Origin of the sequence: Levilactobacillus bambusae (assembly GCF_003124125.1) — a bacterium.
GTDB lineage: Bacteria > Bacillota > Bacilli > Lactobacillales > Lactobacillaceae > Levilactobacillus > Levilactobacillus bambusae.
The window spans coordinates 1-115343 of sequence record NZ_QCXQ01000002.1 but is presented as its reverse complement, the minus strand read 5'-3'; the positions used below and the strand labels follow the sequence as shown (position 1 = coordinate 115343).

The window sequence follows — 115343 nt, the reverse complement described above, 5'->3', positions numbered from 1 at the left end:
TAATTAATATTCGTCCGGTTGTAGCCGCTGTGAAGGAATTCTTTGGTTCCTCACAACTGTCACAATTCATGGACCAAACCAACCCCTTAGGCGAATTAACGCATAAACGGCGTTTGTCAGCCTTAGGACCTGGTGGTTTGACACGTGACCGGGCTGGATATGAAGTCCGGGATGTTCATTACACCCACTACGGTCGGATGTGTCCAATTGAAACGCCTGAAGGACCTAATATCGGGTTGATTAATAGTTTGTCAAGTTACGCTCGGGTTAACAAGTACGGCTTCATTGAAACCCCTTATCGGCGTGTTTCATGGGATACGCACAAGGTTACCGACAAGATTGATTACTTGACTGCTGATGAAGAAGATAACTACGTTGTTGCGCAAGCAAACACGCCGTTAAACGATGATGGCTCGTTTGCCACTGATTCCATCATGGCCCGGTCTAAGTCGGAAAATATCGAAACGACCGCTGATAAGATTGATTACATGGATGTTTCGCCTAAGCAAGTTGTTGCCGTGGCAACAGCATGTATTCCTTTCTTGGAAAACGATGATTCTAACCGGGCCCTCATGGGTGCTAACATGCAGCGGCAAGCTGTGCCGTTGATTGATCCTCACGCTGCCCTCGTTGGGACGGGGATTGAATATAAAGCTGCCCATGATTCTGGGGTAGCAATGATTTGTCGTCACGATGGAACGGTTGAATATGTTGATGCCCGTGAAGTTCGGGTTCGTCGTGAAGATGGTGCTTTAGATAAATACAAGTTAATGAAATTCCGTCGTTCTAACGGTGGTAAGAACTACAACCAACGTCCAATTGTTAAGGTTGGGGATAAGGTTGAAGCTGATGAAATCTTAGCTGATGGACCATCAATGGAAAACGGTGAATTGGCCCTCGGTCAAAACCCATTAGTTGCCTTTATGACTTGGCAAGGGTACAACTTCGAAGATGCCATCGGAATTAACGAACGGTTAGTTCAAGATGACGTTTACACGTCAATTCATATTGAAGAATATGAATCAGAAGCCCGTGATACGAAATTAGGACCCGAAGAAATCACCCGTGAAATTCCTAACGTTGGGGAAGACGCCTTAAAGAACCTGGATGCTGATGGAATTATTCGGGTTGGGGCAGAAGTTCAAGATGGAGATATCTTAGTTGGTAAGGTTACGCCTAAGGGTGTGACTGAATTATCCGCTGAAGAACGACTCCTCCACGCAATCTTCGGTGAAAAAGCCCGTGAAGTCCGTGATACCTCCCTTAAGGTTCCTCATGGCGGCGGCGGTATCATCCAAGACGTTAAGATCTTTACCCGTGAAAATGGGGATGAACTTAAGCCCGGTGTAAACATGATGGTTCGAGTTTACATTGCCCAAAAGCGGAAGATCCAAGTTGGGGATAAGATGTCCGGACGGCATGGTAACAAGGGGACTGTCTCCGTGGTTATTCCTGAAGAAGATATGCCTTACCTGCCAGACGGAACACCAATTGATATTATGCTGAGCCCAATGGGTGTGCCTTCCCGTATGAACATTGGTCAAGTTATGGAGTTACACTTAGGTATGGCCGCTCGGAAGCTTGGAATTCACATTGCAACGCCCGTCTTTGATGGGGCAAGCAGTGAAGATATTCAAGATGCGATTCGTGAAGCCGGAATGCAGTCTGACGCTAAGTCAGTTGTTTACGATGGTCGGACGGGTGAACCGTTTGATAAGCGGATTGCAGTCGGAGTTATGAACTACCTTAAGTTGGCCCACATGGTGGACGATAAAATTCACGCTCGGTCAATTGGACCTTACTCTCTGGTTACGCAACAACCACTTGGTGGTAAAGCACAGTTTGGTGGCCAACGTTTCGGGGAAATGGAAGTCTGGGCCCTCGAAGCGTACGGGGCTGCTTACACCTTGCAAGAAATCTTGACTTACAAGTCTGATGATGTTGTTGGACGGGTTAAGACCTACGAAGCCATTGTTAAGGGCGAACCACTGCCAAAACCTGGTGTACCTGAATCCTTCCGGGTGTTAGTTAAGGAATTACAATCACTTGGCTTGGATATTAAGGTGTTAGACGGTAACAGTTCCGAAATCGAACTTCGTGACTTAGATGACGAAGACGATGACGTGATAAACGTTGACGCTTTAAGCAAGTATGCGGAACAGGAAGCAGAAAAGAAGAAGGCTGCGGAGGCTGCTACTCAGGGGGCAGATTCGAGCACAGTAACTACTGATACTACTAACAAGGACTAAAGAAGAAGGAGGTCGATCTTTTGGTCGATGTCAATAAGTTCGAAAGCATGCAGATCGGACTCGCCTCACCAGATAAGATTCGGAGTTGGTCATATGGTGAAGTTAAAAAACCAGAAACCATTAACTATCGGACTTTAAAGCCTGAAAAAGACGGTCTGTTTGACGAACGTATTTTTGGCCCAACTAAAGACTGGGAATGTGCCTGTGGTAAGTACAAACGGATCCGCTATAAGGGCGTCGTTTGTGATCGCTGTGGGGTTGAAGTTACTCGGTCTAAGGTTCGCCGTGAACGGATGGGACACATCGAACTTGCAGCACCAGTAACTCATATCTGGTACTTCAAGGGGATTCCAAGTCGGATGGGCTTGGTCTTAGACATGAGCCCCCGGGCACTTGAAGAAATTATCTACTTTGCTTCCTACGTTGTCCTCGAACCTGGTAATACACCACTCGAAAAGAAGCAGTTATTATCAGAACGTGACTACCGTGAAAAGAAGGAACAGTACGGGAATGAGTTCAAGGCAGAAATGGGCGCCGAAGCCATCAAGAAGTTGCTTCAAGACGTTGACTTAGATAAAGAAGTTTCTGACTTGAAGGATGTCTTGAAGACGGCAACCGGACAAAAACGGACCCGTGCCGTTCGCCGCTTAGACATTCTGGAAGCCTTTGTTAAATCAGGTAACTTACCCGATTGGATGGTCTTAGATTGTATTCCCGTCTTACCACCTGATTTACGGCCAATGGTTCAACTTGAAGGTGGCCGGTTTGCTACCTCTGACTTGAACGACTTATACCGTCGGGTGATTAACCGGAATAACCGGTTGAAGAAGCTGCTTGATCTTCATGCTCCTGGAATCATCGTTCAAAATGAAAAACGGATGCTGCAAGAAGCTGTCGACGCGCTGATTGATAATGGCCGTCGTGGCCGACCAGTGTCTGGCCCAGGTAACCGGCCATTGAAGTCCCTTTCACACATGCTGAAAGGGAAGCAAGGTCGTTTCCGTCAGAACTTACTGGGTAAGCGGGTTGACTACTCCGGTCGTTCCGTTATTGATGTGGGACCTAACCTGAAGTTTAACCAGATGGGACTTCCAGTTCCGATGGCAATGGAATTATTTAAGCCGTTTATCATGCGGGAGTTAGTTGCCCGCGGGCTAGCGTCAAACATCAAGAGTGCAAAACGTATGATTGATCGTGAAGATGATGAAGTCTACGACGTACTTGATGATGTCATTAAGGAACACCCCGTATTGCTTAACCGGGCCCCTACGCTTCACCGGTTGGGGATTCAGGCGTTTGAACCCGTCTTAGTGAGTGGGAAGGCAATGCGGTTGCACCCATTAGCTTGTGAAGCTTACAATGCCGATTTTGATGGGGATCAAATGGCCATCCACGTGCCCTTATCTGATGAAGCCCAAGCGGAAGCTCGACTTTTGATGTTAGCTGCTGGACACATTTTGGCGCCTGCCTCAGGTAAACCAGTGGTTACACCATCACAAGATATGGTGATTGGTAACTACTACTTGACGATGGAAGAAGCTAATCGTGAAGGCGAAGGCATGATCTTCAAGGATTACAACGAAGCAATCATGGGTTACCAAAACGGATTAGTGCACTGGCATACGCGGGTCGGGATTCAAACTTCATCCCTCCCAGGCAAGACGTTTACTGACAGCCAGAAGCAAAAGATTATGGTCACAACCGTTGGAAAACTGATTTTCAACAGTATCCTGCCTAAGTCATTCCCTTACTTGAACGAACCAACGGCAACTAACCTGCATGGTTACGTTCCTGATAAGTACTTTTTGGATGCCGGCGAGGATATCCATGATTACTTGAAGAATGCTGAACTGGTATTACCATTTAAGAAGGGCTTCTTATCTGATATTATTTCTGAAGTTTACAAGCTTTACAAAGTGACAGAAACATCATTACTGTTGGACCGGATGAAGGACTTGGGTTACGACAAGTCAACGAAGTCTGGGATTACGGTGGGAATTATCGATGTGACTGAACTTCAGGATAAGCCTCAAATCATTGAAGATGCGCATAAACAAGTCGCAACCGTTACTAAACAGTTCCGGCGTGGTTTGATTACGGATCATGAACGTTACGAACGGGTCATTGGTATCTGGAATGATGCTAAGGATACGATTCAAGACGAATTACAAACGAGTTTCGAACAACAGAACCCAATCTTTATGATGTCGGATTCTGGTGCGCGTGGTAACATCTCTAACTTTACGCAATTAGCCGGGATGCGTGGTCTGATGGCCGCTCCTAACGGTGAAATCATGGAATTACCAATCACGTCAAACTTCCGTGAAGGGTTAACGGTGATGGAAATGTTTATTTCTACCCACGGTGCTCGTAAGGGGATGACCGATACGGCCCTTAAGACGGCCAACTCAGGTTACTTGACTCGTCGTTTAGTTGATGTGGCACAAGATGTTATTATCCGTGAAAAGGATTGTCACACTGACCGTGGAGTTCTTGTGCGTGCAATTACGAACGGGAATGAAATGATTGAACCACTTTACGATCGGATCTTAGGTCGCTACACCGCTAAGACGGTGAAGGATCCAAATACCGATGAAGTTATCATTGGTATGAATGAAATGATCGATGAAGACGTTGCGCAAAAGATTATTGATGCCGGTGTTGAAGCCGTTACGATCAGAAATGCCTTCACTTGTAATACTGAACACGGGGTCTGTGAACACTGTTACGGACGTAACATGGCCACAGGTGACGATGTTGAAGTTGGTGAAGCTGTCGGAACAGTTGCCGCACAGTCAATCGGTGAACCCGGAACGCAATTAACGATGCGTAACTTCCATACCGGTGGGGTTGCCGGAAACGAAGATATTACGCAAGGGTTACCTCGTATCCAAGAATTAATGGAAGCCCGGAACCCTAAAGGTAAGGCTGAAATTACTGAAGTTACGGGTACGGTTGAATCCATCGAAGAAAACCCAGCCGAACGGACGAAGGAAGTTACCATTAAGGGTGAAGCTGATACTCGTTCATACACGTTACCAATCAACTCACGGATGCGGATTTCCGAAGGGGACTTCATTCACCGTGGTGCCCCATTAAACTACGGGTCAGTTGATCCTAAGGAAATGTTACGGGTTCGGGATGTTCTTTCTACTGAAAATTACTTGCTGCACCAAATCCAAAGTGTTTACCGGATGCAAGGTGTGGAAATTAGTGATAAGCACGTGGAAATCATGGTTCGTCAGATGCTGCGGAAGATTCGGATCATGGATCCTGGTGACACGGATGCCCTACCAGGTACGTTAGTCGACGTTCAAGATTTCCGTCGCAATAACACCCAAACGTTAATTTCTGGTGGAATTCCAGCTACTGGTCGCCCAGTGATCCTTGGTATCACAAAGGCTGCCTTAGAAACGAACAGTTTCTTATCAGCTGCTTCCTTCCAGGAAACTACGCGGGTATTGACGGATGCTGCCTTACGTGGCAAGAACGATCCGTTAGTTGGTTTGAAGGAGAATGTCATTATCGGGAAGTTAATTCCTGCTGGGACTGGAATGCCTGATTACCGGCAAATCAAGCCTAAAGAAGTTGGCGCTGCTTCCACAGAGGGTGTTTACTCCATTAGTGACTTGGAAAAACAAATGCAAGAAGGAACTCAATTGAGCTAATTGAGTTTTAAAACTAAAGCGGTTGGTCAACCTAATGAAAGTTAGGCGGACCAACCGCTTTTTTATAGCTGTAAAACGACCTCACAGGCCATTGCTAGGGCGGGGATGAAGGGGAGGTACCGGGATTTGGGATGGTAAATGAAGCCCAAAACCAGGAGAAAGCCGGAAGCGATAAAAATGACGAGTGCTGTTTGATAGAAACTCGATGATAACCAAACGTATCCAAAAAAGAGGAGGTCCCCCTCGCCAATTAGACGGAGTCGACCGGCGCACTTATCCAGTAAAAGCCAAAACAAAATAAAGAGCCCCAGCGCCAGCCAACGCTGAGTGACTATCGCGCTCGACAGGGCGAGTAACGCGAGACACCAAGATGAAAAGGATCGGGTTGTCCAATCCTGTAAGGCCAAAACAGTTAAAAGAGTTGCCTGGCAGTAAGGATAGATGTGCCATGAACCAATGGGGTACCGTAGGGCAATTAACAAGAAGCAAAAGCCTAAGCTACATTCCGCTAACCAACTGAGCTTTGAAATGGGATGTTGGCAGTAACGGCAGCGCCCCCGGAGAAATAACCAACTTAGAATGGGAATTAAATCAAGTGGCGCCAGAAAATGGTGGCACCACTCACAATGGGAGGCTGGAAAACAGATTCCAGTCCGGGCGTTAGTTCGGGTAACGGCTAGGGATAAAAATGAGCCAAAGCTGGCGCCTAAGAGGAGAATTAAAATTAAACGGATTTGATTCAAAACTGTCATGATGATCACCTCACTAGTAAGTTCGTGAGACAAGCCGAAATTGCCGAAATAATTTCAAAAACCACCGTGAGTGTTATTGACAGGGGGTAGGCATCATGTTAACCTATATAAGGTGCTTTTCGCAGACAGTTTTTCTGTATCGACAGGACATGCTGACTGGCAAGCGGGAAGGACACTTCAATCTGGATGCGCATTGGGTCAATCTTTTTTTATTGGTAAAAAAGAACCACCTGGATGTGTGGACTTAAAAATAAGGATTATGAAGAAAGGAGGACTATTTAGATGCCTACTATTAACCAATTGGTTCGTAAAGGTCGTAAGTCTAAAGGTTCTAAGTCAGATGCCCCAGCTTTAAACTACGGGTACAACAGTTTCAAGAAGATTCAAACGAAAAATCCTGCACCACAAAAGCGTGGTGTAGCAACTCGTGTTGGTACGATGACGCCAAAGAAGCCTAACTCTGCATTGCGGAAGTATGCTCGTGTACGTTTATCAAACCTTATTGAAGTGACTGCCTACATTCCAGGTATTGGTCATAACCTCCAAGAACACAGTGTTGTTTTAATTCGTGGTGGCCGTGTAAAGGATTTACCTGGGGTTCGTTACCACATCATCCGTGGTGCGCTCGATACTGCCGGTGTCCAAGATCGTCGTCAAAGTCGTTCTAAGTACGGTACAAAGAGACCTAAGAAGTAAATAAACAATAAAGTGATTTGATCTCAACTTGCATGGTTCCCATGGGGTTGAGTTATCCAAGGAGGATTAGAATTATGCCTAGAAAAGGTCATGTTCAAAAACGTGAAGTCCTTCCTGATCCACTTTACAACTCAAAGTTGGTTACTAGCTTAATCAACCGGGTAATGTTAAGTGGTAAACGCGGGACTGCAACTAAGATTATCTATGGTGCATTTGACATCATTAAAAACGAAACAGGTAACGATCCTGTTGAAGTATTCCAAGAAGCCATGAAGAACGTTATGCCTGTATTGGAAGTTAAGGCTCGCCGTGTTGGTGGATCTAACTACCAAGTTCCGATCGAAGTTCGTCCAGATCGTCGCGAAACGTTAGGCTTGCGTTGGGTCGTTCAATACGCTCGTTCTCGTGGTGAACACACGATGACTGAACGTCTTGCACGTGAAATCATGGATGCAGCTAACAACACTGGTGCAGCTGTCAAGAAGCGTGAAGATACGCATAAAATGGCAGAAGCAAACCGTGCGTTCGCTCACTACCGCTGGTAATCAGCAAGATGCTGCCTTTGCAGCATGAGCCAAGAATTAATTTAGGCTGTTAAAACATCTGAATGTTCTTTCTGCCTAGTTGGTAAATTGGTTGGTGGCTATTATATGATTTCATATACTAGCCACCTTTTTGAAAATAAGATTAAAAATTGAGAGGAGTAACACTTTAATGGCTAATACACGTGCCTATCCACTCGATAAGACTCGTAACATTGGTATCATGGCCCATATTGATGCCGGTAAGACGACGACTACCGAACGTATCCTGTATTATACTGGTAAGATCCACAAAATTGGTGAAACCCATGATGGGGCTTCACAAATGGACTGGATGGCTCAAGAACAAGAACGTGGGATCACGATCACTTCCGCCGCTACGACTGCGCAATGGAAGGATCACCGGATCAACATCATCGATACCCCAGGACACGTTGACTTCACTATGGAAGTTGAACGTTCCCTCCGTGTCTTAGATGGTGCGATTGCGGTTCTTGATGCTCAAGCCGGTGTTGAACCACAAACTGAAACCGTTTGGCGTCAAGCTTCCGAATACGATGTTCCTCGGATCGTGTTCGTTAATAAGATGGATAAATTAGGGGCCAACTTTGATTTTTCCGTTGAATCAATTGGCGAACGTTTACAAGCAAATGCCGTTGCCATTCAAATGCCAATCGGGGCCGAAGATGAATTCGTCGGCGTTGTTGACTTGATTGAAATGAAGGCATACATCTACGATGAAGATGAATTGGGAACCAACTGGGATACTGTTGATATTCCTGCAGATATGCTAGAAGATGCCCAAGCTCGTCGTGACGCCATGATTGAACAAATCGCTGACGTTGACGATGAAATCATGGAAAAGTACCTTGAAGGGGAAGAAATCCCAGTTGATGAAATCAAGGCGGCTATCCGTCGTGGAACATTAAAACTTGAATTATTCCCTGTCCTTGCTGGTTCTGCCTTTAAGGATAAAGGGGTTCAAATGTTAATGGACGCCGTTATTGATTACTTACCATCACCACTTGATGTTAAGCCTTACAATGCGGTTGATCCAGAGACTGATGAAGCCGTTGAATTACGTGCCGACGACAACGCACCTTTCGCTGCGTTGGCCTTCAAGATTGCTACAGATCCATTCGTTGGTCGTCTGACTTACATTCGGGTTTACGCAGGGACTCTTGAATCTGGTTCATACGTCTTGAACTCCACTAAGGACAAGCGGGAACGTGTTGGTCGGTTACTGCAAATGCACTCTAACCACCGGCAAGAAATCCCAGAAGTTTTCTCTGGTGATATCGCCGCTGCAATCGGTTTGAAGAACACCACTACTGGTGATTCTTTAACTGATCCTGACCATCCATTACACTTGGAATCAATGGAAATTCCAGATCCAGTTATTGAGTTAGCCGTTGAACCTAAGACAAAGGCTGACCAAGCTAAGATGGATAACGCTTTACAAAAGCTTTCTGAAGAAGATCCTACTTTCCGCGCAACGACTAACCCAGAAACGGGTGACACGTTAATGGCCGGAATGGGTGAACTTCAATTAGACATCTTGATTGATCGGATGCGCCGTGAATTCAACGTTGAAGCCACGGTCGGTGAACCCCAAGTGGCTTACCGTGAAACCTTTACGAAGCAAACTTCCGCCCAAGGTAAGTTTGTTCACCAATCTGGTGGTAAGGGTCAATATGGTGATGTCTGGGTTGAATTTACACCAAACGATGACGAAGGCTTTGTCTTCGAAGATGCTATCGTTGGTGGGGTTGTCCCACGTGAATACATTCCTTCAGTTGAAGCTGGATTAAAGGATGCAATGTCCAATGGTGTTCTTGCTGGTTACCCATTAATCAACGTTTCAGCTAAGTTGTATGATGGTAGTTACCATGAAGTCGATTCTAGTGAAGCTGCCTTTAAGGTTGCTGCATCATTGGCACTGAAGAACGCTGTTAAGAACGCGGGAGCTGTGATCCTTGAACCAATTATGAAGGTTGACATTGTTGTTCCTGAAGAATACATGGGTGACGTTATGGGGCAAGTTACTGCTCGTCGTGGCCGTGTTGACGGAATGGAAGCGCGTGGTAACGCACAACAAATCCACAGTTTCGTTCCACTTTCAGAAATGTTTGGTTACGCAACTACCCTTCGTTCAGCATCTCAGGGTCGTGGAACGTTCACGATGACCTTTGATCACTACGAAGCTACGCCTAAGAGCATTCAAGCTGATATTATCAAGAAGAATGGCGGCACACCTGCAGACGAAAAGTAATGTAGGCTGCTAATGGCATAAAAAGGACCCCAATCGGGGTCCTTTTTATTTTCTATTGAATGAGGATTGGGGCTGTCTTGGCTCCTAAAATGGACTGGAAGCGGGGGATGGTCCATTCGTGACCTGTCGAATTGAAGGAAGCTGCGGCGTTTTCGGGAATGGTTAACTCATAAGCTAAGTTATACGCTGAAACGGCAGTGTGAAGAATATAAATGTCCGTGCAGACGCCAGCTAAAGTAATATCTGTGACACGACGGCTGCGAAGGTAATTATCTAAATTGGTGTTTGCAAATTCACTATAGCAGTTTTTATCCATTAAAACGACGTTGGCATCTGTAGCATGTTGGTGATACCAATCACCGACTTTTCCGTAGAGTTCACGGCCCAAGTCTGCATGAGGTTATGTGGGGGAAAGAGTGCTGTTTCAGGATGGTAGGGATCATTTCTTTTATGAAGATCGGTGGGGAAAATAAGCCAGTCGTTTTAAGCAGAATAGCTGGTTAGAAGTTGTAAAATAGCGGGTTTAATTTTTTGCCCTGGAACCCCACTGGTTAGTACACCATCGGTGGCAACAAAGTCGTTGGTGTTGTCAATAACAAGCACAGCACGATGTTTTTCCTCCATAATAAGAGATCAACCTCCTCGAGTACCGCTAATTATATCCGTCACCAGTAAAGCTTGCGGGAAAAAATCGACACCAATGTAACAATCTGAATACGAAATTGGATTATTTGCTGAAAGGGCTTGTCAGATGGGGATTTATTTAGTAATATAGATGAGTACTGTTTTTGTAGGAGGGGTAAGACTACCCCTATCACCAAAGATAGATTACAGCTATGATGTGGGAGGTTGCGACACGCCCGGCTGCTTTGCCATGGGGCATTGTTGGAGATTTCCACGGAGTTAGTCCATTTTCAAAATAGACGAAGGAGGGAACACAATGGCAAAACAAAAAATTCGTATCCGTTTAAAGGCATATGAACACCGGGTCCTTGATCAATCTGCTGATAAGATTGTAGAAACCGCAAAGCGTACAGGCGCTTCTGTTTCAGGTCCAATTCCATTACCAACTGAACGGACGTTATACACGGTCCTTAGCTCACCACATAAGTTTAAGGATGCCCGTGAACAATTCGAAATGCGCACCCACAAGCGTTTGATTGATATCATCAACCCAACGCCAAAGACGGTTGACTCATTAATGAAGCTCGACTTACCTAGTGGTGTTGACATCGAAATCAAGCTTTAATTTTTTATCACTTTACTAAATTACATTATATCGGAGGTGTACTCATGACCAGAAAAGGAATCTTAGGAAAAAAGGTCGGGATGACGCAAGTCTTCACTGAAAACGGGGAATTAATCCCAGTTACTGTTGTCGAAGCAACGCCTAACGTTGTTTTGCAAGTTAAGTCCGCTGAAAGCGACGGTTACAACGCAATTCAATTAGGTTACCAAGACAAGCGTGAAGTACTTAGCAACAAGCCTGAACAAGGTCATGTAGCAAAAGCAAACACGACTCCTAAGCGCTTCATTCGTGAAATCAGAGATGTTGAGCTAGGAGATTACAAGGTAGCTGACGAAGTCAAGGTTGATATCTTCCAAGCAGGAGACATCGTTGATGTTACGGGTACAACTAAGGGTCATGGATACCAAGGTAACATTAAGAAGGACGGCCAACGTCGTGGACCTATGACTCACGGTTCTCGTTATCACCGTGTACCTGGTTCAATGGGTGCCATCATTAACCGTGTGTTCCCAGGTAAGAAGTTGCCAGGTCGGATGGGTAACAAGCGTGTTACCATCGAAAATCTGCAAATCGTTCGTGCTGACGTTGAAAACAACGTTCTCTTGATTAAGGGTAACGTTCCGGGCGCTAACAAGTCACTCGTTGAAGTTAAGAGTGCTATTCGTCCTCCACGTCCAAAGCATACTGACGGTAAATAATAAATAGGAAGGAGGAAAACGTAAATGACAACTGTAGCATTATACAAACAAGACGGTAGTCAAAACGGTGATGTAACCTTAAACGATGCAATTTTTGCTATTGAACCAAATGAAAATGTTGTGTTCGATACTGTAATTATGCAGCGAGCATCAATGCGTCAAGGTACACACGCCGTTAAGAACCGTAGTGCTGTCCGCGGTGGTGGACGTAAGCCATGGCGTCAAAAGGGTACTGGACGGGCTCGTCAAGGATCTATCCGTTCCCCACAATGGCGTGGCGGTGGGATCGTCTTTGGACCTACCCCTCGTTCATACGCTTACCACTTACCAAAGAAGGTTACTCGGTTAGCCATGAAGTCAGTTCTTTCCCAAACGGTTGCTGATCAAAACTTTGTCGTTGTTGACGGCTTGAAGTTTGATGCACCTAAGACGAAGGAATTCGCTGCTGTATTGGCAGGTTTGAACGTTACTACTAAGACGCTGGTTGTTCTTGAAGACGATAACGAAACAGCTGCTAAGGCTGCTCGTAACTTAGAAAACGTTAAAGTTACTACTCCATCAGACTTAAATGTCTTGGATATTGTTAACGCTGATAAACTCGTCATCACGCAATCAGCTCTTTCTCAAGTAGAGGAGGCGCTCGCATAATGGATTCACGCGATATCATCTTGCGTCCGGTTGTTACTGAATCAAGTATGGCAACCTTAGACGACAAGCGTTACACGTTTGATGTAGCACTTAGCGCAACTAAGACTCAGGTCAAGAAGGCCATCGAAGATATCTTCGACGTTAAGGTTGTTAAGGTCAACATCATGAACGTACGCGGTAAATTAAAGCGTCAAGGTCGTTACGAAGGCTATACATCAAAGCGTCGTAAGGCAATTGTCACTTTATCTGCCGATTCCAAAGAAATTAAATTATTCAACGAAGAATAATATAAGAAATTTTTGAAATAGGAGGGAAATAACGTGGCGATTAAGAAATACAAGCCAACAAGTAATGGTCGTCGTAACATGACCAGCTTAGACTACAGTGATATCACTAAGTCAAAGCCTGAAAAATCATTACTTGATTCAAAAAAGCACCGTGCCGGTCGTAATAACTACGGTCACATGACTGTTCGTCATCGTGGCGGCGGTAACAAGAACCAATACCGGATTATTGACTTCAAGCGGATCAAGGACGATGTTCCTGCAACCGTTAAAGCCATTGAATATGATCCAAACCGGACGGCTAACATTGCTTTGTTAGTTTATGCTGACGGAATCAAATCATACATCATTGCACCTAAGGGTCTTAAGGTTGGGGATAAGGTTGAATCTGGTCCTAATGCAGATATCAAGCCTGGTAATGCACTTCCATTGGAAAACATTCCAGTTGGAACGGTTATCCACAACATTGAATTAAAGCCTGGTAAGGGTGGTCAATTAGTTCGTTCCGCTGGGACTTCAGCATCATTGCTTGGTCGTAACGGTAAGTACTCATTGGTTCGTTTACAATCTGGTGAAGTTCGGATGATCCTTTCCGTTAACCGTGCGACTATCGGTGCCGTTGGTAACGAAGAACACGAATTGGTTAACGTTGGTAAGGCCGGTCGTAACCGTTGGATTGGTCAACGTCCACACGTTCGTGGGTCAGTTATGAACCCTAACGATCACCCACATGGTGGTGGTGAAGGTAAAGCACCTGTTGGTCTTCCATCACCTCTTTCTCCATGGGGCAAGAAGACGGTTGGTAAGAAGACTCGTTCTAAGAAGAACAAGAGCGAGAAGTTTATCGTCCGTCACCGTAAAGGTTCCAAGATGTAATTAACTCGCTAATCGCGAATGAAAGAGACCAGGTGTTCATCCTAATGGATGCGCCACAGATAGAGGAGGTTTCATAATGACTCGTAGTTTGAAAAAGGGACCTTTTGCCGACGCTAGTTTACTCAAGAAGATTGATGCACAAAAAGATTCTGAAAAGAAATCTGTCATCAAGACTTGGTCACGTCGGTCAACGATTTTCCCAAGTTTTATTGGCTTCACCATTGCAGTATATGATGGGCGCAAGCACGTCCCAGTTTATGTTCAAGAAGATATGGTTGGACACAAACTCGGTGAATTCGTTCCTACCCGGACTTTCCATGGTCACGGTGGAGACGACAAGAAGACACGCGCTAAATAAGTAGATAAGGAGGATATCACATGGCTGAACAAGTTACATCAGCAACAGCGACTGCGAAAAATGTTCGTATTGCCGCTCGTAAGGTCCGCCTTGTCGTTGATCTTATTCGGGGCAAGAGCGTTGCCGAAGCAATTGCTATTTTAAAGTTCACTCCTCGTGGAGCTTCACCAGTAGTGAACAAAGTATTGATGTCCGCAGTAGCGAACGCAGAAAACAACTTCGACTTAGATCGTCAAGATTTAGTTGTAAGTGAAGTCTTTGTTAATGAAGGACCAACGCTCAAGCGTTTCCGTCCCCGTGCCAAAGGATCTGCTTCTCCAATTAACAAGCGGACTAGTCACATCACAATCGTCGTTTCTGAAAAAGAGGAGGGATAACACGTGGGACAAAAAGTAAACCCTACCGGATTACGTACAGGTATTATCCGCGACTACGAAGCAAAGTGGTATGCTGACAAAGATTTTGCTGCTTACTTACAGGAAGATCTTAAAATCCGGAAATACATTGACCAGCGTTTAGCTGATGCCTCTGTTTCACTCGTTGAAATTGAACGTGCAGCTAACCGCGTGAACATCTCCATTCACACCGCCAAGCCTGGTATGGTTATTGGTAAGGGTGGTTCCGAAGTTGAAGCACTTCGTAAGGAACTTAACCAGTTGACTGGCAAACGTGTTCACATTAACATTATTGAAATTAAGAAGCCTGACTTAGATGCTAAGTTGGTCGGCGAAAATGTCGCTCGTCAGCTTGAAGGCCGTGTCGCTTTCCGTCGTGCAATGCGTGGAGCAATGCAACGGACTATGCGTTCCGGAGCTAAGGGTATCAAGGTTCAAGTTTCTGGTCGTTTAAACGGTGCTGACATGTCACGTGTTGAACATTACTCAGATGGTACTGTTCCTTTGCACACGTTACGTGCTGACATTGACTACGCTTGGGTTGAAGCGCACACCACTTATGGATCATTAGGTGTTAAGACCTGGATTTACCGTGGCGAAATTCTCCCAGAAAAGGATCAAACTAAGATCGAACACAAGATCGATCAAAGAACTAACAACGGACGAGGAGGGAAATAGCATGCTGGTACCTAAACGTGTAAAGTATCGTCGTGTTCACCGTGGCAAGCTTCGTGGCTCTGCTAAGGGTGGCAAGACGGTTACATTTGGTGAATATGGTCTGCAAGCCTTGACTTCCCACTGGATTACCAACCGTCAAATCGAAGCCGCACGTATCGCTATGACTCGTTACATGAAACGTGGTGGGAAAGTTTGGATTAAAATTTTCCCTGACAAATCCTACACTGAAAAAGGTGTTGGGGTACGTATGGGTAACGGGAAAGGTACACCTGCTGGATGGGTTGCTCCCGTCAAGCGCGGTAAGGTAATGTTTGAAGTCGGTGGCGTTTCTGAAGAAGTTGCACGCGAAGCCTTACGTTTAGCTGCAATGAAGCTTCCAGTTCAGACCAAGATTGTGACTCGCGAGGAAGTAGGTGGCGAATCTAATGAAGGCTAATGAAATTAGTAAATTATCCACTGCTGAAATGCTTGAAAAAGAGAAGAGCTACAAGGATGAATTATTCAACCTTCGTTTCCAATTGGCTACTGGTCAACTTGAAAACACAGCTCGCTTAAAGCAGGTTCGCAAGGATATCGCACGCATTAAAACTGTGTTGCGTCAACAAGAACTTAACAAGTAAGAATACGGTAAAGGAGGCTGCAATACATGAGTGAAAAACGGAATTCCCGTAAGGTCTACCAAGGGCGTGTCGTTTCTGACAAAATGGATAAGACAATTACTGTCCAAGTTGAAACGTACAAGCAAGATACTCGTTACGGAAAACGTGTTAAGTACTCAAAGAAGTACAAGGCACATGACGAAAATAATGAAGCTAAGATGGGCGATACGGTTCGGATTATGGAAACCCGTCCTTTATCTGCTACTAAGCGTTTCCGTTTGGTTGATATTGTTGAAAAGGCAGTTATCATCTAGTGTTCGTTTATCGTATTCTATTTAAGAAAATGAAGGGAGGACACTCGCTGTGATCCAACAAGAAAGTCGTCTTAAGGTTGCTGATAACTCTGGTGCCCGCGAAATCTTGACTATCAAGGTTTTAGGTGGCTCCAAGCGTCGTTACGCTGGTGTCGGTGACGTTATCGTTGCTACGGTTAAACAAGCAACACCAGGTGGTGTTGTCAAGGCTCACGATGTTGTAAAAGCTGTTGTCGTTCGTACTAAATCTCGGATGCGTCGTGAGGATGGTTCATACATCAGTTTTGATGAAAATGCTGCCGTTATTATCCGTGATGACAAGAGCCCAGTTGGAACTCGTATCTTTGGACCAGTTGCCCGCGAATTACGTGATCGCGACTACATGAAGATCATTTCATTAGCTCCAGAAGTTCTGTAAGTCATTTTGAGATAACAAGGAGGTGCCACACAAATGTACGTTAAAACCGGTGACAAGGTTCAAGTCATTAGTGGAAAAGACAAGGGCAAGCAGGGAACTGTAACCAAGGTCTTAGCTGACAAGAACCGTGTGATTGTGCAAGGTATCAACATGATTAAGAAACACCAAAAGGCGACTCAAGCAAACCCTCAAGGTGGAATTGTGGATACTGAAGCAGCAATTAACGCTTCAAATGTGATGCTTATTGATCCTTCAACAAACAAGCCAACCCGTGTTGGTTACCGCGTTGAAGATGGTAAAAAAGTTCGTTACGCTAAAAAGAGCGGCGAAACAATCGACAAATAACTAGCGGAAGGAGGAACACACATTCATGACTGCTCGTTTGAAAGAACAATACAAAAACGAAATTCAACCATCATTGATGGAAAAGTTCAGCTACAAGTCTGTTATGCAGACTCCAAAGATCGATAAGATCGTTCTGAACATGGGTGTTGGTGATGCAATCGCTAACGCAAAAAACCTTGATGAAGCCGTTGAAGAATTAGCTTTAATTTCTGGTCAAAAGCCATTAATTACTAAGGCTAAGAAATCAATTGCCAGCTTCCGTTTACGTGAAGGTATGTCAATTGGTGCAAAGGTTACTCTTCGTGGGGACCGGATGTACGAATTCTTAGACAAGCTTATCAACGTTTCCTTGCCACGTGTTCGTGACTTCCATGGTGTAAGCAGCCGCTCCTTTGATGGTCGCGGTAACTACACTTTGGGAATTCGGGAACAATTAATTTTCCCAGAAATTGATTACGACAAGGTTAACCGCGTTCGTGGTTTAGATATTGTCATCGTTACGACGGCTGATACCGATGAAGAAGGTCACGCATTGTTGGCTGACTTCGGTATGCCATTTTCAAAATAGATTAGGAGGTTCACAAAATTGGCTAAAAAATCATTAATTGCTAAGAGTAAGCGTCCAGCAAAGTTCTCTACCCAAGCGTACACACGTTGCGAACGCTGTGGACGTCCACACTCTGTTTATCAAAAGTTCCATCTTTGCCGTATCTGCCTTCGTCAACTTGCCCATGAAGGTCAAATTCCAGGCATGCACAAGGCTAGTTGGTAAAACGAGAATTTTAAATAAAGGGAGGGCAAACGTTCATGTCCATGACTGATCCAATTGCAGACTTCTTAACTCGGATTCGTAACGCGAACATGGTTCGTCACGAATCACTTGAAGTTCCTGCATCAAAAATGAAGCGCGACATTGCTGAAATCCTCAAGCGTGAAGGTTTCATCCGTGACGTTGAATACATCGACGACGACAAGCAAGGCATCATCCGTGTTTTCTTGAAGTATGGTAAGGATAACCAACGTGTTATCACTGGCCTTAAGCGGATCTCTAAGCCTGGCTTGCGTTCTTACGTTAAAGCAGACGCAGTTCCTAAGGTCTTAAATGGTTTAGGTATTGCTATTATTTCTACTTCAAACGGTGTAATTACCGATAAAGAAGCTCGTGCCAAGCACGTCGGCGGCGAAGTGCTCGCTTACGTTTGGTAATCGATAAGTAAGAATAGGAGGTGCAACCAAGTGAGTCGTATTGGTTATAAAGCGATTAACATTCCTGATGGTGTTGAAGTTTCTCAAAGCGGAAACGATGTAACTGTTAAGGGTCCTAAGGGGACTTTAACCCGTGCCATCAGCCCAATTATTACGATGTCAGTTGAAGATGGTCAAATCAAGTTTGATCGTCCTGACAATAACAACAAGACGCGTGCTATCCACGGAACTACGCGTGCTAACGTCAACAACATGGTTGAAGGTGTAACCGATGGTTTTGCCAAGACCTTGAAACTTGTTGGGGTTGGTTACCGTACTCAACTTAAGGGTTCAACTTTAGTTTTAAGTGTTGGTTACTCTAACCCAGTTGAAATGACTGTTCCCGAAAACTTACAAGTTGAAGTTCCAGATAACACAACGATCAAGATTAGCGGAATTGGCAAGCAGGCCGTTGGTGACTTTGCTGCTGAAGTCCGTGCCGTTCGTTCACCTGAACCTTACAAGGGTAAGGGTATCCGTTACGAAAACGAATATGTTCGGATTCGTGAAGGTAAGACTGGTAAGTAAGACAGCGCATAGCTGATAATTAATTTGAAGAGGTGACAATAATGATCAACAAACCAGATCGTAACAAGACACGTCAACGTCGTCACGCACGTGTTCGTAATAAGATTTCTGGTACTGCCGAGTGCCCACGCTTAAATGTTTTCCGTTCTAACACAAACACCTACGCTCAAGTAATTGATGACGTAGCGGGTGTGACGCTGGTCAGTGCCTCATCATTAGATAGTGAAGTCAGTGGTAACAGCAAGACTGAAAAGGCCGCATCTGTCGGTGCTTTAGTTGCTAAGCGCGCTGCTGAAAAGAACATCACTAACGTTGTATTTGACCGTGGGGGTTACTTATACCATGGACGGGTACAAGCATTAGCTGATGCTGCCCGTGAAAACGGACTACAATTCTAGGAAAAAAGGAGGAATAACCGCAAATGGCAAAGTCAAAGTTTATTGATCCTGACAAGCTTGAACTCGAAGACAACGTTGTATCCATTAACCGGATTACTAAGGTTGTTAAGGGTGGTCGTCGTCTTCGTTTTGCTGCTCTTGTTGTCGTTGGTGACAAGAATGGCCACGTTGGCTTCGGTACTGGTAAGGCACAAGAAGTTCCAGATGCTATCCGTAAAGCTGTCGATGACGCTCGTAAGAACTTGATTGAAGTTCCAATCGTTGGAACTTCAATCCCTCACGAAGTTATCGGTACTTACGGTGGTGGGAAGATCATGTTAAAGCCTGCTGCTGAAGGTCATGGGGTTGCTGCTGGTGGTGCTGTTCGTGCCGTCATGGAACTCGCCGGAATTGCCGATGTTACGAGTAAGCGGTTGGGCTCAAACAACTCAATCAACTCTGTACGGGCAACCTTCGAAGGTTTGAAGTCTATGAAACGTGCTGAAGAAGTCGCTGCATTGCGTGGCGTTTCTCTTCAACACCTTGCTGAATAAGGAGGAGAAGTATTATGGCTCAGTTAAAAGTTACTTTAGTACGTAGTGCAGCTCACCGCCTCCCAAAACAGCGTGCGATTGTTAAGGCATTAGGTCTGCACCGTGTAAACAGTTCAGTTGTAAAGCCTGATAACGACGCAATTCGCGGTGCGCTTTTCAAAATTGCACACCTAATTACGGTTGAAGAAGTTAAGTAATACAACTAAAAATAAGGAGGTGCCAATCGCATGAATTTAAACGAATTACATCCTGCTGAAGGTTCTCGTAAGCTCCGTAACCGTGTGGGTCGTGGAGACTCTTCCGGTAACGGTAAGACTTCAGGTCGGGGTCAAAAGGGTCAAAAGGCTCGTAGCAAGACTCGTCTTGGGTTTGAAGGGGGCCAAATGCCTCTTTACCGTCGGATTCCTAAACGTGGGTTTACTAACATTAACCGCAAGGAATACGCTGTAGTCAACATTGATGCCCTGAACGCTTTCGATGATGGAACTGAAGTAACTCCAGTTCAATTAGTTGAAGCCGGCATCGTTAAAAACCAAAAGGACGGCATCAAGGTCTTAGGTGATGGCCAGTTAGATAAGAAGTTAACCGTTAAGGCTAACAAATTCTCTGCTGCTGCTACTAAGGCAATTGAAGCTGCAGGCGGTAAGACTGAGGTGATCTAATGCTTTCAACCTTGAAAAACGCGTTTAAGATTAAAGATATTCGGAACAAGATTCTCTTTACTCTAATGGTTTTGGTGGTCTTTCGTCTGGGATCGTTTATCACGGTTCCCGGAATTAACGCAAAGGCTCTCCAAAGCGTGGCGTCTTCAGGCTTGGTTAGCATGTTAAATCTCTTCAGTGGTGGTGGCCTGTCGAATTACTCTATCTTTGCGATGGGGGTTTCGCCTTACATCACCGCACAAATCGTGATCCAACTCCTTCAGATGGACATTGTTCCACGTTTCGTGGAATGGGGGAAGCAAGGGGAAGTTGGACGGCGTAAACTGAATCAAGCGACCCGGTACTTAACGATTGTCCTGGCGTTTGTTCAGTCAATCGGGATTACGGCGGGTTTTAACGCCCTAAGTAGTCTTAAGTTAGTTGATAATCCGGGTGTAAGTACGTACGTTACCATTGGGTTAATTCTGACGGGTGGAACCATGTTGACGACCTGGTTGGGTGATATGATTACCGACCGAGGGTTAGGCAACGGGGTTTCAATGATTATCTTTGCGGGTATCATCGCTCGGATTCCTACGGGTGTCTATCAGCTTTACCAAACCTACATTGTTGATGCAGGTAAAGGGGATTTAGGGAAAAACATTTTATTCCTTATTGGGTTGCTCATTGCCATTTTGGTGATCGTAACCTTTACAACTTGGTTCCAACAAGCGGATCGTAAAGTGCCCATTCAATACACGCGGCGGGTTTCTGGATCCCCCGATAGCAGTTACCTTCCTTTGAAGGTCAACGTTGCGGGTGTGATTCCGGTTATCTTTGCAAGTTCCTTTATTGCGACGCCACAAACTATTTTATTGGCCTTTCAGAATAATCATTCTGAAGATACGTGGTACCAGGTGTTGTCCAATGTATTTAATATGCAGACGACAGCAGGGACTGTTTTCTACACAATCTTAATTGTCCTATTTACATTCTTTTACGCGTTTGTTCAGGTCAATCCTGAAAAACTATCGGAAAACCTGCAAAAGCAGGGAGCGTACATTCCCGGCGTTTGGCCGGGGCATGAAACGCAATCGTATATTTCTGGATTGCTAATGCGGTTAAGTACCGTCGGGGCTTTGTTCCTTGGCTTAATTGCCTTGCTTCCGTTGGTTGCCTCAAACGTATTTGGCTTGAGTGAATCCGTTGGACTTGGTGGTACAAGTCTCTTAATTGTTGTGGGTGTGGCTATCCAGACCATTCAGCAAATTAACGGATTAGAAATGAAGCGTCAATATATCGGTTTCATTCAAGAACCGAACAAATAAAAAAGGGGTGGGTGTGTTGAGATGATCGCACACCTTCTTCTGTTTTCAGGCAAAATTTTTAATTGGATCAATTGGAGGACGAACTTATGTCAATGAACCTGATTTTAATGGGGCTACCTGGGGCCGGTAAGGGAACCCAGGCTCAAATGATTATTGAAGATTTCGATATTCCTCATATTTCTACCGGGGATATCTTTCGGGAAGCAATCGCTAACGAAACGCCAATGGGAATCGAAGCCAAAAAATTCATCGATCAAGGAGCCTTAGTTCCCGATGAAGTAACGGATGGAATTGTTGCGGACAGGCTAGCACAAAAGGATACCGTCAATGGTTTTATGCTTGATGGTTTTCCCCGGACAATTGACCAAGCGGAAGCATTAGACACCATGATGGCTGATATGGGTAAGAAAATTGATGCCGTTATTAATATTGATGTTGCCCCAGATGTTTTAATTGAACGGCTATCCGGACGGTTTATCTGTCGCAATTGTGGTGCTACTTACCACAAGGTTTACAACCAGCCAAAGGTCGCGGGCACTTGTGATATCTGCGGTTCTCATGACTTTTATCAACGTGATGATGACAAGCCTGAAACGGTTAAGAACCGACTGGATGTTAACATCAAGATGAACACCCCCCTCGTTGATTTCTATCAAAATAAGGGAATCTTGCACATGGTTGATGGTGATCGAGATATTAATGATGTTTATCAAGATGTGCACCAAATTCTTGATCAGCTTTAAGTTAAATTTAGCGGCCAATCGCGAGGGTACCTTGATTCAAGTTCATTAATATGGTAAACTTAGCAAGGTTTTGCTCAAGGAATAGGTGTCCTTTCATTTATTTTTGAGCGCGGTAGGGAAACCTACCGTTCTGCCGTGTTGAAAAACACGACTTTATCAAAAAGGAGGTACTTTCGTGGCTAAAAGCGACGTCATCGAAGTTGAAGGCAAAGTTACCGAAACGTTGCCAAACGCGATGTTCCGGGTTGAACTGAAAAACGGTCAAGAGATACTGGCTCACGTTTCCGGTAAGATTCGTATGCATTACATTCGGATTTTACCTGGGGATCGGGTTACTGTCGAAATGTCACCGTATGATCTCACAAAAGGTCGGATCACTTATCGTTTTAAGTAGTCCGTCTTAGTCAATGATTTAGGAGGGATATTTATGAAGGTAAGACCATCAGTCAAGCCAATGTGTGAACACTGTAAAGTGATCAAACGTAAAGGTCGGGTTATGGTAATTTGCTCGGCTAACCCTAAGCACAAACAGCGTCAGGGTAAGTAATTTTATTTCATTATATAGGAGGTGTGTCTTTACATGGCACGTATTGCTGGAGTCGATTTACCCCGTGACAAGCGAATTGTTATTGCATTAACTTACATTTTCGGGATTGGTAACAGTACTGCTGAAAAGATTATCGCTCAAACTGGCGTAAATCCTGACGTTCGCGTTCGCGATTTATCCCCAGAAGATGAAGATAAGCTTCGTTCAGCTGTTGATAACTACCCAGTCGAAGGTGACTTACGTCGGGAAGTTAGCATGAACATTAAGGAACTTCAAGAAATGGGTTCTTACCGTGGTATGCGTCACCGTCGTGGTTTACCTGTTCGTGGTCAACACACTAAGAACAACGCTCGTACTCGTAAGGGTAAGAAAGTTTCAATCGCCGGGCGTAAGAAATAATAATCTATAAAGGAGGGTTCAACTTTTATGGTAAAGAGAAATACTAGCCGGAAGCGGCGTGTGAAAAAGAACATCGAATCCGGTGTTGCACACATTCACTCAACTTTTAACAACACACTCGTTATGATTACTGATATGCAAGGAAATGCTATTTCTTGGTCATCAGCTGGTGCATTAGGCTTTAAGGGTAGCCGTAAGTCAACACCATTTGCTGCTCAAATGGCTGCTGAAGCTGCTGCTAAGTCATCAATGGAACACGGAATGAAGACTGTTGAAGTCGAAGTTAAGGGTCCTGGTTCAGGTCGTGAAGCTGCTATCCGTGCTATCCAAGCTACTGGGATCGAAGTTACTGCAATTCGTGATGTAACACCTGTTCCTCATAACGGGTCTCGTCCTCCAAAGCGCCGTCGGGTTTAATTGAGCGTTTCATTTATGAGGGCATACTTCATGATGGGATTGACTTTAAGAAGCTCTACGCGTTTTGAAAGGGGTAAGAGATAAGAATGATTGAATTTGAAAAGCCTAACGTTCATAAGATTGATGAAAGCGAAAACTACGGCAAGATTGTTGTGGAACCACTTGAACGTGGATACGGAACAACCTTAGGTAATTCCCTTCGTCGTGTTCTTCTTTCATCTTTGCCAGGTGCCGCTATTACGAGCCTTCAAATTGATGGTGTTCTTCATGAATTTTCAACGATCGAAGGGGTTGTTGAAGATGTTACCCAGATTATTCTGAACGTGAAGAAGATTGCTTTGAAGCTTAGTGGCGACGATGACGAAGAAGCTAACTTAGAAATCAACGTCAAGGGGCCTGCTCAAGTTACTGCCAACGATATTGTTGCCGGTGCGGATGTTGAAGTAATGAACCCAGACTTGTACATTTGTACAGTTGCTGACGGGGCTAGCTTCCACATGAGCATGAAAGCAAACAAGGGTCGTGGCTATGTTTCTGCGGACGAAAATAAAGCTCGTATGGAAGATATGCCAATTGGTGAATTGGCAATTGACTCGATTTATACCCCGATCGAACGTGTTAACTATCAAGTCGAAAACACCCGTGTTGGTCATCGTGCTGATTACGATAAATTAACATTGGACGTATGGACAAACGGTTCAATTACGCCTAGTGAAGCAATCAGTCTTGCTGCTAAGGTTCTGACTGAGCACTTAACGATGTTTGTTGATTTAACCGATGAAGCCAAAAATGCTGAAATTATGGTTGAAAAAGAAGAAACGCACAAGGAAAAGATGCTTGAGATGCCAATCGAAGAGCTTGACTTGTCCGTTCGTTCTTACAACTGTTTGAAGCGTGCAGGTATCAATACGGTTCAAGAATTAACTAACCGGACTGAAGCTGACATGATGAAAGTTCGTAACTTAGGTCGTAAGTCCTTGGAAGAAGTTAAAGCCAAGCTTGCTGATTTAGGTCTTTCACTTCGTAAAGAAGATTAAACTTTAAAAGGGAGGTTACTATTCATGAGTTACCGTAAATTACAACGTACCAGTTCACAACGTCGTGCCTTACTCCGGAGTCTAACAACTGATTTGTTGATTCACGGAAGTATTACGACTACCGAAGCCCGCGCTAAGGAAGTTCGTAAGACAACCGACAAGATGATTTCATTAGGTAAGAAGGGTGACTTGCACGCCCGTCGTCAAGCTGCTACCTTTGTTCGTGATGAAATTGCTGATGTTAAGGAAGATGGCGACAACGTTGTTGTAACGAATGCCTTACAAAAGCTATTTAGTGAAATTGCACCAAAATACGCTGACCGTAACGGTGGTTACACTCGGATGTACAAGACCATGCCTCGTCGTGGTGATGGTGCAGCAATGGTTATCTTGGAATTAGTTGACTAATTTAGTTTAACCATTAAATTCCGGTAGCGTCACTGTTCCTAGGTGCCGGCTAGGAGTTTGAAACATTGTAAGAAATTAATCACTCGGATTAGAGGTATAAAGCGCTACGATGATGGAGTAATCCAAGTCTAGCTTGAATGGTCATTAGCTTGATCGCGCCTTTAACCTGTTAGTGATTTTTTTTTGCCCGAAATTATCCTATAATTGGATAATTTCGGGCTTTTTTAGCGTTATTGAGGGGAGATTTGATATAATAGACAGGACTTTTGACGTAGGGAGGAAACCTCAATGGCAGAGATAATCAACGTAAAAAACTTAAGCTATGCTTATCAAGAGGATGACCCTAAGTTAGCCTTAGATAATGTCTCATTCTCCGTTAATGACGGGGAGTGGATAGCGATCGTCGGACATAACGGTAGCGGCAAGTCGACTTTGGCTAAGTCCCTAAACGGAATTTTAGTGCCCGATGAGGGTGAAATTTTTATTAACCAGGAAAAACTAACGGATGAAACTGTTTGGCATATTCGTGATGAAATTGGAATGATTTTTCAAAATCCGGAAAACCAATTTGTTGGTTCAACGGTGGCTGACGATGTGGCGTTTGGATTGGAAAATCATCAAGTTAACCATGATGAAATGGTTCGTCGGGTTCAGACGGCGTTAGAGCAAGTGGGGATGTCAGATTTTGCCGACCATGAACCAAGTAAACTATCAGGTGGTCAAAAACAGCGGGTGGCCCTTGCGGGGGTCCTAGTGTTGGAGCCTAAGATTATCATCTTAGATGAATCTACTAGCATGCTGGATCCACTTGGGCGTCAGGAGATGCTGGACTTAGTTGCGGACTTAAGGCAGCAGTATCCGCTTACGGTTCTGTCGATCACACATGACATCAACGAAGCAGCCCAGGCTGACCGCTTGCTAGTGATGGATGACGGCCAGTTAGTGACGGAGGCTGATCCCCGTGACATCTTTGAAAAAAGCCAGCAGTTAGTTGAAATGGGGTTGGACGTTCCCTTTTCTTCGCAACTTGCAATGGAACTGAAAAAACTGGGAGTTGCGGTGCCGGATCATTACTTAACCAATCAAGAAATGGAGGCATGGGTATGGCAATCACTTTCAAAGGGGTAACGTATGATTACCAAGCCGGGACCCCGATGTCCTTTTCTGCGCTTAAAAACATTGATTTAACGGTTCCAGATGGTGACTACTTAGCCGTTATTGGCCATACGGGCAGCGGGAAATCAACGTTGGTCCAACACATGAACGCTCTTTTAAAACCCACTAGTGGTAGCGTGACAATTGGTGAACGGGAAATTACGTCTCAGACCAATAATAAGGACTTAAAACCGTTAAGAAAAGAAGTTGGGATGGTCTTCCAGTTTCCTGAACATCAACTGTTTGAGGAAACGGTAAAGAAAGACATTATGTTCGGTCCCATGAACTTTGGTAAGAACGAAGTCGAGGCAGATCAGCTTGCCGATCAAATGATTGATATCGTCGGTTTACCAGAAAATACGGCGGATCGATCACCATTTGAACTTTCTGGCGGACAAATGCGGCGGGTGGCAATTGCGGGAGTGTTGGCCATGCAGCCCCGCGTCTTAATTTTAGATGAACCGACTGCTGGCTTGGACCCCCAGGGACGCACCGAAATGATGGCAATGTTCAACCGGCTTCATCAAGAGCAGGGACTAACGATTATTTTAGTGACCCACCAGATGGAGGACGTCGCCAACTATGCCAAACACGTTTTGGTCATGGACCATGGCGAGGCAGCAAAGTATGGGACGGCCGAAGAAGTATTTACGGACGTGGAGTGGTTACGGGCCAATAACTTGGATTTGCCCATCGCGACTCAGTTTGCGCACCAGTTAACGCAACGGGGCGCAAACTTTACGACGGTTCCCTTAACCACGGCTGAATTAGCTCAGGAGTTAGCCAGACAGTTAGGGGGGAAACGACATGAATAAACTGATTTTTGGGCGCTACTTACCCATGAATTCATGGGTTCACAGGTTGGATCCCCGAGATAAACTGACCCTCAGCTTTTTCTTCTTTATTTTAGTTTTTATGGCTAATAACTGGGAGACCTACTTGTTATTAAGCATCGTCACGCTGTTTTCCATTTGGATGTCAAAGATCCCGTGGCACTTTTTCTTCCGGGGAATTCGGCCGTTGATTTGGCTCATTATTTTTACTGTTCTGCTGCAATTATTCTTTAGTCCGGCAGGGAGTCACGTTTATTGGCAGTGGGGACCCTTCTTAATTACCCAGTTTGGGATTGTGAATTCAGCGTACGTTTTTATGCGGTTTTTACTGATTATTGCGATGTCGACTCTGCTGACGTTAACTACCCAGCCGTTAGATCTCGCGAACGGTATTGAATCTTTAATGGCTCCGCTAAAAATTGTCCACTTTCCGGTTGAAACAACCGCGATGATGCTTTCCATTGCCTTACGGTTCGTTCCGACGTTAATGGATGAGACAGAAACGATTATGAACGCTCAACGGGCTCGGGGGGTGGATTTTGGATCCGGTTCAATAATGAAACAGATTAAAACGGTTATCCCGTTACTGGTTCCCCTGTTTGTGAGTGCGTTTAACCATGCGGAAGACCTATCCGTTGCCATGGAGGCCAGGGGATATCAGCCGGATACGCCACGGACCCACTACCGCCAGCTAGTATGGCACAGGCAGGATACCATTAGCTGGGGATTTTACATTGTTGTTTTTATTGGATTACTGGCACTCCGACAACTGCCTTAATGAAGGGATAGACTAAATTGAGACAACGGTACAAAATTATTATGGCTTATGATGGGACCCACTTCTTCGGCTATCAACGGCAGCCGGACAAGCGAACCGTAGAGGGGGTCCTGACAAAGGTAGTTAACCGGATGGCTAAAATGCCTGATCCAGCGATTCAGGTCTATGGGTCAGGCCGAACGGACGCCGGGGTTCATGCGTTAGGACAGGTCGTTCACTTCGACTTTCCCTTTAAAATTCCGGCCGAAAGTATGTTAAAGGGGTTAAATTCCATGCTGCCGGTCGATACCGAAGTATTGGAAGTGAAACTCGTTTCCAACCAGTTTCACGCCCGATATGATGTTTCAGGCAAACGGTATCGGTACCGGATTGACCTAGGCGAGTTTCGAAACCCGTTTAAGCGAAACTATACCGGACACTGGCGTTATCCGCTTGACCTGGAGCTCATGCGCTCAGCGGCCAACGATTTAATTGGAACCCATGATTTTACGAGTTTTGTCGCATCCGGGTCGTCAGCACGGAGCAACGTTCGTACCATTTATCAAATTGATATTTGGCGGGATGAGACTGCCAATGAAATGATTTTCGAATTTTACGGGAATGGTTTCCTGTATAACCAGGTTCGCATCATGGTCGGGGTATTATTAGAGGTCGGGGCTAAGAAGCGGCCTGAGCACGATATATTGCGCTTATACGAAGTGATGGATCGTAAGCAGGCCCGCCGAACGGTTTCGGCTAGCGGACTCTATTTAGCCCACGTCTTTTACGAGGGTGAAGATCCGGACCATCCGACGAAACTGCCGAAAAATCAGCGTTAGGTTTTCAAAACCTTTGGGGAAAACATTGACTTTCAGAGTAAAAGTTTGTATCATGAATGTTGGTATTGTTTGCCCCACGATAAGCCCCGGAAACTTATTAGGTGTCGAACAAACACAGAAACATGGAGGAATTTAACGTGCGTACAACATATATGGCAAAACCAGGTGACGTCGAACGTAAATGGTACGTAATCGATGCAACTGATGTAAATTTAGGTCGTTTGGCCTCAGTCGTTGCTTCGATCTTACGTGGTAAGAACAAGCCAACCTTTACCCCAAACGTTGACACTGGTGATAACGTGATCGTTATCAACGCATCGAAGGTCGGTCTTTCCGGTCGGAAGGCAGCTAAGAAGATTTACTACCATCACACTAAGTTTGCTGGTGGTTTGAAGTCTCGGACTGCTGGCGATTTTCGTGCGAAGGATCCTGAAGGGTTGATTGAATACTCTGTCCAAGGTATGCTTCCAAAGAATTCGTTGGGTCACAAGATGGCAATGAAACTTCACGTTTACGCTGGTTCAGAACACAAGAACCAAGCACAAAACACTGAAGTCTTAGACATTACGAACCTTATTTAAGAAGGAGGAAACATAATTGGCACAAGTACAATATCGCGGCACAGGCCGTCGTAAGAACGCTACTGCTCGTGTACGTTTAGTACCCGGCACAGGTAAGATCACAATGAATGATCGTGCAATCGAAGATTACATTCCATTTGCAAGCATTCGTGAAGTTGTTTTACAACCATTTAATGTTACGGAAACCCTCGGTAACTACGACGTTATTGTTAACGTTCGTGGTGGTGGCTTTGATGGCCAAGCCGGCGCAACCCGTCATGGTATCGCTCGGGCATTACTCGAAGTTGATCCAGACTTCCGTGGCCCATTAAAGCGTGCAGGCCTCTTAACTCGTGACCCTCGTATGAAGGAACGTCGTAAGTATGGTTTGAAGAAAGCGCGTAAAGCTTCACAATTCTCAAAGCGTTAATCATTGGTTTTCGCTTTCAAACACATCCCTTTGGGGTGTGTTTTTTTTGTTAAAAAAACACACGGGGTCGTGACATAAGTCCGCTTCGCTTAGAAAACACGCATCTACAACTTGGTATGGAGCCCCTTATCCAAAATACAGATGCTTTCGTGCCAGTAGTTACGTGACATTAGTCAAGCCAAATTAAAATAAGGATCCTCCCAAAACACGAACAAAGAACGGTCGTATTACGGGAGGATCCTTATTTTGCCAGGCTTAGACGACTAATGTCACTGCCGTGTGTTTACCTGGTTAGTAGCGGTTATGAGACGAAGCCTTTTCATTAATCTTAATGAGGTTTTCAAGAAAGCTCTTTACGGAGCTATTGGTTAGGTTAAGGTCGGGCTCATTTTCATCCGTTGGCAATTGATCCGTTGTAATTTGTTGTGCCGCTAACTGATTAATACGCGCAACGTTTTTTGCGACGTCCTTAAGCGACTTAGGTTGGGGATTAATTGAAGGCTGAGAGTCAAAATGACTCACCTCTAACTGGTTAAACCGTTCGATAAGCACGTAGGCTGATAAATATGCAAAGAGGCGGTCCTTAACGGATCTTTCGACGCCTTTACCGTTGGGAACGGGTTCCTTTTCTAGTGAATCGAGGTAGTGATAAGCAAATTTTTCTGGATCGATTTTTAATCTTGCGTTGTCCAAGCTATGTTTCCTCCCTGCTGATTAACTGTATGTACTTTAGCTCTCAATCAGGTGGTCGTCAATAATGCGCAGTAGTGAGCTTTCAATTCATTTTCATAACCGGTGGGGATGAGTGAAGCCAGGAAACGAATGCTTGTTATTTTTCGTGATTGTTATATTATTAACGAGAAAGTAAATTTCCTATATGTAAATTGAAGGAGACCGGTATGGACGAAACAACAAAGAAACCTTATGGAACGGTTCTGATCCGCGCAAAAATGATTATGGATTTTTTGTTAGGGTTCAATGGCACCCCAACGTTAAAGGAAATCAGCGACGGCGTTAAGATGTCAAAGCCCACCACATTAAAGATTTTAGTCACAATGGAGGAGCTTGGGCTCGTCACCCGAACGGAAGGGTCGAAGCAGTATGCCCTAGGATTATCATTGCTTGCCTTTGGTCAGAAAGCGGCGGACAGTTTTAACATTGGCTCCTTGGCAGCCCCGGTATTAGAACGGCTGCGTAATGAAACGAATGAAACAATTAATCTGGGAGTGGCCGATCAAAATATGGTGGTCCTGCTTGATAAATTTGAAAGTCCGCGAAGCGTGAGTTTGAAATCCCGAATTGGCGGTAAAATGAATTTGTACTCTTCCTCAATGGGGAAGGCCATTCTATCGACCTGGTCGGCCGGTCAATTATCGGATTACCTGCAACAAACAGAGCTGAAAAAGATTGCGCCGAATACCATTACTACCGCAGTGGGGCTTGCTGAAGATCTAGAGACGATTCGATCACGCGGCTATGCCATTGACGATGAGGAAAATGAGCAGGATATTTATTGCGTGGGATTTCCGCTAGTCGCCTACGGTAGGGTTCAGGGGGCCTTTAGTGTCACTGCACCTAAGTTTCGGATGGATCCCGACCGGCGAAAAAAAATAATTGAATTAGCTAAACGAGCGCAAACTCAAGTAGAGAAAGCGTTTTAGTTATTGCTGAAAAAGTAAGTGCGAAAATGCACTTGCTTTTTTTTTCGACACCTGCTATATTGTGCTTGTAAACAAATAAGAAATACAGTTTCTTAATAGGAAATACGGAGGGAATTAAAATGACATTTAAGATGAAAACGCAGTATGCGCACAGCCCAGAGGATATTTCGCATTACAATGCAGATGAAATGCGTGAACAGTTTTTAACCACTAATATTTTTACGCCCGGGGACATTAATTTAACCTATACATATAATGATCGGATGATTTTTGGCGGGGTAACACCAACCACAGAGGCACTTGAAATTGTCTTAGATCGGGTTTTAGGCGTTGATTACTTCTTACAGCGCCGTGAATTGGGGTTAATTAACATTGGTGGAAATGGCAGCGTTACCATTAACGGCAAAAAGGAAGCTCTCGTCACTCATGATGCCTACTACATCGGGATGGGAACTGAACACGTCGTTTTCGAATCCGATGACCCTGCGACTCCAGCCAAGTTCTACGTTGTTTCAACCCCGGCCCACAAGACTTATCCCACTAAGAAGCTTCCGTTCAAGGATGCCATCCATATGCCAATCGGGGATCAGGACCATATGAATGATCGAACCATTAACAAGGTGATTGATGCGTCTCAAATGGATACCTGCCAGCTGCAGATGGGTTACACCGTTTTGAAACCTGGAAACGGATGGAACACGATGCCGGCTCATACCCACGCTCGGCGAATGGAAACTTACCTCTACTGCGAATTTGAAGATCCAGATACCCGGGTTGCTCATTTTATGGGGCAGCCAGATGATACGAAACACATTTGGATGGAAAATGAATCGGCAGTGGTGAACCCGAGCTGGTCCATCCATTGCGGGTCCGGGACGACTGCCTACTCCTTCATCTGGGCAATGTGTGGTGAAAACCAGAACTACGATGATATGGACGGGGTAGATATGAAGGACTTGCGTTAGTCAAATGTATCCCAAATACGAGGCATAAAGGAGAAGTTATTAATGGTTGAAAGTCGTGAAGAAGTAAAGAAACGTGCTGAAGTATTAAATACATTTAATATGGATTTCTTCAGCTTAAAGGGTCAGGTTGCCATTATTACCGGTGGTAACACCGGGTTAGGCCAAGCCTACGCCGTTGGATTAGCCGAAGCTGGAGCTGATATTTTTATTCCAACCTTTGGTACCGAAGGCTGGGATGATACCCGCAAGTTGATTGAGAAAAAGGGTCGACGGGTTGAGTTCATGCAGGTTGATTTAACGAAGCAGGGAACGGCGCAAGAAGTGATTGACCAGGCGCTGGACGTGTTTGGACATGTTGATATTTTGATCAATAATGCGGGGATGATCAAACGGAACCCTATTTTGGAATCTAAGGATGAAGATTGGAATCAGGTTATTAACATTAACTTGAACGCCGTTTATCACCTCTCATTAGCGGCTGCTAAGGTCATGGCGAAGCAAAACCACGGTAAGATTATCAATATTGGGTCAATGCTGTCGTTTCAAGGTGGCAAGTTTATCCCGTCCTACACTGCATCAAAGCATGGGGTTGCCGGCTTAACCAAGTCCTTTGCCAGTGAGATGGGCGCCTATAACGTCCAGGTCAATGCCATTGCTCCCGGATACATTGCAACGGCCAATACGGAACCCATTCGGAAGGACCAGCAGCGGAACGCAGAGATTCTTGGCCGGATTCCAGCTGGCCACTGGGGTGAGACGAATGAGCTCATGGGGACCGCCGTCTTTCTGGCCTCGCGGGCTTCCGATTACGTCACTGGATCAATTATTGCCGTTGACGGTGGGTACCTGGTTCGGTAAATAAAAACGATAAATGCAGAGTGTGGCGATACTCTGTATTTATTTCGCCTAATTTTGTGAATGACGGTTCAAAATGAAGTGATTAACCGACTAAAATTTAAAAAATAAGGACCGATGAGTGATGAAAATTAAAAAGAACATCGATAAAATTCCCGGTGGGATTATGGTGGTTCCCTTACTGTTAGGGGCCCTGATACATACTTTCTGGCCAAAAACGGACATGTTCTTAGGCGGGGTTACGGGGACCTACTTACTGGGAACGAATGTGATTCTCTTCATCTTCTTTTTCTGTGTTGGAACGGGCATCGACCTAAAGGCATCTGGTAAGATTGCGGCTAAGGGAATTAACTTGTTGGTGGTTAAGGTGGTTCTAGCAGCGATCTTAGGTATTGTTCTCAACATATTTCTGCCAATTGGCGGTATTACCACAGGAATTCTTTCAGGATTATCGGTTTTAGCCGTGATCGCTTCCTTTAATGCTTCTAATGGTGGTTTATATGCTGCCTTAATGTCATCCATTCCGGGTCGTGAAGTGGATTTAGCCGCCTATCCATTCTTCAGCGTTGAATCTGGTCCCTTCTTTACGATGATTACCTTGGGTTTAGCCGGAATCGGTGCCTTTCCGTGGCAAGCGTTAGTATCAACCTTAGTTCCGTTTGTGCTAGGTGCCTTATTAGGCGGACTAGATCCAGATATTCGGAAAATGTACGCGCCCGTTGGGGGAGCCCTCATCCCGTTCTTTGCCTTTACCATTGGCTACAGTATGAACTTTGATATGCTGGTCAAATCAGGTGCCGTTGGTATTCTAATGGGGATTGCAGTGGTCTTTGTTTCCGGATATGCGCTATATCTGACTGATCGGTATGTCGTTCGATCCGATGGGTTAGCAGGTTGGGCTGCTTCATCCACGGCCGGGGCGGCGGTATCTGTTCCAATGGTGATTGCAACGATGGATCCCCGGTTTAAAGCAACGGCTTCGTCAGCCACGGCTATTGTCGCCACGAGTGTTTTAATCACTGCGGTTCTGACGCCGGCGGTAACGATGTGGTACTACAACCATCTCATTAAGAAGGGGAAGATTAAAATCGAAACCCAGACCGTTGAGCTGACTGAGGCTAAGGAAGTAGAAAGTTAGGGAGATAGCTAAAATGAGTGAATTTTTAACGATCGGCGAACCGTTGGCGGTGTTAGCTGCCCAAGATGCAGATACTAGTTTAATTCAGGCTGCCCACTTTGAAAAATTTTTGGCAGGTGCTGAGTTGAACGTTGCGGTGGGGGTAGCTCGATTAGGTCATGGAGCAGCCTATGTTTCAAGCGTTGGGGATGACCCGTTTGGTCAATTTATTATTGACGAAGTAAAAAAAATTGCATTGATGCTCGCTATCTAACGGTCAATTCAGATTTCTGGACGGGATTTTACCTTAAACAACGGGTGACAACCGGAGATCCTTCGACCTATTACTACCGGAGAAATTCAGCGGCCGCGAACTATCAGGGTGATCAAATTGAAAAAATCGACTTATCCGACGTGAAATTAGCCCACCTCTCCGGTATTTTTGCGGCCTTGTCAGATAAATCGTTAACCGCTTTTAAACGGTTAAATCAACGGCTTATTGAAGCAAATATTCTAACGACATTTGACCCAAATTTAAGACCAGCATTGTGGAACACTCAAGCTGAAATGATCAGGGTAACCAATGAGCTGGCAAAGCATAGTCAAGTGATTTTGCCTGGAGTTAATGAAGGAGAAGTTCTCATGGGGTCACGTGATCCCGAAGAAATTGCTGATTTTTACTTGGATCAGGGCGTAGAGACCCAGGTAGTTGTGGTAAAGACAGGTACAGCGGGAGCCTTTATTAAAACCAAAGCTGGCAGAATCATACGGGTACCAGGGTTTCATGTTGATCAAGTTGTGGATACCGTTGGAGCTGGTGATGGATTTGCAGTCGGGTTAATTACAGCATTGTTGGAAGGTAAATCACTAGTAGATGCTGCCAAACGTGGTAATGCAATTGGAGCACTGGCCGTCCAATCACCAGGTGATAATGATGGTTATCCCACTCCGGAACAATTAGAACGGTTTATTAATAATGTTGGAGGATAAAAAATGAAACGTGCAGAATTATTACAAAAGTTAATTAACGTAGGGATTGTTTCGGTTGTCCGAGCGGATAGTCCGGAAAAGGCAATGAAAATTGCGGATGCTGTCATTGCGGGGGGCGTTAAGGGGATTGAGTTAACCTATACCGTTCCCCATGCTGATACAGTGATTGCCGACCTCGTTAAGAAGTATGCGGGCACGGACACTGTAATTGGAGCCGGTACCGTGCTTGAGTCGGTTTCAGCTCGGCTAGCCATCATTGCGGGCGCAGAATTTATTGTTAGCCCGACGTTTGACGCAGAGGTTGCCAAGATGTGTAACCTTTATCAGGTGCCTTATATTCCGGGGATTTTCACACCTCATGAGGCCCAAGAGGCACTGATGGCCGGTTCTGAAGTGGTTAAACTCTTCCCCGGTTCGATGGCTACTCCGGCCGCCATTAAGGAATACCGGGGACCATTCCCATACTTAAACGTAATGCCATCCGGTGGGGTGAATGTTGATAACCTTGAGGCTTGGTTTAAGGCGGGCGCAACGGTGGTCGGTGCGGGAGGCGGACTAGTTGGTCCGGCTGAAAACGATGATTTTGCCGGGGTTACCGAAAATGCTGAGGCCTATATGGCGGCATTAGAACGGGCTAGATAAGTGCTTCGATCGTTTAAAACTAGATGAATTTCTCGTTAAGCAGCACCAAAAAAAGAGATCATAATCAAGTTCGATTCAACAATCGAGTTTGATTATGGTCTCTATTATCGTCAGTCGAATAACTTAGGACGGACCAATTTAATAGCCGCGTTGTAAATCAACTTGGTTAGTGGCTAAGGTCCCATCTACTATGAACTGACGGAGGTTCTTTTCTAAAATATCAAAGATAATTGGGTTCGTTCCATCGATCCCCGGAGTAGCGTGGGGAGAAACAATGAGGTTTGGCTGATCCCACAGTGGACTATCTGCTGGAACGGGTTCCTGCTGGAAGACGTCTAGTGCAGCGCGGTGAACGCGGTTAGTCCGCATGGCTGAAAGTAAAGCGGTTTGATCGAGGCTCTTACCCCGGCCGACGCTAATAAAAATGTTTAGATCTTGAATGAGGTCAAAGAAGTCGGCGTTAAAGTAGTCTGTGGTTTCAGCCGTTAGCGGGAGGGTATTAATGATAATATCCGCCGTTTTAACGACGTCGGCGGCGTTAGTTAACGTTTCCGTAGAGGAAAACCCATCTGCCGGATGACCTGAATGGTTGATTCCAACCGGGAAATTACCGAAACCGTTAAGTAATTTAGCGATGTGTTGGGCGATGCTGCCCGTTCCAAAAATAACGACTTTTTGTTGTTTAAGCAGGCTCATATGCGTTGCTAACTCGTTTTTATCTAGCCACGAATGATTTTGTTTAGCGGTGAGTAACGCACTCAGGTCACGGGTATAGAAGAGGATAAAGGCAATGACTGATTCAGCGATTGGCTGAGAGTAAGCGCCACTGACGTTGCTAACCATAATGTGATGTTCGGCCAGCCGTTTTAAAGGGAGGTAGTCAATTCCAGCACTTGTGAGCTGAATCCATTTGAGGTTTGACTGAGATGAATTCAATAGTTGGTCAATCACGTCACCGTTCCAACCAAAAACAATGTCGACTGAGTCGAACTGAGCTGGTGTCAAACCGGTCGGATTTAGAACTGTGACACCTAAATTGGTAATGGCCTGAAGGTCTGTGGCTGATAATTTGCCAGGTGCTAAGTTTAATAAATTAATACTCATTGTAAAACCCCCGAATGTAAAATAATGTTGCGCACAACATTATAACATTGCCGGCGAATTTTAAAAAATGACGTGTGAGCTTACTTTACAAAAAAAATTAAGTTAACGCTTAAAGTTCATGGAATTAAGTTGTCAAACTTCATGAAAATCATGTAAACTAGAGAAAATTTGTTTCGAAAAATAATTGGAGGTTACAAAACGTGAAATTATTAGAAGACCGTATTCGTCAAGATGGACTTGTTTTGCCAGGGGATGTGCTTAAGGTCGATGCTTTTTTAAACCATCAAGTGGATCCAGAGTTAATGCAAGCTATGGGCGAAGAATTTGGCCGGTTGTTTAAGGACGAACACATTACCAAGGTCCTCACGGTAGAGTCTTCTGGAATTGCACCTGCGATTATGACGGCATTGGCACTTAAAGTCCCAATGATTTTTGCGCGTAAACACAAGAGCTTGACCTTGACCGATAATTTATATACCGCCCAAGTTTATTCCTATACCAAACGGGTAAACAACGATATTTCCATTGACAAACGGTTCGTGGATGACAACGACCGGGTTTTGATTATTGATGACTTTTTAGCTAACGGCCAGGCAGTGAAGGGATTAATGGAAATTTGCCAAGCGGCCAACGTTGAAATTGGTGGCGTTGGGGTCGTGATTGAAAAGAGCTTCCAAAAGGGCCACCAAATGGTCTTGGATGCAGGAATTCACCTTGAAGCGTTAGCAAGTGTTGCTTCCTTAGCGGATAATCAGGTGACCTTTGTTGATGAACTGTAATTTGCTTGTCAAACGGGACTGAAACTCTTAACATGAAGTTAGACAAAAAGTGAACGGTCACTTAAGAAAGTGGGGAGTCAAAGTGGATAACAAAGTGTTATATCCTGGCGATACAATTGGAATCATTGGTAATAGTACTAACGCCGCAATGCTGGTTAGTACAGCGCACCGGATTGGTTTGCGTGTTGGCGTTTACGGATCCGACGAAACACGTGAAGAAATGAAACTAGCTGATTTCAAGGTGGTGGGCAACGGTTGGGATAAGGAAAAGCTCCAACGCTTCGCTGAAAGCTGCGACCTCATTACCTACGATTCTGAACGGGTGAACTTAGACGTCATTCAATATCTGGCTAAGTTTACAGCTGTGCCGCAGGGAACCGATATGTTAGAGATCATGCAGGATCGGTTATTGGAGCGGGCGTTTTTTGAACAGCTGAACGTGAACATTGCGCCCTACGCAACGATTATTACGTTAGACGATATTTATCAGTCGGTCGATTCGATTGGTTACCCCTGCATTTTAAAACCCATTCAAAAGGATTGGTCTACGGATCGTCAGCTAGTGATTCGGCGCCAGACTGATATTGCTAAGGCGGCGGGGTTAGTGGGTCAGGGCACCTACATTCTTGAATCTCTACTCCCCTTTGACCGGGAACTCTCCCTGTTGGTCGCTAGGGGACAGGATGGGACCACCCAGCTTTATCCGGTCACGGAAGTTGTGACGCGGGATGGACAGCTTCATGAATCTTTCGTACCCGTTGATTTAGATGCCAATACGGAACAGGAAATTCAGCGAATCGGTCAAGAAGTGGCCGCTAACGTTCACTATGCTGGTGTATTTGAGGTTGCCTTTTACCTCACACAGAATGGGGCGTTGTACGTAGATAAAATCATTTCAGCTCCAAGTTCTGCCGGCTATATTTTTTCAGAAACGGCAGCTGTTTCCGAGTTTGAAAACCACTTGCGGGCCGTTTGCGGGCTGCCGTTAATGACGACGAAACAGCTGACGCCGGCCGTCTTGGTGACGTTTAAGCAAAGCCAGCTGGATGCGATTCGGACCCAGTGGTTGCTGAAGGATAACTGGCACTTCTGCTTTTACCACTTACCCCGGCCGAAGGATGACGATCGAATCGGGTATATCATGGTCGAGACGGATTCCGTCTCCCAAACTTTAGATAAGATTGAAGATACCGGTTTATGGGCTGACGATCAGCAAGAAGAACAGCCAGCTGAAACGGATTAAAAAGCAAAAAACACGGTAATGACCCTAGGTGGTCGTTACCGTGTTTTTTAACGATTTAGGAATTAGTTAAACTCGATTTTTTTAGCGGATTAGGGGAGCGTCTGTTCGGTATCTTTGCTATAATTGAGAGGATAATTTTAGAGAGGATGACGGATTGGGTGGCAACGAAAGATTTATTAGCCGGACTGAATGATAAGCAGCGGGAGGCAGTTGAAACAACTGAGGGCCCCGTACTGATCATGGCAGGAGCCGGGAGTGGGAAAACCCGTGTGTTAACCCACCGAATCGCCTATTTAATTGAAGATAAAGGGATAATGCCGTGGCGGATTCTAGCCATTACGTTCACCAATAAAGCGGCCCGCGAGATGCGTGAACGGGTTGGTGGACTGCTTGGCGATAGCGGGAGTGACGTTTGGGTATCAACGTTCCACGCCCTCTGTCTGCGGATTTTACGTCGGGATGCCGAATTAATTGGTTACACGAAGGCCTTTACGATTGCCGGTACCAGCGAACAGCGAACGTTGGTCAAACAAATTTTACGTGATGAGAACATTGACGCCAAAAAATATGATCCACGCTCGATTTTAAGTGCGATTTCAAATGCGAAGAATGCCCTGACGACACCAGCTGACTATGCTCAAAGTGCCACCAGTCCGTTTGAAAAAATTGTTGCCCAGGTTTATACCGATTACCAAAACCGGCTCATGCAGAATCAGGCGGTAGACTTCGATGACTTAATTATGCTGACCATTCAGCTTTTTCAGCAGGAACCGGAAGTCTTAAAACGGTATCAGGATAAATTCCAGTACATTCACGTGGATGAATACCAAGATACCAACGATGCCCAATACCAACTGATTCATATGCTGGCTTCAGGCTACCGCAACCTTTGCGTCGTTGGGGATGCCGATCAAAGCATCTACGGTTGGCGGGGCGCCAATATGGATAATATGCTGAACTTTGAAAAGGATTATCCGGATGCTCAAATCGTCAAGCTGGAACAAAATTACCGGTCAACCAAGACAATTCTATCGGCTGCAAACGAAGTGATTGCTAATAATGTTTACCGGCAGGATAAGGACTTATGGACTGAAAATGACGGTGGGGACCAAATCTCGTACTACCGGGGCCAATCGGAAAACGATGAGGCACATTATATCGTGGCCAAGATTCAGGAAACAATGCGCGAAAAAAAATTCGGCTATGGTGATTTTGCGGTGCTATACCGGACCAATGCCCAATCCCGGGTCATTGAAGAAACCTTCGTCAAGGCTAACGTCCCCTACACAATGGTGGGCGGACACAAGTTCTACGACCGAAAGGAAATTCGGGATGTGTTAGCCTACTTAACGCTGATCGCTAACCCCGCGGACTCAATGAGTCTGGAACGGGTCATTAACGAACCGAAGCGGGGCATCGGAGCAACTAGTATTGAAAAGCTCCGGGATTTTGCGGAGTTTAATGGCTGGAGCGAGCTGGAAGCAGCTGAAAACGTGGCGTTGGCCAATAATATTTCTGCGCGGACGGCCAATAAGATTGAAGCCTTTGGTCAGATTATGCTGAACCTGCAGAAAATGGCCGACTACTTAGACGTGACGGACCTCACGGAGCAAATTCTTGATACAACGGGGTACATGGATGCCCTGAAGAGTTCCCGCAACTTGGAAGCCCAAACTCGAATTGAGAATATTGAAGAATTTCTGACGGTTACCCGCCAGTTTGATGATGAATGGGCCAAGCAGGACCACGACGAAGAGGCGAACCGTTTAACGGATTTTCTTTCAGACTTAGCCTTAGTCTCTGATCAGGATGACGTTGATGAGGAACCCCAGCAGGTTACGTTAATGACGCTGCATGCGGCTAAGGGATTGGAATTCCCGGTGGTCTTTTTAGTGGGAATGGAAGACGGGATCTTTCCGTTATCGCGGGCGATGCTGGAGGAAAGTGAATTAGAGGAAGAGCGTCGGTTAGCATACGTGGGAATCACGCGGGCTAAGCAAAAACTATACCTAACCAATGCTTATTCACGGATGCTTTACGGCCACCGCCAGGCTAACCCGCAGTCTCGGTTTGTGGAAGAGATCAGTCCCGAATTGCTGCATTTAGATAACACACAGGCAAATCGGCAGGTGAGAAGTGGAGCTAAGGAAGTTCCGTTTGCTAAACGGACGGATCGGGCGACCGCAACCACCTACCACGGTAAGACGGGTCGGGTTGCTTCAGCTTCAGGAACCGGAGCTGAGAAAGTTACCTGGCAGACGGGCGATAAAGTGACCCATAAAAAGTGGGGGACTGGAACGGTGGTCAAAATTAGCGGTGAAGGTGAGAATCAGGAATTAGATATTGCCTTCCCATCCGAGGGAATTAAGCGGTTGTTGGCGGCCTTTGCACCGATAACCCGGGTTGAGTCCTAATCATCAAGGGAGGAATCACAAATGGCAGACAGGCCAGTTGAAAAGATGACGGTTGAAGAAGCCGCAAAAGAAGCTGATGAACTCCGACCAAAGATTATTAAGTGGGGTGAGGACTACTATACCTCCGACAATCCCGATGTCGAGGATTCGGTATATGATGCTGCGTACGCTCGATTACAGGCGTTAGAGGCTGCGTTTCCCAATATTGTGACGGAAGATTCACCCACCCAGCAGGTTGGGGGTGCCGTCCTGGCGGGATTTACCAAGGTTCGACATGAAATTCCGATGTTGTCGTTAGGCGACGTCTTTTCGGAGGGGGAACTGGATGAGTTTAATCAGCGACTGAGAGAACATGTTACCGAACCCTTCGACTATAACTGTGAGCTGAAAATTGACGGCCTAGCCATTTCACTTCGGTATGAAAACGGGGTCTTTGTTCAGGGATCGACCCGTGGTAACGGGCAAATTGGGGAAGACATTACGGCTAACTTACGCCGGGTCGACTCAATTCCCAAAAAGTTAAGCCAACCCTTAAACGTTGTGGTCCGGGGCGAATGCTACATGCCAAAGGAGTCCTTTCTAAAACTCAACACGGACCGGGAAGCCGCTGGATTGCCAACGTTTGCCAATCCTCGAAATGCAGCAGCGGGAAGTCTGCGGCAGTTAGATCCTGAGGTGACGGGTCGGCGGCACTTGAGCACCTTTATGTATAACGTCGCGGACTACGAAACCGTTAGCGCACGGACCCAAAGCGACCTGTTGGCTGAACTACAGGATCTGGGGTTTGCGGTTAACGTTGATAGCCGGGTTGCCCATAGTATGGCGGACGTTGCCGATTACGTACAGGAATACACGGGCAAGCGTACAACACTGGCCTATGGAATTGACGGGATTGTGATCAAAGTCAATTCACTCCCCCTTGAGCAGGCGATTGGGGCAACCGTTAAAGTGCCGAAGTGGGCCATCGCATACAAGTTTCCACCGGAAGAGGCGGAAACGGTTGTGCGGGACATTGAGTGGACCGTTGGGCGGACGGGAATTGTGACCCCCACCGCGGTAATGGACCCGGTTCAGCTAGCCGGCACCACGGTAGCCCGGGCTTCATTGCATAATCCAGACTACCTAGAGGACAAGGACATTCGGTTGGGAGATACCGTTTTGCTGCATAAGGCGGGTGACATTATTCCCGAAATTTCGGAATACCTCCCCGATAAACGACCAACGGACTCTGAACCTTACTCAATTCCGACTCATTGTCCTTCCTGTGGGGCAGAATTAGTGCATCTAGATGGTGAAGTGGCGTTACGGTGTATTAACCCGAAGTGTCCGGCTCAATTAACGGAGGGGATGACCCATTACGCCTCCCGAAATGCCATGAACATTGACGGGCTGGGGCCAAAGATTATTCAACAACTATTTGATAAACAGTTAGTGGCTGACGTAGCCGGATTATATGGCTTAACTTACGACCAATTATTAACATTAGATAAATTTGGGGAGAAGTCGGCCACTAACCTCTTGACAGCAATCGATAATAGCCGCAATAATTCATTAGAACGTTTATTATTTGGGCTAGGAATTCGTCACGTGGGTTCCAAAGCCGCTCGGTTAATTGCCCAACACTTTATGACGATGTCAGCACTTGTTGCGGCCAGTCAGGAAGACATTGCCGCAATTAACTCCGTTGGAAATATTATTGCGGATAGTGTTGTGACCTACTTCGAAAGCGAACCGGCCCAACAGCTGCTGCAGGAGTTACAGGCGGCTGGGGTTAATATGGTGTACCTTGGGCAGCCAGAAGCAATCCCCGACGAAGGGTTCTTCAGTGGCCTTAAGGTGGTTTTAACTGGTAAACTGGAGACAATGACCCGCCCAGATGCCACTGAGTGGTTACGGAAGCAGGGCGCTGATGTTACCGGAAGCGTCTCAGGCAAAACAGATCTGGTAATCGCGGGGACAGACGCTGGAAGTAAATTAGCGAAGGCTGAGTCATTAGGCGTAGACGTTTGGAATGAAGAGCGCTTCCGGCAGGAAATGAATCAAGAGGCATAAGTTTGGAGGAAATTGTTGTGAAACGGTTACGCACAATCATGGCTTTGGCGGTCTCGGTACTGTTCTTAGCTGCATGTGGAAACCTGAGTAATTCGACATCGTCAAGTGGCGGAGCAACCACTTCAAAGAGTGGAACGACATTGACGGGTCAGACGAGCAACGGCGACTACGAAGGAGTCATTAAAAACGGTCACTACCTCACCAGTAAATCACGTGGGGTAACCAATACTGAGGACTCGGGTAACGTCTATAACGTTAAGAGCTTTGAAAGCGGCATGCAAAACCTGTCAAAGAAAATTTATCCCCCGCAGTCTTACGTTTTCCAAGAGGGCCAATACTTAGATTCTAGTACGGTTGAGGACTGGTTGGGCCGTGAATCCAGTTCGAACCCCACGGGCTTAAACCCGAAGAAGAATAAGTCGACGAGTCCAACTTCCCGGAACCCAATCTACATTCAAGCGTTAGAAGAACAGGATTATATGAAACAGTCCGGTAAAAGCTTGAAGTTAAGCGGGATGACCATTGGGATTGCGGTCAATTCCGTGGACTACTATAAGAAGACCCAGTATGGGGCAACTTATCAGACCAATATTTCTCAGGCGAAGGGTGAAGCTTACGCGAAGGATGCGGCAAAGACCGTGTTGAAACGGTTGCGGGCTAAGAAGGCGCTCAAGGACGTTCCCATTACCATTGCGCTCTACCGGCAGTCATCAAATGATAGCCTAGTCGGGGGAACCTTCTTCGCTTACACCCAAAGCAAGGGCAATCAGACGACCATTAACAATTGGTCCACCGTGAACCAAAAGAACTATGTCCTTCCCGTTGAAAATGGGGAGTCCGGGCCAAAGAGTGCGGATAAAACGGCGTTCTCTAATTTTAAGAGTCAGGTGACCTCATTCTTCCCGAATCTGAGTGGGGTGACCGCACAGGTTCACTATGAGAATGGTTCCTTAACGGGAATGCACGTTAACGTAACGACGCAGTTCTATAGTCAAACTGAAATTACGAGCTTTACCCAGTACCTTGCGCAAGCCGCCCAAAAGTATCTGCCGGCGAAGGTTCCCGCAGATATTACCGTGACTTCCGCAACGGGTGAAACCCAAAGTTATCTTTCTCGAAGCGAAAATGGATCTAAGTTCCAAGCGCACGTTTTTGATAGCTATTAAACGAGTATCCGGGAACGTTTGGTAGAATCCAGAGTGGATTCTACCAAACGTTCCTTTTGTTTAAAAACCAGGTCCCACCTAATTTTTTATGGGCTATAAAAGGAACGGTTATGGTAAAATGGCAATGTATGTTTATTCGGAGGAGTTTAGCTCTTCAAAAATGATGAAAGAAGGATAATTTGATGGCAAATCAGATCGATCGTGACCAAGTCCAACACGTCGCTTCATTGGCGAAACTAGAAGTTAACGATGCGCAACTTGATTATTTTACGGATCAACTCGATCAAACAATTGGACTGTTTGAAACGTTAAGCGCGGTAGATACCACGAACGTTCCGGCAACCAGCAGTGTCACAGATCAGCTTAATACCATGCGTGAAGATGTAGCAGATAACTGGGGAGAACAAGCAGCCTTGCTGAAGAACGCCCCTGAAACACAGGATGACTACATTAAGGTACCCGCCATCATTGACGAAAGCGAGGCAAATTAAATGACCTATTTAAACCAGGATCTCGCTGACCTTCATCAAGCACTGAGCGATAAAAAAATGAGTGCCACAGAGTTGACACAGGACACCTTAGCTAACATCAAAAAAATGGATTCAGAAGTGGACGCCTTCTTAACGTTAAACGAAGAGGCCGCTTTAGCACAGGCTAAGCAACTTGATGACCAAGGGATTGATAAGGATAATCCGCTTGCGGGAATTCCAGTAGCGATCAAGGATAACATCATGACTAACGGGTTAAGGACGACAGCAGCGTCACGGATGCTCGAAAACTTCACGCCGATTTACAGCGCAACGGTCGTCAACAAACTGGCGAACTTAGACGCCATTACCATCGGTAAAACGAACATGGATGAATTTGCCATGGGGGGATCAACGGAAACCTCTGCGTTTAAGACCACGAAGAATGCCTGGGACCATACGAAGGTTCCTGGTGGCTCATCGGGTGGTTCTGCAGCGGCAGTGGCCTCCGGTGAGGTTCTTGCTGCTTTAGGATCAGATACTGGGGGGTCCATCCGGCAACCCGCTGCCTTTAACGGGGTGGTTGGTATGAAACCCACCTATGGCCGGGTTTCTCGGTGGGGCTTAATTGCCTTTGGCTCGAGTTTGGACCAAATTGGTGTCCTGACCCGTGGCGTTAAAGATAATGCGACCTACCTATCCGCCATTTCTGGTCATGACATCCATGACATGACGAGTTCAACGAATGACGTCCCTAACTTTGCGGCCGGCTTAGATGAGAGTGCCAGCGTTAAGGGCATGAAAATTGGGCTGCCAAAGGAATTTTTGGGTGACGGGGTTGCCGAAGACGTTAAGCAGGCAATCTTAAACGCTGCCGAAACCTACCGGCAATTGGGAGCTACCGTGGAAGAAGTTTCTCTACCCCACAATGAATTTGGGGTGGCCGCCTACTACATCATTTCTTCGTCTGAAGCATCATCCAACCTTCAGCGATTTGATGGGATTCGGTATGGCTTCCGGGCTGATGACGTCAAAACACTTGATGACGTTTACGTTAAAACGCGGACGCAAGGGTTTGGCGATGAAGTCAAACGACGGATCATGCTAGGAACGTTCTCGTTATCCGCTGGCTTCTACGACGCCTACTTTAAGAAGGCGGCACAAGTTCGGACTCTGATGATCCAAGACTTTAAGGCCATTTTGAAGGATTATGACATGATTTTAGGCCCGGTTGCGCCAACTACGGCCTACGACTTAGGGTCAGAGGTATCCGACCCCATGACGATGTATATGAATGATATTTTGACGGTACCCGTAAACTTAGTTGGGTTACCAGGAATGTCAGTCCCAGCTGGATTCAGTCAGGGGCTACCAGTCGGAATGCAATTAATTGGTCGGCCGTTTGACGAAGGCACCCTGTATAAAGCAGCCTATACCTTTGAACAAAATACCGACTTTCACTTAAAAACACCAAAAGTTGGGGGGCAGAACTAAACATGAACTTTGTGACAACCATTGGACTTGAAGTCCACGTTGAGTTAAAGACGAATTCGAAAATTTTTAGTCCGTCACCGGTTGAATTTGGGGACGACCCCAATGCTAACACCAATGTGATTGATTGGGGCTATCCGGGTGTTTTGCCCACAACCAATAAGGGCGTCGTCGAAAGTGGCATTATGGCAGCGTTAGCTTTACACGCAACCGTTACGCCCGACGAACACTTTGATCGGAAAAATTACTTCTACCCAGATAATCCGAAGGCCTACCAAATTACCCAAGCGGAAACCCCAATTGGGCATGATGGCTGGATTGAAGTTGAAGTTGACGGTCAAACTAAAAAAATTGGCATTGAAGAAATGCACATTGAAGAAGACGCCGGGAAAAACAGTCACTTTGGTAATTACTCCCTCGTTGATTTAAACCGGCAGGGAACCCCCCTGATTGAAATCGTTTCGAAGCCGGACATTGCGAGTCCCGATGAGGCTTACGCCTACCTTGAAGCACTCCGGCAACGGATTCAGTTTACCGGAATTTCCGATGTGAAGATGGAAGAGGGATCCATGCGGGTCGACGTCAACATCTCAATTCGGCCGCTCGGTTCCGATACTTACGGGACTAAGGTTGAGCTTAAGAACTTAAACTCCTTTAACTACGTTCGTAAAGGGCTGGCGTACGAAGAAAAACGGCAGCAGCAAGTCTTAATGTCTGGTGGTCGAATTCAGCAGGAAACCCGGCGCTACGACGAAGCGACCGGAACAACCATTTTAATGCGGGTGAAGGAAGGCGCGGATGATTACCGTTACTTCCCAGAACCTGATTTACCTGCTTTGCATATTGGGGATGACTGGATTCAGGAACTTGCAGCTACCATGCCAGAAATGCCCGGTAAGCGGCGCGACCGCTACGTTAAAGACATGGGCCTGACGGATTACGATGCCATGGTCTTAACGCAGACTAAGGAAATGTCCGACTTCTTTGATGAAACGGTGGCCCAGGGTGCCGATGCTAAAATGGCCTCGAATTACCTGCAGGGAGACGTTAATGCCTTCTTAAACGACAACCACGTGGACTTGCAGCAGACGGATCTAACACCCGCTCACCTAGCGGGAATGATTAGGCTAATTAGTGATGGAACGATTTCAACTAAGATGGCGAAGAAGGTCTTTAAGGCAATTACTAAGGGTGAAGACCCGAAAGAATACGCCGAGAAGAACGATCTGGTTCAGATTTCAGATCCCGCTGTCTTACAGCCCATTATTGATGATATTTTAGCCAATAACGCTCAATCCATTGAAGATTTCAAGAACGGTAAGGATCGGGCCGTTGGTTTCTTAGTGGGTCAAATTATGAAGCAAACTCACGGTAAGGCTGATCCTAAGGTAGTTAACCAATTGTTAATGGCCTCGCTGAAGCAACAATAAGGGGAGGTCATCATGAAAAAACGGGCACGGGTCATTTATAATCCGACGTCAGGTCGGGAACTCTTAAAGGCAAAAATGATTGACATTCTCAATGTTTTTGAACAGGCTGGATACGAAACCAGTGCTTATGCAACGACGCCCGAACCGAATTCGGCCCGGGATGAAGCTGAGCGGGCGGCTAAGGATGGGTTTGAACTTATTGTGGCGGCAGGTGGCGACGGAACCATTAATGAAGTCATTAACGGAATTGCCGGTTTGCCAAAGCGCCCCCGGATGGCCATTATTCCTGCTGGAACAACGAATGACTATGCGCGGGCGCTCCATATTCCCCGCGAGGATCCGTTAGAAGCGGCTAAGATTGTGTTAAAAAACCAAACGGTTAAGATGGATATCGGTCAGGCCGGCGAATCCTACTTTATCAACATTGCGGGTGGGGGCCAACTGACGGAATTGACTTACGATGTGCCTTCGGATATGAAGACCATTTTTGGTTACTTAGCCTACCTCGTTAAGGGAGCAGAGATGTTGCCGCGGATTAAACCCATTGATATGGACCTAGTTTACGACGGTGGTGAATACAAGGGGAAGGCCACCATGTTTTTACTGGCCCTAACGAACTCCATTGGAGGATTCGAGCAGATTGTGCCCGACGCTTCCTTGGATGACGGAAAGTTCACGATGATCATCGTCAAGCAGGCTAACTTAGTGGACATGCTGCATTTGATCGTGTTGGCGTTGAACGGCAAACACATTAACGATCCGCGTGTGATCTACCGCAAGACGAATAAGGTGATTGCGAAGTCGACTGACCGGATGATGATTAATTTGGACGGGGAATACGGTGGTGATGCCCCGATGACCTTCCGGAACTTAAAGCAGCACATCATGATGTATGCCAATACAGATGATATTCCTGATTCGGCCATTACCGAGGCTGACGTTTTGGAGGCGGAACAAAAGTTCATGAAGGAAGTCGAAAAGCTGCCGGAAGAGTAGTTTTTAAATAAATTTTGTTTTAAAAAGGTTTTGCTGTATGATACATGAAGACAGTAAAATCTTTTTTGTGATTTGAAATGGGGTTAATATGAAAAAACAGGTTCCAGTATTTAAAAACAATGATTATAACGTTAAAATCCAAGATCTCACGTACCAGGGAATGGGGGTCGCTAAGGTTGATGATTTTCCCATCTTTATTGAGAACACGTTGCCGGGGGAAGAAGTTAAGGTTCGGGTAACCAAGGTGCAAAAGAACTTTGCGTTTGGTCGGGCCCTTGAATGGACCGAAACATCGCCTGACCGGGTTCCGGAACTCGATAAGGCCTATACTCAAACGGGAATTGCCTCCCTGCAACACTTAGCCTACCCCAAGCAGCTTGAATTTAAGCAGCATCAGGTAGCCGAAGACTTCAGCAAGGCGAAGATTGATGTGGATGTGTTGCCAACCATCGGGATGGAAGATCCCACCCATTACCGGAACAAGGCTCAGGTTCCCGTTCGCTCGGTTAAGGGTAAGACGGAAACGGGCTTTTACCGCCAGCATTCCCACGACCTCGTTCCCATTGAGGACTTTTATATTCAGGATCCAAAAATTGATGAGGCCATTATTGTTGCCCGTGATCTCTTACGAAAGTATATGATTACGCCCTATGATGAACTACAAGACAAGGGCGTGATGCGGAACATTATGGTTCGGCGGGGCTACTACTCCCATCAACTCATGATTGTCTTTGTGACCCGGACCAAAAAAATTCCGATGGTGGATGAAATTGTCAAAGAGTTGGGAGAACAGCTTCCGGAACTCGTTTCAATCATGCAAAACGTGAACCAGAAGAAGACGAACGTTATCATGGGAAAATCAACCAAACTGCTGTGGGGCAAGGGATATATTGAGGACCAGCTGCTTGGGTTAACCTTTGCGATCTCACCCCGGTCCTTCTACCAAGTGAACCCCCAACAAACGGAGAAACTGTACAGTTTAGCCATTGAAAAAGCGGGGTTAACGGGTCAGGAAACCGTCATTGATGCTTACTGTGGGATTGGGACCATTTCACTGGCCCTCGCCCAACATGCCCAGCAGGTCTACGGGGTCGACATTGTGTTTGATGCGATTGAGGATGCTAAGATTAACGCCCAAAAGAATCACATTACGAATGCCAACTTTGTTACCGCTAAGGCGGAAGACCAGATGCAAACATGGGAAGAAGCCGGGTTAAAGCCCGACGTGATCGTGGTTGATCCCCCACGAAAGGGCCTCGATGAATCGTTAATCGAAGCTGCCTCCCATATGGCACCGAAGAAAATTGTGTACGTGAGTTGTAACCCGTCAACGTTAGTTCGGGATGTTCAACGGTTCATGGACCGGGGCTACCACATTAGTGGCCCGGTTCAACCGGTAGATCAATTCCCACAAACGCCACACGTGGAATCAGTGACGGTGTTAGAAAAGGATTAAAATCAGATTGAAGAAAAGCCCTAGGAAACCTACGCTTATGTTAGGTTACCTAGGGCTTTTGACCTATAATGAAGCTAATTAACAGGCAAATTATCTATGCTATACCCATCGTCCGCGTTTTTTATGGGCGGATTGGTGAAGACAACTTGAGGAGGGATTGGATGAAACAGGATCTTTTTTCGGACGGGACCATTAGTATTCGAGGAGCGCGCGAAAATAACTTGAAGGACGTTGATTTAGATATTCCAAAGCACCGAACAACGGTGTTTGCAGGCTTATCAGGAGCGGGTAAATCCTCGTTAGTCTTTGATACTTTAGCAGCCGTTTCTCGACGGGAATTAAACGAAACGTTTCCCAGCTTTACGCAGCAGTATTTACCAAAGTACGGGCAGCCGGACGTTGATGAAATTGACCATTTACCGGTTGCCATTGTGGTGGAACAAAAACCCATTGGGCGCAACTCGCGTTCAACGTTGGCAACTTATACGGGGATTTATTCGGTATTGCGGCTAATGTTTTCCCGGATAAGCAAACCTTGGGTTGGGTATTCCGAATGGTTCTCATTCAATCTGCCTCAGGGGATGTGTCCGAAGTGTCAGGGATTAGGGTTTATTGATCAAATTGATGAAAGTAAGATTATTGACCCCGATAAGTCGTTAAACGAGGGCGCCATGACGTTTCCAGGGTTTGGTCCCGGAACGTGGCGTTGGAACGAATACGGGCACAGTGGCCTGTTTGATTTAGATAAGAAGATTAAGGACTACTCTAAAGACGAGTATGACTTATTGATGCACGCACCCCGGCAGAAGCTAAAGAACCCGCCGGAGGAGTGGGCTAGGACTGCCAAGTACGAGGGCTTGGTGCCCCGGATGATGCGGTCCATTGTGCATAGCGCCTCAGGCCAGCACCATAAGGCGGCCCTCGCTGAAATCGTTACGCGGGAAGTCTGTCCCGTGTGTCACGGAAGTCGGCTAAACCCGGATTCATTAAAGGGATTGATTAACGGAAAAAACATTGCGGAGGTCTGCGCAATGGATCTCGTGTCCGTCCTTGACTTCTTCGGTCAAATTACCGACCCACTAGCCAAGACAATGGTCCGTGAACTTCAAAGTAAGGTGCAGGCCCTGGTTGATATTGGTCTCGGCTATTTGTCACTTAATCGTGGAACGGATACGCTATCGGGTGGGGAAGCCCAACGGATTAAGATTGCTAAGTTTCTAACCAGTTCCTTATCAGATTTGATCTATGTCTTGGATGAACCAAGTGTGGGACTGCATCCGCATGATATTCAGCTCATAACGAAGTCCCTGACCAAACTCAGGGAGCAAGGCAATACCATTGTCCTCGTTGACCATAATCCGGAGATTATTCGAATGGCGGATTACATCGTGGAAATTGGACCTAAAGCTGGCCAGGATGGGGGCCGGGTGACGTTTACGGGGACTTACCCCGAGTTATTGGACTCCGATACCATTACGGGTAAGATGCTCCGGGAACCGGTTGTTTTCCGACAACCCCGTCAGCCTGATAAGTGGCTGTCAGTCGAACACGTGACCGCCCATAACTTAACTGATGTTAGTACGAAGGTCCCTCGGGGAGTCATGACCATTATTTCCGGCCCAGCGGGTTCTGGTAAAAGTTCGTTAGTTAATGCGATCAAACAAAAAGTTGCGGATCAGGATTTTATTGATTTGCGGCAGGAAGCCGTGGGTGTGAATATTCGGTCCACGCCTGCCACCTACCTCAATATTTTGAATCCCCTCCGGAAGCTGTTTAGCAAAGCCAACGGGGTATCGTCCCAGCTGTTTAGTTATAACGGGAAGGGTGCCTGTCCCCGGTGTAAGGGGAAGGGTGTGATGATCACCGAGATGGCCTTTATGGATCCGGTGATTCAAACTTGTGAGTTGTGCGGTGGCAAACGGTATAGTCAAGAGGCCTTACAGTACCAATATCACGGGAAGGATATTGCTGAGGTGTTAAACCTCTCAATTAGTGAGACACTCGATTTCTTTAAGGATGTCCCAGCAATTTATCAAAAGGTGAGCCTGCTGGATCAAGTGGGTCTGGGTTATTTAAACCTTAACCAATCCATGACGACGTTGTCGGGTGGGGAAGTTCAGCGGGTGAAGCTGGCGATGGAATTAGATCATACGGGAAGTATTTACTTCTTGGATGAACCCACCACGGGACTGCACCTAAACGATACGCAGCGAATTATTGAACTCTTTGAGGGACTGGTTAATCGAGGCAACACCCTCATTCTAATTGAGCACAATTTAGCGTTAATCAGTCAGGCTGACTGGCTCATTGATATGGGGCCGGATGCCGGTAAGTACGGTGGTCAAATCCGTTATGCTGGAACACCGGAAGAAAGTCTAAAGGCGCCGGGATCACGGACTGGCGTGGCACTAAAGGAACAAATGAAATAAGGTTAAAACAAGGGGTTAGAATAATTGGTCCGCTTCGCTTCACTAGATGGCTCTTGCAGCATGGTCCGAAAGCCTTTCATCCTTAGCAGGATGCTTTCGGACCAGTAGTTACGGGACATAAGACAGACCACAACCAAATAAGACAAAGGACCAAATTCGATCAAAATACAATCGAACCTGGTCCTTTGTCTTATTTGGCATGGCCTGAACGTCTTATGTCCCAGCCTTTATTTTCTGTTTCGCCTCTGCATAATAACGTAGACGGGAATCCCGATTAAGGTCAGTAAAATTCCAACCATGGCTAAGTTAAATTCGGTGATAAGGGTGGTGATCAAGATGAATACCCCACCCAGGAGGGCAATAAAGGGGATCACGGGGTACCAAGGAACTTTATAGGGGCGTTCCAGTTCGCTTTCGCGGTGCCTCAGAATAAAGACCTCGATAAAGAGCAAACAGTTAAAAATCCACATGACAAACACTAACATATCCGTCAGCATGTCAAAGCTGCCCATTAACATCATGATAAAGGCGATGCCGAACTGGAGTAACCCAGCGTGGCTTGGAACGTTAGTCTTAGACAACTTGCTAAGCCAGCCGCTGAATGGTAATGAACGTTCAGTTGCTAGGGCGTAGGGGACCCGCATCCCCGTCATGGTGTAGCCATTAATGGCGCCATACACGGAAATTAAAATCCCGATGGTCACTAATTTACCCCCAAACTGACCAAAGAGCCGTATCGCTGCTTCTGAAGCTGCGTTTTGGTTTCCAGCGATTTGATCAATGGGAAGCATTTTAAGGAAGACGACGTTAATTAACGTGTAAATAATCATAATGCCCGTTAAACCGAATACAATGGCCCGCGGGAGATCCTTCTTTGGGTTTTTCATTTCCCCCGCCACGTTACCAATGCTAATCCAACCGTCGTAGGCAAACATGGTGGCCAAAAGTCCCGAACTAAACGCCGTAATGGGACTCAGCTGATGACCGGGTTGGACCGGCCACCAGACCACGTTAACGTGTGAGGGAACCATTAGCCCCACAATCACAATCAGGGCAATGGGAATTAGTTTGACAATTAGGGCGACGGATTGCACCCGACCCCCAACTTTAGCCCCCAAAAAGTTAATGAGGGTCAAACTAGCTGCACAGATCACGGCAATGGGAACTAACCAGCCGTGGGGGAGGGCAAAGAGGTTAACGAACTGGGTCCCAAAGATAATGCTCAGCGCCGCAATATTTGCGGGGTAGTAAATCAGTAGCTGAGCCCACCCCATGAGAAAGCCCATGGGTTTGCCGTAAGCATATTCAAGGTACTTCAGGGCTCCTCCAGTACGGGGGATTGCGGCCGCCAATTCAGCCACCGTTAATCCACCACAAATGGTTAGTATTCCGCCCAATACCCAGGCAATAATGGTATAGCTAGCGGAATAGTTAGCCGCAACAACGCTTGAGACCTTGAAGAACACCCCAGCGCCAATAACCGTCCCCATGACGGTCGCCAACGCTGAAAACAGGCCAATACTTCGTTCGAGGTGGTTCTCTTCCATCAGAATGTCATCTCCTTACATCGATTTCCAATTTATCTATTATAGCAAGGTTCAGGGTGAAAGTAACCAAAAAACGCGGTTCACCACCCAGAAAATGGGGGTGAACCGCGTTTAAGGATTCTCGACTATTCTTCGCCATCCAGGTTTGGATCTGGATGGGTCCGTTGGAATTCGGCAATGTTCTTGTATTCCGTCTTTAACATCCGGCTTAAGCGAATGTAAATTGGAACGAGGTCCCGGTATACTGGGAATGTGTCTGGGTTTGGGTGGTAAGTCTTGGCGTTTTCGATAAACTTAGAAACTTCGCCTAAGTTATCAATAATTCCAAGACTGTACATCCCAATTACAATTGCACCCAAGGCAGTTCCTTCAGGACTCTCCGGAATGGTAACGTCCTGTTCAAAGATATCTGATAAGAGCTGACGCCAGAAAGCACTCTTAGCAAATCCACCAGTTGCTTGGATACTCTTAGGTTTTCCAACAACTTCTTCCATGGCTAACATAACCGTGTATAAGTTGTAGACGATTCCTTCGAGCGCACTCCGGATCATAGTTGCCCGGTTGGTTTGACGGGTTAACCCAAAGAAGGTTCCACGAGCGTTGGCATCCCAAATTGGAGCCCGTTCGCCACCTAAGAATGGCAGGAAGATCAAGCCGTCTGAACCAGCTGGCACTTCACTAGCAATCTTGGTCAACAGGTCGTAAGAATCAACGTGCATTTGTTCAGCCGTTAATTTTTCAGGGGCACAGAGTTGGTCACGAACCCAACGGAAGACAATTCCACCGTTATTGACGGGCCCGCCGACAACCCAGTGATCCTTGCATAGGTAGTAACAGAATAACCGGCCCTTAGGATCAGTTTGAGGTTTGTCAGTGACGACCCGGACGGCTCCTGAAGTACCAATTGTAACGGCAACCACCCCAGGTTCAATGGCGTTAACCCCTAGGTTGGCTAATGGGCCATCTGAAGCACCCATCACGAATGGGGTTTCCTCTGGCAAACCGGTAACTGCAGCGTACTCACTCTTAAGTCCGTGAAGCTGTGCGGTTGTGTCAACCAGCTTAGGTAATTGGTCCCGTGTAACACCCGCAAGGGCCATTGCTTGGTCGTCCCAATCCATTTTGTACATATTGAACATTCCAGTCGCATTAGCGATTGAGTAATCTTCCTGTAAAACACCAAAGAGTTTGTAAATCACGTACTCTTTGATCCCGATGAACCAACGAGCCTGGTTCATCAAGTCTTTATGTTCGGCATTTAACCACATTAACTTTGAAAGCGGGGTCATTGGGTGAATGGGAGTTCCCGTCTTTTCGTAAAGTTCTTTACCTTCTGGACTATTCTTAAGCTTGTCAGCGTATTCAACAGCCCGGTTATCAGCCCAAGTGATTGCACGGGTAATCGGTTTGTGATTTTCGTCTAAGAGGATCAGACTGTGCATGGCACAGGAGAAGGAAACACCAGCAACTTTATCCTTAGTTGTATCAACGGAACGCATTACCGTCGTTAAACCATCGAGGAGGGCTGAGAAGATCTCATCTGGATCTTCTTCGGCCATGTCAGGTAAGTCTTGGTAAAGGGGATAGAGGTTGTTTGATTGAGCAGCAATTGTGCCCTCATCGTTGTACATTACGGTTTTAACACTCGTTGTACCGATGTCGATACCAATCATGAATTGCATGGTTAAAAAGTCCTTTCTGTAGAGGAAGCAAAATTTTGATTTACAGTTATTATATGTAAATTATTTTCACATTTCAAGGCAAATGATGTAAAATGTTTACAAAATTAGTTACATTTAAACGACTTAGTAAAGCGCTTCAAAAGGAGGCCCCATCAGAATGGCAAAATTAACGTTGGGTGGCATGGCATCATCGTCTGACGCTATGTCACCATCGGAACGAAAAATTGCGAACCTGGTTCTAGCCCGCCCCGGGGATGTGAGTAACATGACGATTAAAGAGTTGGCCCATGCGGCTAGTGTTTCAACCGCCTCAGTCTCTCGGTTTTCGAAGCGAGTGGGGTTTGCTTCTTACCGGGAATTTAGCCTCGCACTGGGGCAATTGGAGCAGGAAAACAAACCCCAGTTCTTTAATGAGATTCAAAAGAGCGACTCTTTAAGCGCCATGACGGATAAGATTTTTAAGCAGACCCAGGATGCTCTGACGGCAACCAGATCGGGGTTATCAGAAAATGACTTAGCCCGGGCGGTACTACGAATTTTACGGTCAAAACGTCTGGGGTTCTTCGGACTGGGGGGGTCAAGCATTGCAGCACTCGATGGTTACCATAAGTTTATTCAAACGGGCCGCGACTGTGTGTACTACCCAGACTACGATCTCCAGCTGATGTTAGCGAGTCAAATGACGAAGAACGATGTGGCAATCGTTGTTTCGCACTCGGGGCGGAACAAGGAAACCATGACCATTTGCCGGGAATTACATAAACACAAGGTGACTCTAATCGGAATTACGAATTCGATGCGGTCACCACTGGCTAAGCTATGCGATATTACATTTGCATCGTTAGCTGAAGAAAATGACGTTAGAAGTGAAGGAATGTACTCCCAAATTGCCCAGATGGTCATTATGGATACGCTGTTCACAACGAGTGCGTTACGAATGGGATCCGAGAGTGATGAATCCATTCGCAAGGTGCATGCGTTGATGGAGAAAATTCGTCTGCACTAATCTTTTTAGTCCCCCGTGCTATAATGGATTGGAATGGTGTTTTAAACGGGAGGGCGACTATGAAGCGGCGTGATATCCAGCCAATATATGCGAATACATACCGTCGCTTAAGACGACGGAGACGCTGGCTTATTATCTTAATACTTTTGCTCGTTGCAGCTGGCGGCATCTGGATGGCCCATAGCATCCATCTCTATCATCAAAAGCAGATTGCACAGTATCCCGTTCAAGGGGTTGCAATTGATCAAGATGCTGGGTACGTGGATTTTCAAAAGTTGGCGGCTAAAAAGGTTCAGTTCGTCTATATCCATGCGACGTCTGGCTCAACCTACGTTGACGATGACTTTTCGGATAACCTTGCCCGGTCTGAGGGGGCAAACGACGTTGCAATCGGGGTTTACCACGTCTACAGCTTTTCAACGTCCGCAGCCAAACAGTCCCAGAACTTCATTAAGACGGTTGGATCGGACAGTGGTTCGTTGCCGATTGTGATTCAGGTGGAATACTACGGTGATTATTCTCGGTCAACCATTGACGCTCAGAAACAAACCCAGAACCTCAAAAAACTTGTCCAGTCACTTTCTGATTACTATGGTAAGAAGGTGATTATTTGGACCACGGCCGAACTTTACCATCAGTGGGGAAAAAACGCCGTTAGCACTAAGAACCGGTATTGGCAGGCCGACGGAAGCTTAAAGAATCCTGAAAAACAGGTTGCCTTTGTGGAGTTTCAACCCCAAGGCAGTATGAAACTGGGTAATTCCAGCATTAACGTTTCCCGGTCCGTCTTTAACGGCACCCAGAAAGAATGGAATAAGACTCAGTAATCATCAAAATAGGCGCCGGATGAATCCAAAATGGATTTATCCGGCGCCTATTTTGATTAATTAATTAATAGAAGTTAAAAAGTAATAGGTTTGATCATCTGCTTCATCAAAGAAGCTTCGGGGCTGCTGGTCATCAGCCTGGATTTTCAATTCGTATCCGTATTGATCCGTATAGACTAACTGATTAGCCGTCACTTCTTTGACGCTAGCCCGAACCGGCTGATCATCTAGCGCCAAATCGAGGTTAGGACTGACCACTAGGACGTGCCGGTGAAGGGTCCGGGGATCTTCAAAGACCCAGGTGCCACTAAAAAAGAGGGGGGATTGATCCGGCTGTTCCTTCGTGCGTTTTAGTTGACGACCACTGGTTAAACCGGCGAATAAGGACACCCCGAAAAGTGCTAGTCGACGTGCTTTCATCAAAATCCCTCCCTTTATTACTTACCCCAAATATAACACGCTTTACTTGCTAAAGGACTTAATTTCGCAAAAAAGCTCAGAAAAAACATTTTTTAATGAAATGAGTCTGTGAAAGAATGGGGTTTGAGTAAGATATTTGTTAAAATAAGGGGACAACTTAAACTTGAGGGGGTTATTCCATGTTAAAACTAGGAACCATTGGGACCAATTGGATTACACAACAATTTGTTGAGGCAGCAACGGAAAGCGGCGAATATACGCTCACTAGCGTTTACTCGCGGACTAAAGGGCACGCGGATGAATTTGCCCAAAAGAACGGGGCGGATCAGACATATACTGACCTGCAGGACATGTTGGAAAGCGGAAACGTGGACGTGGTATACGTTGCGTCCCCTAATAGTTTGCATTTTTCTCAGGCGAAGCAGGTCATTGTCCATGATTTAAATGTGATTGTGGAGAAACCGGCGTTCGTGAACCCAGCCGAAATGAAGGAATTTCAGCTCCTGTTAAAGGAGCACCCGAAGGCCCTGTACTTTGAGGCCGCACGAAATATTCACACCCCTAATTTTCAGGCGATTGCATCCCAGGTTGATAAAATGTCGACCATTCAGGGAGCAACGTTTACCTATATGAAGTATTCATCCCGGTACGATAAGGTGTTAGCGGGCGAAACCCCCAACATTTTTACGGCTGAATTTGCGGGTGGGGCCCTCCAAGATTTAGGGGTGTACACTGCCTACGATGCCGTAACACTCTTTGGTATGCCAAAGAAGGCCACCTACTTTCCTGACATGATTAGTACGGGAGTGGATGGTAAGGGGATTGCCATTTTACAGTACCCGAAGTTTACGGTGAGTTTGAACTTTGGTAAGACATCGACGTCCTACCAAACCTCTGAAATCTACGGCTTGAAAGATACTTTGATTATCGATAATGCGGGTGAACTGGATCAGGTGGATTACCTTGCCGAAGATGGTACACTGAGTTCGCTTGGAACCAAGTTAGCCGGAAATTCGATGATCCCTGAAGCCACTGATTTTGCGGCGGTGATGGTTAATCCAACCAATGAACGACAGCAGGAACGATACACCAAATGGTTTAAACTAAGCGTTGAAGTTAATCAATTACTCTTTGATCTGCGACAGTCAGCTGGAATTGTGTTTCCCAGTGACGAAACGGATTTCGAATAGAACGGAATGGTGAACGGCAGTATGTTGAAACAATTTGAAGACCAGTTTCACAAACTTGGGTTTGACGGTCCCACCCAAATTCAAGCGGCAATCTATGATCCCATGGTCAAGGGAGAAGATTTGCTGGGGCTAGCACCAACCGGATCGGGTAAAACCTTAGCGTTTGTGTTACCAACCTTAGCGGAAGTAATGCCCGGCGAGGGAACCCAAGTCTTAATTTTGGCACCCTCCCAGGAATTGGCAATGCAGACCACCAATGTCGTACGGGATTGGGCAAGATTGGTAAACGCGCAAGTATTGGCGCTAACTGGTGGAGCAAATCTCAAACGCCAAATGGAACGATTAAAAAAGCATCCCGAAGTGGTGGTTGGGACTCCTGGTCGGGTGGCTAGCCTGATTGATGATCGACGGCTTAAATTGCATCAGCTCGAAACGCTCGTGATTGATGAAGCAGATGATTTGTTGACGGGTGAGACACTCGAGACGGTTCGGCGCATTGCCCAAGCCGCCCCCGCTGATTGCCAACTGGGCTTTTTCTCGGCCACCGACACTGATATCTTGCATGAACTGCCGAAGTGGTTTGGTAAGGACGTTCGGCGGATTGACGTGCGTGAATCTGATCAGACTCAGGGTGAGGTTAAACATGAATTGCTCCAAGTCAACGAAACCAAGCGGGATCAAATGTTAAAACGGTTATTAGCTATCCCCGGTTTTCGGGCCCTAGTCTTCTTTGATTCGACAAGTCGGTTGGCGAAAACTGCTGCCCACTTTAAACACGATCATATTTCCGCTGTTCCACTCACGAGTGGTCTCCGACAAACCCAGCGGCAAAAAGCCCTAACTGATTTTCGGTTGGGGCACGTCAAGCTGCTATTAACGACCGATGTAGCCGCCCGGGGGTTAGACATTCCTAAATTACCAGCGGTTGTTAACTATGATCGGCCAACAACGGCGACGACCTACGTCCACCGGGCTGGACGGACGGGAAGGATGGGTGAACCAGGTGAGGTGATTACCTTTGGGGATGACCATGATTTAAGGGATGTTCGGCGGATGCTATCTGAGTTGGATTATTCACTAACGACCGTTTATTACACCCCTAAGGGTCTAACCACCACCCGGCCAATCAAACAGGAACGGGTAAAAATAAAGCCGGCTAGGCAGCAAGAGGATTCCGGGCGGCAGCCAGCCGCTAGACAATCAACTGGTCAGCACCAAAAACGGGCGTCGCAACCGTCAGCTAAAGTTAGTGAGTCATTCAGTAAGAAACACCGTAAGAATAAGCACAATTCGCGGAAGGGAATGCGAAAAAAGCGGCGAGACGGTCAAAATTAGGATCTTTACAATTAACTAAAACCATGCGAAAATAAAACATGGTTTTGATATGGGCCTATAGCACAACAGGATAGGGCGACCGCCTCCTAAGCGGCTGATCCCGGTTCGAGTCCGGGTAGGCCCATTCGAGTCAAATTAGTTGTTTACATGAAAACACCCGTCATTTGATGGGTGTTTTTTTGTGTCTATTTTCATATGCATACATTTATAATTTTAGGTATAAAAATTGTTAATGCCATTTACATTTTATTGGTGTATAAAAGTGAAAAACGTTGGTTTTAAGGCATTTATTTTAGAAAAACGCGTTAATAATGTTGACTATAAACAAATTATCCGTAAAATTAGAGTGAATAAAAATAATTTTGTACCATATGCATAATATATATTATGTTTAAAAAATTGTTGATGATTGGTGCGAGCGAATGTAGAGGAGTAAGCGTAATGTTTGGGAAAAATAGGCAAATTAAAGATAAGGATTACAAAGAACACTTCAAGATGTTTAAGGCAGGCAAGCGGTGGGTTATCGCGGGAATTGCAACATTCTCAAGCTTTCTATTACCTAGCTTGACTGTTAGTGTTCATGCAGATACTTCATCAGCACCTAAAACAACTAAACAAGCTAATCAAGACGACAAGATCTTGGCGACTAAGCAGAGCGAAACGATTCCGGCTACTTCAACGAAGGCATCAACCAGTGGAAGTACGACAAGCAAGTCAGCTAACTCCTCGACTTCTAGTTCTGAGACATCAAGTACGTCAGCAAGTGAAAAGGCTTCAACTAGTAAGAGTGAGTCTGTTTCAATGAGCAAATCGACGTCGACCTCTAGGAGTGAGAGTATGTCGACGTCAAACAAAGAATCGATGTCTACTTCTAAGAGTGAGAGTAAAACGACGTCAAGCAAAGGTTCGACATCAAATTCTAATAGTAAAAGTACTTCAACTCCAACCAGCAAGTCGACTTCAGCTAGTGATCATGAGTCGACATCAACGTCCGTTTCGACAAGCGAATCAATAAAAAATTCAGCTTCAACGAAAAGGTCAGATTCCAGCCAGTTACAGTCAGATTCAACTTCATTAGGTACAAGTAGTCAAAATGGATTTCAGTCGACTTCCATAAGCGAAAGTAGATCTATGTCCGATGACGAAATTTTTTCTGACTCCACCTCAAACAGGGATAGTGCGGTCACAGAAATAACTGGCTCTACTAATTCAACGGTGCTAAGTGATTCTACTAGTACCTCAGTAAGTCTTTCACAATCCACTTCAAATATAATCACTGAACAATCTAAAGAGGTGGCTGTGCCAAAACAGGCGTTTCCGATCGTTCCAGATCCTAACTTTACGATTGATGATAGTACCTTAACGACGGTGAACAATATACTGTCTGGGACTGGGACTCCTGGATATAAATATACGTTTAATGTTAGTACAGATGATGGAGGCTATTTTACGGTCACAGCGACCGTTGATTCCACAGGACATTGGTCCGTAACGAATTCCAAACTGAGTAGTTTGGAAGTTACAGCAGCAGGTGGGGGTTATTTTCAAATAAAAACCACTGATGCAAGTGGAAAAGCCTTGAATAATGTATTTATTTATCCAAACGTAAACAAGACCCCTGAGGGATCAGAATCGGCTTCAAACTCAAGTAGTGAAAGTACTTCCGTATCAGATAGTGAATCGACTTCGGTCTCAAATAGCGAATCCATGTCTGTCTCTGACAGTGAATCCACTTCTGTTTCTGGTAGTGAAAGTACTTCAGTTTCTGATAGTGAGTCGACTTCAGTCTCCGATAGCGAAAGCACCTCAGTATCCGATAGTGAGTCAACTTCAGTATCGGACAGTGAAAGCACGTCAGTTTCAGACAGTGAATCAACATCCGTATCCGATAGTGAGTCGACATCTGTGTCGGATAGTGAATCCACATCGGTTTCGGATAGCGAGAGCACTTCTGTTTCCGAGAGTGAAAGTACTTCGGTCTCAGATAGCGAGTCAACGTCAGTTTCAGACAGCGAATCGACATCCGTTTCGGATAGCGAGAGTACTTCTGTTTCAGATAGTGAATCAACTTCAGTGTCTGATAGTGAATCGACATCCGTTTCGGATAGCGAATCCACATCCGTGTCGGATAGTGAAAGCACTTCCGTTTCTGACAGCGAATCCACATCGGTTTCAGATAGTGAGAGTACGTCAGTCTCAGACAGTGAGTCCACATCGGTCTCTAATAGTGAATCCACGTCAGTCTCAGACAGTGAAAGTACTTCGGTCTCGGATAGCGAGTCAACATCAGTATCAGACAGTGAAAGTACTTCAGTATCGGACAGTGAGTCCACATCAGTTTCAGATAGCGAAAGTACATCAGTTGCGGATAGTGAATCAACATCGGTATCAGACAGTGAATCGACGTCAGTGTCTGATAGTGAATCCACGTCCGTATCGGATAGCGAGAGCACCTCAGTATCGGATAGTGAATCGACTTCGGTATCAGATAGCGAAAGTACTTCTGTTTCAGACAGTGAAAGCACATCCGTATCTGATAGTGAATCAACTTCCGTTTCTGACAGCGAATCGACATCAGTTTCAGATAGCGAATCAACGTCAGTTTCCAATAGTGAATCCACGTCGGTCTCTGATAGCGAAAGCACCTCAGTTTCAGACAGTGAATCAACCTCAGTATCCGATAGTGAGTCGACATCGGTATCGGATAGCGAAAGCACGTCAGTCTCAGACAGTGAATCCACGTCTGTGTCGGATAGCGTGTCCACATCAGTTTCAGATAGTGAAAGCACATCGGTTTCAGACAGTGAATCCACGTCGGTCTCAGACAGCGAAAGCACTTCCGTTTCGGATAGCGAGTCCACCTCTGTCTCCGAAAGTGAGTCAACATCTGTGTCTGATAGTGAAAGTACTTCGGTCTCCGATAGTGAGTCCACATCTGTCTCAGATAGTGAAAGCACGTCCGTTTCTGACAGCGAGTCCACTTCCGTTTCCGAGAGTGAAAGTACTTCGGTCTCAGATAGTGAATCAACCTCAGTTTCGGACAGCGAGTCAACCTCCGTCTCAGACAGCGAATCCACCTCTGTTTCTGACAGTGAAAGCACATTAGTTTCAGATAGTGAATCAACTTCAGTATCAGACAGTGAAAGCACGTCAGTCTCAGATAGTGAGTCGACATCGGTATCAGATAGCGAGTCAACTTCAGTTTCCGACAGTGAAAGCACCTCAGTTTCAGATAGTGAATCGACATCGGTATCAGATAGCGAAAGCACCTCAGTATCAGACAGCGAAAGTACGTCAGTTTCAGATAGTGAGAGCACCTCAGTTTCGGACAGTGAGTCAACCTCGGTCTCAGACAGTGAATCGACCTCGGTATCGGATAGCGAAAGCACCTCAGTCTCAGACAGTGAATCTACTTCAGTTTCAGATAGCGAATCGACATCGGTCTCTGATAGTGAATCAACATCAGTTTCAGATAGTGAGTCCACATCGGTTTCCGATAGTGAAAGTACGTCGAGTTCCGACAGTGGGTCTACGTCAGTATCAGACAGTGAAAGTACTTCGGTTTCAGACAGTGAATCCACTTCAGTTTCGGATAGTGAAAGTACTTCTGTGTCCGATAGTGAATCGGCGTCAGTCTCAGATAGTGAAAGCACATCGATTTCAGATAGCGAGTCGACTTCCGTTTCCGATAGTGAGTCCACATCAGTCTCAGACAGCGAAAGTACTTCTGTTTCCGACAGCGAGTCCACGTCCGTCTCAGGCAGTGAATCGACCTCAGTTTCGGATAGCGAGAGCATCTCAGTTTCCGATAGTGAATCGACCTCGGTTTCTGACAGCGAAAGCACGTCCGTTTCGGATAGTGAAAGTACTTCGGTCTCCGACAGCCAGTCCACATCCGTCTCCGATAGTGAATCAACTTCCGTTTCTGACAGCGAAAGCACATCGGTATCAGATAGTGAGTCTATCTCAGTCTCTGATAGTGAAAGTACCTCGATTTCAGATAGTGAATCCACGTCGGTCTCAGACAGTGAAAGCACCTCAGTATCTGATAGCGAATCAACCTCAATCTCTGATAGTGAATCGACCTCTGTATCAGATAGCGAGAGCACGTCGGTTTCCGATAGCAAATCAACTTCTATTTCAGACAGTGAGTCCACTTCTGTTTCAGATAGCGAAAGCACATCAGTTTCAGATAGCGAGTCGACTTCCGTATCGGACAGCGAAAGCACGTCAGTTTCGGATAGCGAGTCGACATCTGTATCAGATAGTAAGTCAACTTCCGTCTCTGATAGTGAAAGTACCTCAGTATCAGATAGTGAGTCTACGTCTGTATCTGACAGCGAGAGTACCTCGGTCTCCAACAGTGAAAGTACTTCTGTGTCAGACAGCGAGTCCACCTCAGTTTCGGATAGCGAGTCCACATCTGTATCAGACAGCGAAAGTACTTCTGTTTCTGAGAGTGAATCAGCCTCAGTTTCGGATAGCGAGAGCACGTCGAGTTCCGACAGTGAATCCACGTCCGTTTCGAATAGTGAAAGTACTTCTGTGTCAGATAGTGAATCGACCTCTGTTTCTGACAGCGAGTCGACATCCGTATCCGACAGTGAATCGACATCAGTGTCGGATAGTGAATCAACTTCAGTATCTGACAGTGAATCCACATCAGTATCAGATAGCGAGTCAACCTCAGTTTCTGATAGTGAGTCAGCTTCAGTTTCAGACAGTGAAAGCACGTCGGTATCCGACAGTGAATCTACGTCTGTTTCAGATAGTAAATCAACCTCAGTCTCAGAGAGTGAATCAACTTCGGTATCGGATAGCGAAAGTACCTCAGTTTCGGACAGTGAGTCAACCTCAGTCTCAGACAGTGAAAGTACTTCAGTCTCAGATAGCGAATCGACTTCCGTATCTGACAGTGAATCCACATCAGTATCAGATAGCGAGTCAACCTCAGTTTCTGATAGTGAGTCAGCTTCAGTTTCAGACAGTGAAAGCACTTCTGTTTCAGATAGCGAATCGACTTCCGTGTCGGATAGCGAAAGCACGTCGGTATTAGATAGTGAGTCAACTTCCGTGTCGGATAGCGAAAGTACCTCAGTCTCCGATAGTACGTCCACGTCTGTATCAGATAGCGAAAGCACTTCTAGTTCCAACAGTGAGTCAACCTCAACTAGCGATAGCGAAGCCAATGCAATGGCGAAAATTGTCCTCCATGGACACGATAGTGAGATTATCCTCGGACCGGATGCTACTTGGAACCCAAGCGATAATTTTGCAGGTGGGACTGATGAATTTGGCAATCCAATAACTATTAACGATGTGACCGTGACGGGTTCTGTTAATCCACATAAGGCAGGGGATTACTATGTAACCTATACGTACGTAGATTCTGCCGGAAACGCTCATTCCGTGACGGTTAAGGTGACAGTTGTGAAGTCTGATGCTAGCTTGAGCGGCCACGACACAACTATTAATGAAGGATCCGATTGGAATCCAAGTGACAGTTTTGGTGGTGGAACTGATGGTTATGGTCGACCAATTACAATTAATAATGTTGTAGTGACAGGAACTGTTGATACTAATAAACCGGGAGATTACCTGATTACGTACACGTATACCGATGAAGGTGGAAATGTCTTCACCGTAACTGTTATTGTTCATGTAACAGGTCATTCTAATGTTCCGGGGCAATCAGGATCCGGAAATCAGACATCATCTGGTAATCACCAAGGGTCTGATAATAGCGGTCAAGATACTGAAAGCATTGGTCAACAAACTAACAGTTCAGAATCTAATGGCACGTCAGATCATATCGTTTCATTAGGTCATCATGATGCTCAAGCAAAGGGAAAATCAGAATTACCGCAAACCGGTGATGATAAAATTCAAGGGCCTCTTTTAATGGGGATTGGATTTACGCTGTTCGCCTTCTTGGGAATTAGCCGGTTGTTCAACCAGCGACGTGATTAACAGTGAAATAGTTTTTTCGAAAAAGAAGCTCAACTCGAATAGAGCGGAGCTTCTTTCTCTTACATAATTAGAAATTGGTATAACAGTGGTCATTCATAGGGGTAAGGAGGCGTCATAAGATGACGATTTATATGACCAAACGTAACGGTAACTTTCAGGAGACTTTTTTTAGTGGCTGGGATCAAGGGGCATCCGGTAAGTCTCAAGCAGACAACCTCACTTATATTCAGGAAATGAATGGGCGCATTATTGATTTCTTTGTTTATTCCGATAAAGGGGAAGACATTAGCCACCGATCCGCACGTTTTGACGGAATTTTTAGCGGGTTAAAACGACAGGATATCGTTATTATCCAGTATCCATTACTATTTTCGTTGGAAACCCAACGCCTTATTATTCAGAAAATTCATCAAATTGGGGCCTACGTTGTCGCCTATGTCCAAGATATTTCACCTCTCTGGCAAACGAAGGGGGATTATCACACGCCCAGTGATGAGCCACTATTTACTGAGGGAGATGGCATTATTGCTCATACGAATCAAATGGCCGATCAGATTCGGCGACAGTGGCATTTACCCCCTGAATATCCGATTGTGATCCGGGGTCTTGCCGGGTACGTAACGACCCTGTTTGATTCAAAAGACCGTCACGTTACTGATCCAATTGATTACGCAGGTGGTTTACACAAGGCACCATTTTTAGTCGAATTAGCTCGCCATCAGCCCATGAATATTTACGCCAACGTAGATGATGCCTTTGAAGTAGCCGAAGGAATGGAAATCCAGGGATCCTATGATCCAGAGGCCATTAGCCATATCCTACAGGGAAGTTTTGGCTTAGTGTGGGATTCAACCGACTATCCAGAGGTTGAGGGTAACTACGGGGAGTATGAACGGTTCAACAGTCCCAATAAATTATCGATGTACTTGGCAGCAAATGAACCCGTTATTGTGTGGGATCAGGCCGCCGAAGCAGAATTTGTAACACGGAATCGGATTGGGCTGGTGATTAAGAATCTCAGCGAGCTGCCAGATCGACTGGCCAAATTGACTGAGACCGAATATCAAGAAATTTTAAAGGCCACGGCAAATATTGGAATTTTGGTTCGATCTGGATACTTCCTTAAACGGGCAGTATTAGAAATGCAGGGCCGATTAGTTCTGGCCGATTTAAAAATACTTTAGGCATAAAAAAACCAGTCGAGTTAGTCGGCTGGATGTTAATAGCTAAAGATAATTAATGAGCATGATAATGAGATTGCTAATCAGGATTAAAAACATAATAATTCCAATGGCAACCTCAAGACGGGTACGTTTTTTATGCGATGGTCGGACCGCCTGATAATCTTTTTCTTGGTCGAAGCGCTGCCTAATGGCATCATCTAATAATTTATTTTGTTTTGTCATAATAGGGTTAATATACCACGAAAAAAGTAATGGATAAAGTGGGGCAGGATTAATGGTGAATTGGAATCACTGGCAATTAAAAAAATATCAACGCATGGCGACGTCAATACTGGCTTTAGAAGATAATTACACCCAATTGTCAGATGAACAGCTGAAAGGTAAGACGGGGGAGTTTCGTAACCGGATGAGTCATGGCGAGTCATTATCTCAGCTACTCGTTGAGGCTTACGCTACCGTTCGAGAAGCAGATCGCCGGGTCCTCGGCCTTTTTCCATATGCCAATCAGGTGTTAGGAGCCACGATTTTAAATGGGCGCAATATTGCGGAAATGGCAACTGGTGAAGGAAAAACATTGACGGCAACAATGCCTATGTATTTAAACGGTTTAGCTGGTCCGGGGGCTTTTTTAGTCACTAGTAACGATTATTTAGCTCAACGGGACGCCGAAGAAATGGGGCAGGTTTATCACTGGTTGGGATTAACCAGTATGGCTCGGACCGAGACTACCGCTCAATCCGTTGATAAAGCAGAAATTTACCGGGCAGACATCGTCTATACAACATACAATAACCTCGGGTTTGACTACTTACTGGATAATTTAGTAGCGGACGACTCTCAAAAAGCTTTGAGCCATTTTCGGTATGCACTCGTTGATGAAGTTGATTCCGTTCTATTAGACATGGCGCAAACACCGTTAGTCATTGCGGGTGCTCCAAAAGTTCAATCAAACCTGTTTGAGACCTCGGATCGGGTGGTTAAAACGTTAACTCGGGATCAGGACTATGAAATGAGTGAGGATCGTAAGCAAGTTTGGTTTACACCGGTTGGAATTCAAAGGCTATCAGCGTACTTTGGGGTTGAGAACCTGCTTGATGAGCGAGGGGTTGATTTGTATCGGCATTTACAATTGGCGCTCCGAGCGAATACCCTATTTACAGTTAACCGGGACTATGTGGTTAGTGAAAACCAACTTTTGCTTCTGGACATTCAGGATGGACGCACTCTACCTGGGATGCATCTTGAGGCGGGAATGCATCAAGCACTAGAAGCTAAAGAGGGGCTCCCACTGAGTGCCCAGAATCGGACGATGGCTTCCGTAACCTACCAAAATCTTTTCCGGATGTTTCCTCACTTAGCGGGAATGACGGGAACGGCAGCAACGGATCGGCGGGAATTTTTAGATACGTATGATTTACGAGTTCTTACGGTATCACCCCATAAACCTAACGTCCGAATAGACTTACCGGATGAACTTTATGTTAACAACGAAGAAAAGCTCTATGCATCGTTGGCCGGGATTCAGGAAGCACATGATCGGGGGCAGCCCGTACTGATTGAGACGGGATCTGTGTCACTTTCAGAACTTTATTCCCTGTTGCTGCTTCAAAATGGAATTGCTCATAACGTCTTGAATGCAAAAAATGCGGCTCGGGAAGCTGCCATAATTAAGGATGCGGGTCAAATGGGCGCTGTAACGGTTGCAACTTCCATGGCGGGTCGTGGGACAGACATTAAGCTTGGACCTGGTGCAGCCGCAACTGGCGGCCTTTTAGTGATTGGGACTGAACGGATGACGAGCCGCCGGGTGGATAATCAATTGCGGGGCCGCGCTGGACGACAGGGTGATCCTGGATTAACCAAGTTCTACGTTGCCTTAGATGATCGCGTAATAATTGAACACGGTCCTCAAAAAATCGGTAAGGATCAGCAACGACTATTGGCAGAGGAACAGGCCGGTAAGCGATCAGAAGGATTTCCCATTACTAACCGCCGATTGAAAAAGGTGGTTAGTAGAGCCCAAAAGCGGGCAGCCAGTCAGGGGAAAAACGGTCGGCAGTCGTCTGTCGCTTATGATAACGTGCTTAGAACCCAACAAAATGCAATCTATCAGTTTCGCAACCAATTAATGGTTATGCCATTAGCGAAATTACTCCAGGTTGCAGATCAGGTTGCTGTTAAGGCGGTTAAGCAACTGCTTAGCCAACCCAATTTAACGCTAAGCTCGGTACTGAACTTTATGACGAATACCATCGACTATAATTTCATTGTTAATGATCAATTTACCCAGTTAATGGGGCATCCTGAGCAGCTAAAAACGGCTATTTTGCAACGTGTACATCAGCAATTAACCAATAAGATGGGGCAATTAGCGGGAAGGGACCAACAAGAATATTATTTACGCCTTACTATTTTACACGCTTTAGACAATGCCTGGATTGAACAGGTTGACAATTTACATCAGTTACGGGCGATTACAAGTACTCGATCGGTGGGGCAACACGATCCGATGGCGACGTACCAATTAGAAGCCGTTTCGGGGTTTAATCATATGAAGACACTATTTTGGCGTTTAGCGGTTCAAAATATAGTCCTCTCAAGCCTTCATGAAAATCCAGATGGGTCGTTTGAAATTGAATTTCCGTAGGAAAAGGAGCAGTTCTGGTGACAAAACAGTTTTATAAAAAGATTGGATTTACCGTGCTGGTACTGGTCGTTTTACAGTTAGGACAACAAGTGTTAATTCCCCAGTTAGATCCCGGGCGAGCGCAGAGCCTCCTGCATACGAATCCGTTATTACAGGTTTATACCACGATCACGGGAGCTCAATACGCAAAACCAACGCTATTTTCCATTGGGATGGGACCGTATATGGTCACGCTCATTCTTTTTTCAGCGTTACGGGCACTAGGGATTGGAAAAAAATGGACGCCGGATCAAACGATGGTTATGCAACGGCTTATGGTTTTAGTCTTTGCTATTTTGCAGGCGGCTCAAATGGTCAGTATGATGAGGAATTGGATAACTCCCCGTGGAACTATGAACGCAGAGATGATCATGGCAAGTTCGGTTCTTGTCTTAGTTGCGGGAGCAATGTTGGTTACTTGGTTGTCGGACCTAAACCGGATATTTGGTTTTGGGGGACTAGGCATTATGATCGTACCTGGTATCCTGGCCTCCAGTATCCAGACCTTTTCCGGACAGAAAACGGGGACGGCCTACACAATGTCGGTTCCAAACGTGATTATTTTGATTGTGGCGACCCTATTTTTTATGGCGGTGACGGAGTTTTTTAACCATGCTGAATTACGACTCCCCATTCAGCAATTAATGACGGACAACTCACTGACTACGGCCTATCTGCCGATCAAAGTACTGTTGCCTGGTGCAATGCCACTAATGTTTGGCTTAGTCGTCTTTTCGCTTCTTCGACTCGTTATCAGTCATTGGGATATCCCAAACGGGGAACAAGTTATTCAGGTCTGGTTCTCAACTCGGCACTGGCAGGGCATCTTACTATATGCACTGATCATTATCTTGTTGGGCAACCTCTTTAGCTATATGAACCTAATGCCGCATCAGATTGCGGAGGACATGAATAAAAATGGTGATTATTTCTTGGGTGTCATGCCTGGTGAAGCAACCGAGCAATTTTTAAATCAGCACGTGCATCGGATTGATGTCGTAGCTAACTTGTATTTAGTGACCATTAGCTGCCTTCCATTAGTCGTTGGACTGTGGCTACCAGTTGCAAGTTTATTTTCCTACTATTTTTCAAGTCTATACATGGTTGTGACGATTTTGGATAACGTGATTGAACAGTTTCGGGCCCTATACGTTAGCAGCCATTACGAACTGCTGTGAGGAGAGATGATTAGAAATGTTAGTGTTGGTTCCTGGAGAACACACGCAGCCTGACTACGCCCCAAATGAGGCCATGATTAGTTTGGCACGTTTAATGCGCGATAACGAACGTGAAGTTCAGCTATTAACGGTTCATCATCAATCTGATTTGCGGCTGTTCTTGAACCGAAATGATCTGCTGGGGTTTCCAACGTGGGATGTTTTAGATCACGCATTAGGGATTAAAATCACTGAGGGACGGGGCCTTGGTTTATCAGATGTACCGCTTCCGCATCAAGCTGAACTCATCCAAACGATTAGCGGTGCGGACGTTATGGTCGACGATGAATTAGTGAAACAAATTTTTGTTAATGAAATGGGGCTTGTTACCCGGGTAGAAACGAATTGGAACGGTGGATTAAAGCAGGTTCAGGATTACGATGAACGTGGTTTTATACTGGTTGAGAGGATGTTGGATCAGCAAGAAAAGGTTCTCACCCAAAAATGGTTTGATGAATATGGACATGTTGTCTTAGAGGGGAATCAGAGGCAGCTTTTAGTTCAGCCCATTGCAAAATCACGGTTTGAACGGGGAAACTATCCAGATTTAGAGGCCGTTTTAACGGAAGTGATGATCCGGCATGTGACGAAACTTAAGGCTAGAAAAGCCGTCGTTCACTTTATAGCTAATCCGAGTCAGCAAAATGCGGCAGTGCTAGTTGATTTACAACGCTTGGTACCTGTAAACCTGCTAGTGACAGCTAACCAAGTACAGGATCCGACCATGGCCGCATTATTTATGGGCGCCCATCAAATTTTTGTAGCGGGCAACCAGGAGATTATCCAGCTCCGCGATAGGTTTGGGCAGTCAGTGAGTGAAAGGGCTCGAATTGGGTACCCGTATGCCACAGACCTGAGGTTAGGCAACAGTGCTGCATCGGCCACTCAGAAAATTATTTGGTCGGTGGGACAGCTAGAAAGTACTGAACTGGCCTGGCAATTTGACACAATGGATTTAAGCATTCATCAGTTTCAGGGGCAGCTGACGGTCGTGAACTGCAGTGATCAGCAAACCCAACAGCTAGCCAAGCTGATCATCTCCCGTATCCGTCAGAATTACCCCATAGCCGATTGGTTTGAAACGGCCGAATTGACGAATGTCTTATTCAATTCAGATCAGTGGCCGGATCTCTATCATACGGCCATGGCAATTCAGGAAACCCTATCTGAAACGGATGAGAAACTGTGGCAGGACCAATTGGGGCCCTTATATGCTGAGTTGGCTAAGTTTCACTTGGAGCCGAAGTTAACGAAAAGTCGGGCTCAATCCGAAATGGGGCAAGCCCGGCTGCTCATCGATCTAAGTGAATCGCCGGTGACATATCTTCAGGTGGCGGCCATTAGTGCCGGGGTCCCCCAGCTGAATCGAGTAAAAACTCCCTACTTACAACCGGGGCAAAACGGACGGCTCGTTCAAACGGAAAGCCAACTTAAGGAGTCGATTGCTATGTATATCAGTCAGTTAAACGTCTGGAATGAAGCCCTAGTGGCTAATGTCCAGCTTATACCAACGTTTACGAGTGACCAAATACTGGCATTTTGGGAGGAAAGCTTAAATGGCGATTAGCAATCCAATTTTAATTCAACTAGGTGGTCAACCCCTTCACCTGGCCGACTGGCTGCCAGAAGATCAAACCGTCGTGTACTTTTCTGATCAGGAGGTTTTATCCGAAACAGAAAATGAGGCCGGCCTTTTTTTAGGTGGCAAATTAAATTCACAATATGATCAGGCTCGGTTTTTAATTCCCGCTGATTCCAAAGTGGTTAACCAATTAGAATTAGTGGCGAAGTTTCCCGCTAATAGTGTGGTAATAGATGATCGAGTAGCCGTGAATGAGTCCGATCGGGCCTTGTTGAGGCTGCAAAATGTTCGTTACCTTTCCTTTCAAGTTCCAGCGGAGCTTGCTAGAGAACTTAACCTCAATTTTTTTCAGGGGCAGGCGGGGTTCTTATTTCACACCCGTGATTTTCAATATGCAGCTGAATTAGTGACCGAGATTGAACAACGGGGAGCCACTCAATTAATTTTTCACGGGGTGTCAGATACGAAACTTCAGTGGTTAGGTAGTTTTACTAGTCGGCTTTTTGAAGCCCAAGTTCCGGCGCAGTGGGAGTTAATGCCCGAATGCGATGTTAGCGATGATCAAACTGAGATCGAGTATCACATTCACTTAGATGCCACCCAGAGCAATCACCATCAAACTCTGGTAATTAAGGGGGATCAGCTGCATCAAACTACCGTGTTGCCACCTATCACTGAGAATACGAATGTTTCACTAAGTGTATTTGGCCGAGGAACCGGTGATATTACCATTGGCCCCGTCCATTTGCGCCGGTCCCATGGTCAGCATGGTTTTATGATGATTGGCGGTGAAAATCAGATTTTAGATCGGCATCTCAACCAAGAACTTATTTTCTACTTTAATGCTGGGGACCGCCAACCACCCCTAAACGTTTATTTTTCGGGATATCGGCCCAATGAGGGATTTGAAGGCCAATTTATGATGAGTCGCTTAGAGGCGCCATATGTACTGATTAATGACCCACGACTTGTGGGAGGCGACTTTTACGTGGGTAGCAAGGAGCTAGAAGCTAGTATTCCTAAGTATATCCATGAACGGTTAGCGGAGCTTAAGTTTGACCCGCACGATTTAATCTTATCTGGTCTTTCCATGGGATCGTTCGCTGCCCTGTACTATGCAGCCGATCTCAAACCAATTGCCGTCATTGTTGGAAAACCTCTAATTCATTTGGGAACCATTGCTGCGAACTCCAGAATTAAGCGCCCGGATGACTTCGATGTTTCGTTGGATATGCTGTTGAGTTGGACGGGGGGAACGACTGATGAGGATATTCAACGGGCAAATCAAATCTTCTGGCGTAAGTTTAAAACGGGAGATTTTTCGAGGACCCAGTTTGATATCGTCTACATGAAGGATGATGATTATGATCAAAATGCATTTCAAGTCCTAAATGACTATTTGATTCAAAACTTTCCGGGTGCGCCGGTTATCCATAAGGGATTAATTGGCCGGCACAACGACCAAACCAACGAGGTGGTCAAATGGTTCATTTCACAGTATCAGCGTGTTTTAACACAGTACTTTAACCGGCATTTTGATTAATTAGGAGGCAGAGGATGACAAGCGCATATTTAGTACACTGGGGATTGAATACGGGAACGACCTATCCATTTGGGACACAGCTGAAAATGAAGGATAACCAAGTGCTTTATCTGAATCCTCGTCAATCACCAGGGTCGGTTATTCATACGTGGAGGTCAAAGTTAAACTTCTTTTATGACCGGGCATCTGCGGAATTACCCCTTTTAACGCCGGGAACCACCTACGGATATCAATTAGATATCGAGGCTAAGCCGGTTGGGTCCGTTCACATGCAGGTCACATTTTTTGACCAGGACGACATCCTCATTCAACAGGAGAACTATGTGGAGTTAAAGGGTCAATTTGATTATCCGGCATCAGCAGCTTCCTACCGAATCGAACTAGTGAATCTTAATAATCAACGGATGATCTTTCGGGGACTATGGTTAGTAATTCATCAGGCTCCCAACGTTGCTGATATTCGCCATTTACGCCTTTCCAGTGGTAATCAAGTCCTATTAGCCAAGCAGCCAACCACGACAGCGTGGACGATTACGATTTTAGCCCAGTCGATGGAAACGACAACTTGTCCGTTATTGCCGAACAAAAATAATGTCCTCCTCATCTTATCTAATCCTGGATTAGAAGCGACGGATGTTGTTGAGATAATCCAATTGCTGCGACAGACGGGGGTTAAGGCAAAAACGCCAATTCAGATTCAAACCTTTGGCACCTCAGACCGGGTTCACAGGGGACTCGTTGAATTTGAACGGCACTTTAGATTTTTTAACCAATCTTCACCTGAAGGGAGCAATACGAATTGAATTTTTTTGTAAACCAAGCAATGGGTGTGGGAAATTCCGGGGTAGAACACGCGCAATTTTACCGAGCCAAACGGTTTGATCAGGCGAATCTGCCATACCGATTCATCTTTGTAGAATTGATTAAGAATTTGCATGAAGCCATGGATGTTTGGCAGATCAAGGATGACCAAGTCATCAACATGTGGGAATACTTCGTTTTGGGGGAGGACTATGCGGTATCGGGTTTGACGCGGCGTAGTACCGCTGAATTTCGGATGCTGGTTGACCAGACAAAAACAAACCGGATGTCCGAGGCTCGAACGACTTCAGGCCTGCGAATCCGGGAATTCTACGTTAAAAAGCCTAATCCTGACAAGCCCGAAACCCTCTTGGTCAGTACTGACCGAGTTGAACTGTTTAATATTTGGACCGGTCAGTTAATGGTTTCGTACCGAAAGAGGGTTGTTGGAACAGAGAGTCAGATTACAAATATCCACCTTTACCATCAAGCTAACGATCAGCACCTATACTTTCAGAATATGGTTTTACTGAAGCGGTATTTCTTTCACCAACTGAACCGACTTTACGGGGGACAGAACACGTTTATCGTTGACCGAGGCGAGGATAATGAAGTCGCACTTTTTGACGATCCAGTGGCCGATTGGCATAAGGTTGATGTCGTACATGCCGATCATCTATCGGACCGCAATGTTTTGAGTGCGCCACTATGGAATAACTACTATGAATATGTGCTCACCCATTTAAATCAGATTGATCGGTTAGTGGTTGCAACTGAGATGCAGCGTCAGGACCTGCTGCAAGATTTTCCAACCGAAGCGGATAAGATTGTTACCATTCCGGTTGGTGGGGTTAATGATCACGTGGACGCTATTGAGACGCATACCTTGATGCACCCAGTTAAGTTAGTGACGATATCTCGGTTAGCCACGGAAAAACATATTGATTTAATCGTTCAAGCGGTAGTCAAGTTACATCGGGCGGGGCATGCTGTTACGTTGGATATCTTTGGTCAGGGAGAAACCCGATCAAAGTTAAACGATTTGATTCAGCGGGAGGACGCCCGGGAATACATTGAACTGAAGGGGCTAACCAAACAGCCAGAAGCCGAATACCCGCACTACGACGCCTTTATTTCAGCCTCTTATTCTGAGGGGTTTGGGTTGACATACATTGAGGCAATGAGTGCTGCCCTGCCAGTGATTACGTTTAATGCCCGATTTGGGGCCATTGAACTGGTTCACGACGGGGTAAACGGCTTTTTACGACCCTTTAAGCGGGATGATGAGGCCTTTAACGTTGAACAATTGACGTTAGGAATTGAACAGCTAGTGGCCGTTCAGGATTACCCGGCTTTGCAACGACAAGTTGTTGAGTCCGTCACGGACTATCAGGATCACGTTATCGCAGAAAAATGGAGGCGTTTAATTCATGAACTATGAGGTTCTAAATGTGCTGCATCCTGATACTACAGATTGGACGGCCCAAAAAGCGCGGTTACAGCGAATAAACGGGACATTGTTAACGCTCGCACCGGATCCGGGCCTTTTGCAGAAGCAGATTCAGGAACAAATTAACGTTGTTAACGTGGTTGATTACGTGACAAACCGAACTTATAATCCCGACCAATTCCTCTTTTTTGATCAGATTCCAACCGTTGCGGGTGCTGAAATTTTTATGGCAAAGTCCGGTCAAATTAACTTAATTCATGATGGGTACCCTATTGGAACCGTCCGATTGTACCCGAATACTCGCCGGTTAGTAAATAATATTACCTACCTGAATTTGGATGGAACCCGGGATTTTATTGAGGAGTATGCGTTTGACGGCAAGCTCTTTAGCCGGATTGACTATGACGATAATCATGTCCAACGAATTCAATTCTATAACGATGATCAAGTTGTGGTTTTGACTTACTACTTTTATAACGGGCAGATGAACCTCATTACTGTTGAGGATCCAGCCTCCCACCGAATTTTGGAGCGCTACGATAGTACAGGAGCTTTTTTAGCTGCTAAGGTGGGTGAAATTATTCAAGCGGATGACGCAGCTGTTATTTCGTATCTTGGCCTTGAGTTAACGGCCCTATCCCAAACCCAGTCGGATAATACTTTAGCACTGATCGAATCGCCACTGGATGAACAGGGCGAGGTTCGGGGCAATTTAAAGGCGATTCTTGACAATCGGTTACCGTACGTTCAGCATGTTGCGCTCCCACAGAAGTTGGCGGACCAGCTTCTAAAAGCACACCAGCCCATGACTAAAATTCTTATTGAAACGGAGGGGGAGAATGGCAGGAGTTAAACGGGCGCCAAACCGACTTATTTTAACGGAATTTATCTCAGGAAAAACGGATACTCAGCGGGGTGGAACCGTCTTAACGTCGGATTCGGTGCTTCCAAAAGCTAGTCGGTTAGTTGAGTCAACTAAGCCCTTTGGTGTACCGGTGTACGTTTTAACGAACGATGATCTTACCTATAACACTCCCGACTTAGTCCTGACTCAGGTTAACGGGCTCGAAGTCTTTCAGAATGTGTCCCTATACTTCTTGCGCTGGATAATGGCTTATCGGTTTTTGGCGGCCCATGCTGAGATTACGGAAGTGGTTTTAACGGATTTAGGCGATGTTGAAATGTTAAATAATCCGTTTGGTCAAATGAAACCAGGCCGACTTTACCTGGGTGATGAATTTACTGATCTCGCCATCGACATTGTTTTTCAGGGGACCATGCCAGATCAGGTTAATCAATTTCTTCGAGCTAATCAGCACGTTCAACTTTTAAACCCCGGAGTGATTGGTGGTTACCGAGCCGAAGTTTTAGAGTTTTTGGGACTAATGGCTAACTTAGTGGTGGAGCAGATCTATCAGCATTTAGTTAATGACGGCTCTGAATTACGGGCGTATGAAATGGGAATGGTCAACTACGTAGCCTATCGTTATTTTCCGACGCGATTGCGGCATGGCCGCCAAGTTTCAACCATTTTCTTTTTTAACCGATCGGATTCACGATCCTGGTTTAAACATAAGTAGGGGGTACACATGAATCGCAACGCTTTTTTTGATACTGTACAGGGTCACTGGTGGAAATTCTCTAAAAACGGTCATCAGAATGTCATTATGGGAGGGGTCGGCATATTAGCCATTGAGTTTCAGGAAGAGGGGTATCTAAGCTACCCCTCTAAAATGGGCTTTTTACCCAACTTGAAGGCCTGGACTTGGGATAATGAACGCCAATTAATCAATTTTTTAGATGCGAATCAGCAAGTTCAAGCTGTGTACCAGCCACCGGTGTGGGAAGATCAATCACTAATACTTATGGATACAACCAGCAAGGATAAATTTTATAGTTCCACAGTGATGGAACGAACCATTAACGATCGATGGGCACCTGCCCCTATTTTGGCGTCCCCTCCAGCCGTTACAATGGAATCACAAGCTGCGATTCTGATTCGGGTAGAACAGTCATCACAAGCTGAGACTATTTCAACCTGGGCAGATCAGCCGGAACAAGATGGGATAACCATCGTACCGGTCCAAGCCAATACAGCAAACTTCGACTATTGGCAAACTATTTATTGGTGGCTGTCCGAACATAGTTATGTCAACCGGGTGGGGATTATAACCCATGAAATAGCCTTAACAACGTATGAGTTAATGAGTTCACCCAAGGTAAAGCTGGGACTGGTGGAAGCGTCCGATAAGCACTTGCAGGGGTTAATCGGGAGTCGTTCAATGTTAATGGAACTATCGGGAGAAGTTTTATTTCGCAGCCGGGTTGATCAATTAGCGGGTACTCCGCAGACTGCGCTAGGAGAACTGCGCAACGTCATTCAGGAACAATTTATGAATCGAACGCAGGTTGTCAACAAAGGGGGGAAATTGCCACGATGACATTGGAATCAATTTTTAAGTTACAGCAGGCACCCGTTAGTTTTATCCCGCATGCAGCGGTACAGCGAGAAATTATACTCAGTGAGGCCCTATCGAAGTCGTCAGAACAGGACGAACAAATTCAGCGTACTGGCTCCCGGTTAGCTGATTCGGTGACACGCTGGACGTTGCCCCTGTACCTTCGGACAAATGTTAAGATTCAAAGTCAATGGCCGGGCTTATACCAGTGTGAAAGCAAGGATGATGGTTCCCAGCCTACCTCGGATAAGTGGACGTGGGCCTATTGGATGCTGCACCGGCATCCAGAAGTTGAACGGGTAGCCATGGTCGATGCAGCAACGGTTACGCTAAATCAAAATCCGTTTCCAGAGATGGATGCCGATTGTCTGTATGTCGCAGATGAACTAAATGAACTAGAAGATTTGCAGTTGTTGACCCAGACAATCCCCGAAGTGAATTCATTTATTGTGCATAATTCACGTCTGCAAACGCTGAATCCAGCAGTGATTGCGGGTGAACGCGGCATTGTCTTAGAACTACTTAGCGGATTAATTACGTTAAAGCGGACCATGACAGCGGATCAAATTAATAATTTAACGGATCTCAGTCTTTTTAACTACGTTTTGTATCGGTACTTTACTCAGCGGTTGGGGCACGGGCGCTTAGTAACGTCAATCATGTCGTTTAACCAACATGAGACCAATGCCTGGTTTAAACTTCAGTAGGAGGTTGAAATGGATAGTCAGGGAATTTATCGGCAGCTAAAGGGCCACGAGTGGATTTTTATGGCTAATGGAATTCAACGGGTTAAAATGGGAAAAAACGGAGGAGTGCTAGCAATTGAATTCCTGGAAAACGGTGAACTCAGCAGTGAGTCCAATATGAAATTTTGGCCAGCCAGTCGGTGTTGGCGATTTAATGAGACGCAACAAATTATTGAACTACTAAACTTAGAGGGGACCGTTGTCGAACGGTTCGAGAAACCTAAGGGTTATGGCAATCGGGTAATGATGCGACAGGTGAACGGGAAGGATACCTATGAATACAGGGTAACTACGGATTCAATTCGTAACCAAGTACTAGCTCCCGAACCCATTCAGATGAACCTTGGCAATGCATTAACTAAAGAACGGGTAGACTTGGTTATTCAACTTGGCGGAGGATCAGAATCTCCGCTTATGAGGTCTATGTCTGATCTTGGCCTATCGGGAATCAAGTTTGACGCTGACTTAGATACCCGGTTAGGTTGGTTATCCCTTTACTGGGAACTATTTGCCCATCCAGAAGTAAACCGACTAGCCATTGTTGACTCAAACTATACGTTGTTAATGGATCCCTTTCCTCATGTTAAAGCCAATCGAATTTACTTAGACGATCAATTAGAGATTGGGACACTTGGCAATGGGCAACGTGTCCAGAAACTTCTGAGAACGGTCTTGATCGGTGATCGAGCCATTTTGCTTGAATTAAGTAGTGCGCTTTTGAATCGCCTAACGCCAGATAAAATAACACTGGCTGCCTTCAATGAAGTGATCTACGAGGGATTTTCAGATCGCCTGATTCACGGACGGTTAGTGACACAAAAACCGTTAATTTGTATACAAGGCGGCTGGCTGGTAAGGAAGGAGAGCGGTGATGACGAAGTGGGTTACTAGAATTATAGAGGGCACCTCATTAGATGCCACAACGAAGGCCAAAGCTGATTTTGCCCGGATTGCCCACAACGCGGCGGGATATCGTTACTTAGACGTTCACCGGTACGACCGGTCTAGAGAAACCATGGCGGAACTGGGCGCTAGAATTGAGGGAATGACGGGAAGCATACGGGCCGGAGACTTAGTGGTTTACCAGTACCCCTCGTATAACGGAAACCAATTTGAGGTATCATTTGCTGAACACCTTGTGTACCGGGGAGTTCAAGTGGTGTTAATGGTACACGACTACGAACGATTGCGACATGGGATTAACCCCGGTTTTGATGAAATCCGCCACTTAAATTTAGTAGCAGGAATTATTGCTCCTACGGTAAATATGCGTCAGCAAATGAAAATGGATGGCGTAACCACGCCAATTGTGGTGCAAGACTGCTGGGATTACCTGACGGATACGGCCTTTAAGACGGAACCAGTTCAGCGGGAAGTAGTAATAGCGGGTTCATTTGTTAAGTCCAACCTGTTGAGCACGTGGAATCAACAAACCCCGCTCATTGCGTTTGGACTGAACAATGGTCAACAGCCCGCAATGAACGTGGAATACCATGGGGCTTTAGGTGCCAGTTTGTTAGAGGAAACGCTGCCGAACGGGTTCGGGCTGGCCTGGGATACAGGGGACGATTTTGGGGCTTACACTCGTTATAATAATCCCTATAAAGTGGCGATGTACCTTGCCCTTGGGATGCCCGTCATTGTGTGGAAAGAGGCCGCTATCGCTCAGCTAGTTCAGGATAATTACCTGGGGTATGCGTTGTCCTCGATTAGCGAAATTGACGGCTTGATTTCATCTGTTAGTGATAGTGAGATGTCTCGCTGTCAATTGCAGGTACAAAAATTTGGCCGTCTACTAAGACGAGGTTACTTTACCCGGCGATTGCTTTTAAATATGGAACAAATTTTAACCTTGAATCCGCTTACTATCACAAAATAGTAAACCGTTTTTGCCGGTTAAATAAGTTTTAGTTTATTATTTGAATCATCTTATCTTAATAAAGACCTGTCGAGGTCTTGACATGGTGTCCACGTTTGAAAAATGTAAATTTATTTCATATAAATGCTTGATTGTTGTAAAAATTTTTCATACAATATTGGAGCAGGCAGGAAAACGCTTTTTAAAAAATTTGGAAACCGTTTTCTAATATTTAAGAAACGTTCACTATTGCAAACGTCACTATAGGAAAGAGAGAAAAGTTCATGCCATTTTTAGTACTTATTCTAGGTATTTTACTTTTACTGGTTCTAATTATTAGATTCCACGTAGATACCTTCGTCTCCCTTATCGTGACTTCAATTCTAGTTGCCCTTGGTTTGGGAATGAATCCGGCAAAAATTGCGGATGCGTTGAAGACTGGTATTGGAAGTTCGATGGGTGAGTTAATTATTGTCTTCGGTTTTGGGGCAATGATTGGTCGATTAGTTGCAGATGCCGGTGGTTCATACCGGATCGCCCGGACTTTAATTGATAAGTTTGGTAAGAAGCGTCTCCAACTTGCCGTTGTTGTCGCATCCTTTATCATTGGGATTTCCTTACTCTTCGAAGTCGGATTAGTTATTGTTACGCCAATTGTCTTTGCCGTAGCACTGGAAGCCGATGTTCCGTTCATGTACTTAGGGATTCCAATGGCCGCAGCCTTATCCGCCGCTCAAGGATTTTTACCACCACAACCAGCTCCAACGGCCGTTGCAACGGCCTTAGGTGCTAACATTGGTGAAGTTCTGTTAGTCGGGATTGTGGTTGCGATCCCATGTATCATCGTAGCCGGGCCAATTTGGACGCGTGTCATTCGCCACTTTATGCCAGACGTCTTCGTTGTGAAGAAGTCATTGCCTGCCTTTGGTGAAATGAAACAGTTTGATATCAAGGATACACCTAGCTTTGGTTTATCACTGTTAACAAGTTTATTCCCAGTTGTCTTCATGGCAGTTGCCACGATTTACTCACTAATTGTGAACGGCGGGCGGACCATTAAGAACCCAACTGGTGTTGATGCTTGGGTATCGTTCTTCGGGAATCCTGTTATTGCAATGGTGATTTCAATGCTCTTCGCAATGTGGTCTATGGGTCTTCACCGTGGCCGGACAATGAAGGAAATTGAAGGAACCATTACTGATGCCGTTAAGTCAATCGCAATGTTGCTGTTGGTTATTGCTGGTGGTTCTGCCTTCAAACAAGTCTTAATTGATGGTGGGGTTGGTAAAGCCGTTCAACAATTAATGATGCACACTAGCCTATCACCAATCATCTTGGCCTGGTTAGTGGCTGTTATCTTACGTGTTTCCTTGGGTTCCGCAACCGTTGCCGGAATGACGGCAGCCGGAATTGTGTTCCCATTGATGACATCCTTACATGCTGATCCAGTTATGATTGCGTTAGCTATCGGAGCTGGTTCGTTAGCCGCATCTCACGTTAATGATGCTGGGTTCTGGATGTTCCAAGAATACTTTGATATTACGGTTAAGCAGACGTTTGCCATTTGGACCTCACTTGAAACCATTATTTCAGTGGTCGGGTTGCTAATGGTGCTTCTGATGAACACGATTATCAATTAATTAGCTGAATTAGAAAAACTCCTACGTGGTTAACGTAGGAGTTTTTTTGTGGAGTGAAATTTATTTTTCGTCCTTCACAATGTATAGGGGCCGGTGCTTCGTTTCTAAGTAAATTTTGCCAAGGTATTGTCCGACAATTCCGAGACAGAAAAGTTGAATTCCGCCAACGAGGAGAATGATTGTCACGAGGGAGGCCCACCCAGCCACGCTGCCTCCGACGGTTAACTTGCGGATAATGATGAAGACAATTCCGATGAGGGAGAGAAAAAAAGAAATCCCGCCCACAAAGGTGGCGATTTTTAGGGGTACATCGGAGAAATCCATGATCCCGGTTAGAGAATAACTCAGAAGTTCGCGTAATGACCAGTGGGTGGTTCCCGCCGCTCTAGGCTTGCTTTCATAGGTCAAGTAGGTTGTCTTAAACCCGACCCAGCTAAAAATTCCCTTTGAGAATCGATTATATTCGCTCATGGATAGAACGGCGTTAACCATTTGGCGGGTCATTAACCGGTAGTCCCTGGCATTTGGTTCAATGCGAACATCGGAAATTTTATTAATTATCTTATAGAAAGTGGAGGAAGCCCAAGCGCGAAACCAGCCTTGGCCTGCACGGTCATGTTGAATGGTCCCCACACAATCGTAACCTTCATTATTAATTAGCTCAACCATTTCAGGCAGGAGTTCCGGTGGATCCTGTAGGTCAACGTCCATGACCGCAATAAGATCACCCGTACTGGCATTTAAGCCGGCATCAAGCCCCGCTTCCTTGCCAAAATTACGGGAAAAGGAAACGTAATGGACAGTGTCGGGGTGTTCCGCCTGCAATTTTTTCATGATGGTTAAAGTATTATCACTTGAACCGTCATTAACAAAGATGTATTCGGGTTCAACCGTTTTTTGTGGGGTGTTCATCCCGTCAATCACCTTAGTGACCGTGTCGAAGAATAGCATGATGGATTCTTCTTCGTTATAGCAGGGAACGATTAAACTCAGTTTCTGCATCAAAATCTTCCTCCCTCAGGCGGTCTAAATAATCGCCATAATCTAGTAAAAGTATAGCGTATTCGTGGGTAGCATATCAAATAGAGCGACCTAGACCCAATTCCCGTTGCGCATAATGGGGGTTACCTGTCCCTTTTTATCTAGCCCGTCAACGGCCATTTTTGATGACCCAATCATAAAATCAACGTGAACCTGGGAGATATTCAAACCGGCATTTAATAATTCGGAATCGGTGAAGGTACTGCCGTTTCGGATATTCGTGGGGTAGGCTGCGCCAATCGCCAAGTGATCGGCGGCGTTTTCATCAAATAGGGTGTTCAAAAAGACAATTCCAGACTGTGAAATTGGTGAATTGTCTGGAACCAGGGCGGCTTCGCCCAAGTATTGGGACCCGGCATCCGTTTCAATTAACTGCTGTAAGACATGTTCACCCTCGGCTGCCGTAGCTTCAACGATTTTACCGTTCTTAAAGGTTAACTGCAGTTGGTTGATTAGGGTACCAGCATAGCTTAAGGGCCGGGTAGAGCGAACCGTTCCGTTAACCCGCAAGCGATCTGGTGCAGTAAAAACCTCTTCGGTGGGCATATTAGGAATAAAGAAGTGGTGGGCTGCGTCGTAGCTGCCCGCTGCTTCCCAGAGGTGGTGTTGGGGTAATCCGACCGTTAAGTCAGTGTGGGGAGCAACGTAGTGGAGGGCATCGAACTGCTGATGATTTAACCAATCCGCCTTCAATCCGAGTGCTTTGACGTGCTGATCCCAAGCAGCTTCGGGATCGGGTTGGTCAATTCGGGTGGTTTTAAAGATTTCTTGCCAAAGGGCGGAGACAGCAGCTTGATCCGTTAGATCCGAGAAGACTTCCTGGGCCCACTTTCGACCGGCCGCTGCCACCACAACCCAGCTCAAATCGTTATTTTGGGTCGCCTTTCTAACGGGGGCGAGGGCACGTCCCCGGGCGGCCTGATAAGCCGAAATTCGGTCGGCTGCAACTTCAGCGTAGGCATCGGGTGCAGAAGAAACGACGGAAATTCGGGTGACCCGGTCAGCCGCCCGGTCCTTGGCCTGAACCTCCAAGTAACGGGGAGCAGTTGCTAAGCTTTTTTCGGTGGTATGTAATAAATAATTTTTAGTGGTTAGATCATCCTTCCAGTCAATGATCACTTCATTGGCACCACGTTCATACGCAGCTTCCATAATCAGATGAGCTAGAGGTTGTTGGTCAACAGCAATTGCTACCACGACAGTTTGACCTGGTTGAACGTTGGCCCCCGTTTCGACAATCAGGTAGGCGTATTTTTTGAGGTCACGTTCAAAATTTGAGTCGTTCATCTTATTCACATCCTTCGCATTAAATCTACGTTCAGTCTATCATAGCTAGCCTCGTCTGGTATAATAAAACAGATTACATTAATTTTGAAAAGCAGTATTAAAACGTTGAATTTGAGTTTGCGTTAGGAGGATCATAATGCAAAAGCCAATTAAGGTGATGACCGTTTTTGGAACCCGACCGGAAGCAATTAAAATGGCGCCAATCATATTAGAAATGAAACGGCATCCTGAACAATTTCAGGCGATTACCACCGTGACGGCCCAGCACAGAGAAATGTTGGATCAGGTGTTAGAGATCTTCCACATTACCCCAGATTTTGATTTAAATATTATGCGGCCTAATCAGTCCCTAAATGGGATTACGACACGGGTCTTAACGGGATTAGAACCAGTTTTGAACGAGTCTGATCCGGATATTATCCTGGTCCATGGGGATACGACGACGACGTTTGCCGCCAGTGTAGCCGCTTTTTATCACCATACGATGTTAGGGCATGTTGAAGCGGGGCTAAGAACGTGGGACAAGTGGTCGCCTTACCCAGAAGAAATGAACCGCCAATTAACGGATGTTTTGTCCGATCTCTACTTTGCCCCCACGGAGTTATCACGCCAAAACTTACGGCGGGAATCCCATGATGACCACCATATTTTTGTGACTGGTAATACGGCCATTGACGCTTTAAAGGAAACGGTGCGGCCAGATTATCACCATGAGGTGTTAGATCAGGTTAACCCAGCACGGCGGTTAATTCTGCTGACCATGCACAGACGGGAAAATCAAGGCGCCCCCATGCGGGAGGTCTTTCAAGCCATTCGGGATGTCGTTGATCGGCATTCAGACGTTGAAGTTGTGTACCCCGTACATTTAAGCCCGGTGGTGCAGCAAACTGCAGAAGAAGTGTTAGGCAATGACGACCGCATCCACTTAATTGAACCCTTAGACGTGGTTGATTTTCATAATCTGGCAGCCCGAAGCTACTTCATTATGACGGATTCCGGCGGGGTTCAGGAAGAGGCCCCATCATTAGGTAAACCAGTTTTAGTTCTGCGAACGGAGACGGAACGGCCCGAGGGGGTTGACGCTGGGACCTTGAAGTTGGTGGGGACTAAGCGGGAGGACGTTATTCAGGCGATGGAAGTACTGTTGACGGACCCAGTCGCTTATCAACAAATGGCCGATGCGGAAAATCCGTACGGCGACGGGCACGCTTCAGAACGAATCCTAAAGGCGATTTGGGCGGCCTTTCAGAAGTAAGAATAGGCAAAGGAGGAAACAAGGATGAGTGAAAAGACGGTGAAGGAGGGGGCCTGGCAGCAATTCAAGGACTTTGTCGGACTGGTCGTAAAACACTACACCATGGCACAGGTTTCGGATTCAGCCGTTGTGTTAGCCTACTATCTTTTACTCTCGATTTTTCCGGCGTTACTGTTTATCGGTAATTTATTACCCCTATTAAACATTAATGCTAACCATGTGTTAGATTACATTGAACCCATGGTACCAAGCACTATTTTTCAAACGTTAGAGCCAATTGTCCGATCGTTCTTAACCCGTGGTAGCGGGGGGGCCTTCTCGATCGGACTGATTGTCACGTTGTGGTCCGCTAGTCGGGCCGTTGCGGCGTTTCAACGGACCGTTAACCGGGCTTACGGAGTGGCACCTAACCAAAACGCCATCTGGAACCGGGTCATTTCGTTTATTTGGATGTCGGCCCTAATCATTATTATGATTATTGCCGTTTTATTCTTTAGTTTTGGACAATTAATTATGGAAAAAATTACGCCGCTGTTTCATTTATCGGCTCAACCAGTTGAGTTCATCTCCTCCGTAAAGTGGCCGTTAACGTTTACTATGCTATTTTTACTCCTGCTGGTTCTTTACTACTTTGTGCCTTCCGCTAAGGTTCGCTGGAAGTTTGTCTGGGCTGGCGCTCTAATTGCGACTACTGGGTGGCTGCTATTGTCGCAATTATTTACCCTGTACGTTAAATACTTTGCGCAGAATATTGATAGCTATAAAACAATTGGGACATTTATCGTGATTATGCTGTGGCTGGATTTTTCAGGTGTGATTCTGATGTTTGGCGGGGTGATTAATGCTACCCTTCAAGAAATGATTGAGGGGGCAATTGAAGAACAAGCGGGATTATACTGGCTTCATGCATCACGACGTCAAATCAATCGAATCCAGCACCGGGCGAACAGAAAGATCAAACGACAAAAAAAGCATAAATAATAATAGTTCGAGGCTGGGGCATTAGGTCCGCTTCGCTAAAAATACGATTCTTGCAACACATGGTCCGAAACATAAGGCAGACCACAACCAAATAAAGCCCGGGGCCAAATCCGATCAAGATATAATCGAACCTGGCCCCGGGCATTATTTCGCATGATCTAAACGTCTTATGTTCCTGCCTCATGCTGTTATTTAGTTGAGTTCCCGCTGCTTTTTTTCGGATCGAACTAACTGACTAACAAAGTCATCCAATGCTTGAATATCTTTTTCGCCGGGCTCAAGATTGATTTTAACGTCATCGGCGCCCTTTTTGGCTCCGGTTTTTTTGAACGCTTCATCAAAGCGGTCCACCGTGGTGTTATAATACTTACCGTAATAAGTGTCACCTGAACCGGCTACACCGTAGACGTGACCGGTTAAATCGAGGTCCTGAAGGTCGTCATAAAAATCCATTCCTTCTTCTGGAAGTGAGCCTTCGTCATAAGTATAGGCACACACGACCAGAATATCGGATTTCAATAGATCAGCTGCATCCATTTGTGAAATTTCGCTCTCCTGAACTTTCACGCCAAGGGTTTCAAACTGTTCGGTTACGATATCAGCGACATCTTCATTGTTACCGGTAATCGTAGCAAAGACTACGTGTGCGGTCATCATTTTTTCTCATCCCATCCTTTAAACTTATGAATACGTTTATTATAACAGGGGATTGGAAGTTCAACCGAACAAATTCAAAAAAGTCGGTGATCGCTTGATGTAAGTGGGCAATTAGTAGATGATTTAATGAAAGGGGACGCCAAAAATGTCACAAATTACCATGATTGAGGCTCAAAAACATCAGGGCCGGTATAATATTTATGTGGACGGGGCTTATGCCTTTCCAGTCAGTGAAGCCGTTTTAATCGAGTTTCGGGTATTTAAGGGTATGGATGTGACACCCAAACTGAAAAAACAGCTTATTCACGCTGACGATGTTTCTCGGGCGTTTAACCGGGCGCTGGATTACTTAGCTAACCAACTGCGGACGGAAAAAGAAGTCATTGATAAGCTGGTTGCGTTAGACATCCCTGAAGATGTTCGTGAACAAACGCTGCGGAAACTCCGGGATTTGAATCTCATTGATGACGCAAAGTATGCGGGCAGCTACGTTCGAACGATGAAGCTGACTTCTGATAAGGGTCCCCGCGTCATCCGGCAGAACCTGCGGCATAAGGGGGTGGGGGAAAACCTCATTGACGATGCCCTCGAAGAATTTTCAGTGACTGAACAGATTGAAAATGCGTTGGCAACCGCCAAAAAGCTGACCAAACGTTACCAAAATAAGCCTTTCTCGATGCAGAAACCTAAAATTACGCAGGCCCTCATGAGTCGGGGATTTGGTCATGATGAAATCGAAGCGGTTTTTACCGAACTTGAATTAGTTCCCGATGAAGAAAAACAGGCCCAGCTGTTGGATCACGATGCAGAGCGTTTATGGCACCGTTTCCGGGGAAGAAAGCCAAGCGAGCGTAAACAAAAAACGCGTCAGGCGCTCTACCGGAAGGGGTATGCCATTGATGCCATTAACTATTGGTTTGAAGATCACGAAGAAACGTTGCAAGCGGACGATTAAGCGGTAAGGATGGAGCAAAAAATGCCCGCCCACGAGTTGAAGAATCTGGTATAATATTAATGAAAAAAGTTTATACTACCCGTTACTTTAGAAAGTAGGGTTATGATATGGTACGCGAAGCTAAGGGACCTAAGGAAGGCGACTTCATTACGATCAAGAGCTACAAGCATGACGGCAGCCTGCATCGAACTTGGCGCGATACCATGGTACTCAAAACCAGCGAGAACACGCTAATTGGGTGTAACGACCATACGCTAGTCACAGAGGATGATGGCCGGCGGTGGGTTACCCGTGAGCCTGCGATCGTGTATTTCCACAAGCAGTATTGGTTCAATATCGTCGCCATGATTCGTGATAATGGGGTTTCCTACTACTGTAACTTGGCATCCCCCTACGTCTTGGATAAGGAAGCTTTAAAGTACATTGATTATGATTTGGACGTTAAAGTCTTTCCGGATGGTGAAAAACGACTGTTAGATGTGGATGAATACGAAGATTTTAGTCAACGGTGGCATTACGGGTCAGAGACTGACCAGATTTTAAAGTCGAACGTTTTGGTTCTGGTTGACTGGATCAATAATCATAAGGGACCGTTTTCAGAGGAGTACGTTGACCTCTGGTATAATCGGTACCTTGAACTGTCACGTCGATCTCAATAGGAGCTGCGATCGTGACGTTGCCTTCCACTAAAACGAGCTTGAGCAAAACAACCGTTTTGTTTAAGCTCGTTTTCTTACTGAACCCCGAAAAAGGGTATAATATTAAATATTAATAGGCTTAAAAAATAAGGAGGAAGTCCATGGAGCAGTTAAAAAATTCAGGACTCATGTTTTGGTCGTTAGAACTCCTAATTATTGCGGCGTTAATCTGGTGCTGTACTAAAATTAGTTTTCTCTTCTCGCCAATCGGTATTTTTTTATCAACGATTTTTGTTCCCATTCTCATTTCGGGCGTGCTCTTCTATATGCTGAACCCCGTTGTCCAACTCCTCACTAAGGTTAAACTCGGAAAGTTTTCGATTAGTCGGACGTGGGCGGTGGCCATTGTTTTCGTGTTGTTGTTTGGTGTTTTAGCCTATGGTGTGACCTGGTTGGTCCCCCGGCTGATTAACCAGATTTCTAACTTAATTAGCAGTGTCCCCAACTTTACCCGGGAGACCCAGACCCTGGTTGAAAAATGGTCCCATAGTCGGTTACTTCAACACGTTGATGTATCAAAATACATAAATCGAACCCAAAATTACCTTTCAAAGTACGCTGATTCCATGCTCAATGGGGTTAGTACGGGAATCGGATCAGTGGTCTCAACAATCACTAGTGTAACGGTGATTGCAGTGACGGTACCTGTAATGCTGTTCTACATGTTGAAAGATGGGCCAAAATTTGAGCCGTCACTCCGGAAATTTATGCCGTCAGCCCGACAGAATCAAATTATTGAGTTGTTGAATAAAATGAGTGAAACGATCTCGCACTATATTGGTGGCCAGGTGATTGAATGCTTATTCGTAGGGACCTTTACTGCCATCGGCTACATGTTGATCGGGCAAAAGTATGCGTTGCTCCTCGGCGTATTTGCCGGGGTCTGTAATATTATCCCCTACGTGGGTCCGTACCTAGGAATTGCGCCCTCCTTATTAGTTGCAATGACGTCTGGAACCACAATGATCATTGAAGTGATTGTGGTGGTCGTCATTGTGCAACAGGTTGATGGTAATTTGATTTACCCTAATATTATCGGGCGCTCCCTTCAAATTCATCCCCTAACCATCATTGTGTTATTACTGGCGGCCGGAAATATTGCGGGTTTGGCCGGAATGATTTTAGCCATTCCACTCTATGCTGTTGTTAAAACGGTTGTTCAGTACGGATATAATATATATGAGGTCCAGCAAGCTCAGCAAAAACAGGCGAAGGCGGACCAATTGATTCATCCGAAGACGGCAGCTGCGGGATCGGATAATTCGTCAAGAAATGATTAACGTTCGTTAATTCACATTGACGAATAGCACCAGTATGCTACTATTTAAGAGGTTAGCGGTTGGGGTAGGGTCCCCGCCGCCAAATTAAACGTTGCGAATTTAAATAAACAGGAGATTTTTATGAAAAAAGTAATCACGTATGGCACCTTTGATTTGATCCATAAGGGTCACATTCGATTGTTGCAGCGGGCCCGCGAGCTCGGCGATCATTTGACGGTATGTGTTTCAACGGACGAGTTTAACGCCGAAAAAGGCAAGCGCGCCTACACCTCATATGAAGACCGGAAATACATTCTTGAAGCGATTAAATATGTTGATGAAGTCATTCCTGAACGGGGATGGGACCAAAAGATTCAGGATGTTCAAGATAATGACATTGATGTCTTTGTCATGGGCGATGACTGGAAGGGAAAGTTCGATTTCTTAAAGGATTACTGTGAGGTTATCTACCTTCCCCGGACCGAAGGGATTTCAACCACCAAAATCAAACAGGATCTTGGGTTGTCAAACGACGATGATTGGAAAGAAGAATAGTTAGGGCTAGTTCCCTAGAAAGAATCCTCAGTCGTGTACTTTGGGTTCTTTCTTCTTTTTAACGTGCATTAATCAGGAGGAACTTAGAATGAAGCAAGCCGTATTTCTTATGACGTCGTTGAATGGCGTTCGAAAGGCCACCTTTCGCAAGCAACTAACGAACCTGTTGGAACGTGAAGTTCAGGTAACGGTCATGTTAGCGATGATGGACTTTAATAAGTATTGGATCGTCAAAGGGATTTTTAATCGTCTGATGAAGGGACTCCCCAATTCCCATGGCGTTAACCTCGTGACCCTCCCTGAACTTTTTAGAGATTCCCACGGAATTCCACTCTCAGAAGACGAACGTCATGATATCAACTTTTCTGGGCTTACGGAACGTGAAGTTGTGACGGATGACGGGCACACCGTCCTGCGGTACTTAAACGACCATGGTCATATTGTAGCGGAATTAGTCTTGAGCCAGGATAATGATCCCCTCGAACTTAATCAATTTGATCACGACCATATTTGTCAGACGAATACTTACGATGAATCCGGCCGTGTCATTGGGATCCAAAAATTCGACGAGGAAGAAACGCTGGCTGAAAGCTATCTTCTCAACGTTAACGAAGAGGCCGTGTACCGGTTCGTTCGGCATGAGCGGAACGTGAAGTTGGCAGTGAACGTTGCTGAAACAGCCAATATTGTGCCACGGACCCTTCAAGATGAGACAAGTTTTAGCCAGGCGGATTCGGATCATGCATCGGACACAACGTTAATGACAATGAGCGAAGATTATTTTGAAGTCGTTGATTATGTGACGTATAAACGGTATGCGGACCTCTACGCCTTTGATGAATTAGTCTTGCAACAATTTAACGACCCCAACACCCGATGGTTTATTAATCTCGACGATAACGCTCAGTTAGCGCCACTGTTGCAAAATCATTTGATATTTAATTATTAAGGAGCGGACAATTTGCGAGCAATTTTATCTGGATTACATCCCAAACAAGGAAAACAAGAACTCGAATTTGAATTAATTGACGTTCCTGGTCCTTACGATGATTTAGCGGTGACGTTTTTTGAAAAGGAGTCCCGGGCAAGTTTAACGGTTCCCGTTGAGAACGTCACAAACGGTAACATAATGCACGTTCTGTTAGATGCCAATGACTTTGCGTTTGCCGATTTTGATCAAAGTCAGTTTAGCTGGGAACTTTACTTAAACCTCATTAGTCATGAGACTCGGGGCGTCATTCAAGTGGAGAGTGAGTACTTAAGCGACCGGCACCAGCTGTCATTAACGAGCTGGTATCAATTTAGTAGTGATGCGAATGGCCGGGCCCTATTTGATCTGCACGTTGAGCAGCCGCAGAATGAGTTTTCGGTTAACTCAATTAATTTATTTCCGGATCGGCTCCAGATTACGGGGCATAACCAAATCAATAGTCGGCCAATTGAGTCACAAAGCATTGTGTTAAAAAACCGGGCGAATGAGTCAATTTTGGAATATCCGATTACGAAACGGGCACTCCAGGGACTATTTATGGTAGAAATCCCTCTGACTGATCTGCCGAGTGACACCACCGAAGAGCTCTTTATCCGTTCCACCCATGAGGGGGACCAGATCGAACAGCGGCTTGTGTTAGTGGGGGCCTTAGAAGGCCACGTTACCCAGGCTTATGCGCCCAATCATCGGTTAATCCTCTTGGAGAAGAGCTTTAATAACGGATTACGAGTTATTGAAACGGCTGCCCCAACGGTCGGGCAAAAAATTGCAACGGTGCCAGAGAAAACGACGGCGGCCTTTCACCTTATTTCAATCCTCATGGATAAGGTGAACCTGCAACGGATGCGCCGGTTATTTAAGCGGGGGCACCGGCCGTTTGATCAAACCACCATTATTTTTGAAAGCTTTGGCGGCCGACAGGTTAGTGATTCACCGTACGCCATCTATCAGTTGTTTACTCAACTGTATCCGGGATTCCACTTCGTTTGGTCCATTGACAACGACCGGGATTTAAAGCGGTTCTGTCGGGACCAGCACATTCCGTTTGTCGTTCGGCGAACTAGCAAGTGGGTACGGACGCTTCAAAAGGCCCAGTTCTGGATTAGTAACGCCCGGTTCCCAGCGTGGGTCCGTAAACCCAGTTATGTGACCTACATCCAAACGTGGCACGGTACCCCGCTGAAAAAGCTTGGGTTGGACATTGAGAACGTCTCTATGCCAGGAACGACGACCAAAAAATACCACGCTAACTTTGTTAAAGAGGCCAATCGGTGGGATGCGTTAGTTTCACCTAACGACTATTCAACCCAGATTTTCCGATCGGCCTTTGGATTTAACAATCAGATCCTAAAGGTTGGGTATCCCAGAAATGATGAATTAATTAATAGTACTCCGGATGATATTACGGCTTTGAAGCAGCAACTTGGGCTGCCCCTCGATAAAAAGGTGGTGCTGTATGCACCAACGTACCGGGATAATCAGTTTGCGGAAAAGGGGAAGTATACCTTCGAATTGCCGTTCAGCCTTGATGACTTCAAGACCAAGTTTGGTGAAGATACCGTATTGATCTTGCGGATGCACTATTTAATTTCCAATGCGTTGGATATCAGCGACTACTCTGACTTTGTCTACGACTTTAGCAGTCATCCTAATATCTCAGACCTTTACCTGGTTTCCGATACCTTAATTACAGATTATTCGTCGGTGTTCTTTGACTACGCTTACCTAAAGCGGCCCATCGTATTCTATCCGTACGATTACCATATGTATAAGGATGAACTACGCGGCTTCTACCTTAATTACGAACGGGATTTACCCGGTCAGATTGCCCAAGATGAAGGGCAACTCTGGCAGGATGTAACGGCGGCCCTGAAAACTCCTGATATGAGCGAAAACGCCAAGTTTATGAACTTCTACAACCGGTTTTGTGCCATTGATGATGGTTTGAGTTCATTAAAAATAATTAACTATGTGGTGGCACAGATTCAGCAAAATAATTAGGAATTATCGGAGGGTGAAGAAGTCACTCGGTAGATCTTGAGGAATAACGTAACCACACTAAGGTTATCCTAAACGGTTGATGTCCCTAACCCTTGCGATGACGTGAAAATCATGCTGGTTTATGATAAAATGAATCCACTATGTTTTGATCGAATCGGTTTAGCGCCGGTAATTAGTCGAACAAGGAAAGGACAGACCATGAGTAATACAAAATTAACCGACGCGGTTGAAAAGCGCCGGACCTTTGCCATTATTTCTCACCCCGATGCTGGGAAGACGACCATTACGGAACAGCTGCTTTTATTTGGAGGTGTCGTTCGGGAAGCCGGAACCGTTAAGGCTAAAAAGAGCGGGAACTTTGCGAAGTCCGACTGGATGGAAATCGAACAAAAACGGGGAATTTCCGTTACGAGTTCGGTGATGCAGTTTGATTACGCTGGCAAACGGATTAACATCTTGGATACCCCCGGACACGAAGATTTTTCGGAGGATACCTACCGGACATTAATGGCCGTTGACTCAGCCGTCATGGTCATTGATTCGGCTAAGGGGATTGAACCCCAGACAAAGAAACTCTTCCAGATTTGTAAGATGCGGGGCATCCCGATCTTTACGTTTATGAACAAGCTGGACCGGGACGGCCGGGACCCAATGGACCTAATTACCGAGCTACAGGAAGTCTTAGGGATTGAAGCCTACCCAATGAACTGGCCAATCGGGATGGGAAAGGAACTGAAGGGGTTATATGATCGATTTAATAATCGCATTGAACTCTTCCGTCCGGCGGATGAGAATGATCCCTTTATTTCCCTGCAAGACGACGGGGACATCGACGATGGGTACGCCGATCTAAAAACTGATCAGTGGTATACGGATGCCCGGGATAATATGGAATTAATTAACGAGGCCGGGGATCAATTTAGTGCCGAAAAAATTGCCAGCGGGGATCAAACCCCCGTATTCTTTGGTTCGGCCCTCGTTAACTTTGGGGTTAAAACCTTTCTCGATGCCTACCTTCAATTTGCGCCGGCCCCATCCCCACATAAAACAACGGATGATGGTGAAATTGAGCCAACTGATCCTGAATTTTCAGGATTTGTCTTTAAGATTCAGGCTAATATGAACCCAAATCACCGGGATCGGATTGCGTTTGTCCGGGTTTGTTCGGGTGAATTTGACCGGGGAATGGATGTGACCCAGGAACGAACAGGGAAAAAGGTTCGGCTGGGAAACGTCACCGAATTTCTCGCTAACACCCGTGAGAGTGTTGAAAAGGCGGTTGCCGGTGATATTATTGGACTATATGACACCGGTAACTTTCAGATTGGGGATTCCATCTACACGGGTAAACGGGCGATTAAGTTTGAAAAGCTACCCCAGTTTACTCCTGAACTGTTTGTCCGGGTAACGGCAAAGAACGTTATGAAACAAAAGTCCTTCCACAAGGGGATTAACCAACTAGTTCAAGAGGGTGCGGTCCAACTCTACCAATCCTATACCACCGGACAGTATATTCTGGGTGCGGTTGGGCAGCTTCAATTTGAAGTTTTCCAGTTCCGGATGCAGAATGAATATAATTCGGAAGTTGAGATGGAACCGATGGGACATAAAATTGCGCGTTGGATTAACCCAGAACAGTTGGATCCTCACATGGCATCGTCCCGGAATTTGTTGGTTAAGGATATCAATGACGATCCCTTGTTCCTCTTTGAGAATCAATATGCTGAACGATGGTTCCAGGATAAGTACCCGAAGGTTGAATTAACCGCTAAGCTCTAACAATTACAAAATAAATGAACTGTGCTAAGGTTGAAATAAACTGAGGCCAGTTCTTTTTTGTAGGGGGGATTATGTGGCTATTAAGGGGTATTTTATCGTCGGGTGCATCTTAACCATCATTCTATTCGGGGTGGGATGGCACCAGCTAGTGAATGCTATTCACCAACGGTCGGCCGTTTGGCATCGAATTGGTTGGGGATTAGTGGTAGTGATTGCAATTCTGGGGATCGGTTATGAAATAAGTCAGTTTATTCGTTTGGCCCGGGGATTGGCAATGAGCTCACTTCCAGCCCCGGCGTCCGCCGGATTATTTTTAACGGGGTGCGGTGTGGCCTTGGTGTATATTGGCCAAAATTTTTGGCGGAATCAGTCGCTTGGGGCCCGGTTACTATGGGGTGGGGCGTTCATTGTCATTCTCAGTTACGGAGTTTCGATAGTAACGGGATTTTTATAGTAAACAAAAAAGCATCAATTACCCTTTATGGGGGCAACTGATGCTTTTGGGGTTAAGGAAGGATTAACTTAGCCTTCGTCTTCTTGGTCTAAGGCTGCTTGGGCCAGGAGGTTCAGGTAGTTAAATGGCCAGTCAAAGTTTGGTTGGAATAACATGTCAACCATGGCAAGGTCATCAATGGTGTTTTGGTTTTGAATGCAGACAGATAGCGTGTTGGCTGACTGCGTAATATCATATTTACTCATTAGGCCGCCCCCTAGAATCCGGTGCGTTTCTGGCTCGTAAACGAGGGACATTAAAACGGGTTCCGTCGTTGGCATAAAGTCTGGTCGGTAGTTAACGGTTAACAGAACTTGTTTAGCGTTCATATTTTGACTCAACGCTGCGTCCAAGGTCATACCGGTGGATCCCATGGTCATGCCGTAAAGTTCAAGGCCTGACGTTGATTGGGTCCCCATGTACTTAACGGTTGGCTTCACTAAGTTTTTACCAACTAAAATCCCTTGACGAACAGCGTTAGTGGCTAGCGGAACGTAGGCGTTTTGACCGGTGGGGTTGAAGTGAACGGCAACACTATCACCGGCACCAAAGATATCTGGATCGGAAGTTTGCATGTATTCGTTCGTAACAATGGCGCCGTTTGGCATCATGTCGACCTTATCCTTCAGGAGGGCGGTATTTGGCCGGAACCCGATACATAGGATGGCAAGGTCAGTTTCGACCGATCCCTTATCCGTCGTAATCGTTAAAGAGTCGGAACCTTCGAAACCGGTTACCGTTTCTTCAAGTTGAAGGTGAACGCCATGATCTTTGTAGGCTTGTTCAATCTTATCCGTGAATGATTTGTCATAGTACTTGCTGAGGACGCGATCGGCGGAATCAATTAAGGTAACCTCGTGGCCCGTCTTAGAGTAAGCTTCAGCTAGTTCGGCTCCAATGTAGCCCGCACCCACAATGGTGATCCGTTTGGCATCTGGTGCAGCCTTAAAGAGTTCCTGGGCATTATTCCAGTTTTTACAGAGCATGACCTTATCGTTATCAATCCCTGAAATCCGGGGAATGATTGGTAATGATCCGGTTGTGATCACCAATTTGTCATATGTATCCGTGAACGTCGTGGACTGGTCTAAATCTTCCACCGTAATCGTTTTATTTGCCTGATCGATATCGGTGACGTTGTGTTTCATTTCGACCTTAGCGCCTAATTTAGCGAGTGCATCAGGACTGGAGTAGAAGAGTCCGGCGGGATCCTTTACTTCCCCGCCTAAGTAGAGGGCAATCCCACAGGAGAGAAATGAAATGTTATCGTTTTTTTCGTAAACGGTAACCTCGGTGTCGGGATGATCCTTTAAGATTTCTTGAATGGCATAGGTTCCTGCGTGTGTACAACCAATAACGATTACTTTCATGTTAAAAGCCTCCATCTAAAAATAATGCATTCCAAAGTTTAACCACTTACAGTGTGAACTAAAAGGTGTGAAAACGCAAACAAAATGGCCCGATTGGTTTCTAAGTTAAAAGTTGAAGTCTCCTGGATAAAAGGAGTAAACTAGGTTCCAATGAAAATAAAGGAGCGCTAACTCATGACAACTAAGATTCCTGGTAAACACCTCTCTGCCTGTACAACGGTATTGGTGGGAAAGAAGGCGTCAATTGATGGCTCAACGATGATTGCGCGGAACGATGATACCTTTCTACCGTTAACGCCGCAACGGTTCATTATGCAGCCAGCTGTTACCGGTCGAAAGGGTGAAGTCATTACCTCAACCCAGAATGGCTTTACGGCGACGTTGCCCGAAGACGGGTACCGCTACATGGCCACCCCCAACGTTGATGTTGAAAACGAAGGGGAATATGACGAAAATGGGTTTAACGAAAAAAACGTTGCCATGAGTGCAACGGAAAGTGTCTATGGCAACGAAAAGGCGCTTTCCGTTGATCCGTTGGTCATGGATGGATTAGCGGAGGATACCATGCCGACAATGGTTTTACCTTACATTAATTCGGCGCGGGGCGGAGTGAAGTACTTGGGCGACTTAATTAAGCAGTATGGGTCACCTGAGGGGAACGGGGTCATTTTTTCAGATCACAACGATGTTTGGTACATGGAAATTGTGACGGGACATCATTGGGTTGCCCAACGAATTCCTGACGATGCGTACGCCGTTGCAGCTAATCAGGTTGCCATTCAGCAGGTTGATTTTAAGGATCCAGATAACTTTATGTGGTCGGAAGGGATTCAAGAATTTGTTGAAGTCAACCATTTAAATCCGGATCAACAGGGGTGGAACTTCCGGCATATTTTTGGGACCAGCAACGAAAAGGATCGCCACTACAATACACCACGGGTATGGTTTGCCCAGCGGTACCTTAACCCAGAAATTGATCAGGATCCCGAATCCAGTGATCTCCCTTTTATTCGCCGAACGGAAAAGAAAATTGCCGTGGAAGACGTGGAATATATCTTGAGTTCTCACTATAACGAAACCATTTATGATCCACTAGGCAAACTGGGTACTCCGGAAACTCGGACGAAATACCGGCCAATTTCAATGAATCGGACCCAGAATTCCCACGTTCTACAACTTAGAAATGACGTCTCTGCGGATCGTTCGGCTATTTTTTGGCTCTGCTTTGGGGTCCCGGCATTTAGTCCTTATGTACCGTTCTTTGCCAACGCTACGGATACGGATGCTACTTACGCCAACACGCCAATGAAAATTGAGGATGGCAAGAGTGCCTACTGGATGTACCGAACGCTATCCATGCTCGTTGAGTCCCACTATAGTCAGTTTATTCAACAGGACGTTGATTTCCTAACTGATGTCAAACAGTTATTACGGACACACGTTAATGAGACGTTAACGAATACCCGGGATCTCAGTGGGGATCAGCTGACCGAGGCCTTAACGACGGCCAACCATAACGTTACGGCACTCATGCAGGATAAGACGCAACCGTTTATAAATAGTTTAATTGCGCACGGCTTGGAACTGTCGAAGCTTACGTTTAACATGGATAAAAACTTATAGTCATTTGATTGCTCAGCCAATCAGTCAACCCAATTAGAGAGGTAGTGGAGCCAGATTCGATTCTTTTGATCGATGGGCTTCGCTACCTCTTTTTATGGTCATTAAAATGGTCGGTTGATATCTGCCGTTAGTCGACCGATGTTCTTGCTTTTTTCATAGTCTAGCAATAATTTAATCGCATTTTTTTAGTAAGCTTAAGCCTTAATGGAAATGGATTTGCCACATACCGAAAGGATGACCAATATGACCGCAAAAGTTTTTAACGATCAAAACGGCCTAACCACGGCAGCTGCCAAACAGCGAATTCAACAGTACGGAAAGAACGCCTTAGAAGAGAGGCGGCCGCCGAGTTTGTTATCTCAAATTTGGCGTCATCTCTCAGATGTCTCATCCCTCGTTCTGCTCTTTGCCGTTGTTTTATCCGTGTATCTATCCGTGGCAAAGGGGGATGACTGGACGAAGCCCATTGTTATTGGGGCAATATTAGTGATTAACGTTGCAATTGCAATCTACCAAGAATCTCACGCGGAACAAGCACTGGCTGAATTGAAAAAACTATCGGTGCAAGAAGTGGTAACAAAACGGGACGGACAATTTCAAGCGATTAACGCTGAAGACCTGGTTCCCGATGACGTTGTCAAACTGGTTGGCGGGGATAAAATTCCGGCAGACGGTCACCTCCTAAAGGGCAACGGCTTGTTAATCGATGAAGCCATTTTAACGGGAGAAAGTGAGCCCATTGAAAAATCACCTGATGACGACGCAACGGTTTACTCGGGGACGGCGGTAACGAGTGGGACAGGTGAGTTTGTCGTCCGTCAAACGGGAATGCAAACGGAAATTGGCCAAATTGCGGGACTCCTTAACGGGACGAAAAGGCGAATGACGCTCCTGCAGAAACGGTTGCGCCGACTATCCTTAGCACTTAGCGCCGCTGCAATTATTGGTGGAATTATTATTTTCTTCTTGAGTACGTTTGTGTACCAGGAACCCATAGCTGATAGTCTTATTATTGGGGTGTCTCTAGCAGTAGCGGCGGTTCCTGAAACTCTCCCCGTGATCGTAACGATTAGTTTAGCCCATGGGGTTGGCGAAATGGCCAAACGGCATGCCATTATCCGACGGGTTGATGCCGTGGAAACAATTGGCCAAGTTGATGTTATTGCCAGCGATAAAACAGGGACGCTGACGCAGAATAAGATGACGATTACCACCGTATGGGTGCCGGGTAACGCACCAGCGGAAGCTACGACAACGATGTCACCAGCTGAAAATCAGATGATGAATCGGTTTGCCTTAGCGAGTAATGCGGTACTGGACGATGGCCAAGGAAACCCAATCGGGGATTCAACTGAGTTGGCCATCGTCAGGTACTTGGATCAGCTGGGTCGGAACCGGGAAGAATTAGAAAGAGAGTTGCCACGGTTAGAAGAGGATCCCTTTGATTCAAAACGTAAGACGATGGCGACGCTGCACCAACTATCGTCTGACCGATTCCTGCTAATCATGAAGGGAGCTGTCGATCGCCTCCCCGTTAAATGGCAACCCGGGGAACAGGATCGGGTGAATGAGATGAACGCGGCCTTTGCTAAGGATGCGTTGCGGGTCCTCGCAATTGGGTACCGGGAACTCTCAGCCGAGGAGTTAAACGACCGGGACTGGAAGAGCTTCGAGACTGAGTTAACGTTTGGGGGATTAATTGGTTTAATTGATCCACCCCGACCCGAAGCTGTGGAAGCCGTTCGCCAGGCAAAAAAGGCCGGGATTAAAACGGTTATGATTACTGGAGATCATTTAGCGACTGCGGTGGCCATTGCAACGGAAATTGGAATTTATGAATCCGGCGATCGGGTAGTCAGCGGAGAAGATCTTGTTCAAATGAGTGATCAAGATCTGGCAGACCAGGTCCAAAACATTTCGGTGTACGCTCGGGTTACCCCGGAAGATAAAATTCGAATTGTGGCAGCGTGGCAGGCACGGGGAGATATTGTTGCAATGACGGGTGATGGTGTCAACGATGCCCCCGCACTAAAGGCGGCCGACGTTGGAATTGCGATGGGAATCACAGGGACGGAGGTGTCAAAGGGTGCGGCAGATATGGTGCTGACGGACGATAACTTTGCGACGATCATTGCTGCCGTAAGTGAAGGCCGAACGGTTTATCAAAACATTCTAAAGACGGTGGAATTCTTAGTCGGGGTTAACTTTGCCCAGATCGCGATTATGTTAGTGGCGGTCAGCTTGGGCTGGGGAACGCCGTTACTAGCCGAACAGCTCTTACTCATTAACGTTTTAGCCGACGGAATTCCTGGTTTTTACTTGAGTCGCGAGGTTGGCGAACGAACAGCAATGACGCAGCCGCCACTCGATAACACCGAGGGGATTTTCGCCAACGGTTTAGGGAAACGGGTGATGCTCCGAAGTTTCCTGCTGGCAACGGTATCGCTGGTTGTCTTCCTAATTGGATCGAAGGTTCTGCCAGATCATTCACTTACGCTTGGTCAAAGCATGATTTTTCTGGTTCTTTCCATCGGGTCAATGATCAGTATTTACGCCATTAAGACCCGGAGCTTCCTCTCGTTAGCCACGATTAAACAAAATCCGGGATTGAACTGGGGCATGCTGTTATCGCTAATTCTGGTACTCATGATTGCGATTGTACCGATCCTTCAACCTTGGTTTGGCCTCGTGACGTTACCAACTGGGGCCTGGATTATCTGCCTAATTGGTATTTTAATTCCGGTGACCGGGTTAGAAATTTGGAAACGACTAGGTTCATCATAGTGCGGTCTCTGAGACGTTAAAGTAGCGGTCCCATTTCGAGTGTTAGCTCGGAATGGGACCGCTACTTTAATTTTATGAAGTGGCTTCCTTAATGTTCGTTAAGTACCTAGCGTTGACAAAACTTTGGTTGTCTAATTGATACCACACCAGTTCTTGATTATCGACAATTCTAGCAATGAGTTGGACCTTGGTTCCATGCGGAATTTCACAGATGGGAATGCCGTAGGGCTGAACGTAACCCTTAATTTTTTTATCTGGGATGTAATCAACCGTTGCACTTCCCGTAATGGGGGTGGAAACCCACCGCGATAGCGCCTGGTAGTTAGCGTACGGGTTAAATAACGGATGATCAATGATATTAACGTTATCAGCCCGAATCCATTGAAGACCGCCTAGATTAAGCCACTCGGTGTCGTCCGTTAGCTGAACCCGTTGATACACGTGCCAAACAGAGTTAGCAGGGAGACCGTAACCCATGAAGCTTCCGGCTGGCCGATCGTAGACGTTTCGCGTTTCTGTTAGCTCGCCAAAGAGGTTAAGGACCTGCGACGTTTTCCAATCGGCGCGCCGGTAAAGCAGGTAGACGGTTGCACTTTGACTCGAAAAAATACCGTTTAACCGGCCGCTAGAACGAATAATCGTATAGTTTTCAATTGATGGTGTGTTAACTTCGTAAGCCTCACCTAACTGCCCGCTTAGAATGGTTGGCTCACTTAAAATTTGGCCGGTATCAATGTCGATCGGATAAACCATAATGGCTTGACCCAACTGTTTAGCAAATTTAAAGGTGATCGCATCGTAAGCGCGAATAAAGTTGGAAGTAAATCCGTCGATTCCAACTAGAACGTGGCCCTTAATGGTTGGCTCATGAAACTTTAGGGGATCACCAACGTGGCCCATTAAAACGTCGGGCTTACGAAGCTCCTGTCCGTCATCGGTCTCATATAATAAGATCAGAATTGCGGTGGGTACTTCAACCGACCGTTCCCGGCTCGATTGGGTGGGCGCTAAAGGCACTGATTGATCGGTTGAAGTCGTTTTTGATTGAATTGGGTCTACTGAACGTGACTGTTTATTCATTGAATTAGGGTCATCTTGTTCAACCGATTCATGGTTATTCGAAAAAAAGTTTGTTAACCAATCAAAAAATGCCATCAGTACTCATCTCCAATCTTTTTCATACGTCTAGTATACCCCAAACGGGTACCAGAACGCAGTTAGTTTATGAGAAGGAATGCATAAAAAATAGGGGTGCCAGTCTAATTCGATTATCAATCCTCGAATTAAACTAGCATCCCTATTTTGGCACCTAATCGCTAGATCTGGTAGCGAATCGGGATCTTACTTTTCTTTGCGATCCTGATCCTCTTTTTTGGCGTCCTGTGATCGTTCCGCCGTGGTGTCAGAAGTCTGGTTGCTCTTGCTTGAAGTATCAGCGGAAATCACAATTTTATCACCGTTCATTGAGGCCAATAACTTCTTTGTGTTGGAATGGTCGAGGTAGTAATCGGCAATTTTATCCTCGATTTCCTCTTGAATAACCCGCCGCAGTGGCCGGGCCCCCATTTGGGGGTTGTAACCTTCATCGACCAGTTTGGCTTCCACGGGTTCAGTTACATGGATATGAATTCGTTGCTTTTTCAGCATGTTATTAACGTCGTCAATCATTAGGGATACGATCTTCATGAGGTCGGCCTTAGTTAACGGGTTAAATTCAATGATGTCATCAAACCGGTTAAGGAACTCGGGCTTAAAGTAATTGGTTAACCGATCCAAAACGGAGTGGGTCTGGCCACTTGCTGCAGCCCCAAATCCAACGTTGGCCTCCGCATCACCAGAACCAGCGTTACTAGTCATGATAATAATCGTATCCTTAAAGGAAACGGTTCGGCCCTGTGAATCGGTTAGGCGGCCATCGTCCAGAATTTGTAAGAACATATTCAAAACGTCTGGGTGAGCCTTTTCAACTTCATCCAACAGAATTAGGGTGTAAGGATGACGACGAACCTGCTCGGTGAGTTGTCCGGCTTCTTCGTAGCCCACGTAGCCAGGAGGGGACCCGATTAACTTAGAAATTGAGTGGGGTTCCATATATTCAGACATATCAAACCGAATCATCGAATCTTCGGAACCAAACAGTTCCTTAGCGAGTTGTTTGGCCGTTTCCGTCTTTCCAACGCCGGTAGGACCTACAAAGAGAAAGCTCCCAATTGGGCGACCGGTTCCGTTTAAGCCAATCCGGTTTCTGCGAATGGCTCGGGCAACCTTATCAACGGCTTCATCTTGACCGATAACATGTTTTTCAAGGTCCGGGGCCAAATCTTTCAGCTGCTTTTCTTCGTTCTCACGCATATCGCCAACTGGAATTCCCGTCTTTTCCTCAACGATCTTTTCCATATCGGTGGCGGTAACTTCGGGAACCTTTTCATCCGTAGTGGCGGAGTCCTTGTTGGCCTCTAATTTCTTGACCTGATCCCGGTAGTAAGCGGCCTTTTCGTAGTCTTCCTGGTCGAGAGCCTGTTGCTTTTGTTCTTCGGCCCGTTTAATACTGTCTTCAATGGTTTGCGGGTCCACAACGTTAATCGTGAGATTCTTTCTGGAACCGGCTTCGTCCATTAAGTCAATGGCCTTATCCGGCAAGTACCGATCCTGGATGTAACGGTCAGACAACCGAACGGCGGCATCAAGGGATCCCTCACTGTATTTGACGTGGTGGTAATCCTCGTACTTTTGTTCAACACCCTTAAGAATTTTAATGGCTTCTTCCGGACTTGGTTCGTTCACTTGAACGGGCTGAAGTCGGCGGGCAAGGGCGGCATCCTTTTCGATGTCGCGATATTCAGTTGAGGTGGTGGCCCCAATTAATTGGAATTCACCACGGGCAAGGGCGGGCTTTAAGACATTTCCAGCGTCCATTCCGCCTTCTGCGTTTCCAGCACCGACAATTTCATGAATTTCATCAATGAAGAGGACGACCTCTGGGTTAGCTTCGACTTCCTTCATTAATTGTTGCATCCGTTGTTCAAATTGACCCCGAATTCCGGTCCCTTGAACCAGCGAAACAACATCTAAGCGAATAATTTGTTTATTCGTCAGCTTCTGAGGAACGTCGCCGGAGATAATCCGTTGGGCCAGACCCTCAACAACGGCGGTCTTACCAACCCCGGCTTCTCCAATGAGAACGGGGTTGTTCTTAGTGCGGCGGTTTAAAATTTCAATAACTTGAGCGGTTTCTTTGTCCCGTCCAATGACTGGATCGATTTTACCATCCTTAGCCATCTGGGTGAGGTTAATGCCATATTGGCCGAGCAAGCTTCCGCTACCGTTTTGACCACCACCGTTTCCGTTAGGGCCACTAGGTTGGGTAGGGGGAACTTGTTGTTGGAAGCCGGATTGACCGGTACCATTGCCGTTAGACATTGCCCGAAAGATATCATCCAAGTTGTTGAACCCGAATGGATCTTGTGCCATATTACGCGTACCTCCATTTCCAGAATTATTTTCCTGGTTTTTTAGAAGTTGATAGCAATTTTGACATAGGTCAACTTGCTGCCGTTGACCGTTCATGTTCATAAAGAGATGAATGGTCGCTGGATTTTTGTGGCAGTTCTGACATAGCATATTGCTGTCTCCTTTCTTCTAAAAGATTTCAAATAGGAATCGTTAGTGTTTGACCTTATTTGACCTTTACCGATATTATACATGCTCACAGTTGTGGTGCAAGTAATTTGTTATCGGGGAAAGAACAACTAATTTCAAGCTTCTAACACCCCTCATTTTAGCACTTGCCCCTAAGTTAAGCTAAAAACTCGTTTGACCATTTTAGTGCAGAAATTCTTTGACCAAACGTGGGGGATCAAGTAGCATGGAAGAAATAAGTAGTTGGGGGGAAAACACATGCGAGACTTTACTGCGTTGATGGATCAACTTCGGGATGGCCAGTTAGAGAGCTTTGAAATCGAAGAGGAAGAATTCCCCGAATTTCAAAAGGCCTATATGGCTTACGAAACGCGAAAACGGGTTATTGGCCAAGCTGAACGTGGTGGTAAGGTTATTTACCACTACGAGCACGATGATCACTAGAATTTGTTTTATGAAAGCGATTTTAAATAACTTGTATTTTGACGGGTTTATTGCTATTCTTTAAGTAAGCGGGAAGGCCTCGTTTTCTAATAATGGTTATAAGTGCTATTATGAAGCCCTCACCAGTCCCACAATATAACCTACCTGATAAGGAGATTGATCGATAATGGAAAAACGCGAATTTCACATTACTGCTGAAACTGGGATTCATGCCCGTCCAGCAACGCTTTTGGTTCAAACCGCAAGTAAGTTCAACTCAGAAGTTACTTTGCAGTACCAAGACAAGTCAGTAAACTTGAAGTCTATCATGGGGGTTATGTCCCTTGGTGTTGGTCAGAACGCTGACATTACGATTACGACAGATGGCGAAGATGAAAAAGAAGCAATGGATGCCATTGCTGAAACGATGAAGAATGAAGGTTTATCTAACTAACTTAGTTAGGTAACCGGTAGGGCGCTGAATCTTTGGATTCAGCGCTTTTTTGTGAGGCTGGGACATAAGACGCTCAGGCCATGCAAAATAAGATAAAGGACCAGGTTCGATTGTGTTTTGATCGAATTTGGTCCTTTATCTTATTTGGTTGTGGTTTGTCTTTAGTCGGGTCCCGTTTCTCAACTTTCTGCGGTTAATCAAGCTCACAAATAATACTAAAACCCAGTATTTTTTATGAGCTCCGTTAATCCTTAAAAGTAAGCAAGAAGCTCCACACCCTATCCCGTAACTAAAGGGCCGAAAGCATCCTATTGAGGATGGAAGACTTTCGGGCCTTGTTGAAAGAGTCGTCTGCTCAAGCGAAGCGGGTTTAACGTTCCCGCTTTACGTTTTATGTCGTGAGTAAGGGACTTAAACTTTTTTTAAAGAACTAACTTCGAGAACAGTGGCTGGGTACATAAAAGCGTCACGATGGGGCGTCAGCTTAAAATTAGCCGGCTTAGACGTGGATCTCTGTTTGCAAAGGATTCAGGAAACCCATATAATTAGCTCTATTAGACGTGACAATTGGGGGTTACCCCGGTTGAGTAAACTCTGTCACAAAAGATTTAGGGGGAGAAAATGTGAATATCGGACTGTTTACAGATACATATTTTCCTCAGGTTAGTGGGGTCTCAACATCGATTAAAACGTTGCGTGAAGAACTAGAAAAACAGGGGCATCAAGTCTATATTTTTACAACGACTGACCCGCACGTTGAAAAGAACGTGTACGAACGAAACGTTTTTCGGTTCTCAAGCATTCCCTTCATTTCCTTTAAGGATCGCCGAATTGCCGTTCGTGGCTTGTTTCAAGCGTACCAAATTGCGAAGGAATTGAATTTGGATATTGTTCACACGCAGACTGAGTTTTCGATGGGTCTCATTGGAAAGTTTGTAGCCCGCAATTTGCATATTCCATGTTTACATACGTACCATACGATGTACGAGGATTATCTGCACTACATTGCGAACGGTAAAATACTAAAGCCGGTAAACGTTAAACAACTAACGGTAGCGTTTTGCTATCATATGACGGGAATTATCGCACCGAGTGACCGAGTGTTAGAAACATTAACGGGTTACGGGGTTAAATCGCCCATCCGAATTATTCCGACGGGCGTTAATTTGCATAAGTATGACCAGCCGGATACGAGTAATTTACGGGCGAAATACGGTTATGAACCGGATACCCCCATCATTTTATCGTTAAGCCGGTTAGCCTACGAAAAGAACATTAAGGAATCGATTGATGCGCTGCCAGAAATTTTAAAGGCGGTACCAACCGCCCAGTTGCTGATTGTCGGGGATGGACCAGCGCGTCAAGATTTAGAAGCACAGGCCAAAACCATGCAATTAACGGACCATATCACCTTTGCCGGCGAAATTAATAATGATGATGTTTACCATTATTACCACCTAGCAAACGTCTTCTTGTCGTCATCCGATTCGGAATCCCAGGGATTAACTTATATTGAGGCGATGGCAGCGGGATTAAAAACGGTTGTGATGACAAGTCCCTATACGGATGACCTTTTGAGCGAAAAGTCGTTGGGGATGACCTTTAAGACGCAGGATGAAATGGTTGCCGACGTCATTGATTACCTCACGCACCCAGATGACTACCACGATCCCGACTTGTTGGAACGTAAGTTGGCTGAAATTTCAGCGGATACGTTTGGTCAACGAGTGATTAAGTTTTATCACGATGCTCAGGTGATGTACGAAGAATCGCATGAAGATACCATCGATTTTGATAGCTAATTTAGAAGGAGTCAGTTAATGCTTACCATTAATATGTTTTCACAGGCCGATTCGGTGAAGGGCCAGGGAGTCGGTAGTGCGTATGATGAGTTGATGTACCTCATGACCCATGATGAGGCAGGGGCGTTTAACGTTCGGGTTAATTCATGGCAGAAATCGGATATTTCACACTACCATACCGTTAATCCATCGTATTATCTCTCAACGTTTATGCCAAACCGGGGCCGAAAAATTGGGTATGTTCACTTCTTACCTGAGACGTTAGAGGGTAGTCTAAAGCTACCTCAACCCTTTCGGTCAATTTTTTACCGGTACGTGATTGCGTTTTATAAGCGGATGGATCACATCGTGGTGGTCAACCCAACGTTCATTCCAAAATTAGCGGCGTACGGTATTGATCCAGCTAAAATTACGTACATTCCTAATTTTGTGCGGAAGGAAGAATTTTATCCGGTCTCTAACGCCAAGAAACTAGCCCTCCGACAACAGTATGGGCTGGATTCCAACCGGTTTACGGTTTTAGGGGTTGGCCAAATTCAGGAACGCAAGGGGGTTAATGATTTTATTACCCTCGCTAAAAAGAACCCCGAAATGCAGTTCGTTTGGGCCGGTGGCTTTTCATTTGGTGCCATGACGGATGGGTACGCTGAGTTAAAGCGGGTCGTGGAGAATCCCCCGGCTAACCTAAAGTTCCCGGGAATTGTCGACCGCGATCGGTTAGTGGATTACTATGACATGGCGGACGTTTTTTTGCTCCCATCCTATAACGAACTTTTTCCCATGTCGGTGTTAGAGGCGTTTAGTACCGGAACCCCGGTTTTGTTACGTGATTTAGATCTTTATAAAGCAATTATTGATGGGTATTATGAACCCGCCCAAAACGGGGTAGAAATGAACATTAAACTGCGGAACCTAGCAGCTAACTCAGCCGCATTGGCTAGATTAAAAGAGTTAAGTTTGGCAGCCGCTGATCGTTATTCGGAACACCATCTCGCACAAGTATGGCATGATTTTTACACGCAACAAGCAGAAGAGAGGTAGCCAATGACCAGACGAAATAAAATTGCCCTGGCAATTATGTTCCTGGTCGGGGTAGGAATCTTTGCTTTCTCACTGCGTAAAATTAAGCTGCACGCCCTTTGGAACGACTTACTGCATATCAACCTTTGGTGGTTTGCGGTGGCCGTTCTCTGTATGCTGCTTTACCTGGGGTTAGAGGGACTGATTGTTAAAGTCTTTATATCTAGCCGGATTTCGGGGTTTACCTTCCGGGATGCCGTTCGGGTCCCAGCTATTGAACAGCTGTTTAACGGGATAACGCCGTTTTCAACTGGGGGCCAGCCCGCTCAGCTCATCGCGCTTATGCAGGCGGGGGTGGATGGTGGTCGTGCCAGTTCGGTTCTTTTAATGAAGTTCGTGGTGTATCAAGCTATGATTGTCGTGAACTTTATTATTGCCCTTTTGATTGGGTTTAACTACATCGTCGAAAAGATGCATGCCCTTGCGCTCCTCGTTTTATTTGGTTTTTTAATCCACTTAGGGGTTATTATCGGTCTGTTATTAGTGATGTATTGGCCGCGGTTTACCAAAAAATTGGTGAGCCTATGCTTAATCCCCGTGGGATGGTTCATGAAGCAGGAGCGGCTAGATGGTATTAAACGACAGTTGGACGAAAAACTGGATAATTTTTACCATGAAAGTCTGCGTATTAGCCATGAATGGAAAATGATGGCTAAGATTTTTCTCATTACTTTCTTTCAACTACTGGCGTACTACCTCATACCGTACTTTATTATGCTGGCACTGGGATATACCCACGTTAACATTGTTATGGTAACGTGCCTGCACATCTTAATTGTGATTGTCATTTCTCTGTTTCCGATTCCGGGGGGGTCCGGGGGGGCGGAGTATAGTTTTGAAGCGCTGTTTGGCAGTTTCATTACTTCTAGTAGCAAACTCGTGCTGGCAATGCTCCTCTGGCGGATCTTAACCTACTATCTCGGGATGCTTAGCGGATTGATTGCTCTCGTGATCCCACCAACCAAGGTCCAAGATTCTACTGATGATAAGTAAATTTGAATTTTCACGAATTTATCGTGTCAGACGCGCTTAAATTTGGTAAAATCGTATTGAAGTTAGAAAGGAGACCACCCGATGGAAGACTCTCATTTGGTAGGCATCATTGACCGGTTAAAGGTTATGCAGCAGGATACAGGCGATGAGCCTCAACCACGTCGTTTCGAAAAAGACGGTGTAGAACGTGCCCGTGTGGTTTACCACCAGGATTCAAATACCTACACGTTATACGAATTTAATCCGGACGTGTCGTTTGAGTTTGATAACATTGACTTAGTTGCCATTGAACTCTTTGATTTACTTTCGGATAATTAATAAACCGATGTTGTCGTGTTTTTATGAGGATCTGTTGTGACAGACCCTTATTTTTTTGAAATTTTTAGGGATAACTTTGAAATGTTTGTTAAGAATTGATTCATACATTGAAGTCCTTGGGATTTCAGTTATAATTTTTTTAGATTGTAATATTTGGAGGCAGTTAGATGTCTAGCATCGGAAAGAAAACGTCGCGGTTTTTAAATACGCGACTGGGATTTTTTATCTTAGTTGTTGTCCTCTTTTGGATAAAAACGTATGTCGCTTATCAAACTGAATTTACACTGGGAGCTAAGGGTGGAGTTCAGCAGTTCTTGTTGGTCATTAACCCGGTTCCGGCAATTTTGTTAATCTTCGGAATTGCCCTTTATTTTCGGGGGAAGCTTTCCTACTGGCTAATGCTCATCATTGATTTTTTGGAATCTAGTTGGATTTTTGCCAACGTTGTTTACTACCGTGAATTTTCGGATTTTATGTCGATGTCGGTCATTACCGGATCCGGGAGTACCCAAAATAACCTTGGCAAGTCGTTGGCGGCCATTGTTCGGCCGTTTGACTTCTTCGTTTACGTGGATATCATTGTGCTGATTGTCCTGTTAGCTACCCGGGTGATTAAGATTGACTACCGGCCATTCAAGCGGCGGTATGCGTTGAGCATTACCGTTCTATCATTCGCCTTAATGTTTGGCGAATACGGGCTGGCTAACTCTGATCGATCCGGATTACTAACACGGACGTTTGATAACAACTATTTAGTGAAGTATCTAGGGTTAAACGAGTACGCGGCTTTTAATGCGTATACCACCCAAAAGGAAAGTCAGACGCGGGCCCATGCGAGCGCCAGTGATTTAAATAGTGTTATTAAGTATTTAAAGAAGAACCGGGTTTCACCGAACATTTCTTATTACGGTAAGGAAAAGGGGAAGAACGTCTTCGTTATTCACTTGGAGAGTTTCCAACAATTTTTGATCGACTACAAAGTTGATGGCAAACAGGTAACGCCTAACCTAAATAAGTTTTATCATAATCAGCATACGATCTCCTTTGACAATTTTTATAATCAAGTTGGGCAGGGGAAAACGTCCGATGCTGAGTTAATGCTAGAAAATTCATTGTACGGGTTACCGACCGGGTCAGCGATGACAACGTACGGAACTCAGAATACCTTTCAGGCGGCTCCCGCGATTTTAGATCAGAAAGGCTACACAACGGCGGCCTTTCATGGGGATGTTCCGAGCTTTTGGAACCGGGACAATACCTACAAGTCATGGGGATATCAGTACTTCTTTAGCTCAAGCTACTATAAACAAAAATCCGACTATAGCGTTGGATACGGTTTGAAGGATAAGATCTTCCTAAAGGATTCTGCTGACTACATTCAGAAGCTGCCACAGCCGTTTTACGCTAAATTAATTACGGTAACGAACCACTACCCGTACGAGTTAGATAAAGAAAATGTTGATTTCCCCGCAACCAAAACGGGGGATAAGACGGTTGATCCTTACGTTCAAACTGCCCACTACTTGGATGAAGCCTTTGGTGAATTTATGGCTTACCTTCAAAAGACGGGGCTAAGTAAGAACAGTATGGTTGTTCTCTATGGGGATCACTACGGAATTTCCAATAATCACCGAACTGCGATTGCTGACTTACTCCATAAGGATAAAGTCACGTCCTATGATTTAGCCCAATTCCAAAAGGTTCCCTTTATGATTAATGCTAGTAACTTAAAGGGTGGGATTAATCATACGTACGGTGGTGAAATTGATGTGATGCCAACCTTATTGAACCTATTAGGGGTTAAGGATAATAAATCGATTCAATTCGGGGAAGACCTCTTAGCTAAAAACCGAAGTCAAACCGTAGCCTTTAGAGATGGTGACTTTGTGTCGCCGACGTACGTTAAGGTTGGTGGAACCGTTTATTCCACCAAGACGGGTGAACCATTAACCTTAAACGCTAAGCAAAAGAAACAGGTGGCTAAGATGCAGAACCAGGTAACAACGGAACTATCGTTATCTGATCGGGTCATCTATGGTGATTTACTCAGGTTCTATAAGCTCCCTGGGTTTACTAAGACGGATAAGAAGGAATATTCGTATAAGTACACGAGTGCAATGGAACGCTTAGATGAAGCACAAAAGAAGGGTACCAGCCTTCAAGCGAAGAATGACGGTCAAAGTACGTTGTCCGACTACACTACGACCGCACCTGAACTTGATGATTCGTCATCAAGCAGTACAAGTAGTATAAGCAGCAGCGTTAAGTAAGATTCATAATCATATCAGAAAGTTCCCGCTAGTTTTGATGGCTGATCAAAGCTAGCGGGAACTTTTTTATTGCCGAGAACAAAAAAAGGCTTGCGCTAAGACTAAGTTCTTGGTAAGATATTTTTTGTTGTCAGCAAGTTAGCGGCCAGGCAACTTGACGATTAATTTAGTTCTGAATGATTATTCAAAAATGAATTAAAAAAAGCTTGACGGGTTATATAAATGCTGGTAATATAATAAACGTTGTCAAAGAAAAATGTAGCAACTTATAATTTTGAATAAATATTCAAAATTATAAAAAAGTTGTTGACATCTAGTTGACGACATGATATACTTTAAAAGTTGTCACGAAGTGGTTAAACCGCTAACGACAAGGTAGACCTTTGAAAACTGAAC

109 protein-coding genes, 1 tRNA gene and 3 pseudogenes (1 of these 113 running past the window's edge) are annotated in these 115343 nt (G+C 45.7%); 97 read left to right on the top strand and 16 right to left on the bottom strand.

What is annotated here, in order from left to right; genetic code table 11:
* Together rpoB and rpoC are read left to right on the top strand one after the other, a co-directional pair.
* Positions 1–2249: the 3' portion of a DNA-directed RNA polymerase subunit beta gene (gene rpoB, locus DCM90_RS03310; protein WP_109249937.1), read on the top strand. It extends 1357 nt beyond the left edge of the window; 2249 of the gene's 3606 nt are visible here — the last part of the coding sequence; its start codon lies beyond the left edge, outside the window; it ends in the stop codon at positions 2247–2249.
* Between the two features lie 20 nt (positions 2250–2269).
* A complete protein-coding gene (rpoC, locus tag DCM90_RS03305) occupies positions 2270–5917 on the top strand; it encodes a DNA-directed RNA polymerase subunit beta' (RefSeq protein WP_109249936.1) in 3648 nt (1215 codons plus the stop codon).
* 62 nt (positions 5918–5979) lie between these two features.
* On the opposite strand, the gene DCM90_RS03300 is transcribed toward rpoC, so the two are convergent.
* Positions 5980–6669, bottom strand: coding sequence for a prepilin peptidase (locus tag DCM90_RS03300; RefSeq protein WP_109249935.1), 690 nt, complete (start codon positions 6667–6669; stop codon positions 5980–5982).
* A gap of 282 nt (positions 6670–6951) precedes the next feature.
* On the opposite strand from DCM90_RS03300, the gene rpsL reads away from it, so the two are divergent.
* From rpsL to fusA, 3 genes are all read left to right on the top strand, one after another.
* Positions 6952–7365, top strand: a complete 414-nt coding sequence (rpsL, locus tag DCM90_RS03295) for a 30S ribosomal protein S12 (RefSeq protein WP_109249934.1) — start codon at positions 6952–6954, stop codon at positions 7363–7365.
* 74 nt (positions 7366–7439) lie between these two features.
* Complete coding sequence (gene rpsG, locus DCM90_RS03290) at positions 7440–7910, top strand: 30S ribosomal protein S7 (protein ID WP_109249933.1); 471 nt, start codon at positions 7440–7442, stop codon at positions 7908–7910.
* A gap of 169 nt (positions 7911–8079) precedes the next feature.
* Positions 8080–10179, top strand: coding sequence for an elongation factor G (gene fusA / locus DCM90_RS03285; protein ID WP_109249932.1), 2100 nt, complete (start codon positions 8080–8082; stop codon positions 10177–10179).
* 52 nt (positions 10180–10231) lie between these two features.
* Here the strand turns inward: fusA and DCM90_RS03280 are convergent.
* A pseudogene (locus tag DCM90_RS03280) lies at positions 10232–10803 on the bottom strand (cysteine hydrolase family protein).
* Positions 10804–11119: 316 nt separating this feature from the next.
* Here DCM90_RS03280 and rpsJ point away from each other — a divergent pair.
* The 35 genes from rpsJ (at position 11120) to rpsI (ending at position 29839) form a co-directional block, all read left to right on the top strand.
* Positions 11120–11428 carry a 30S ribosomal protein S10 gene (gene rpsJ, locus DCM90_RS03275; protein ID WP_109249931.1) on the top strand — a complete coding sequence of 103 codons (309 nt, stop codon included), beginning with the start codon at positions 11120–11122 and terminating at the stop codon, positions 11426–11428.
* Positions 11429–11472: 44 nt separating this feature from the next.
* The gene (gene rplC, locus DCM90_RS03270) at positions 11473–12126 is read left to right on the top strand and encodes a 50S ribosomal protein L3 (RefSeq protein WP_109249930.1); all 654 of its coding nucleotides are present in this window, start codon (positions 11473–11475) and stop codon (positions 12124–12126) included.
* Positions 12127–12150: 24 nt separating this feature from the next.
* Entirely contained in the window at positions 12151–12774 is a 624-nt protein-coding gene (gene rplD, locus DCM90_RS03265) for a 50S ribosomal protein L4 (RefSeq protein WP_109249929.1), read from the top strand.
* Entirely contained in the window at positions 12774–13061 is a 288-nt protein-coding gene (rplW, locus tag DCM90_RS03260) for a 50S ribosomal protein L23 (RefSeq protein WP_109249928.1), read from the top strand. The genes rplD and rplW overlap by 1 nt, the downstream gene beginning before the upstream one ends.
* Before the next feature lie 33 nt (positions 13062–13094).
* Positions 13095–13934 (top strand): 50S ribosomal protein L2, encoded by an 840-nt coding sequence (gene rplB / locus DCM90_RS03255; protein WP_109249927.1) that lies wholly within the window; start codon positions 13095–13097, stop codon positions 13932–13934.
* Between the two features lie 76 nt (positions 13935–14010).
* Positions 14011–14292, top strand: coding sequence for a 30S ribosomal protein S19 (gene rpsS / locus DCM90_RS03250; protein ID WP_109249926.1), 282 nt, complete (start codon positions 14011–14013; stop codon positions 14290–14292).
* A gap of 20 nt (positions 14293–14312) precedes the next feature.
* Positions 14313–14669: a 50S ribosomal protein L22 gene (gene rplV / locus DCM90_RS03245; protein WP_109249925.1), complete on the top strand. Its 357-nt coding sequence runs from the start codon at positions 14313–14315 to the stop codon at positions 14667–14669.
* A 3-nt stretch (positions 14670–14672) separates the two neighbouring features.
* Positions 14673–15365, top strand: a complete 693-nt coding sequence (gene rpsC / locus DCM90_RS03240) for a 30S ribosomal protein S3 (protein ID WP_133244318.1) — start codon at positions 14673–14675, stop codon at positions 15363–15365.
* 1 nt (position 15366) lies between these two features.
* A complete protein-coding gene (gene rplP / locus DCM90_RS03235) occupies positions 15367–15801 on the top strand; it encodes a 50S ribosomal protein L16 (RefSeq protein ID WP_109249924.1) in 435 nt (144 codons plus the stop codon).
* Positions 15791–15985 (top strand): 50S ribosomal protein L29, encoded by a 195-nt coding sequence (rpmC, locus tag DCM90_RS03230; protein WP_109249923.1) that lies wholly within the window; start codon positions 15791–15793, stop codon positions 15983–15985. Before rplP ends, rpmC begins: the two co-directional genes overlap by 11 nt.
* Before the next feature lie 26 nt (positions 15986–16011).
* A complete protein-coding gene (rpsQ, locus tag DCM90_RS03225) occupies positions 16012–16278 on the top strand; it encodes a 30S ribosomal protein S17 (protein WP_109249922.1) in 267 nt (88 codons plus the stop codon).
* A 49-nt stretch (positions 16279–16327) separates the two neighbouring features.
* Positions 16328–16696 (top strand): 50S ribosomal protein L14, encoded by a 369-nt coding sequence (gene rplN, locus DCM90_RS03220; RefSeq protein WP_109249921.1) that lies wholly within the window; start codon positions 16328–16330, stop codon positions 16694–16696.
* Between the two features lie 33 nt (positions 16697–16729).
* Positions 16730–17041, top strand: coding sequence for a 50S ribosomal protein L24 (gene rplX, locus DCM90_RS03215; RefSeq protein ID WP_109249920.1), 312 nt, complete (start codon positions 16730–16732; stop codon positions 17039–17041).
* A 25-nt stretch (positions 17042–17066) separates the two neighbouring features.
* Positions 17067–17609: a 50S ribosomal protein L5 gene (gene rplE, locus DCM90_RS03210; protein WP_109249919.1), complete on the top strand. Its 543-nt coding sequence runs from the start codon at positions 17067–17069 to the stop codon at positions 17607–17609.
* Positions 17610–17627: 18 nt separating this feature from the next.
* Positions 17628–17813, top strand: coding sequence for a type Z 30S ribosomal protein S14 (locus DCM90_RS03205; protein ID WP_109249918.1), 186 nt, complete (start codon positions 17628–17630; stop codon positions 17811–17813).
* Between the two features lie 35 nt (positions 17814–17848).
* Positions 17849–18247, top strand: coding sequence for a 30S ribosomal protein S8 (rpsH, locus tag DCM90_RS03200; RefSeq protein WP_109249917.1), 399 nt, complete (start codon positions 17849–17851; stop codon positions 18245–18247).
* A gap of 30 nt (positions 18248–18277) precedes the next feature.
* On the top strand, positions 18278–18814 hold the full coding sequence (gene rplF / locus DCM90_RS03195; RefSeq protein WP_109249916.1) for a 50S ribosomal protein L6: 537 nt from the start codon (positions 18278–18280) through the stop codon (positions 18812–18814).
* A gap of 41 nt (positions 18815–18855) precedes the next feature.
* Positions 18856–19212 carry a 50S ribosomal protein L18 gene (gene rplR, locus DCM90_RS03190; protein ID WP_109249915.1) on the top strand — a complete coding sequence of 119 codons (357 nt, stop codon included), beginning with the start codon at positions 18856–18858 and terminating at the stop codon, positions 19210–19212.
* A gap of 23 nt (positions 19213–19235) precedes the next feature.
* Positions 19236–19745: a 30S ribosomal protein S5 gene (gene rpsE / locus DCM90_RS03185; RefSeq protein WP_109249914.1), complete on the top strand. Its 510-nt coding sequence runs from the start codon at positions 19236–19238 to the stop codon at positions 19743–19745.
* Between the two features lie 14 nt (positions 19746–19759).
* Entirely contained in the window at positions 19760–19942 is a 183-nt protein-coding gene (gene rpmD, locus DCM90_RS03180; protein WP_109249913.1) for a 50S ribosomal protein L30, read from the top strand.
* A gap of 30 nt (positions 19943–19972) precedes the next feature.
* Positions 19973–20407 (top strand): 50S ribosomal protein L15, encoded by a 435-nt coding sequence (gene rplO / locus DCM90_RS03175; RefSeq protein ID WP_109249912.1) that lies wholly within the window; start codon positions 19973–19975, stop codon positions 20405–20407.
* On the top strand, positions 20407–21714 hold the full coding sequence (gene secY, locus DCM90_RS03170; RefSeq protein ID WP_109249911.1) for a preprotein translocase subunit SecY: 1308 nt from the start codon (positions 20407–20409) through the stop codon (positions 21712–21714). The genes rplO and secY overlap by 1 nt, the downstream gene beginning before the upstream one ends.
* Before the next feature lie 92 nt (positions 21715–21806).
* Complete coding sequence (locus DCM90_RS03165) at positions 21807–22457, top strand: adenylate kinase (protein WP_306419290.1); 651 nt, start codon at positions 21807–21809, stop codon at positions 22455–22457.
* Positions 22458–22632: 175 nt separating this feature from the next.
* Entirely contained in the window at positions 22633–22851 is a 219-nt protein-coding gene (infA, locus tag DCM90_RS03160) for a translation initiation factor IF-1 (protein WP_109249909.1), read from the top strand.
* A gap of 33 nt (positions 22852–22884) precedes the next feature.
* Positions 22885–23004: a 50S ribosomal protein L36 gene (rpmJ, locus tag DCM90_RS03155; protein WP_011668476.1), complete on the top strand. Its 120-nt coding sequence runs from the start codon at positions 22885–22887 to the stop codon at positions 23002–23004.
* 33 nt (positions 23005–23037) lie between these two features.
* The gene (gene rpsM / locus DCM90_RS03150; RefSeq protein ID WP_109249908.1) at positions 23038–23403 is read left to right on the top strand and encodes a 30S ribosomal protein S13; all 366 of its coding nucleotides are present in this window, start codon (positions 23038–23040) and stop codon (positions 23401–23403) included.
* Between the two features lie 27 nt (positions 23404–23430).
* The gene (gene rpsK, locus DCM90_RS03145; protein ID WP_109249907.1) at positions 23431–23820 is read left to right on the top strand and encodes a 30S ribosomal protein S11; all 390 of its coding nucleotides are present in this window, start codon (positions 23431–23433) and stop codon (positions 23818–23820) included.
* 86 nt (positions 23821–23906) lie between these two features.
* Entirely contained in the window at positions 23907–24857 is a 951-nt protein-coding gene (locus tag DCM90_RS03140; protein WP_109249906.1) for a DNA-directed RNA polymerase subunit alpha, read from the top strand.
* 24 nt (positions 24858–24881) lie between these two features.
* Positions 24882–25265, top strand: coding sequence for a 50S ribosomal protein L17 (rplQ, locus tag DCM90_RS03135; RefSeq protein WP_109249905.1), 384 nt, complete (start codon positions 24882–24884; stop codon positions 25263–25265).
* A 288-nt stretch (positions 25266–25553) separates the two neighbouring features.
* Positions 25554–26393, top strand: coding sequence for an energy-coupling factor ABC transporter ATP-binding protein (locus tag DCM90_RS03130; protein ID WP_109249904.1), 840 nt, complete (start codon positions 25554–25556; stop codon positions 26391–26393).
* Complete coding sequence (locus DCM90_RS03125) at positions 26369–27235, top strand: energy-coupling factor ABC transporter ATP-binding protein (RefSeq protein WP_109249903.1); 867 nt, start codon at positions 26369–26371, stop codon at positions 27233–27235. The genes DCM90_RS03130 and DCM90_RS03125 overlap by 25 nt, the downstream gene beginning before the upstream one ends.
* Positions 27228–28031, top strand: a complete 804-nt coding sequence (locus tag DCM90_RS03120; protein ID WP_109249902.1) for an energy-coupling factor transporter transmembrane component T family protein — start codon at positions 27228–27230, stop codon at positions 28029–28031. Before DCM90_RS03125 ends, DCM90_RS03120 begins: the two co-directional genes overlap by 8 nt.
* A gap of 41 nt (positions 28032–28072) precedes the next feature.
* On the top strand, positions 28073–28849 hold the full coding sequence (truA, locus tag DCM90_RS03115) for a tRNA pseudouridine(38-40) synthase TruA (RefSeq protein WP_109250516.1): 777 nt from the start codon (positions 28073–28075) through the stop codon (positions 28847–28849).
* 137 nt (positions 28850–28986) lie between these two features.
* On the top strand, positions 28987–29430 hold the full coding sequence (rplM, locus tag DCM90_RS03110; protein WP_109249901.1) for a 50S ribosomal protein L13: 444 nt from the start codon (positions 28987–28989) through the stop codon (positions 29428–29430).
* A gap of 16 nt (positions 29431–29446) precedes the next feature.
* The gene (gene rpsI, locus DCM90_RS03105) at positions 29447–29839 is read left to right on the top strand and encodes a 30S ribosomal protein S9 (protein WP_109249900.1); all 393 of its coding nucleotides are present in this window, start codon (positions 29447–29449) and stop codon (positions 29837–29839) included.
* 291 nt (positions 29840–30130) lie between these two features.
* On the opposite strand, the gene DCM90_RS03100 is transcribed toward rpsI, so the two are convergent.
* On the bottom strand, positions 30131–30532 hold the full coding sequence (locus DCM90_RS03100) for a hypothetical protein (protein WP_109249899.1): 402 nt from the start codon (positions 30530–30532) through the stop codon (positions 30131–30133).
* Between the two features lie 206 nt (positions 30533–30738).
* Between DCM90_RS03100 and DCM90_RS03095 the strand changes: the two genes are divergently transcribed.
* The 6 genes and pseudogenes from DCM90_RS03095 (at position 30739) to DCM90_RS03070 (ending at position 36069) form a co-directional block, all read left to right on the top strand.
* Entirely contained in the window at positions 30739–31500 is a 762-nt protein-coding gene (locus tag DCM90_RS03095) for an IclR family transcriptional regulator (RefSeq protein ID WP_109249898.1), read from the top strand.
* Between the two features lie 119 nt (positions 31501–31619).
* Complete coding sequence (gene kduI / locus DCM90_RS03090) at positions 31620–32465, top strand: 5-dehydro-4-deoxy-D-glucuronate isomerase (protein ID WP_109249897.1); 846 nt, start codon at positions 31620–31622, stop codon at positions 32463–32465.
* A gap of 42 nt (positions 32466–32507) precedes the next feature.
* Positions 32508–33323: a 2-dehydro-3-deoxy-D-gluconate 5-dehydrogenase KduD gene (gene kduD, locus DCM90_RS03085; protein ID WP_109249896.1), complete on the top strand. Its 816-nt coding sequence runs from the start codon at positions 32508–32510 to the stop codon at positions 33321–33323.
* 121 nt (positions 33324–33444) lie between these two features.
* Entirely contained in the window at positions 33445–34458 is a 1014-nt protein-coding gene (locus DCM90_RS03080; RefSeq protein WP_109249895.1) for a 2-keto-3-deoxygluconate permease, read from the top strand.
* Positions 34459–34471: 13 nt separating this feature from the next.
* Positions 34472–35427 (top strand): annotated as a pseudogene (locus tag DCM90_RS03075) (sugar kinase).
* A gap of 3 nt (positions 35428–35430) precedes the next feature.
* A complete protein-coding gene (locus tag DCM90_RS03070; RefSeq protein ID WP_109249894.1) occupies positions 35431–36069 on the top strand; it encodes a bifunctional 2-keto-4-hydroxyglutarate aldolase/2-keto-3-deoxy-6-phosphogluconate aldolase in 639 nt (212 codons plus the stop codon).
* Positions 36070–36207: 138 nt separating this feature from the next.
* On the opposite strand, the gene DCM90_RS03065 is transcribed toward DCM90_RS03070, so the two are convergent.
* Positions 36208–37173, bottom strand: a complete 966-nt coding sequence (locus DCM90_RS03065) for an NAD(P)-dependent oxidoreductase (protein ID WP_109249893.1) — start codon at positions 37171–37173, stop codon at positions 36208–36210.
* A gap of 200 nt (positions 37174–37373) precedes the next feature.
* Here DCM90_RS03065 and DCM90_RS03060 point away from each other — a divergent pair, with 200 nt between their 5' ends.
* From DCM90_RS03060 to DCM90_RS03010, 11 genes are all read left to right on the top strand, one after another.
* Positions 37374–37952, top strand: coding sequence for a xanthine phosphoribosyltransferase (locus DCM90_RS03060; RefSeq protein ID WP_109249892.1), 579 nt, complete (start codon positions 37374–37376; stop codon positions 37950–37952).
* Positions 37953–38034: 82 nt separating this feature from the next.
* Positions 38035–39195 carry an ATP-grasp domain-containing protein gene (locus DCM90_RS03055; protein ID WP_191981023.1) on the top strand — a complete coding sequence of 387 codons (1161 nt, stop codon included), beginning with the start codon at positions 38035–38037 and terminating at the stop codon, positions 39193–39195.
* Between the two features lie 158 nt (positions 39196–39353).
* Positions 39354–41609 (top strand): DNA helicase PcrA, encoded by a 2256-nt coding sequence (pcrA, locus tag DCM90_RS03050; protein ID WP_109250514.1) that lies wholly within the window; start codon positions 39354–39356, stop codon positions 41607–41609.
* 21 nt (positions 41610–41630) lie between these two features.
* Positions 41631–43661, top strand: a complete 2031-nt coding sequence (gene ligA / locus DCM90_RS03045; RefSeq protein ID WP_109249891.1) for an NAD-dependent DNA ligase LigA — start codon at positions 41631–41633, stop codon at positions 43659–43661.
* Positions 43662–43672: 11 nt separating this feature from the next.
* Positions 43673–44827 (top strand): CamS family sex pheromone protein, encoded by a 1155-nt coding sequence (locus tag DCM90_RS03040; protein WP_225365986.1) that lies wholly within the window; start codon positions 43673–43675, stop codon positions 44825–44827.
* Between the two features lie 182 nt (positions 44828–45009).
* Positions 45010–45318 carry an Asp-tRNA(Asn)/Glu-tRNA(Gln) amidotransferase subunit GatC gene (gene gatC / locus DCM90_RS03035; protein WP_109249890.1) on the top strand — a complete coding sequence of 103 codons (309 nt, stop codon included), beginning with the start codon at positions 45010–45012 and terminating at the stop codon, positions 45316–45318.
* The gene (gene gatA, locus DCM90_RS03030; protein WP_109249889.1) at positions 45319–46788 is read left to right on the top strand and encodes an Asp-tRNA(Asn)/Glu-tRNA(Gln) amidotransferase subunit GatA; all 1470 of its coding nucleotides are present in this window, start codon (positions 45319–45321) and stop codon (positions 46786–46788) included.
* Between the two features lie 2 nt (positions 46789–46790).
* The gene (gene gatB, locus DCM90_RS03025) at positions 46791–48215 is read left to right on the top strand and encodes an Asp-tRNA(Asn)/Glu-tRNA(Gln) amidotransferase subunit GatB (protein WP_109249888.1); all 1425 of its coding nucleotides are present in this window, start codon (positions 46791–46793) and stop codon (positions 48213–48215) included.
* A gap of 12 nt (positions 48216–48227) precedes the next feature.
* Positions 48228–49211: a diacylglycerol kinase gene (locus DCM90_RS03020; RefSeq protein ID WP_109249887.1), complete on the top strand. Its 984-nt coding sequence runs from the start codon at positions 48228–48230 to the stop codon at positions 49209–49211.
* 88 nt (positions 49212–49299) lie between these two features.
* A complete protein-coding gene (gene rlmD, locus DCM90_RS03015; RefSeq protein ID WP_109249886.1) occupies positions 49300–50667 on the top strand; it encodes a 23S rRNA (uracil(1939)-C(5))-methyltransferase RlmD in 1368 nt (455 codons plus the stop codon).
* A gap of 161 nt (positions 50668–50828) precedes the next feature.
* The gene (locus tag DCM90_RS03010; protein ID WP_109249885.1) at positions 50829–53096 is read left to right on the top strand and encodes an ATP-binding cassette domain-containing protein; all 2268 of its coding nucleotides are present in this window, start codon (positions 50829–50831) and stop codon (positions 53094–53096) included.
* Positions 53097–53323: 227 nt separating this feature from the next.
* On the opposite strand, the gene DCM90_RS03005 is transcribed toward DCM90_RS03010, so the two are convergent.
* Entirely contained in the window at positions 53324–54643 is a 1320-nt protein-coding gene (locus tag DCM90_RS03005) for an APC family permease (RefSeq protein ID WP_109249884.1), read from the bottom strand.
* Positions 54644–54768: 125 nt separating this feature from the next.
* Complete coding sequence (gene gntK, locus DCM90_RS03000) at positions 54769–56325, bottom strand: gluconokinase (protein ID WP_109249883.1); 1557 nt, start codon at positions 56323–56325, stop codon at positions 54769–54771.
* Between the two features lie 157 nt (positions 56326–56482).
* Between gntK and DCM90_RS02995 the strand changes: the two genes are divergently transcribed.
* Positions 56483–57331, top strand: coding sequence for a MurR/RpiR family transcriptional regulator (locus DCM90_RS02995; protein WP_225365949.1), 849 nt, complete (start codon positions 56483–56485; stop codon positions 57329–57331).
* A 59-nt stretch (positions 57332–57390) separates the two neighbouring features.
* Positions 57391–58158 carry a GH25 family lysozyme gene (locus tag DCM90_RS02990; RefSeq protein WP_165815185.1) on the top strand — a complete coding sequence of 256 codons (768 nt, stop codon included), beginning with the start codon at positions 57391–57393 and terminating at the stop codon, positions 58156–58158.
* A gap of 60 nt (positions 58159–58218) precedes the next feature.
* On the opposite strand, the gene DCM90_RS02985 is transcribed toward DCM90_RS02990, so the two are convergent.
* A complete protein-coding gene (locus DCM90_RS02985; protein WP_109249881.1) occupies positions 58219–58578 on the bottom strand; it encodes a DUF4828 domain-containing protein in 360 nt (119 codons plus the stop codon).
* A gap of 179 nt (positions 58579–58757) precedes the next feature.
* Here DCM90_RS02985 and DCM90_RS02980 point away from each other — a divergent pair, with 179 nt between their 5' ends.
* The 4 genes and pseudogenes from DCM90_RS02980 to DCM90_RS10210 form a co-directional block, all read left to right on the top strand.
* Positions 58758–59768, top strand: a complete 1011-nt coding sequence (locus DCM90_RS02980) for a Gfo/Idh/MocA family protein (RefSeq protein WP_109249880.1) — start codon at positions 58758–58760, stop codon at positions 59766–59768.
* Between the two features lie 21 nt (positions 59769–59789).
* Positions 59790–61103, top strand: a complete 1314-nt coding sequence (locus tag DCM90_RS02975; protein WP_109249879.1) for a DEAD/DEAH box helicase — start codon at positions 59790–59792, stop codon at positions 61101–61103.
* Between the two features lie 51 nt (positions 61104–61154).
* Positions 61155–61227, top strand: a tRNA-Arg gene (locus DCM90_RS02970).
* A gap of 263 nt (positions 61228–61490) precedes the next feature.
* A pseudogene (locus DCM90_RS10210) lies at positions 61491–61685 on the top strand (KxYKxGKxW signal peptide domain-containing protein); the annotation flags it as partial.
* A 41-nt stretch (positions 61686–61726) separates the two neighbouring features.
* Here the strand turns inward: DCM90_RS10210 and DCM90_RS10195 are convergent.
* Entirely contained in the window at positions 61727–62056 is a 330-nt protein-coding gene (locus tag DCM90_RS10195) for a hypothetical protein (RefSeq protein ID WP_109249878.1), read from the bottom strand.
* A 642-nt stretch (positions 62057–62698) separates the two neighbouring features.
* Positions 62699–66256 carry a hypothetical protein gene (locus DCM90_RS10190; protein ID WP_133244316.1) on the bottom strand — a complete coding sequence of 1186 codons (3558 nt, stop codon included), beginning with the start codon at positions 66254–66256 and terminating at the stop codon, positions 62699–62701.
* Between the two features lie 40 nt (positions 66257–66296).
* On the opposite strand from DCM90_RS10190, the gene DCM90_RS02950 reads away from it, so the two are divergent.
* Together DCM90_RS02950 and DCM90_RS02945 are read left to right on the top strand one after the other, a co-directional pair.
* Positions 66297–67073 (top strand): bacterial Ig-like domain-containing protein, encoded by a 777-nt coding sequence (locus tag DCM90_RS02950; RefSeq protein WP_225365985.1) that lies wholly within the window; start codon positions 66297–66299, stop codon positions 67071–67073.
* A 119-nt stretch (positions 67074–67192) separates the two neighbouring features.
* The gene (locus DCM90_RS02945; protein ID WP_109249876.1) at positions 67193–68257 is read left to right on the top strand and encodes a glycosyltransferase; all 1065 of its coding nucleotides are present in this window, start codon (positions 67193–67195) and stop codon (positions 68255–68257) included.
* A gap of 42 nt (positions 68258–68299) precedes the next feature.
* Here DCM90_RS02945 and DCM90_RS02940 read toward each other — a convergent pair whose 3' ends face one another.
* Complete coding sequence (locus DCM90_RS02940) at positions 68300–68479, bottom strand: hypothetical protein (protein ID WP_109249875.1); 180 nt, start codon at positions 68477–68479, stop codon at positions 68300–68302.
* Between the two features lie 52 nt (positions 68480–68531).
* Here DCM90_RS02940 and secA2 point away from each other — a divergent pair, with 52 nt between their 5' ends.
* From secA2 to DCM90_RS02875, 13 genes are all read left to right on the top strand, one after another.
* On the top strand, positions 68532–70904 hold the full coding sequence (gene secA2 / locus DCM90_RS02935; RefSeq protein ID WP_109249874.1) for an accessory Sec system translocase SecA2: 2373 nt from the start codon (positions 68532–68534) through the stop codon (positions 70902–70904).
* Positions 70905–70921: 17 nt separating this feature from the next.
* A complete protein-coding gene (locus tag DCM90_RS02930; protein WP_109249873.1) occupies positions 70922–72121 on the top strand; it encodes a hypothetical protein in 1200 nt (399 codons plus the stop codon).
* Between the two features lie 16 nt (positions 72122–72137).
* Positions 72138–73727 (top strand): accessory Sec system protein Asp1, encoded by a 1590-nt coding sequence (gene asp1, locus DCM90_RS02925; protein ID WP_109249872.1) that lies wholly within the window; start codon positions 72138–72140, stop codon positions 73725–73727.
* Complete coding sequence (gene asp2, locus DCM90_RS02920; RefSeq protein ID WP_109249871.1) at positions 73717–75285, top strand: accessory Sec system protein Asp2; 1569 nt, start codon at positions 73717–73719, stop codon at positions 75283–75285. Before asp1 ends, asp2 begins: the two co-directional genes overlap by 11 nt.
* Before the next feature lie 14 nt (positions 75286–75299).
* Positions 75300–76088 carry an accessory Sec system protein Asp3 gene (asp3, locus tag DCM90_RS02915; RefSeq protein WP_109249870.1) on the top strand — a complete coding sequence of 263 codons (789 nt, stop codon included), beginning with the start codon at positions 75300–75302 and terminating at the stop codon, positions 76086–76088.
* Entirely contained in the window at positions 76085–77527 is a 1443-nt protein-coding gene (locus DCM90_RS02910) for a glycosyltransferase (RefSeq protein WP_109249869.1), read from the top strand. The genes asp3 and DCM90_RS02910 overlap by 4 nt, the downstream gene beginning before the upstream one ends.
* Positions 77517–78389, top strand: coding sequence for a hypothetical protein (locus tag DCM90_RS02905; protein ID WP_109249868.1), 873 nt, complete (start codon positions 77517–77519; stop codon positions 78387–78389). Before DCM90_RS02910 ends, DCM90_RS02905 begins: the two co-directional genes overlap by 11 nt.
* Positions 78376–79116, top strand: coding sequence for a hypothetical protein (locus tag DCM90_RS02900; RefSeq protein ID WP_109249867.1), 741 nt, complete (start codon positions 78376–78378; stop codon positions 79114–79116). Before DCM90_RS02905 ends, DCM90_RS02900 begins: the two co-directional genes overlap by 14 nt.
* A gap of 9 nt (positions 79117–79125) precedes the next feature.
* Positions 79126–79977 (top strand): hypothetical protein, encoded by an 852-nt coding sequence (locus tag DCM90_RS02895; RefSeq protein ID WP_109249866.1) that lies wholly within the window; start codon positions 79126–79128, stop codon positions 79975–79977.
* 2 nt (positions 79978–79979) lie between these two features.
* Positions 79980–80702 carry a hypothetical protein gene (locus DCM90_RS02890; protein WP_165815184.1) on the top strand — a complete coding sequence of 241 codons (723 nt, stop codon included), beginning with the start codon at positions 79980–79982 and terminating at the stop codon, positions 80700–80702.
* A gap of 9 nt (positions 80703–80711) precedes the next feature.
* Complete coding sequence (locus tag DCM90_RS02885; protein ID WP_109249864.1) at positions 80712–81632, top strand: hypothetical protein; 921 nt, start codon at positions 80712–80714, stop codon at positions 81630–81632.
* Entirely contained in the window at positions 81613–82620 is a 1008-nt protein-coding gene (locus DCM90_RS02880) for a glycosyltransferase (RefSeq protein WP_109249863.1), read from the top strand. The genes DCM90_RS02885 and DCM90_RS02880 overlap by 20 nt, the downstream gene beginning before the upstream one ends.
* Positions 82621–82883: 263 nt before the next feature.
* Positions 82884–84239, top strand: coding sequence for a gluconate:H+ symporter (locus DCM90_RS02875; RefSeq protein ID WP_109249862.1), 1356 nt, complete (start codon positions 82884–82886; stop codon positions 84237–84239).
* Positions 84240–84299: 60 nt separating this feature from the next.
* Here DCM90_RS02875 and DCM90_RS02870 read toward each other — a convergent pair whose 3' ends face one another.
* On the bottom strand, positions 84300–85241 hold the full coding sequence (locus DCM90_RS02870) for a glycosyltransferase family 2 protein (protein WP_109249861.1): 942 nt from the start codon (positions 85239–85241) through the stop codon (positions 84300–84302).
* Positions 85242–85331: 90 nt separating this feature from the next.
* Complete coding sequence (locus tag DCM90_RS02865) at positions 85332–86567, bottom strand: aminopeptidase (RefSeq protein WP_109249860.1); 1236 nt, start codon at positions 86565–86567, stop codon at positions 85332–85334.
* A 136-nt stretch (positions 86568–86703) separates the two neighbouring features.
* Here DCM90_RS02865 and wecB point away from each other — a divergent pair, with 136 nt between their 5' ends.
* Entirely contained in the window at positions 86704–87822 is a 1119-nt protein-coding gene (gene wecB, locus DCM90_RS02860) for a non-hydrolyzing UDP-N-acetylglucosamine 2-epimerase (RefSeq protein WP_109249859.1), read from the top strand.
* Between the two features lie 24 nt (positions 87823–87846).
* Positions 87847–88803, top strand: coding sequence for a YihY/virulence factor BrkB family protein (locus tag DCM90_RS02855; protein WP_109249858.1), 957 nt, complete (start codon positions 87847–87849; stop codon positions 88801–88803).
* 192 nt (positions 88804–88995) lie between these two features.
* Here DCM90_RS02855 and DCM90_RS02850 read toward each other — a convergent pair whose 3' ends face one another.
* Positions 88996–89460, bottom strand: coding sequence for a flavodoxin (locus DCM90_RS02850; RefSeq protein WP_109249857.1), 465 nt, complete (start codon positions 89458–89460; stop codon positions 88996–88998).
* 145 nt (positions 89461–89605) lie between these two features.
* Between DCM90_RS02850 and recX the strand changes: the two genes are divergently transcribed.
* The 8 genes from recX to DCM90_RS02810 all read left to right on the top strand — a co-directional run bounded on the left by recX (position 89606) and on the right by DCM90_RS02810 (position 98152).
* Complete coding sequence (gene recX / locus DCM90_RS02845; RefSeq protein WP_109249856.1) at positions 89606–90415, top strand: recombination regulator RecX; 810 nt, start codon at positions 89606–89608, stop codon at positions 90413–90415.
* 107 nt (positions 90416–90522) lie between these two features.
* A complete protein-coding gene (ntdP, locus tag DCM90_RS02840; protein WP_109249855.1) occupies positions 90523–91074 on the top strand; it encodes a nucleoside tri-diphosphate phosphatase in 552 nt (183 codons plus the stop codon).
* Between the two features lie 140 nt (positions 91075–91214).
* The gene (locus tag DCM90_RS02835; protein WP_109249854.1) at positions 91215–92393 is read left to right on the top strand and encodes an AI-2E family transporter; all 1179 of its coding nucleotides are present in this window, start codon (positions 91215–91217) and stop codon (positions 92391–92393) included.
* A gap of 120 nt (positions 92394–92513) precedes the next feature.
* On the top strand, positions 92514–92927 hold the full coding sequence (gene tagD / locus DCM90_RS02830; protein WP_109249853.1) for a glycerol-3-phosphate cytidylyltransferase: 414 nt from the start codon (positions 92514–92516) through the stop codon (positions 92925–92927).
* 88 nt (positions 92928–93015) lie between these two features.
* Entirely contained in the window at positions 93016–93876 is an 861-nt protein-coding gene (locus tag DCM90_RS02825) for a hypothetical protein (RefSeq protein WP_109249852.1), read from the top strand.
* A 12-nt stretch (positions 93877–93888) separates the two neighbouring features.
* Positions 93889–95919 carry a CDP-glycerol glycerophosphotransferase family protein gene (locus tag DCM90_RS02820; protein ID WP_109249851.1) on the top strand — a complete coding sequence of 677 codons (2031 nt, stop codon included), beginning with the start codon at positions 93889–93891 and terminating at the stop codon, positions 95917–95919.
* A 198-nt stretch (positions 95920–96117) separates the two neighbouring features.
* Complete coding sequence (locus DCM90_RS02815; RefSeq protein ID WP_109249850.1) at positions 96118–97698, top strand: peptide chain release factor 3; 1581 nt, start codon at positions 96118–96120, stop codon at positions 97696–97698.
* A 73-nt stretch (positions 97699–97771) separates the two neighbouring features.
* A complete protein-coding gene (locus DCM90_RS02810) occupies positions 97772–98152 on the top strand; it encodes a hypothetical protein (protein ID WP_109249849.1) in 381 nt (126 codons plus the stop codon).
* A 68-nt stretch (positions 98153–98220) separates the two neighbouring features.
* Here DCM90_RS02810 and DCM90_RS02805 read toward each other — a convergent pair whose 3' ends face one another.
* Positions 98221–99561 (bottom strand): FAD-dependent oxidoreductase, encoded by a 1341-nt coding sequence (locus DCM90_RS02805; protein WP_109249848.1) that lies wholly within the window; start codon positions 99559–99561, stop codon positions 98221–98223.
* A gap of 174 nt (positions 99562–99735) precedes the next feature.
* On the opposite strand from DCM90_RS02805, the gene DCM90_RS02800 reads away from it, so the two are divergent.
* Positions 99736–101184 (top strand): C69 family dipeptidase, encoded by a 1449-nt coding sequence (locus DCM90_RS02800; RefSeq protein WP_109249847.1) that lies wholly within the window; start codon positions 99736–99738, stop codon positions 101182–101184.
* Between the two features lie 243 nt (positions 101185–101427).
* Positions 101428–103968, top strand: a complete 2541-nt coding sequence (locus DCM90_RS02795) for a cation-translocating P-type ATPase (RefSeq protein WP_225365948.1) — start codon at positions 101428–101430, stop codon at positions 103966–103968.
* Between the two features lie 72 nt (positions 103969–104040).
* On the opposite strand, the gene DCM90_RS02790 is transcribed toward DCM90_RS02795, so the two are convergent.
* The gene (locus DCM90_RS02790; RefSeq protein ID WP_109249845.1) at positions 104041–105123 is read right to left on the bottom strand and encodes a MucBP domain-containing protein; all 1083 of its coding nucleotides are present in this window, start codon (positions 105121–105123) and stop codon (positions 104041–104043) included.
* A 186-nt stretch (positions 105124–105309) separates the two neighbouring features.
* A complete protein-coding gene (locus tag DCM90_RS02785; protein WP_109249844.1) occupies positions 105310–107589 on the bottom strand; it encodes an ATP-dependent Clp protease ATP-binding subunit in 2280 nt (759 codons plus the stop codon).
* 276 nt (positions 107590–107865) lie between these two features.
* On the opposite strand from DCM90_RS02785, the gene ykzS reads away from it, so the two are divergent.
* The 7 genes from ykzS (at position 107866) to DCM90_RS02750 (ending at position 114947) form a co-directional block, all read left to right on the top strand.
* Positions 107866–108051, top strand: coding sequence for a protein YkzS (gene ykzS / locus DCM90_RS02780; RefSeq protein ID WP_109249843.1), 186 nt, complete (start codon positions 107866–107868; stop codon positions 108049–108051).
* A gap of 166 nt (positions 108052–108217) precedes the next feature.
* Entirely contained in the window at positions 108218–108484 is a 267-nt protein-coding gene (locus tag DCM90_RS02775; protein ID WP_109249842.1) for a phosphocarrier protein HPr, read from the top strand.
* A 623-nt stretch (positions 108485–109107) separates the two neighbouring features.
* The gene (locus DCM90_RS02770; protein WP_109249841.1) at positions 109108–110286 is read left to right on the top strand and encodes a glycosyltransferase family 4 protein; all 1179 of its coding nucleotides are present in this window, start codon (positions 109108–109110) and stop codon (positions 110284–110286) included.
* Between the two features lie 18 nt (positions 110287–110304).
* Positions 110305–111327, top strand: coding sequence for a glycosyltransferase family 4 protein (locus tag DCM90_RS02765; RefSeq protein ID WP_109249840.1), 1023 nt, complete (start codon positions 110305–110307; stop codon positions 111325–111327).
* Between the two features lie 3 nt (positions 111328–111330).
* Complete coding sequence (locus DCM90_RS02760; protein ID WP_109249839.1) at positions 111331–112359, top strand: lysylphosphatidylglycerol synthase transmembrane domain-containing protein; 1029 nt, start codon at positions 111331–111333, stop codon at positions 112357–112359.
* A gap of 81 nt (positions 112360–112440) precedes the next feature.
* The gene (locus tag DCM90_RS02755) at positions 112441–112677 is read left to right on the top strand and encodes a YkuJ family protein (RefSeq protein ID WP_109249838.1); all 237 of its coding nucleotides are present in this window, start codon (positions 112441–112443) and stop codon (positions 112675–112677) included.
* Between the two features lie 167 nt (positions 112678–112844).
* Positions 112845–114947 (top strand): LTA synthase family protein, encoded by a 2103-nt coding sequence (locus DCM90_RS02750; protein ID WP_109249837.1) that lies wholly within the window; start codon positions 112845–112847, stop codon positions 114945–114947.
* The last annotated feature ends 396 nt before the right edge of the window (positions 114948–115343 follow it).

What these genes read in the sequence shown, in the direction of transcription:
- DCM90_RS03300 (WP_109249935.1), bottom strand. Translation starts at nt 6,669, where the DNA reads ATGACAGTTTTGAATCAAATCCGTTTAATTTTAATTCTCCTCTTAGGC.
- rpsL (WP_109249934.1), top strand. Translation starts at nt 6,952, where the DNA reads ATGCCTACTATTAACCAATTGGTTCGTAAAGGTCGTAAGTCTAAAGGT.
- rpsG (WP_109249933.1), top strand. Translation starts at nt 7,440, where the DNA reads ATGCCTAGAAAAGGTCATGTTCAAAAACGTGAAGTCCTTCCTGATCCA.
- fusA (WP_109249932.1), top strand. Translation starts at nt 8,080, where the DNA reads ATGGCTAATACACGTGCCTATCCACTCGATAAGACTCGTAACATTGGT.
- rpsJ (WP_109249931.1), top strand. Translation starts at nt 11,120, where the DNA reads ATGGCAAAACAAAAAATTCGTATCCGTTTAAAGGCATATGAACACCGG.
- rplC (WP_109249930.1), top strand. Translation starts at nt 11,473, where the DNA reads ATGACCAGAAAAGGAATCTTAGGAAAAAAGGTCGGGATGACGCAAGTC.
- rplD (WP_109249929.1), top strand. Translation starts at nt 12,151, where the DNA reads ATGACAACTGTAGCATTATACAAACAAGACGGTAGTCAAAACGGTGAT.
- rplW (WP_109249928.1), top strand. Translation starts at nt 12,774, where the DNA reads ATGGATTCACGCGATATCATCTTGCGTCCGGTTGTTACTGAATCAAGT.
- rpsS (WP_109249926.1), top strand. Translation starts at nt 14,011, where the DNA reads ATGACTCGTAGTTTGAAAAAGGGACCTTTTGCCGACGCTAGTTTACTC.
- rplV (WP_109249925.1), top strand. Translation starts at nt 14,313, where the DNA reads ATGGCTGAACAAGTTACATCAGCAACAGCGACTGCGAAAAATGTTCGT.
- rplP (WP_109249924.1), top strand. Translation starts at nt 15,367, where the DNA reads ATGCTGGTACCTAAACGTGTAAAGTATCGTCGTGTTCACCGTGGCAAG.
- rpmC (WP_109249923.1), top strand. Translation starts at nt 15,791, where the DNA reads ATGAAGGCTAATGAAATTAGTAAATTATCCACTGCTGAAATGCTTGAA.
- rpsQ (WP_109249922.1), top strand. Translation starts at nt 16,012, where the DNA reads ATGAGTGAAAAACGGAATTCCCGTAAGGTCTACCAAGGGCGTGTCGTT.
- rplX (WP_109249920.1), top strand. Translation starts at nt 16,730, where the DNA reads ATGTACGTTAAAACCGGTGACAAGGTTCAAGTCATTAGTGGAAAAGAC.
- rplE (WP_109249919.1), top strand. Translation starts at nt 17,067, where the DNA reads ATGACTGCTCGTTTGAAAGAACAATACAAAAACGAAATTCAACCATCA.
- rpsH (WP_109249917.1), top strand. Translation starts at nt 17,849, where the DNA reads ATGTCCATGACTGATCCAATTGCAGACTTCTTAACTCGGATTCGTAAC.
- rplR (WP_109249915.1), top strand. Translation starts at nt 18,856, where the DNA reads ATGATCAACAAACCAGATCGTAACAAGACACGTCAACGTCGTCACGCA.
- rpsE (WP_109249914.1), top strand. Translation starts at nt 19,236, where the DNA reads ATGGCAAAGTCAAAGTTTATTGATCCTGACAAGCTTGAACTCGAAGAC.
- rpmD (WP_109249913.1), top strand. Translation starts at nt 19,760, where the DNA reads ATGGCTCAGTTAAAAGTTACTTTAGTACGTAGTGCAGCTCACCGCCTC.
- rplO (WP_109249912.1), top strand. Translation starts at nt 19,973, where the DNA reads ATGAATTTAAACGAATTACATCCTGCTGAAGGTTCTCGTAAGCTCCGT.
- secY (WP_109249911.1), top strand. Translation starts at nt 20,407, where the DNA reads ATGCTTTCAACCTTGAAAAACGCGTTTAAGATTAAAGATATTCGGAAC.
- DCM90_RS03165 (WP_306419290.1), top strand. Translation starts at nt 21,807, where the DNA reads ATGAACCTGATTTTAATGGGGCTACCTGGGGCCGGTAAGGGAACCCAG.
- rpmJ (WP_011668476.1), top strand. Translation starts at nt 22,885, where the DNA reads ATGAAGGTAAGACCATCAGTCAAGCCAATGTGTGAACACTGTAAAGTG.
- rpsM (WP_109249908.1), top strand. Translation starts at nt 23,038, where the DNA reads ATGGCACGTATTGCTGGAGTCGATTTACCCCGTGACAAGCGAATTGTT.
- rpsK (WP_109249907.1), top strand. Translation starts at nt 23,431, where the DNA reads ATGGTAAAGAGAAATACTAGCCGGAAGCGGCGTGTGAAAAAGAACATC.
- DCM90_RS03140 (WP_109249906.1), top strand. Translation starts at nt 23,907, where the DNA reads ATGATTGAATTTGAAAAGCCTAACGTTCATAAGATTGATGAAAGCGAA.
- rplQ (WP_109249905.1), top strand. Translation starts at nt 24,882, where the DNA reads ATGAGTTACCGTAAATTACAACGTACCAGTTCACAACGTCGTGCCTTA.
- DCM90_RS03130 (WP_109249904.1), top strand. Translation starts at nt 25,554, where the DNA reads ATGGCAGAGATAATCAACGTAAAAAACTTAAGCTATGCTTATCAAGAG.
- DCM90_RS03125 (WP_109249903.1), top strand. Translation starts at nt 26,369, where the DNA reads ATGGCAATCACTTTCAAAGGGGTAACGTATGATTACCAAGCCGGGACC.
- DCM90_RS03120 (WP_109249902.1), top strand. Translation starts at nt 27,228, where the DNA reads ATGAATAAACTGATTTTTGGGCGCTACTTACCCATGAATTCATGGGTT.
- truA (WP_109250516.1), top strand. Translation starts at nt 28,073, where the DNA reads ATGGCTTATGATGGGACCCACTTCTTCGGCTATCAACGGCAGCCGGAC.
- DCM90_RS03095 (WP_109249898.1), top strand. Translation starts at nt 30,739, where the DNA reads ATGGACGAAACAACAAAGAAACCTTATGGAACGGTTCTGATCCGCGCA.
- kduI (WP_109249897.1), top strand. Translation starts at nt 31,620, where the DNA reads ATGACATTTAAGATGAAAACGCAGTATGCGCACAGCCCAGAGGATATT.
- kduD (WP_109249896.1), top strand. Translation starts at nt 32,508, where the DNA reads ATGGTTGAAAGTCGTGAAGAAGTAAAGAAACGTGCTGAAGTATTAAAT.
- DCM90_RS03080 (WP_109249895.1), top strand. Translation starts at nt 33,445, where the DNA reads ATGAAAATTAAAAAGAACATCGATAAAATTCCCGGTGGGATTATGGTG.
- DCM90_RS03070 (WP_109249894.1), top strand. Translation starts at nt 35,431, where the DNA reads ATGAAACGTGCAGAATTATTACAAAAGTTAATTAACGTAGGGATTGTT.
- DCM90_RS03065 (WP_109249893.1), bottom strand. Translation starts at nt 37,173, where the DNA reads ATGAGTATTAATTTATTAAACTTAGCACCTGGCAAATTATCAGCCACA.
- ligA (WP_109249891.1), top strand. Translation starts at nt 41,631, where the DNA reads ATGGCAGACAGGCCAGTTGAAAAGATGACGGTTGAAGAAGCCGCAAAA.
- gatC (WP_109249890.1), top strand. Translation starts at nt 45,010, where the DNA reads ATGGCAAATCAGATCGATCGTGACCAAGTCCAACACGTCGCTTCATTG.
- gatA (WP_109249889.1), top strand. Translation starts at nt 45,319, where the DNA reads ATGACCTATTTAAACCAGGATCTCGCTGACCTTCATCAAGCACTGAGC.
- gatB (WP_109249888.1), top strand. Translation starts at nt 46,791, where the DNA reads ATGAACTTTGTGACAACCATTGGACTTGAAGTCCACGTTGAGTTAAAG.
- DCM90_RS03020 (WP_109249887.1), top strand. Translation starts at nt 48,228, where the DNA reads ATGAAAAAACGGGCACGGGTCATTTATAATCCGACGTCAGGTCGGGAA.
- rlmD (WP_109249886.1), top strand. Translation starts at nt 49,300, where the DNA reads ATGAAAAAACAGGTTCCAGTATTTAAAAACAATGATTATAACGTTAAA.
- DCM90_RS03010 (WP_109249885.1), top strand. Translation starts at nt 50,829, where the DNA reads ATGAAACAGGATCTTTTTTCGGACGGGACCATTAGTATTCGAGGAGCG.
- DCM90_RS03005 (WP_109249884.1), bottom strand. Translation starts at nt 54,643, where the DNA reads ATGGAAGAGAACCACCTCGAACGAAGTATTGGCCTGTTTTCAGCGTTG.
- gntK (WP_109249883.1), bottom strand. Translation starts at nt 56,325, where the DNA reads ATGCAATTCATGATTGGTATCGACATCGGTACAACGAGTGTTAAAACC.
- DCM90_RS02995 (WP_225365949.1), top strand. Translation starts at nt 56,483, where the DNA reads ATGGCAAAATTAACGTTGGGTGGCATGGCATCATCGTCTGACGCTATG.
- DCM90_RS02990 (WP_165815185.1), top strand. Translation starts at nt 57,391, where the DNA reads ATGAAGCGGCGTGATATCCAGCCAATATATGCGAATACATACCGTCGC.
- DCM90_RS02985 (WP_109249881.1), bottom strand. Translation starts at nt 58,578, where the DNA reads ATGAAAGCACGTCGACTAGCACTTTTCGGGGTGTCCTTATTCGCCGGT.
- DCM90_RS02980 (WP_109249880.1), top strand. Translation starts at nt 58,758, where the DNA reads ATGTTAAAACTAGGAACCATTGGGACCAATTGGATTACACAACAATTT.
- DCM90_RS02975 (WP_109249879.1), top strand. Translation starts at nt 59,790, where the DNA reads ATGTTGAAACAATTTGAAGACCAGTTTCACAAACTTGGGTTTGACGGT.
- DCM90_RS02950 (WP_225365985.1), top strand. Translation starts at nt 66,297, where the DNA reads ATGGCGAAAATTGTCCTCCATGGACACGATAGTGAGATTATCCTCGGA.
- DCM90_RS02945 (WP_109249876.1), top strand. Translation starts at nt 67,193, where the DNA reads ATGACGATTTATATGACCAAACGTAACGGTAACTTTCAGGAGACTTTT.
- DCM90_RS02940 (WP_109249875.1), bottom strand. Translation starts at nt 68,479, where the DNA reads ATGACAAAACAAAATAAATTATTAGATGATGCCATTAGGCAGCGCTTC.
- secA2 (WP_109249874.1), top strand. Translation starts at nt 68,532, where the DNA reads ATGGTGAATTGGAATCACTGGCAATTAAAAAAATATCAACGCATGGCG.
- asp1 (WP_109249872.1), top strand. Translation starts at nt 72,138, where the DNA reads ATGTTAGTGTTGGTTCCTGGAGAACACACGCAGCCTGACTACGCCCCA.
- asp2 (WP_109249871.1), top strand. Translation starts at nt 73,717, where the DNA reads ATGGCGATTAGCAATCCAATTTTAATTCAACTAGGTGGTCAACCCCTT.
- asp3 (WP_109249870.1), top strand. Translation starts at nt 75,300, where the DNA reads ATGACAAGCGCATATTTAGTACACTGGGGATTGAATACGGGAACGACC.
- DCM90_RS02905 (WP_109249868.1), top strand. Translation starts at nt 77,517, where the DNA reads ATGAACTATGAGGTTCTAAATGTGCTGCATCCTGATACTACAGATTGG.
- DCM90_RS02900 (WP_109249867.1), top strand. Translation starts at nt 78,376, where the DNA reads ATGGCAGGAGTTAAACGGGCGCCAAACCGACTTATTTTAACGGAATTT.
- DCM90_RS02895 (WP_109249866.1), top strand. Translation starts at nt 79,126, where the DNA reads ATGAATCGCAACGCTTTTTTTGATACTGTACAGGGTCACTGGTGGAAA.
- DCM90_RS02885 (WP_109249864.1), top strand. Translation starts at nt 80,712, where the DNA reads ATGGATAGTCAGGGAATTTATCGGCAGCTAAAGGGCCACGAGTGGATT.
- DCM90_RS02880 (WP_109249863.1), top strand. Translation starts at nt 81,613, where the DNA reads ATGACGAAGTGGGTTACTAGAATTATAGAGGGCACCTCATTAGATGCC.
- DCM90_RS02875 (WP_109249862.1), top strand. Translation starts at nt 82,884, where the DNA reads ATGCCATTTTTAGTACTTATTCTAGGTATTTTACTTTTACTGGTTCTA.
- DCM90_RS02870 (WP_109249861.1), bottom strand. Translation starts at nt 85,241, where the DNA reads ATGCAGAAACTGAGTTTAATCGTTCCCTGCTATAACGAAGAAGAATCC.
- DCM90_RS02865 (WP_109249860.1), bottom strand. Translation starts at nt 86,567, where the DNA reads ATGAACGACTCAAATTTTGAACGTGACCTCAAAAAATACGCCTACCTG.
- wecB (WP_109249859.1), top strand. Translation starts at nt 86,704, where the DNA reads ATGCAAAAGCCAATTAAGGTGATGACCGTTTTTGGAACCCGACCGGAA.
- DCM90_RS02855 (WP_109249858.1), top strand. Translation starts at nt 87,847, where the DNA reads ATGAGTGAAAAGACGGTGAAGGAGGGGGCCTGGCAGCAATTCAAGGAC.
- DCM90_RS02850 (WP_109249857.1), bottom strand. Translation starts at nt 89,460, where the DNA reads ATGATGACCGCACACGTAGTCTTTGCTACGATTACCGGTAACAATGAA.
- recX (WP_109249856.1), top strand. Translation starts at nt 89,606, where the DNA reads ATGTCACAAATTACCATGATTGAGGCTCAAAAACATCAGGGCCGGTAT.
- ntdP (WP_109249855.1), top strand. Translation starts at nt 90,523, where the DNA reads ATGGTACGCGAAGCTAAGGGACCTAAGGAAGGCGACTTCATTACGATC.
- DCM90_RS02835 (WP_109249854.1), top strand. Translation starts at nt 91,215, where the DNA reads ATGGAGCAGTTAAAAAATTCAGGACTCATGTTTTGGTCGTTAGAACTC.
- tagD (WP_109249853.1), top strand. Translation starts at nt 92,514, where the DNA reads ATGAAAAAAGTAATCACGTATGGCACCTTTGATTTGATCCATAAGGGT.
- DCM90_RS02825 (WP_109249852.1), top strand. Translation starts at nt 93,016, where the DNA reads ATGAAGCAAGCCGTATTTCTTATGACGTCGTTGAATGGCGTTCGAAAG.
- DCM90_RS02815 (WP_109249850.1), top strand. Translation starts at nt 96,118, where the DNA reads ATGAGTAATACAAAATTAACCGACGCGGTTGAAAAGCGCCGGACCTTT.
- DCM90_RS02805 (WP_109249848.1), bottom strand. Translation starts at nt 99,561, where the DNA reads ATGAAAGTAATCGTTATTGGTTGTACACACGCAGGAACCTATGCCATT.
- DCM90_RS02800 (WP_109249847.1), top strand. Translation starts at nt 99,736, where the DNA reads ATGACAACTAAGATTCCTGGTAAACACCTCTCTGCCTGTACAACGGTA.
- DCM90_RS02795 (WP_225365948.1), top strand. Translation starts at nt 101,428, where the DNA reads ATGACCGCAAAAGTTTTTAACGATCAAAACGGCCTAACCACGGCAGCT.
- DCM90_RS02790 (WP_109249845.1), bottom strand. Translation starts at nt 105,123, where the DNA reads ATGGCATTTTTTGATTGGTTAACAAACTTTTTTTCGAATAACCATGAA.
- DCM90_RS02785 (WP_109249844.1), bottom strand. Translation starts at nt 107,589, where the DNA reads ATGCTATGTCAGAACTGCCACAAAAATCCAGCGACCATTCATCTCTTT.
- ykzS (WP_109249843.1), top strand. Translation starts at nt 107,866, where the DNA reads ATGCGAGACTTTACTGCGTTGATGGATCAACTTCGGGATGGCCAGTTA.
- DCM90_RS02775 (WP_109249842.1), top strand. Translation starts at nt 108,218, where the DNA reads ATGGAAAAACGCGAATTTCACATTACTGCTGAAACTGGGATTCATGCC.
- DCM90_RS02765 (WP_109249840.1), top strand. Translation starts at nt 110,305, where the DNA reads ATGCTTACCATTAATATGTTTTCACAGGCCGATTCGGTGAAGGGCCAG.
- DCM90_RS02760 (WP_109249839.1), top strand. Translation starts at nt 111,331, where the DNA reads ATGACCAGACGAAATAAAATTGCCCTGGCAATTATGTTCCTGGTCGGG.
- DCM90_RS02755 (WP_109249838.1), top strand. Translation starts at nt 112,441, where the DNA reads ATGGAAGACTCTCATTTGGTAGGCATCATTGACCGGTTAAAGGTTATG.
- DCM90_RS02750 (WP_109249837.1), top strand. Translation starts at nt 112,845, where the DNA reads ATGTCTAGCATCGGAAAGAAAACGTCGCGGTTTTTAAATACGCGACTG.